This is a genomic window from Cohnella sp. 56 (genome assembly GCF_037963805.1).
Lineage (GTDB): Bacteria > Bacillota > Bacilli > Paenibacillales > Paenibacillaceae > Cohnella.
Genome location: NZ_JAZDQE010000018.1, coordinates 1 through 115,343 on the forward strand (window position 1 = coordinate 1; position 115,343 = coordinate 115,343).

General features: G+C 59.9%; 79 protein-coding genes and 1 pseudogene (1 of these 80 running past the window's edge). 61 read left to right on the plus strand and 19 right to left on the minus strand.

The features are described 5' to 3' along the window. The 6 genes from VQ071_RS24395 to VQ071_RS24420 form a co-directional block, all read left to right on the plus strand. Nucleotides 1–248 (plus strand): integrase core domain-containing protein (locus VQ071_RS24395; protein ID WP_340516863.1); only part of this gene is annotated, 248 nt, incomplete at its 5' end. A gap of 945 nt (nucleotides 249–1,193) precedes the next feature. Next, the gene (locus tag VQ071_RS24400; RefSeq protein WP_340516864.1) at nucleotides 1,194–1,796 is read left to right on the plus strand and encodes a cupin domain-containing protein; all 603 of its coding nucleotides are present in this window, start codon (nucleotides 1,194–1,196) and stop codon (nucleotides 1,794–1,796) included. Further along, nucleotides 1,777–11,361, plus strand: a complete 9,585-nt coding sequence (locus VQ071_RS24405) for a fibronectin type III domain-containing protein (protein ID WP_340516865.1) — start codon at nucleotides 1,777–1,779, stop codon at nucleotides 11,359–11,361. The genes VQ071_RS24400 and VQ071_RS24405 overlap by 20 nt, the downstream gene beginning before the upstream one ends. A 147-nt stretch (nucleotides 11,362–11,508) precedes the next feature. After that, nucleotides 11,509–12,084 carry a 5' nucleotidase, NT5C type gene (locus VQ071_RS24410; RefSeq protein ID WP_340516866.1) on the plus strand — a complete coding sequence of 192 codons (576 nt, stop codon included), beginning with the start codon at nucleotides 11,509–11,511 and terminating at the stop codon, nucleotides 12,082–12,084. Between the two features lie 30 nt (nucleotides 12,085–12,114). Next, nucleotides 12,115–12,627, plus strand: a complete 513-nt coding sequence (locus VQ071_RS24415) for a MepB family protein (protein WP_340516867.1) — start codon at nucleotides 12,115–12,117, stop codon at nucleotides 12,625–12,627. A 449-nt stretch (nucleotides 12,628–13,076) separates the two neighbouring features. Further along, nucleotides 13,077–17,933, plus strand: a complete 4,857-nt coding sequence (locus VQ071_RS24420; protein WP_340516868.1) for an S-layer homology domain-containing protein — start codon at nucleotides 13,077–13,079, stop codon at nucleotides 17,931–17,933. Nucleotides 17,934–18,011: 78 nt separating this feature from the next. Here the strand turns inward: VQ071_RS24420 and VQ071_RS24425 are convergent, their stop codons facing one another. Then, entirely contained in the window at nucleotides 18,012–19,538 is a 1,527-nt protein-coding gene (locus tag VQ071_RS24425) for an MDR family MFS transporter (protein ID WP_340516869.1), read from the minus strand. Between the two features lie 181 nt (nucleotides 19,539–19,719). Between VQ071_RS24425 and VQ071_RS24430 the strand changes: the two genes are divergently transcribed. Genes VQ071_RS24430 through VQ071_RS24445 form a run of 4 tightly spaced genes read left to right on the plus strand, consistent with a single transcriptional unit; the run spans nucleotide 19,720 to nucleotide 22,030 of the window. After that, nucleotides 19,720–20,643 (plus strand): Cof-type HAD-IIB family hydrolase, encoded by a 924-nt coding sequence (locus VQ071_RS24430; RefSeq protein ID WP_340516870.1) that lies wholly within the window; start codon nucleotides 19,720–19,722, stop codon nucleotides 20,641–20,643. Further along, a complete protein-coding gene (locus VQ071_RS24435; protein ID WP_340516871.1) occupies nucleotides 20,640–21,203 on the plus strand; it encodes an NUDIX hydrolase in 564 nt (187 codons plus the stop codon). Before VQ071_RS24430 ends, VQ071_RS24435 begins: the two co-directional genes overlap by 4 nt. 15 nt (nucleotides 21,204–21,218) lie before the next feature. After that, on the plus strand, nucleotides 21,219–21,704 hold the full coding sequence (locus tag VQ071_RS24440; protein WP_340516872.1) for a hypothetical protein: 486 nt from the start codon (nucleotides 21,219–21,221) through the stop codon (nucleotides 21,702–21,704). Beyond that, entirely contained in the window at nucleotides 21,701–22,030 is a 330-nt protein-coding gene (locus tag VQ071_RS24445) for a hypothetical protein (RefSeq protein ID WP_340516873.1), read from the plus strand. Before VQ071_RS24440 ends, VQ071_RS24445 begins: the two co-directional genes overlap by 4 nt. Here the strand turns inward: VQ071_RS24445 and VQ071_RS24450 are convergent. After that, nucleotides 21,987–23,012, minus strand: a complete 1,026-nt coding sequence (locus VQ071_RS24450) for a substrate-binding domain-containing protein (RefSeq protein WP_340516874.1) — start codon at nucleotides 23,010–23,012, stop codon at nucleotides 21,987–21,989. The two genes, VQ071_RS24445 and VQ071_RS24450, sit on opposite strands and share 44 nt — an antisense overlap. 146 nt (nucleotides 23,013–23,158) lie before the next feature. Between VQ071_RS24450 and VQ071_RS24455 the strand changes: the two genes are divergently transcribed. Together VQ071_RS24455 and VQ071_RS24460 are read left to right on the plus strand one after the other, a co-directional pair. Further along, nucleotides 23,159–25,912, plus strand: coding sequence for a glycoside hydrolase family 2 protein (locus tag VQ071_RS24455; protein ID WP_340516875.1), 2,754 nt, complete (start codon nucleotides 23,159–23,161; stop codon nucleotides 25,910–25,912). A gap of 165 nt (nucleotides 25,913–26,077) precedes the next feature. Further along, entirely contained in the window at nucleotides 26,078–26,497 is a 420-nt protein-coding gene (locus VQ071_RS24460; RefSeq protein ID WP_340516876.1) for a DUF1801 domain-containing protein, read from the plus strand. A gap of 32 nt (nucleotides 26,498–26,529) precedes the next feature. Here the strand turns inward: VQ071_RS24460 and VQ071_RS24465 are convergent, their stop codons facing one another. Beyond that, the gene (locus VQ071_RS24465) at nucleotides 26,530–27,408 is read right to left on the minus strand and encodes an AraC family transcriptional regulator (RefSeq protein WP_340516877.1); all 879 of its coding nucleotides are present in this window, start codon (nucleotides 27,406–27,408) and stop codon (nucleotides 26,530–26,532) included. 1,336 nt (nucleotides 27,409–28,744) lie between these two features. On the opposite strand from VQ071_RS24465, the gene VQ071_RS24470 reads away from it, so the two are divergent. From VQ071_RS24470 to VQ071_RS24540, 15 genes are all read left to right on the plus strand, one after another. Next, on the plus strand, nucleotides 28,745–31,615 hold the full coding sequence (locus VQ071_RS24470; protein ID WP_340516878.1) for a family 78 glycoside hydrolase catalytic domain: 2,871 nt from the start codon (nucleotides 28,745–28,747) through the stop codon (nucleotides 31,613–31,615). A gap of 235 nt (nucleotides 31,616–31,850) precedes the next feature. Beyond that, entirely contained in the window at nucleotides 31,851–33,470 is a 1,620-nt protein-coding gene (locus VQ071_RS24475) for a spore germination protein (protein ID WP_445293334.1), read from the plus strand. Between the two features lie 37 nt (nucleotides 33,471–33,507). Next, nucleotides 33,508–34,623, plus strand: a complete 1,116-nt coding sequence (locus tag VQ071_RS24480; RefSeq protein WP_340516879.1) for a GerAB/ArcD/ProY family transporter — start codon at nucleotides 33,508–33,510, stop codon at nucleotides 34,621–34,623. Next, nucleotides 34,601–35,839, plus strand: a complete 1,239-nt coding sequence (locus VQ071_RS24485) for a Ger(x)C family spore germination protein (RefSeq protein WP_340516880.1) — start codon at nucleotides 34,601–34,603, stop codon at nucleotides 35,837–35,839. Before VQ071_RS24480 ends, VQ071_RS24485 begins: the two co-directional genes overlap by 23 nt. A gap of 24 nt (nucleotides 35,840–35,863) precedes the next feature. After that, nucleotides 35,864–36,064, plus strand: a complete 201-nt coding sequence (locus VQ071_RS24490) for a CLC_0170 family protein (protein WP_340516881.1) — start codon at nucleotides 35,864–35,866, stop codon at nucleotides 36,062–36,064. Nucleotides 36,065–36,190: 126 nt separating this feature from the next. Next, nucleotides 36,191–36,655, plus strand: a complete 465-nt coding sequence (locus VQ071_RS24495; RefSeq protein ID WP_340516882.1) for a DinB family protein — start codon at nucleotides 36,191–36,193, stop codon at nucleotides 36,653–36,655. Between the two features lie 97 nt (nucleotides 36,656–36,752). Beyond that, a complete protein-coding gene (locus tag VQ071_RS24500; protein WP_340516883.1) occupies nucleotides 36,753–37,979 on the plus strand; it encodes an MDR family MFS transporter in 1,227 nt (408 codons plus the stop codon). Nucleotides 37,980–38,263: 284 nt separating this feature from the next. Next, on the plus strand, nucleotides 38,264–40,588 hold the full coding sequence (locus VQ071_RS24505) for an ATP-dependent helicase (protein WP_340516884.1): 2,325 nt from the start codon (nucleotides 38,264–38,266) through the stop codon (nucleotides 40,586–40,588). A 125-nt stretch (nucleotides 40,589–40,713) separates the two neighbouring features. Further along, nucleotides 40,714–41,337, plus strand: coding sequence for a transglutaminase-like domain-containing protein (locus tag VQ071_RS24510; protein WP_340516885.1), 624 nt, complete (start codon nucleotides 40,714–40,716; stop codon nucleotides 41,335–41,337). 14 nt (nucleotides 41,338–41,351) lie between these two features. Continuing rightward, the gene (locus tag VQ071_RS24515) at nucleotides 41,352–41,795 is read left to right on the plus strand and encodes a DUF3052 family protein (protein WP_340516886.1); all 444 of its coding nucleotides are present in this window, start codon (nucleotides 41,352–41,354) and stop codon (nucleotides 41,793–41,795) included. A gap of 162 nt (nucleotides 41,796–41,957) precedes the next feature. Then, nucleotides 41,958–42,833, plus strand: coding sequence for an ROK family protein (locus VQ071_RS24520; RefSeq protein ID WP_340516887.1), 876 nt, complete (start codon nucleotides 41,958–41,960; stop codon nucleotides 42,831–42,833). A 13-nt stretch (nucleotides 42,834–42,846) separates the two neighbouring features. Next, nucleotides 42,847–43,767, plus strand: coding sequence for a hypothetical protein (locus VQ071_RS24525; protein WP_340516888.1), 921 nt, complete (start codon nucleotides 42,847–42,849; stop codon nucleotides 43,765–43,767). Between the two features lie 119 nt (nucleotides 43,768–43,886). Further along, nucleotides 43,887–44,936, plus strand: coding sequence for a lactonase family protein (locus VQ071_RS24530; protein WP_340516889.1), 1,050 nt, complete (start codon nucleotides 43,887–43,889; stop codon nucleotides 44,934–44,936). Between the two features lie 353 nt (nucleotides 44,937–45,289). Continuing rightward, entirely contained in the window at nucleotides 45,290–45,952 is a 663-nt protein-coding gene (locus tag VQ071_RS24535) for a response regulator transcription factor (RefSeq protein WP_340516890.1), read from the plus strand. Between the two features lie 76 nt (nucleotides 45,953–46,028). Continuing rightward, nucleotides 46,029–49,301: an ATP-binding protein gene (locus VQ071_RS24540; RefSeq protein WP_340516891.1), complete on the plus strand. Its 3,273-nt coding sequence runs from the start codon at nucleotides 46,029–46,031 to the stop codon at nucleotides 49,299–49,301. A gap of 323 nt (nucleotides 49,302–49,624) precedes the next feature. Here VQ071_RS24540 and VQ071_RS24545 read toward each other — a convergent pair whose 3' ends face one another. Both VQ071_RS24545 and VQ071_RS24550 read right to left on the minus strand, forming a co-directional pair. After that, the gene (locus VQ071_RS24545) at nucleotides 49,625–50,308 is read right to left on the minus strand and encodes a hypothetical protein (RefSeq protein ID WP_340516892.1); all 684 of its coding nucleotides are present in this window, start codon (nucleotides 50,306–50,308) and stop codon (nucleotides 49,625–49,627) included. Nucleotides 50,309–50,801: 493 nt separating this feature from the next. Next, entirely contained in the window at nucleotides 50,802–51,137 is a 336-nt protein-coding gene (locus tag VQ071_RS24550) for a L,D-transpeptidase (RefSeq protein ID WP_340516893.1), read from the minus strand. Between the two features lie 130 nt (nucleotides 51,138–51,267). Between VQ071_RS24550 and VQ071_RS24555 the strand changes: the two genes are divergently transcribed. The 7 genes from VQ071_RS24555 to VQ071_RS24585 all read left to right on the plus strand — a co-directional run bounded on the left by VQ071_RS24555 (nucleotide 51,268) and on the right by VQ071_RS24585 (nucleotide 60,531). After that, nucleotides 51,268–53,097 carry a sensor histidine kinase gene (locus tag VQ071_RS24555; RefSeq protein ID WP_340516894.1) on the plus strand — a complete coding sequence of 610 codons (1,830 nt, stop codon included), beginning with the start codon at nucleotides 51,268–51,270 and terminating at the stop codon, nucleotides 53,095–53,097. After that, a complete protein-coding gene (locus VQ071_RS24560) occupies nucleotides 53,087–54,262 on the plus strand; it encodes a response regulator transcription factor (protein ID WP_340516895.1) in 1,176 nt (391 codons plus the stop codon). The genes VQ071_RS24555 and VQ071_RS24560 overlap by 11 nt, the downstream gene beginning before the upstream one ends. Nucleotides 54,263–54,394: 132 nt before the next feature. Then, nucleotides 54,395–55,738 (plus strand): ABC transporter substrate-binding protein, encoded by a 1,344-nt coding sequence (locus tag VQ071_RS24565; RefSeq protein ID WP_340516896.1) that lies wholly within the window; start codon nucleotides 54,395–54,397, stop codon nucleotides 55,736–55,738. Nucleotides 55,739–55,817: 79 nt separating this feature from the next. Continuing rightward, nucleotides 55,818–56,705, plus strand: a complete 888-nt coding sequence (locus VQ071_RS24570) for a carbohydrate ABC transporter permease (protein ID WP_340516897.1) — start codon at nucleotides 55,818–55,820, stop codon at nucleotides 56,703–56,705. Next, the gene (locus tag VQ071_RS24575) at nucleotides 56,702–57,616 is read left to right on the plus strand and encodes a carbohydrate ABC transporter permease (RefSeq protein WP_340516898.1); all 915 of its coding nucleotides are present in this window, start codon (nucleotides 56,702–56,704) and stop codon (nucleotides 57,614–57,616) included. Before VQ071_RS24570 ends, VQ071_RS24575 begins: the two co-directional genes overlap by 4 nt. Beyond that, nucleotides 57,613–59,322, plus strand: coding sequence for a glycoside hydrolase family 5 protein (locus VQ071_RS24580; RefSeq protein ID WP_340516899.1), 1,710 nt, complete (start codon nucleotides 57,613–57,615; stop codon nucleotides 59,320–59,322). Before VQ071_RS24575 ends, VQ071_RS24580 begins: the two co-directional genes overlap by 4 nt. A 180-nt stretch (nucleotides 59,323–59,502) precedes the next feature. Then, on the plus strand, nucleotides 59,503–60,531 hold the full coding sequence (locus VQ071_RS24585) for a DUF7309 domain-containing protein (protein ID WP_340516900.1): 1,029 nt from the start codon (nucleotides 59,503–59,505) through the stop codon (nucleotides 60,529–60,531). 56 nt (nucleotides 60,532–60,587) lie between these two features. On the opposite strand, the gene VQ071_RS24590 is transcribed toward VQ071_RS24585, so the two are convergent. From VQ071_RS24590 to VQ071_RS24600, 3 genes are all read right to left on the minus strand, one after another. Next, nucleotides 60,588–60,821: a hypothetical protein gene (locus VQ071_RS24590; RefSeq protein ID WP_340516901.1), complete on the minus strand. Its 234-nt coding sequence runs from the start codon at nucleotides 60,819–60,821 to the stop codon at nucleotides 60,588–60,590. Nucleotides 60,822–60,894: 73 nt separating this feature from the next. Continuing rightward, complete coding sequence (locus VQ071_RS24595; RefSeq protein ID WP_340516902.1) at nucleotides 60,895–62,406, minus strand: FAD-dependent oxidoreductase; 1,512 nt, start codon at nucleotides 62,404–62,406, stop codon at nucleotides 60,895–60,897. 205 nt (nucleotides 62,407–62,611) lie between these two features. Next, nucleotides 62,612–63,151, minus strand: a complete 540-nt coding sequence (locus VQ071_RS24600) for a hypothetical protein (protein ID WP_340516903.1) — start codon at nucleotides 63,149–63,151, stop codon at nucleotides 62,612–62,614. Between the two features lie 342 nt (nucleotides 63,152–63,493). Here VQ071_RS24600 and VQ071_RS24605 point away from each other — a divergent pair, with 342 nt between their 5' ends. From VQ071_RS24605 to VQ071_RS24620, 4 genes and pseudogenes are all read left to right on the plus strand, one after another. Continuing rightward, entirely contained in the window at nucleotides 63,494–65,422 is a 1,929-nt protein-coding gene (locus VQ071_RS24605) for a S8 family serine peptidase (RefSeq protein ID WP_340516904.1), read from the plus strand. Between the two features lie 273 nt (nucleotides 65,423–65,695). Then, nucleotides 65,696–66,556: pseudogene (locus VQ071_RS24610) on the plus strand (IS630 family transposase); the annotation flags it as partial. A gap of 304 nt (nucleotides 66,557–66,860) precedes the next feature. Further along, nucleotides 66,861–72,221 (plus strand): RHS repeat-associated core domain-containing protein, encoded by a 5,361-nt coding sequence (locus tag VQ071_RS24615; protein ID WP_340516905.1) that lies wholly within the window; start codon nucleotides 66,861–66,863, stop codon nucleotides 72,219–72,221. A 16-nt stretch (nucleotides 72,222–72,237) separates the two neighbouring features. Next, entirely contained in the window at nucleotides 72,238–72,888 is a 651-nt protein-coding gene (locus VQ071_RS24620; protein WP_340516906.1) for an rRNA methylase, read from the plus strand. A gap of 926 nt (nucleotides 72,889–73,814) precedes the next feature. Here the strand turns inward: VQ071_RS24620 and VQ071_RS24625 are convergent. Continuing rightward, nucleotides 73,815–74,093 (minus strand): helix-turn-helix domain-containing protein, encoded by a 279-nt coding sequence (locus VQ071_RS24625; protein WP_340516907.1) that lies wholly within the window; start codon nucleotides 74,091–74,093, stop codon nucleotides 73,815–73,817. Nucleotides 74,094–74,232: 139 nt separating this feature from the next. Here VQ071_RS24625 and VQ071_RS24630 point away from each other — a divergent pair, with 139 nt between their 5' ends. The 4 genes from VQ071_RS24630 to VQ071_RS24645 all read left to right on the plus strand — a co-directional run bounded on the left by VQ071_RS24630 (nucleotide 74,233) and on the right by VQ071_RS24645 (nucleotide 77,544). Then, nucleotides 74,233–74,499 carry a hypothetical protein gene (locus tag VQ071_RS24630; RefSeq protein WP_340516908.1) on the plus strand — a complete coding sequence of 89 codons (267 nt, stop codon included), beginning with the start codon at nucleotides 74,233–74,235 and terminating at the stop codon, nucleotides 74,497–74,499. Between the two features lie 180 nt (nucleotides 74,500–74,679). After that, nucleotides 74,680–75,732, plus strand: coding sequence for a fatty acid desaturase (locus tag VQ071_RS24635; protein ID WP_340516909.1), 1,053 nt, complete (start codon nucleotides 74,680–74,682; stop codon nucleotides 75,730–75,732). 73 nt (nucleotides 75,733–75,805) lie between these two features. Next, nucleotides 75,806–76,948, plus strand: coding sequence for a sensor histidine kinase (locus VQ071_RS24640; RefSeq protein ID WP_340516910.1), 1,143 nt, complete (start codon nucleotides 75,806–75,808; stop codon nucleotides 76,946–76,948). Beyond that, complete coding sequence (locus VQ071_RS24645) at nucleotides 76,945–77,544, plus strand: response regulator transcription factor (RefSeq protein ID WP_340516911.1); 600 nt, start codon at nucleotides 76,945–76,947, stop codon at nucleotides 77,542–77,544. The genes VQ071_RS24640 and VQ071_RS24645 overlap by 4 nt, the downstream gene beginning before the upstream one ends. Nucleotides 77,545–77,600: 56 nt before the next feature. On the opposite strand, the gene VQ071_RS24650 is transcribed toward VQ071_RS24645, so the two are convergent. The 3 genes from VQ071_RS24650 to VQ071_RS24660 all read right to left on the minus strand — a co-directional run bounded on the left by VQ071_RS24650 (nucleotide 77,601) and on the right by VQ071_RS24660 (nucleotide 79,984). Next, on the minus strand, nucleotides 77,601–78,113 hold the full coding sequence (locus VQ071_RS24650) for a phosphoesterase (protein ID WP_340516912.1): 513 nt from the start codon (nucleotides 78,111–78,113) through the stop codon (nucleotides 77,601–77,603). 14 nt (nucleotides 78,114–78,127) lie between these two features. Then, nucleotides 78,128–79,012, minus strand: coding sequence for an alpha/beta hydrolase (locus tag VQ071_RS24655; RefSeq protein WP_340516913.1), 885 nt, complete (start codon nucleotides 79,010–79,012; stop codon nucleotides 78,128–78,130). A gap of 93 nt (nucleotides 79,013–79,105) precedes the next feature. Continuing rightward, nucleotides 79,106–79,984, minus strand: coding sequence for an AraC family transcriptional regulator (locus VQ071_RS24660; protein ID WP_340516914.1), 879 nt, complete (start codon nucleotides 79,982–79,984; stop codon nucleotides 79,106–79,108). A 117-nt stretch (nucleotides 79,985–80,101) separates the two neighbouring features. Between VQ071_RS24660 and VQ071_RS24665 the strand changes: the two genes are divergently transcribed. From VQ071_RS24665 to VQ071_RS24675, 3 genes are read left to right on the plus strand one after another with little or no spacing between them, the layout of a single operon-like run. Further along, nucleotides 80,102–81,160, plus strand: a complete 1,059-nt coding sequence (locus VQ071_RS24665) for a Gfo/Idh/MocA family protein (protein ID WP_340516915.1) — start codon at nucleotides 80,102–80,104, stop codon at nucleotides 81,158–81,160. 48 nt (nucleotides 81,161–81,208) lie between these two features. Next, on the plus strand, nucleotides 81,209–82,063 hold the full coding sequence (locus VQ071_RS24670; protein ID WP_340516916.1) for a sugar phosphate isomerase/epimerase family protein: 855 nt from the start codon (nucleotides 81,209–81,211) through the stop codon (nucleotides 82,061–82,063). A 14-nt stretch (nucleotides 82,064–82,077) separates the two neighbouring features. Beyond that, a complete protein-coding gene (locus tag VQ071_RS24675; RefSeq protein WP_340516917.1) occupies nucleotides 82,078–82,965 on the plus strand; it encodes a sugar phosphate isomerase/epimerase family protein in 888 nt (295 codons plus the stop codon). Here VQ071_RS24675 and VQ071_RS24680 read toward each other — a convergent pair. From VQ071_RS24680 to VQ071_RS24690, 3 genes are all read right to left on the minus strand, one after another. After that, nucleotides 82,919–84,037 carry a GerAB/ArcD/ProY family transporter gene (locus VQ071_RS24680; protein WP_340516918.1) on the minus strand — a complete coding sequence of 373 codons (1,119 nt, stop codon included), beginning with the start codon at nucleotides 84,035–84,037 and terminating at the stop codon, nucleotides 82,919–82,921. The genes VQ071_RS24675 and VQ071_RS24680 overlap by 47 nt on opposite strands. Nucleotides 84,038–84,287: 250 nt before the next feature. Next, a complete protein-coding gene (locus VQ071_RS24685) occupies nucleotides 84,288–85,499 on the minus strand; it encodes a Ger(x)C family spore germination protein (protein ID WP_340516919.1) in 1,212 nt (403 codons plus the stop codon). A 43-nt stretch (nucleotides 85,500–85,542) separates the two neighbouring features. Next, a complete protein-coding gene (locus tag VQ071_RS24690; RefSeq protein WP_340516920.1) occupies nucleotides 85,543–87,129 on the minus strand; it encodes a spore germination protein in 1,587 nt (528 codons plus the stop codon). Between the two features lie 169 nt (nucleotides 87,130–87,298). On the opposite strand from VQ071_RS24690, the gene VQ071_RS24695 reads away from it, so the two are divergent. From VQ071_RS24695 to VQ071_RS24770, 16 genes are all read left to right on the plus strand, one after another. Next, a complete protein-coding gene (locus VQ071_RS24695; protein WP_340516921.1) occupies nucleotides 87,299–88,408 on the plus strand; it encodes an ABC transporter ATP-binding protein in 1,110 nt (369 codons plus the stop codon). Beyond that, on the plus strand, nucleotides 88,398–89,201 hold the full coding sequence (locus VQ071_RS24700; RefSeq protein WP_340516922.1) for an ABC transporter permease: 804 nt from the start codon (nucleotides 88,398–88,400) through the stop codon (nucleotides 89,199–89,201). The genes VQ071_RS24695 and VQ071_RS24700 overlap by 11 nt, the downstream gene beginning before the upstream one ends. Next, nucleotides 89,198–90,001 carry an ABC transporter permease gene (locus tag VQ071_RS24705; RefSeq protein ID WP_340516923.1) on the plus strand — a complete coding sequence of 268 codons (804 nt, stop codon included), beginning with the start codon at nucleotides 89,198–89,200 and terminating at the stop codon, nucleotides 89,999–90,001. The genes VQ071_RS24700 and VQ071_RS24705 overlap by 4 nt, the downstream gene beginning before the upstream one ends. After that, nucleotides 89,998–91,071 carry an ABC transporter substrate-binding protein gene (locus VQ071_RS24710; protein ID WP_340516924.1) on the plus strand — a complete coding sequence of 358 codons (1,074 nt, stop codon included), beginning with the start codon at nucleotides 89,998–90,000 and terminating at the stop codon, nucleotides 91,069–91,071. Before VQ071_RS24705 ends, VQ071_RS24710 begins: the two co-directional genes overlap by 4 nt. 52 nt (nucleotides 91,072–91,123) lie before the next feature. Beyond that, nucleotides 91,124–92,089, plus strand: a complete 966-nt coding sequence (gene msrB / locus VQ071_RS24715) for a peptide-methionine (R)-S-oxide reductase MsrB (protein ID WP_340516925.1) — start codon at nucleotides 91,124–91,126, stop codon at nucleotides 92,087–92,089. Between the two features lie 356 nt (nucleotides 92,090–92,445). Continuing rightward, nucleotides 92,446–93,525 carry a Gfo/Idh/MocA family oxidoreductase gene (locus tag VQ071_RS24720; protein ID WP_340516926.1) on the plus strand — a complete coding sequence of 360 codons (1,080 nt, stop codon included), beginning with the start codon at nucleotides 92,446–92,448 and terminating at the stop codon, nucleotides 93,523–93,525. A gap of 2 nt (nucleotides 93,526–93,527) precedes the next feature. Continuing rightward, a complete protein-coding gene (locus tag VQ071_RS24725) occupies nucleotides 93,528–94,640 on the plus strand; it encodes an SGNH/GDSL hydrolase family protein (protein WP_340516927.1) in 1,113 nt (370 codons plus the stop codon). Nucleotides 94,641–94,706: 66 nt separating this feature from the next. Continuing rightward, nucleotides 94,707–97,115 carry a hypothetical protein gene (locus VQ071_RS24730; protein ID WP_340516928.1) on the plus strand — a complete coding sequence of 803 codons (2,409 nt, stop codon included), beginning with the start codon at nucleotides 94,707–94,709 and terminating at the stop codon, nucleotides 97,113–97,115. A 32-nt stretch (nucleotides 97,116–97,147) separates the two neighbouring features. Further along, nucleotides 97,148–97,912: a sugar phosphate isomerase/epimerase family protein gene (locus tag VQ071_RS24735; RefSeq protein WP_340516929.1), complete on the plus strand. Its 765-nt coding sequence runs from the start codon at nucleotides 97,148–97,150 to the stop codon at nucleotides 97,910–97,912. A 116-nt stretch (nucleotides 97,913–98,028) separates the two neighbouring features. Next, nucleotides 98,029–100,365 carry an AraC family transcriptional regulator gene (locus tag VQ071_RS24740; protein WP_340516930.1) on the plus strand — a complete coding sequence of 779 codons (2,337 nt, stop codon included), beginning with the start codon at nucleotides 98,029–98,031 and terminating at the stop codon, nucleotides 100,363–100,365. A gap of 727 nt (nucleotides 100,366–101,092) precedes the next feature. Further along, on the plus strand, nucleotides 101,093–101,995 hold the full coding sequence (locus tag VQ071_RS24745; RefSeq protein ID WP_340516931.1) for an ABC transporter permease: 903 nt from the start codon (nucleotides 101,093–101,095) through the stop codon (nucleotides 101,993–101,995). 11 nt (nucleotides 101,996–102,006) lie between these two features. Next, nucleotides 102,007–102,915 (plus strand): carbohydrate ABC transporter permease, encoded by a 909-nt coding sequence (locus VQ071_RS24750; RefSeq protein ID WP_340516932.1) that lies wholly within the window; start codon nucleotides 102,007–102,009, stop codon nucleotides 102,913–102,915. Between the two features lie 76 nt (nucleotides 102,916–102,991). Then, complete coding sequence (locus tag VQ071_RS24755; RefSeq protein ID WP_340516933.1) at nucleotides 102,992–104,584, plus strand: ABC transporter substrate-binding protein; 1,593 nt, start codon at nucleotides 102,992–102,994, stop codon at nucleotides 104,582–104,584. Continuing rightward, entirely contained in the window at nucleotides 104,563–104,778 is a 216-nt protein-coding gene (locus VQ071_RS24760) for a hypothetical protein (protein ID WP_340516934.1), read from the plus strand. Before VQ071_RS24755 ends, VQ071_RS24760 begins: the two co-directional genes overlap by 22 nt. A gap of 25 nt (nucleotides 104,779–104,803) precedes the next feature. Continuing rightward, entirely contained in the window at nucleotides 104,804–110,458 is a 5,655-nt protein-coding gene (locus VQ071_RS24765) for a stalk domain-containing protein (RefSeq protein WP_340516944.1), read from the plus strand. Nucleotides 110,459–110,551: 93 nt separating this feature from the next. After that, nucleotides 110,552–113,179 carry a beta-mannosidase gene (locus VQ071_RS24770; protein WP_340516935.1) on the plus strand — a complete coding sequence of 876 codons (2,628 nt, stop codon included), beginning with the start codon at nucleotides 110,552–110,554 and terminating at the stop codon, nucleotides 113,177–113,179. Between the two features lie 208 nt (nucleotides 113,180–113,387). Here VQ071_RS24770 and VQ071_RS24775 read toward each other — a convergent pair whose 3' ends face one another. The 4 genes in view from VQ071_RS24775 to VQ071_RS24785 are tightly spaced (at most 41 nt apart) and all read right to left on the minus strand, a layout consistent with a single transcriptional unit that may run on beyond the window. Further along, nucleotides 113,388–113,567: a hypothetical protein gene (locus VQ071_RS24775; protein ID WP_340516936.1), complete on the minus strand. Its 180-nt coding sequence runs from the start codon at nucleotides 113,565–113,567 to the stop codon at nucleotides 113,388–113,390. Nucleotides 113,568–113,608: 41 nt separating this feature from the next. Continuing rightward, nucleotides 113,609–113,992, minus strand: a complete 384-nt coding sequence (locus VQ071_RS29355) for a D-alanyl-D-alanine carboxypeptidase family protein (RefSeq protein WP_445293335.1) — start codon at nucleotides 113,990–113,992, stop codon at nucleotides 113,609–113,611. Beyond that, nucleotides 113,946–115,130 carry an alanine racemase gene (gene alr / locus VQ071_RS24780; protein WP_340516937.1) on the minus strand — a complete coding sequence of 395 codons (1,185 nt, stop codon included), beginning with the start codon at nucleotides 115,128–115,130 and terminating at the stop codon, nucleotides 113,946–113,948. The genes VQ071_RS29355 and alr overlap by 47 nt, the downstream gene beginning before the upstream one ends. Further along, nucleotides 115,124–115,343, minus strand: partial view of a D-alanine--D-alanine ligase family protein gene (locus VQ071_RS24785; RefSeq protein WP_340516938.1) — the end only. 869 nt of this gene lie beyond the right edge of the window; only the last 220 of its 1,089 coding nucleotides appear in the window; the start codon falls outside the window, past its right edge; it ends in the stop codon at nucleotides 115,124–115,126. The genes alr and VQ071_RS24785 overlap by 7 nt, the downstream gene beginning before the upstream one ends.

A 115,343-nucleotide genomic window follows, 5' to 3' on the forward strand; every position in this document is an offset into this window, starting at 1 on the left:
AACGGATCCCGCCACGAACGCCGAATATGAATGCCTACATTGAATCGTTTCACAGCATACTTGAGCTGAAGCTGTTTCGCATTCACGAATTCACGACGCTCGAGGAAGCTTATGAAGCACTCGACCGGTTCATGGACTTTTACAACAACCGCAAGATGCACGGCAGCTTAAAGTACATGCCGCCAACAGCATTTTGGGCGTGGGTCAAGACGTTGGAAGATGCTTCGGCTTTCTACCGAACAGTGTAATCCCACGAAATAACGAGCTATGGTGCGAGATTGGTATCATTGTGGGGCATGACTCCAATTTTAGGGGGCCTAGCCGCTTTTGCGAGGTGACAGCCAGGATCCTTCCAAACGCGGCGCTACCATGCACTTTTGCAGGGTAACTTCATCGTTATCATGCTAAGCACCATCTCGTCGCAGCTTGCGCGATCTGACCTCACTACCTACAAGCGAGAAAACCACCGCTGCAGGAGCGATGAGGGAGCTGAAGTGTGCTGTAAGCGAGAAATGCGCGGCTACAGGAGGGATCGCCCGCTGTAAGCGAGAAAAACACCGTTACAGGAGCGATGAGGGAGCTGAAGTGTGCTGTAAGCGAGAAATGCGCGGCTACAGGAGGGATCGCCCGCTGTAAGCGAGAAAAACACCGTTACAGGAGCGATGAGGGAGCTGGAGTGTGCTGCAAGCGAGAAATGCGCGGCTACAGGAGGGATCGCCCGCTGTAAGCGAGAAAAACACCGCTGCAGGAGCGATGAGGGAGCTGAAGTGTGCTGTAAGCGAGAAATGCGCGGCTACAGGAGGGATCGCCCGCTGTAAGCGAGAAAAACACCGTTACAGGATCGATGAGGGAGCTGGAGTGTGCTGCAAGCGAGAAATGCGCGGCTACAGGAGGAGGATCGTGCTGTAAGCAAGAAAAGCAACGCTACAGGAGAGACGAGGGAGCTGGATTGTGCTGCAAGCGAAACGAAACAACCGTCAGGGGCGATTTCCTCCTGACGGTTTCTTTTTATCGCAGCTTTTCCGCATCGTTTCGACCGTCATCCGGACCGTCCGCTCTCCCGCCTATGACCGGGCACACAAGAAAGATATGACCTCGATGACAAAAGCGATGACGGCTGCTCACTATCGGCGGCCGCCGTCTCGGCTTACGCTAGATAGTATAAATGACGAGGAGAAGGAGTCTGATCAGACATGTCTGCAGCAGCTAACCGAACTATCAGCAATCCGCAAATCGGTGATACCGTAACTTTCCTGACGACGGCGCAGGAATCAGGAGGCGCCTACGAGTGGGTGGAGGTGCGGCTCAAGCCGGGCGGCGGCACGCCGTTGCACTATCATACGACGTTCGAGGAGGAGTTCGAGGCGGTGAGCGGTATGCTGTCGCTCGACTGCGACGACAAGACGATCCAGCTCGTGCCGGGGCAGAAGGCGGTAGCGCCGACCGGCTCGAAGCACCGGTTCTACAATGCAGGGAAGGCGGAGATCGTCTTCCGCGTGAAGATTGTGCCGGCACGCAGCTTCGAGAAGTTCCTGAGAATGCAGTACGGCCTGGCGCGCGACGGCAGGACCGGCGCGAACAGCATGCCGAAGAGTCCGCTTGAGCTGGCCGTCGTGATCGCGATGGGCGAGAGCCTGCTGATCGGCCCGCCGGTCTGGTTCCAGAAGGGGATGTTCGGCTTGCTGTACCGGATCGCCAAGTGGCGCGGCGTAGAGCGGCGTTTGATGAACCTGTATTGTCCGGAGACGGGAGACGGATGGAGCAAGGAGGAGCGTCGTGCGGGAATATCGTCGTAATCGGAGCAGCTTGAAGTCGGCCGCTGCCGGCCGCGGCAGGAAGCCGGGTCGCGGATTCAAGAAGGGTCTGATCGGGCTGCTGGCGGCGACGCTGCTGACAGGCGGATTGGGACAGGCCGTCGTGGCGGACAGCGCCCCGGCCGGCAGCGATGTCCGATCGCCGCTGGCCGCGCTGCTGGAGCAGCTTGTCGGAGAGGGACTCGGAGGCGACACAGAGTCGTCGGTGGCAGACGGCGTCTACGGTGAGGAGCAAGGGCTGCTCTCGATTGCCAATGCCGTTTACGGCCTGCCGGTCAAGATCAGCGCCGCGCCGGGAGGCGCAGCGGGCACGGGCGACAGCAAGTCGGCGTCCGTGAGCGGCGACGGCAGGTTCGTCGCATTCGCATCCGCATCGACGAACCTGATCGAAGGGGATACGAACGGCAAGCAGGATATTTTCCTGCGCGACAGGGTGGCCGGGACAACGAAGCGGATCAGTCTCGGTACGGGCGGCGCGCAGGCCGACGGCGACAGCTACGCGCCGTATGTCAGCTTCGACGGCAATTACGTGCTGTTCACCTCCAAGGCCAAAAACCTCATTGCAAACGATGCGAACGGGAATGAAGATCTGTTCCTCTACGATGCGATGAGCGGCACGGTCGAGCGGGCTGCCGAATTCGTTCCGGGCTCGGAGTTCGCGGGTACGGGCAGCTCCTACCAGATCAGTGCGGACGGCCGCTATGTCGCCTATGCGGGCAAGCCAAGCAGCTCGGGCAACTGCGATATCTGGCTGCTCGACCGCCGGACGAAAAAAACGACGCTGATCACGAGGCAGAGCTACATCTACGAGACGACACGATCGCGCCTGTCCATCAGCGCGGACGGCCGCTATGTCGCCTTTGATTCTTACTCCCGGGATATCGTGCCGGACGACACCGGCAGCGTGTTCAGTGGTACCAAGTACCGCGATGTGTACCTGTACGATACCGCGCTCGGCGAGATGAAAAAAATCAGCCGCGCGCCGGACGGGAAGACGGGCAACGCGAGCAGCCAATATCCGGTCGTCAGTGCGGACGGCCGTTATGTGGCTTATAAATCCGCGGCGAACAATATCGTACCGGGTGCCACGGGAGCGGCATGGAAAATTTATGTGTATGACCGGATTGCCGGCACGACCGAGCTGGCAAGCGTCGGCAGCGACGGCAAGCAGGGGACGGCAGACGCCGAAGAGACGTCGATCAGCGCGGACGGACGCTATGTGGCTTTCCAGACCGCTGATGCCTATGACCCTGCCGATACCGGACAAAAGGACATTTATGTACGCGATCGGCTCAAGGGCGAGACGCGCTGGGCGGCCCGTCCGGCCGGCGGCGGCAGCGCGGATGCGGCCGTCGTCAAGGCGACGATCAGTGCGGACGGCGGCACACTAGTCTTCGAGTCGGCTGCGAAAAATCTGGAGCAGGCTGTCGAAGCGGACACGGCAAGCGATGTGTATGCCGTCGCGCTGGACGCCGCTCCGACAACCGAGACGCCGGCATGGCCGGAAGGGGCGTCCGTGACGACGCAGCCCGGCGCGGCATATGTCGCGGTGAGCTGGCCGGCGGTGCCCGGCGCGTCCTACTACAAGGTGCTGCAGGACGATCGGCTGGCCGCGATCGTGACGGGCACCTCCTATGCGGCCGACGGCCTCGCGGCCGGCACGGCGCATCGGTACCGCGTGGCGGCGGGCAGCGCGGACTATCGCTGGTCGAGCTGGTCGGCGGAAGTCGCGGCTACGACGCTTGGCACACCCGAGACGACTCCGCCGCAGGCTGCGGCGATCGGCGTGACGCCATTGTCCGGCGGTGTCATGGTCTCATGGCCTTCGTCGGCAGATCCGGATGTCACAGGCACGAAGCTGCTATGGCGCAAGCTCGGCGGCAGCGTACATGAGTCGGCGCTCTATCCGGTGAGCGTAAACAGCGCGATCGTGCCGAATCTGGAGAACGGCCAATTCTACGAACTCGCCGCCGCCTTCATTGATGGGGACGGCAACCGCGCCTTGAGCGAATGGACTCGCGTCAAGCTGCCGGTCGGCTCTGCGCTGGTGCGGATGGATGTGCGCATGTCGGACGGCAAGCCATCTGGCAGCGACAATGCCGGCATCTCCGATATTAGCGGCGACGGCCGCTACACGCTGTTCCTCTCGGATGCAGCGGATCTGGTCGAGGGAGACAGCAACGGCAAAACGGATCTGTTCCTGTATGATGCCGAGCTTGGTTCGCTGCAGCTCGTCAGCCGCACGCCTTCGGGGCAGGCGGGCAACGGGGAGACGTTCGGAGGCAGCATGAGCGACGACGGCAGGTTGATCGTCTTCTACTCCTACGCTGCGAATCTGACCGGAGACGCGGATACGAACGGAGAGCGCGACGTCTTCCTGTACGACAGGGATACCGATCGCAACGGCGTGTTCGACGAGCCGGGTTCGACCTCCATGACGAGGATCAGCACGCCCTGGAACGGCGGCCAGTCGAATGACTTCAGCGGAGACCCGCATATAAGCGGCGACGGTCGGGTCGTATTCTTTATTACGTATGCAAAAAATATGGTGCAGCACCCGCCGGAGGGATACAGATATTATAGCGTCATGTACAATTCGGAAACGGGTGAACTGGCGCCTGTCCTGATGCCGGATGGAACTTATCTGGATGAGGGCATAGTGCTGAACCGGGACGGGAGCGTCCTCGCCTTCAGCACGACCAATTCGCATTCGGAAGACGATAGCGATAGCGCAAGCGATATTTACTTGTTCGACAGAGTTAACAGTCAACTCGTATGGGTGACGGCCGGCATCCAAAATAAATTTTCGCTCGGCTACGTCGACATCGACGGCGGCGGCCGATATGTCACATACAGCATGGCCAGGAGAAATGAAAGCTACTTCGCCTATGTCTACGATCGGGAGGCCCCGGCGGGAACCGAACCTGAACCTGTCGGCATTCCCGAAGGCGCAGGAGACAAGTCGCCGCGCGCCGCCACCGGGCATGCGATCAGCGCGGACGGCCGCTACGTACTGTTCTCGTCAGGCGAGAAGGGGCTTGTGCCCGGAGACAACGATACGATCACGAATCTCTTCGTGAGGGATCGCACGGCGCATACGACTTCGATGGTCAGCCTCCCTTATGACGCCTCGCTGCCGATCACGAGCACTTCATACTACGGCATGATCAGTGCGGACGGCTCCCGAATCGCCTATAGGTCGACCATGATGAATATGGTGCGCGGCAGTGAGCGCTCCAAGATGGGCGTATATTTGCAGAAGGTCGCACTGGCCGCGCCGGCGGCGACATGGCCTGCCGGCAGCACGCTGTCGGCCTCCGATGTCGGCAAGAACAGCGTGAAGCTGACGTGGACCGCCGCTGCGAATGCGACGGGAGGCTATCGCGTGGAGGGCGGCCCGGTCCCGATCGATGTGCCGGCCGGGACGCTTGAGACCGTCGTGACCGGACTTGCGCCGGATACGCGCTACACGTTCAGCGCGCAGGCGGCTTCGGGCAGCGGCCAGTGGACGACGAACGGCCCGACGACCGAGGTGCGCACGTCGGCCGGCCAGGGTCTGGCCGATCTGACGCTGACCTCGCAGGGTGCGAAGGTGAAGCTGACCTGGGGCGATCCTGCGCCGGGGACGGGGACGATCGCCGCCTTCCGCGTGCTGCGCAAGACGGGCACGGAAGACTGGACGCCGCTGACGACGATCGCCGATGCGGCCGCACGCAGCTATACGGACGAGACGGCTCTGGCCGGCAAGACCTACACCTATGTCGTCCGCAGCGTGGACGGCAGCCAGCAGGAGGCGGCATATTCCGTCGAGAAGAGCATCGTTGCGGGCAGCTTCGCGATCGCTTCCTTCTCCTATGGTCTCGCGCAATATTTGCGTCAGTATGCCGGACACGGCGATACGGCGCAGCTCACGCTGCGGGGACCGGCGGGCGCGTCGGCGCAGGCGGTGCTCGCCTACGAGGACGTCGACGGCGTATCCAGGACGGTGGAGACAGCGTTGACCGAGCGGGGTGAGGCGGGTCTCTACAAGGGAGAATTCGTCGTACCGGACGATGCCCGCCAACTGGTGTCGTTAAAAGGAACGGTGACGCGGGACGGCGATGCTGCCACAGCCGAAGCGCTGCGCGCGCCGGTCTTGGTCGGAGGCACGGTCAGCGTCACGTTGAGCGGCAAGGCTTCGATACCGGAGGACGCGGTGCTGAGCATTACCAGCCAGCAGGCGCGCGCGTATCAGTCCGTCATAGTGGGCTCGCGCAAGACGGTGGAGCTGAAGGGCTTGCCCGCGGCCGCCGACTACAAGCTGAGCCTGCTCGGAGCCGGCGGCCGCGACTTGCTCGAAGAGTCGCGATTGCCCGATGTCGATGTCGTCGCGGGAGGCAGACAGACGATCAGCGCCCAAGCGCTGCTGCCCGCTTCTCTGGCCATCAACATATTGAACCCGAACTGGAGAGGCAAGGGCAACAAGATCACGGTCACCGACGAAGCGGGCAATCTTCTGGGCGCGGGATATTCGGTGCCGAACGGCAGGTTCAATCTGCCCGCCTTCAAAAAGATGATCGGCCAGCGGATTCATATCCGGATCGAGCCCGAGGATGGCAGCTATGAGCCGATCGAGCAGACCGTGACGCTGGCCGGCGGGGCCAACACGGCGGAGATCACGCTGATCCGGCGGGCGGACGCGAAGCTTGAGGGCACGGTCACAGCCCCGCAAGGCCAGCCGGTCGCGGGCGCGACAGTGAAGGCGGTATTCGAGGGCCAGACGTACAAGGCTGTCACGGACAGCGAAGGCAAGTATACGCTGGGCGTACCGCCGGGGTACATGTACGTTCAGGCGTTTGCAGGAGGCTCCTTTGGCTCCGATGTGAAATACCTGACGACGGTTCAGGGAACACAGACGGTCGACATCGTTTACAGGCAACGCATCCCGGCCCAGATTAACATCAAGCTGTACACCAAATCTGGCGACGGCGAGTGGGTCGGTCCGTACGATCTCGACTGGCGCGAGATGACACACTACCATATCTACAGCTCTGCCCGCAGCTATGGCAGCGGCAATCCGCTCTCTGTGGAGGCGGAGGCCGGACAGACGGTGAAGATCTGCGCGGACGGCGCCGAAGCGGGCTACAAGTCGGTCTGCGGCACGACTGTCATCGGCGCCGACCGCAAAGGCGAAGTCGATCTGCGAATGATCGACAAGGGCACGCAGGCCGTCGGCAGTCTGGACGGCATTCAGGGCAACGCCGCGCTTTATGCGATTGAGAACGGCGGCGCGACCCGCAAGTATATCAGAAGCTTCTTTATGAGCAAGGGAGACTTCAAGATCAAAGTGCCCGACGCGGGCGTGTATGAGCTGGTGCTCACGAGCAACATCGACAAAAATGTCCTGATCCGGACGTTCCAGCTCGCGGAGGGCGAAGTTCTGAATCTGGGCAAGCTGGCATTCGGCGAGCAGGGAAGGTTCGCCGGACAATCGGGCAATGCGGTGCTGCTCGGCACGAATCGCCCGGCACCCGGCTCGGCTCTGCAAGTGCGCGTGCAGTATACGAATACGAGCCGCGACGCATTGACGGACGGCGCGATCGTACTGGATATTCCATCGGGCGCTGCGCTCGTACCCGGCAGCGTCGTGTGGAAGGGACAGACGGTGACGCCGGGGCAGAACAACGGGCGCTACGTCGTCACGGTCGGTGCGATCGGCGCGAATGTGTCCGGCACGCTGCAATATCAATTGCGCATGGCCGAGACGCCTGGCACAGATCGGCTGGCTATCGCTCCGCATATTGTTTATCAAGTGCAGGGGCAGTCGAAGGAAGAGGAGATCGGCGTCGCACTGGCCGATATCGCGGCAGTGACGATAATCGCGCCTGACCGGACGGGATACCGCAAATTCATGGTGACCGGTACGGCGCCGGCAGGCAGTGCGGTCAGCGTGTATGCGGGAGACCGTATCGTCGCGGCTGCGCAGGCTTCTCCTGCCGGGCGCTGGTCTGCGAACGTCGACATGGAGGGCGAAGGCAAGACGGCCGTCTGGCAGATGTACGCCTCGGCCCGGACGGACAGCGGCTCCTGGGACAGCGGACAGACGACCGTCCGCTACGATGTCAACGTCGCCGAGCCGATCGAATTCACGATGAGCCAGCCGGACGGCCGCACGATCACGATCGATCCCCGCGAGGGAGTAGCGAAGTTCCCTTACGTGCTCGCACCGGGATGGCCGTTCTATCTGACCGTGAAGTTCAATCATCCGGACCTGGTCAGCGGCGTTTCCTTTACAGTCGGAGGCACCCGCTTCCCGGCCAGTCTGAAGGACAGCGTCTATCAGGCGATTACCGACAGCCAGGCTGTCGGTTCGATCGGCATCGACTATACGCCGAAGGAGCCCGCGGACAGCCTGAAGGAAGCGCCGCCTTCGGTAGAAGAACTCAAGACGCAGATGCCGCCTGCCTTCCGGGATGCGGTGCAGGACAGTCTCTACGTATCGCCCCGCGAGGGAGGAGACCGCAAGCAGTCGATGACCTTCAAGGGCACGCTGCCTTCGGCCAAGGGCGATGCGAGCATGTCGCTGGACGCTTCGCTGGAGCGAACGACCTATACGCCGTCCAGCTCCGATCTGACACAGGTCGAGGAGACGGGCGTTCCGGTGTACGGCTTGCAGGTCGCAGAGTCGTTCGACAGAGGCCAGCTCAAGTATGAATTGAAAGGATACTTGCCCGCAGACGAGTTCGCCTCGGGGCTGGATATCGGCAAGGCGCTGGCTTATATGAGCGCTGGCGGAGATATCGACTTGTACAACGATATCGCATCGTCCGTCAAGACCAAGTCCGCACCGGTCAAGACGTTGAACGCCGCACTCGCCGCCGTGAAGGTGACTGTCAAGCTGGCGTTCGAATCCAAGGCCGGCGAGAACACGTGGAAGGCGATCGACTCCGCCTACACGCTGTATGATGGCCGGGGGACGGGAGACGCGTACGCCGATCTGGCGTACATCAGGGACAAAATCGAAAGGTACTGTCCGCCGAATCTCATCCCCGTCGAGATGGCGTACGTCGATGTGCTGAGCAAAAAGATTGTGCGCAACGAATTGATTAAATACGGTATCTCGCTTGCCGGATTTTTTGCAGGTCCGACGACGTTCGGTGTCGGCACGGTCGCGCTCTTCCTCGCCAGCAATGCGTTCGGCAAGCTGCTGGACGCCAGCCTTGCGGGTCAGATGAAGCGGTTCAGCGACGACATCGACGACATTTGCAACGTGCCGAAAAAGCCGCAGAAGCCGCTCGCCGATCCCGAGTGGATCTACGATCCGAGCGGTTATGTGTACGAGGTGACGGAGGACAACCGAATCGAAGGCGTCAAGGCGACGGCGATGCGCTGGAATGCAGAGACCAAGCGCTGGGACGTCTGGGATGCCGACTGGTACGGGCAGGAGAACCCGCTCTACACGGACGCCGACGGGCGCTACGCCTGGGATGTGCCGGAGGGCAAGTGGAAGGTTCTCTATGAAAAGGAGGGCTATCTGCCTGCCGAGAGCGAGGAGCTGACGGTACTGCCGCCGCACTTCGACGTTAACATTCCGATGATATCGACGCTGCCGGCGAAGCCGGTCCACGTCGAGGCCGCGCCCGGAGGGACGGCGGTCGACATCGTATTCGACCGTCATGTGAACGGCGACACCGTATCGGGCAGCCTGCTTGCCGTCATCGATCCGGCGACGCAGGAGGACATTGCCGGTACATGGGCGCCTGTCGAGCCGCTGGCCGACGGGAGCTCGAAGCGCATCCGCTTCACGCCGGCCGCTCCGCTCACGATCGGCGGCACGTACCTCGTCTATGTGGACGGCGCCGTGCAGAGCTATGCGGGCATCCCGCTGGGCGAACGCTATGAGACCGAAGTGCTCGTGACGGAGCATGATACGACGCCGCCGGCGGCCGTCACGGAGCTGAAGGCCGAAGCAGATCAAGATGAGGCGCTGGTCACCTGGAAGTCCGCGCGCGACTCGGACGCTATGCGATTCGAGGTCGTGTACAAAGCCCGCGGCGCTGCGGGAGACGGCACGTCGATCGAGGTGCCGGCAGATCGCAGGTTTGCGCTCATTCAGGGACTTGCCGCCAATGCGGCGTACGAGATTGAAGTCCGCGCCTACGATGCGGCGGGCAACTACAGCACAGCCAAGACGAGCACGGATACGGCGGGCATTCAGCCCGCGGCTGCGGACATCGCGCCGCCGGGGCCTGTCGTCGTCGGAGACATCGCGACGGGAGCTGCGCAGGCAACGATCGCCTGGACGGACCCGTCGGACGACGACCTGTTCGCCATCAAGCTGCAGTGGGCGAAGTCCGGCGACGAATTCGTCGCCGAGCCGGCAACCGTCCTCAAGGGCGTCGGCAAATATACGATTACGGGTCTGAAGCCGTCCACCGAATATGAGGTGCGGATCTGGACGGTCGATATCGCAGGCAATGCCTCCTCGCAGCCATCGCTGTTCGTCACGACGAAGGCGGCGGACGGCAATCCCGGCGGCAATCCGGGCAACCCCGGCAATAAGCCGGGCGGCAACGGAGGCCAGACCGATCCTGACAGCGAGAGCGGGGATATCGGCGCGGACGGCGGCGAGCTGTCGTTCTTCGGCGGCAAGCTGAAGCTGTGGCTGCCGGGCGCAGGCGGCGCTGCGGGTGCGGCCAAAAAGGCTACGGCGGCGAAGCTGACCGGTGTGTCCGCTCCGTCGGATGCGCATCTGAAGCTGGTGTCGGATACGTATGAGTGGAAGCTGGACGCGGGCGGCAAATTGACGAAGCCCGGCAAGCTCGCGATCGCGTACGACGCATCGAAGCTGGCCGGCGCGGATATCCGCAAGCTGGGACTGTACCGCCAGGATGCGTCCGACAAGACGAAGTGGACGTATGTCGGCGGCGTCGTGGATGCCAAGACCGGCGCGGTCACGGTCGAAGTGACGGAGCCTGGCGTGTATGCGGTGTTCATCGCCGAGTATACGTTCAGCGATCTGGCGAATCACTGGAGCCGCGCCGATGTGGAGGCGCTGGCTGCGCGGTATATTGTGACCGGCGATCCGACCGGTACGTTCCGTCCCAACGGCAGCGTGACGCGGGCCGAGTTCGTGAAGCTGCTGCTGCCGCTGCTCGCGGGCGGCGACGGTCCGGGAATGTCAGGATCGGCATTCTCCGATGTGGCCCCGGACGCCTGGTACGCCGAGGCCATCGGCATCGCGGCCGCGGCAGGCATCGTGCAGGGCGCGGGCGGCAGGTACAGGCCGGCCGACCCGATCACGCGCGAGGAGATGGCGGTCATGCTGTACCGGGCACAGGGAATCGTCAAGGACGATCTCGATCCAGGCAAGCTGCTCGGCGAGTTCCGCGACGGCACCGACGTATCGGGCTGGGCCCGCATGCAGGTCGCATACGCAATCAAGAGCGGCGTGCTCAAGGGTGCAGGCGGCAAGCTGAATCCCGGCGCCACCGCCACGCGCGCCGCAGCCGCGACCGTCGTGCTGCGCACGCTGGACGCGCTCGGCACAATTACGAAGAAGCCATAACGATCGGCACAGAGCCTCGGCTATCATCGGCCGGGGCTCTTGGCGCGCGCGGGCAGGCATGGGTGTTCGCGCAGCAGGGGCGTTAGGAGTACGGAGTCGGATTTGATAAAATAATCAAATAACGACGACCGCTGCAAGGAGACGAACATGAAGCTCGGATTCGACATTGACGACACGCTGATTCGCCTACGGGAACACGCTTTTCATTTATACAACAAGAAGTTGGACAGACGGATCGATATCGCGCGACTGCACGAGCTGGACTGCATCCCGATCCATGATGCCTTCGGCATGACGCTGGAGGAGGGGCGGCGGATGTGGAGCGAGCTTCGCGAGGAGATTTACTTCGGCGATTGTCCGCCGTACGAGGGCGCGGTCGTGGTGCTGCGGGAGCTGGACCGTCGGGGACACGAGATCTACTACATCACCGCCAGAGGGCAGGCTCATTGCGAGCGGACGCTGGCATGGCTGACGGCAGCCGGGTTCCCCGTCCGTCCGGGCAGATTCTACTGCGGCATGGGCGATGTGGACAAGATTCACGTGATCCGGGAGCTGGCGCTCGACTATTACTTCGACGACAAGCCTGCGGTGCTGCATACGCTGGCAGAGCTGGCGATGCAGGTATACGTGCGCGACCAGCCCTACAACCGGCATCTGGACATGCCCCGCATTCATTCATGGGACGAACTGCTCGCGCTGCTGAATATTGATGCGATTAATTAACATGAGCCGCACAGGACAAGGAGCCGGACGATGTCTCAATTTTATCGGGCGCTGGACGAATTGAACGCATTAATTTACGGGCCTAATCGTCTGACGCCAAGAGAGGTTCGCGAAGAGGTCCACAATTCTGCCTACGGCGCCGGCGTATTCCGGCTGAACGCAAGATCGGTCAGATTCCGAGTGGCCAAGATCACGCCGAACAAGCTCGGACAGTTTGCAGCCATTTGGGAGAAGGACGGGCACGGGAACAATGCTCCCTTCTCGCAAGACACCGCCGCCGACCTGCTGGTCATCCATACATATGATGACGAGCGGCATTATTGCGGGCAATTCGTCTTCCCGAAGGATGTGCTCGCGGCGCAAAATGTGATTAGAACAGTCGCTTCAGACGGGAAGATGGCGCTGCGAGTATATCCGGAATGGGATAAGCCGGTCAGCAAACAAGCCGTCTCGACGCAGCGGTGGCAGTTGCCTTACTTCGTGCGCCTGCATGACCGCGACGAGCGGCAAATGCAGCGGCTGCTGGAGCTGTACTCCGATTAGCCGGCGCGGGTCGGCAAGTGAATTTGCTGGCAAGTCGGCGGAGCATCGCCAATGATCGACGAGGGCCGCGCGCTGCAAGCGAGAAAAGCAACGTTACTGAAGTGATGACGGGATGGCGCCATGCTGTAAGCGAGAAACGCGCGGCTGCAGGAAGCAGCGCCCGCTGTAGGCGAGAAAATTAACGTTACTGAAGTGACGAAGGCGGCGAAGCGTGCTGCAAGCGAAATGAGACAACCGCCGGGGGATTTCCCTCGGCGGTTTTTGTTATGCAGATCGTGCCGGGTCGTGCACCGAGATATGACTCCGCTCGACATGTACAAAAAAATGTTAAGAGATTTTTCAGCTTAATCCGATAATATGTCTGATCATGTCGATATATTAAAGGGAAAAATAGGAAGGGGACGGACGAACAATTGTTTACATTGTCCAATTCTACTAGAGGTGCATTCATGCGGAAAAATCAATTGTATCGTCTGTTTATTCTTGTAATGGTGCTGACGCTGGGGTGGTCGCTTGCCAATCCCGGACCAGCGGCGCATGCTGGGGTTGCAAATTATGATTGGCAGAATGTGAGCGACCAATCGATGACCAGCGATCTGCGCGGGCTCGTGTATGCCGAAGACAAATCGCTGTTCGTAGCAGTCGGGGCTGAAGGCGCTATCTTGACTTCGTCCGACGGAATGAGCTGGGCGAAGCAAATCGTAGACACGCAGGAGCGGCTGAATGCGGTCGCTTACGGCGACGGCTACTTGATCGCTGTCGGCGAGAATGGCGTGGCCGCCTATTCGCAGGATGGTTCTAACTGGGCGGTGGGTACGATCGGTCCGGACGCGACGAACGATGATTCCTATTCGCTCAACGGGATCGCTTATGGCGACGGGCAGTTTGTCGTGGTTGGCGCTGCCAACAATGAGGAGGGCAATGGACTGATCTATAGTCTTGATGCTCAGGAATTGAAAGCGAAGCTGCCAGCCGATGATACGGCTTGGGCGGATTGTACGATGGATAATACTCTTCCAATTTATAATGTCAAATTCAATGAAGGTTACTTCCAAGCCGTAGGCATGATGACCAGTTTTTATTCACTGGATGGACTAAATTGGGACGTCGACTTCCTTGGCGTTGATAACTTTTATGATGCAATTCATTTATCCGATACGAATCAATCATTATATCTGTCGACAACATCCGACGATACAGAAGCAGATGAGACTGCACATGCTGTTCAACTGATCAGTCATGACACCTTCTCCGGAGATGTTCAAGCTGTGTCTACAGGCTTGTACAGTTTGGCATACGGCAATGGAACATACATCGCCGTGGGCGAAAACGGCAGATATTCGAGGTTCCATCTGGCCCAGGATGAGGATGGCCAATACGTATTCGTTGAGCCAGAAATGACCCAACGCAAGGAGCCTGGCGTCGATTCGACACTCCGCAGCGTCGTCTTCGGCGGGGGCCGATTCGTCGCCGTCGGAGACGGCGGCACGATTCTTGCTTACAAATCCGAGGAGCTGCGCGGCCTGTCGTTGACCGCAGGCGCGGCCGGGGGAACGACCAAGCTGGATTCGCTTCCCGAGGGCAGCTTCAAGTATGCGATTGGGGAAGCCGGCAGCAGAGTTCGGCCCACTTATGGCGATTCGTCGCAGGGCTATATGCCGTTGACTGCGGGTCTCGATCTGTCGGTCACGGCAGGGCAGCATTTGTACATCGTACAGGTCGACAAAAACGGGCTAGTTGTCGGCTGGGCCGATCTGACGATTCAGGAAGACGACATCCAGCCGGCGGGTACGGAACAGCCGGTGCCTGCAACCGGCCTGAACGTCACAGCGAGCGATCCGAGCGGTGCAGCGAACGACGGGAAGACGAAGTTGACGGTGAGCGAGCAAGTGTCGGAAGGGTACACGCTCGTCTATAAGAACTTCGGCAGCGGCGATGTGCAGGTGCCGAATGTGGGAGAGAAGCTGACCGGCTCCAGCGAGCTGCCGGAGAGCGGGCTCGTACCAGCCGCGAACGGCGACAAGATCGGCGTAGCCGAAGTGGATGCGGACGGCAATGCGAAGCGCTTCGGCCAGACGACCGCGGTCGTGGTGGCTGAACCGTCTGAGCCGGTCGGCATTTACAACCAGGACGGCATCGGGTACAGCGGCACAATCTCGCCGAACCCTATTGGGCCCGTAGTGTCTATGACGGGCTACAACAATTGGCCCAGCGATCTGAATCGGGGGAGCATTGCTTTTGCCGGCGGCGTATTCGACGGCCAGAGCATATGGATGATCCCTTATTCCGCCGACAGCGTCGTGAAGATCGACAAAGACAGCGGTGCGATGACCGGATACAAAAACTGGCCCGCCGGAATTACGAAAACCCAGGGCGTCGCGTTTTCGAGCGGCGTGTTCGACGGCCAATCCATCTGGATGATTCCCTACGCCGCGTCGAGTGTGGTGAAGATCGACAAGGATACGGGAGAGATGACGGGTTATAGCGGTTGGCCGGAGGGCGTCTCGACGGCAGGAACCGCCTTCGTAGGCGGCGTTTATGACGGACGTTATATTTGGATGATCCCGTATGCGGTTGACAGAGTCGTAAGGCTGGACACCCGGACGGGTACGATGACTGGCTATAGCAACTGGCCGCTGGATTTTAATAAAAGCGGCAGCACCTTCACAGGCGGCGTGTTCGATGGGCGCAATATCTGGATGATCCCATCAGGTGCCGATCGGGTGATCAAACTCGACACGGTAACGGGAGCGATGACGGGTTACAGCAACTGGCCTGACGGGTTTGCCAAAGAATCCCCTTTATTCGCAGGCGGCATTTTCGACGGTCTGAATCTCTGGATGATCCCGACCAATGCGGATCAGATCGTGAAGCTGAACACTGTTACGGGAGAGATGACGGGTTATTCCAACTGGCCGCAGGGATTCTCCAAGCATGGAAAGTATTTTTACGGAGGAGCCTTTGACGGAAGAAATATTTGGATGGTGCCTTTCAACCCGCCCTCCGACCGTGTGATCAGGTTCGATACCATTACGGGGGATATGACCGGCTATACGAACTTCCCGGACGGATTTTCGAAAGGATTAACTCCCTTTAGAGGCGGCGTGTTCGACGGCGAGAATGTGTGGATGATTCCTTATGCTGCGGATCGTGTCGTTAAATTAGGGAACCCGGTCTTTAAGCTGACCTACACAGCGGGCGCAAACGGCTCGATTGAAGGCAGCGCTGCGCAATCGGTCAAGATCGGACAATCCGGCACTGCCGTCACAGCGAAGGCGAACAGCGGCTATCACTTCGCCGGCTGGAGCGACGGAGGTACGGAGGCGACCCGTACAGATTCGAACATACTGGTGGATCTGAACGTGACGGCAACATTTGAAGCCGATGAGCCGCCGGCACCGGTGCCTGCCACCGGCCTGAACGTCACAGCGAGCGATCCGAGCGGCGCGGCGAACGACGGGAAGACGAAGCTGACGGTTAGCGAGAAGGTGTCGGAAGGGTACAAGCTCGTCTATAGGAACTTCGGCAGCGGCAACGTGGAGGTGCCGAATGTAGGCGAGAAGCTGACCGGCTACAGCGAGCTGCCGGAGAGCGGGCTCGTAGCGGCCGCGAACGGCGACAAGATCGCCGTCGCCGAAGTGGATGCGGACGGCAAGGCCCAGCGCTTCGGCCAGACGACGGCGGTTGTCGTGGCTGAACCGCCGGCGCCACCGGTGCCTGCAACCGGCCTGAACGTGACGGCGAGCGATCCGAGCGGCGCAACGAACGACGGGAAGACGAAGCTGACGGTTGCCGAGAAGGTGTCGGACGGGTACAAGCTGGTCTATAGGAACTTCGGCGGCGGCAACGTGGAGGTGCCGAATGTAGGCGAGAAGCTGACCGGCTACAGCGAGCTGCCGGAGAGCGGGCTCGTGACCGCTGCGAACGGCGACAAGATCGCCGTCGCCGAAGTGGATGCGGACGGCAAGGCCACGCGCTTCGGCCAGACGACGGCGGTGGTCGTGGCTGAGCCGCCGGCACCGGTGCCGGACTCGCCGGTGACTTCGACGCCATCTGGCGACGACGTAGAAGTACTCGTCAATGGCAAGGCCGAGAGCGCCGGCAGAGCGACGACTACGATGATCGGCGGCGTGAAGACGACGGTCGTCGCAGTGGATCCGGCCAAGCTTCTGGCGAAGCTGGAGGCTGCGGGCAATCATACGGTCGTGACGATCCCGGTCAAGTCGGATGCCAACGTCATCATCGGGGAGCTCGACGGCCGGATGGTCAAGAACATGGAAGACAAGGCCGCCGTCATCGAGATCAAGACGGACAACGCTACCTATACGCTGCCTGCCGGACAAATTAACATCGATGCGATATCGAGGCAATTGGGCGTTGCGGTCAAGCTGGAGGATATCAAAGTACGCATCACGATCGCCAAAGCTTCCGCCGCCGCGACGCAGTTGCTGGACAATGCGGCTGCCGCCGGCGGGTTCAAGATTGCTGTGCCGCCGCTCGACTTCACGGTGACGGGCGTCTATGGCGACAAGACGATCGACGTATCGAATTTCAACGCCTATGTCGAGCGCACGGTGGCGCTGCCCGACGGCATCGACCCGGGCAAGATCACGACCGGCATCGTCATCGATTCCGACGGCACTGTGCGCCATGTACCGACCAAGATCGTCGAGGAGAGCGGCAAGTATTACGCCAAGATCAACAGCCTGACGAACAGTACGTACGCAGTCGTCTGGCACCCGCTGATCTTCGCAGACATGAACACGCACTGGGCGAAGGACATCGTGAACGACATGGGCTCGCGCCTCATCGTTCAAGGGGTGAATGAGACGACGTTCAACCCGAACGCGGATATGACGCGCGCGGAATTCGCGGCGATCGTCGTACGCGGACTCGGTCTGAAGCCGGGCGAGGGGACGAGCTCTTACTCGGATGTCGCGCCGGATGCCTGGTATGCGAGCGCCGTCTCGACGGCGTCCGCCTACGGTCTCGTATCGGGCTTCGCGGACGGCACGTACCGCCCAAGCGACAAGATCACCCGCGAGCAGGCGATGACAATCGTCGCCAAGGCGATGAAGCTGACGGGACTCTCGGAAAAAACGGGAGCCGCGGACACGTCCTTGGTCTCGTCCTTCACGGATGGTGCAAGCGCAGGCGGATGGGCGAAGGACGCCATCGCCGCCGCGGTCAAGGCGGGTCTCGTGACCGGCCGCGAAGGCGGCAGGCTGCTGCCCAAAGCGAACGTATCGCGGGCCGAAGTGGCGGCATTGATCCAGCGTTTGCTGCAGAAGTCGGATCTGATCTGACCGATAGAAAAAGAAGCCGTTCCCGCGCAGTGCGGGGACGGCTTCTTCGAGCTGTTGACGTTGCTCCGACTTCGTTAATCAATGCTGGGCCGCGTACGCCTCCGACTCCAGCGCCGGATCGAAGCGCTCCTTGCTCATGAGCAGAACCGCTGCCAGCGCCAGCACGGCGGGGACGAGACTCCACATGAACGTCGCCGAGATCGAGGAGGATAGGCCCTCCGTCACCTTGGCGAGCAATTCGTGAGGAATTCGGGCGCGGGCCGCAGGCTCCATAAGCGCATGCGGGTCGCTTAGATCGAGAGCGCCTGCGCCGCCGCCGTCGGCCATGGCGTCCGCCAGCTTGCGCGTCATCGCGTGGCTCTGGACGATGCCGAACAGCGTGATGCCGAGCGTCATGCCGAGCGACCGCAGGAAGTTCAAGGTAGAGCTGGCGGAGCCGCGCTTGCTCGCCGGCAAGGCGTGAATGGCGGCATTGCCCAACACGGAGAAGGTGGCGCCGACGCCGAGGCCGACCAGCACCATATACACGGTGACGATCCACCGGGACGTGTCCGCAGTCAGCGTCGTCAGCAGCGCGATGCCCGCGACGAGAATGACGATGTTCGGGATCAGGATCGTGCGGTAAGACAGCTTGTTCAGCAGGCTGCCGCCGAGCGTAGCCGTCACGACCGTCCCGAGCATCATCGGCAGCAGGACCATCCCCGAGTTGGTGGCCGACCCGCCCAGCACGCCCTGCATGTAGATGGGGATATAGACCGAAGCGGTGATGAAGGCGGCACCGCTCAGCATCGCGAGCGCATTGCTCGTGGCGTACAGCTTGCTGCGGAACATCGCGAACGAGATGATCGGCTCCTGCGCACGGCGCTCGGCCCAGACGAACAGCAGCGCGAGCGCGGCCGCTCCGGCGAACAAGCCGACGATCTCCGCGGAGTCCCAAGCGAACGTCTTGCCGCCGCCGAGCTCCATCGCGAACACGAGACAGACGATCGTGCCGACGAGCGTGGCCGCGCCGAGCCAGTCGATGGTCTGGCGGGCATGCTGCGCCGATTCCTTGTAGAAAAAGGCGATCATGGCGAATGCGATCAGTCCGAGCGGCAGATTAATGTAGAACACCCATTGCCAGCTGATATGGTCGGTGATATACGCGCCGAGCAGCGGTCCGAATATGCTCGACAGGCCGAATACTGCGCCGAACAGGCCACCAAGTTTGCCCCTGCTCTCCGGAGGGACGGCGTCGAACATGATGGTGAAGGCGATCGGTACGAGCGCACCGGCTCCAATACCCTGAACGGCACGGTACAGACTGAGCTGCAGGATTGAATCCGCCGTGCCGCACAGTGCCGAGCCGAGCATGAAGCAGATGATGCCGAAGACAAAAAATCGCTTGCGCCCGTACATATCCGACAGCTTGCCGAAGATCGGCATGCCCGCCATTTCCGCGACCATGTAGGCCGACGTCACCCATACGAATTTGTCGAGACCGCCGAGCTCGCCGATGATGGAACCCATGGCCGTCGCGGTGATGGAGTTGTCCATCGAGGCCATCAGGATAGAGAGCAACAGCCCCGCGATTACGATCCCGATGTTTTGTGTTTTTTGCTGCACGTGAATCAGTCCTTTGCATCGAATTGTTTCTGCCGATCGTGCTGTCTGTATTCATCATATGGGATCGTCCTTGACAGCAGTCTGTCAGTATCTCAAGACAGCCGTTTACGCGGAGGACATTTTGTTAGATGATAGAGGGAATGGTTTTGGTTTGTATAAAAAGACAGGGTGGAGAGCGCGCATGAGCTATAAAATCGTATTTTTTGACATTGACGGTACGCTGCTGGATGAGGACAAGCGGGTGCCCGAAGATACGCGACAAGCGATCGCCGAGCTGAAGAAACGCGGGATCGAACCTGTCATCGCGACGGGACGCGCGCCTTATTTTTTCAAATGGCTGCTGGATGAACTCGGCATCGAGTCGTTTGTCAGCCTGAACGGCGGCTACGTCGTGTACAAAGGCAAGGAGCTGTACGACAGGAAAATCCCGATCGGCGACCTTGAAAAGCTCGTCGAGCTGTCCGGGCGTGCGGGTCATCCGCTCGTATTCCAGGGCAAGGCGGCCTACAATACCAACCACGAGAACCATGCCGGCGTCTGGACGGCCGTCGATACGCTCAAGGTCGAGCGTCCGGGCTTCAACGCGGATTACTGGCGGGAGGAAGGAATCTATCAGGTGTTCCTGCACTGTACGGACGGCGAGGAGTCGGCGTATATGCCCGAGCTGCCGGGCCTGCGGTTCATCCGCTGGCATCCGCACGCGCTGGACGTGCTGCCGCATACCGGCTCCAAGGCCGAGGGCATCCAGGCGATGCTGGACACGCTCGGCATCCCGCTCGAGGAAGCGGTCGCCTTCGGCGACGGCTTGAACGACAAGGAGATGCTCGAGGTCGTCGGTCTCGGCATCGCCATGGGCAACAGCTATCCGGAGCTGCTGCCGTATGCGGATTATGTCACCGCCCGCGCGGATGCCGGGGGTATTCGCCAAGGGCTGGTCTATGCAGGTTGTCTGCCGGGACAGCCGGAGGGCGGAGCAGAGGGAGCGCAGGGGCGTCGGGTTGCGGACGCAGACAACGGTATTGCCGCAGAGGCGGCCGAGGGCGAATCCGAAGGGACACCGGACCGGGCGGCACTTGTACCCGAGTCGGGGAGGGCGACCGTATGAGCGCGGACATCCGTTACTGCTCGTCATGCGGCGCCGCGATGGAGACGCGCGATGTCGACGGTACGCCCAGGCGTGCCTGCACCGCTTGCAGCTTCGTGCATTGGGGGAGCTACAGCATCGGCGTAGGCGCGCTGGTGCAGCGGGAGGGCAAGCTGCTGCTCGTGCGCAGGGCGCAGGAGCCCGGCAAGGGCTACTGGACGAACCCCGGCGGCTATGCGGAGCAGCTGGAGCAGATTCAGGAGACCGTGCGGCGCGAGGTGCTGGAGGAGACGGGCATCGATGCCGTCGTCACCGGCGTTGCCGCCCTGCGGGACCAGCCGCGGGCCGTGCACAATCTGTATGTGGCGTTCGCGATGACTTATGCGGGCGGGGAACCCGTACCGGACGGCGTGGAGGTGGACGCGGCAGGGTTTTATTCGCTGGAGGAGATGGCGTCGATGAATGTGGCGCCGTTCACGCGCTGGCTCGTCGACGTCGCGCTGAACGGTGTCTCCGCAGGGCTGTCGGTCGACGAGCATCCGATCGTGCCGCTCGACGGGTACGGCCTATTCAGGTGCTGACGCGCGGCGGGATAGGTGGAGGCGAGCGGCGCGAGTGATGCGATCGCCATCGCCTCTTGTAGTGAAGGCGATGGGCCGGACGCGGGTCGGGCGAGCACCATCGCCTCTTGTAGTGAAGGCGATGGGCCGGATGCGGGTCGCGCGATCGCCATCGCCTCTCGTAGTGGAGGCGATGGGCCGGACGCGGGCTGCGCGATCGCCATCGCCTCTCGTAGTGAAGGCGATGGGCCGGACGCGGGTCGCGCGAGCGCCATCGCCTCTCGTAGTGAAGGCGATGGGCCGGACGCGGGTCGGGCGATCGCCATCGCCTCTTGTAGTGAAGGCGATGGGCCGGATGCGGGCTGCGCGAGCACCATCGCCTCTCGTAGTGAAGGCGATGGGCCGGACGCGGGCTGCGCGATCGCCATCGCCTTTCGTAGTGGAGGCGATGGGCCGGATGCGGTCTGCGCGATCGCCATCGCCTCTCGTAGTGGAGGCGATGGGCCGACGCGGGTTGCGTGAGCGCCATCGCCTCTTGTAGTGAAGGCGATGGGCCGGATGCGGTCTGCGCGAGCGCCATCGCCTCTCGTAGTGGAGGCGATGGGCCGACGCGGCCTGCGCGAGCGCCATCGCCTCTCGTAGTGAAGGCGATGGGCCGGACGCGGGTCGGGCGATCGCCATCGCCTCTCGTAGTGAAGGCGATGGGCCGGACGCGGGTCGTGCGAGCGCCATCGCCTCTCGTAGTGGAGGCGATGGGCCCGAACCGGCCGCCCAGCCACGTCGATCGCCTCTCCACCCGCCCCTTCAGCCTCCGCCGAGCGGGGCGGCGCAGGAGGCGCGCTCGATGAAGGCGCCGTAGATGGACAGCTTGGTCGGATTGCCGCCGTAATCGATCTTGCGGATGAGGAAGTCCACCGCCTCGTAGCCCAGCTGCTCGCGCTGCACCTGCACGGTCGTCAGCGGCGGCTGCGCGGCCGCCGCCTCCTCGATATCGTCGAAGCCCGCTACCGATATGTCGGCAGGCACACGGACGCCCATGTCGGACAGCATGCGCAGCAGGTTGACGGCGATCATGTCGTTGGCGCAGAACCAGGCCGTCGGATACGCCGTCAGCCCGTCCAGCCAGGATCGCAGCTCGGCGGGCTGCGAGTGCAGCGTCGCGAGCGGCGCTTCGGCGGTCAGGCAGCAATCGTCCGGCACCGCCAGCCCCGCTTCGCTCATCGCCTGGCAGTAGCCGAGCCAGCGCTCCATGAAGCTGCGGGTCATGCCGATCGCGCCGATGAACCCGATCCGCCGGTGGCCGAGACCGACGAGATACGATACGATTCGGTACGCTTCCGTCGTATTGGCTGTCACGACGGCATCCAGTCTGAGCGTGTCGTAGTCGTGATCGACGATGACAAGCGGCATGCCCAGGTCCAGCAGATGCTGGACGTAGCTTTCGCGGAATACGCCGACGAGCAGCAGGCCCTCGTACACCGCCTGATGCCACTGCGCCGGCAGTTCCTTTTTCTCCTCCATCCCCTCGCCGACCTCGCAGATGACCGCGCGGCATCCGTTTTCCTTGGCCCGCCTGTCGATTGCCCAGCATATTTCCCGGTAGAAGCCCTGTTCGTATCGAATGTAAGTCGGGATCAGCACGAGCAGATTGCGTGTCCGCCGTCCCTCCGCGTCCGTCCGCGCCCGGTAACCGAGCTGGTTGGCCGTCCCGAATATGCGATCTCGCAGCGAGTCGCTCACGCCGGGCTTGCCGCTGAGGGCCAGGGATACGGCGTTTTTGGAGATGCCGAGCGCGTCGGCGATCTGCTGCATGGATACATGTTTGCCCATCGGATTACCCCGCCTCGCGGTTATAGGTTGCTTTGCTTTACACTGTGAAGTTTGTCAAGCCGTTTGTCAATTGATGCGCTGCGGGCAATGCTCTATGATGTGGGCATTGGCGAGGCATATCGATGGGAAACGGGGCGAATAGGACGATGAAGGAACGGTTGTTGAACGGCGAGCAGTGGTCGGTCAAAGGGTATTGGCCCTGGGTGCCGCTGAAGGTGAGCAGCATGGAGATCGGGCAGGAGCTGCTGGGCGTGACGGATTGGCTGCCGGCGACGGTGCCGGGGGGCGTACACGCGGACCTGCTGCGGGCGGGGCTGATCGAGGACCCGTGGTTCGGCCTGAACAGCTGGAAGTGCGAGTGGGTCGAGAACAGGTGGTGGGTGTACCGCGCCGCCTTCGCGAGTCCGCAGACGGGAAGCGGCCGCACGGAGCTGGTGTTCAAGGGGCTGGACTATGAGGCGCAGGTGTATGTGGACGGCAAGCTGCTCGGAGAGCATGTGGGCATGTACCACGAGGCCGTCTTCGACATTACCGAGGCGGTCCGGACGCAGGAGCGGGTGGAAGTGACCGTCATGTTCAAGCATGCGCCGGACGAGATGGCGCAGATCGGACGCACCTCTCAGACGTATACGCAAAAAAGCAGGTTCAACTATAAATGGGACTTTTCCACGCGGCTCGTCAATATCGGCATCTGGGACGATGTGCTGCTGCGCATGCATGAGGCCTGGTCGCTGGAGGACGTGTCCGTGACGACGGACGCCGATGCGGAGGCCGGCACAGGCGTGATTGCCGTCTCGGCGTCGGCCCTCGCGGCAGGGGTGGCGACGGGGGGAGCGTCAGGCAATGCGGGCGGCGGGTCCGAAGGAGAGCGAGTACCGGGAAGAGAAAGGAACGCGGGAGACGAGCGGATGCCGTCGGCCGGTTCGCGAGCGCTCGTGCTGCGCGTCGATGTGACCGACCCGTCGGGGAATGCCGTCGCGATGGCCGAGACGCCGCTCGGGGCGGACGGCGGGGGTGGCGGGGGCCGCGGCTCGCTGCGCATCCCCATCGAGCAGGCGAAGCTGTGGCAGCCCAACGGCTACGGTGCGCAGCCGCTCTATACGGTGCGGCTGACGCTGCTGGCGGGCGGCGCCGTTATGGATGAGCGCGTCGTACGGACGGGCGTACGGTCTCTATCGTATGCGCTGAACGAAGACAGTCCGGCGGAGGCGCTGCCTTATACGTTTGTCGTGAACGGCAAGCGCATCTACATCCGGGGCGTCAACATGACGCCGCTCGATCATCTGTACGGCAATGTGACGCCGGAGCAGTACGAGTACTATGTGCTGATGATGAAGCGTGCGGGCGTGAACATGGTGCGCATATGGGGCGGCGGCATCATCGAAAAGGAACGGTTCTACGACCTGTGCGACCGGCACGGAATACTCGTGTGGCAGGAGTTCATTCAGTCGAGCTCGGGCATCGACAACGAGCCGTCGAAGCGGCCGGAGTTCCTGGAGCTGATCGCGCAGACTGCCGTCAGCGCCCTCAAGGCCAAGCGCAATCATGTGTCGCTGACCGTCTGGAGCGGCGGCAACGAGCTGATGAGCGAGCCGAACGTCCCGTCGACGTACGCGGACGAGAATCTGGCCATGCTGCAGGCGCTCGTGGCGGCGCACGATCCGCAGCGGCTGTTCCTGCCGACGTCGGCGTCGGGGCCGGTGCAGTACATTACGCCCGAGCAGGGCGTCAGCCATGATGTGCACGGGCATTGGAAGTATCAGGGCAATCCGGGGCATTATGAGCTGTATTCGGATGTGGACAATCTGTTCCACAGCGAATTCGGCGTAGACGGAGTGAGTGCCGTCAAAAGTCTGCGCAAGTTTCTGCCCGCGGCGGAGCTTCGTCCCGTCTCGATGGCGGACAGCCTCGTCTGGCGGCATCACGGCGAGTGGTGGGATACGTACGATCGGGACCTCGAACTGTTCGGCGAGGGCGGCCTGGACGATATCGGGACGTTCAGCCGCGCCAGCCAGTGGATTCAGGCGGAGGGGCTGCGCTATGTGCTGGAGGCGAACCGGCGCCGGGCGTTCAGGAACAGCGGCAGCATCATCTGGCAGCTCAACGAGCCGTACCCCAACGCGTCGAGCACGAGCCTCGTCGATTATTACGGCGAGAGCAAGATGGCGTACTATTGGACACGCCGGGCGTTCAGCCCCGCGTTCGCGTCGGCCGAGTACAGGCGGCTGAACTTCCGGACGGGGGAGTCGTTCGAGGCCAGACTGTTCGCGGGCGCGCACGAAGCCGCGGAGGGATTGACGCTGCGCAGCCGGCTGTTCGCGGCGGACGGCAGCCTGCTGCACGAGCAGTCGGACGCCGTGAGCGTGGACGGCGACCATGCGGCGCATGCGGGAGACGTTAGCGTGCTCGTGACGGAGGCGTTCGGGGAGCTGTTCCTGCTGCGCCTCGAGCTGTGCGGGGCGGACGGCGCGGTGCTGCATGCGAACGATTACTTCTTCTCGACGCGGGAGCGGGATATATACGCGCCGGCACTGGCGATGGGCGCCGGAGTAGGCTTGACCATGGCGGCGCTCGGCGATTGGAAGCCGGCGGACATGGGGACGGAGACGGACGTGAGGGATCGGAAGCCGACGGACATGGACGCGGGGGAGCGGTGGCTGGAGGCGGTGACTCGCAGCTACAGGCTGGCGAACGAGAGCGGGGAGATCGCCATGCACGTGCACGCCGAGGAGACGACGAACGGCTGGTGGCTGGAAGCGGACGATCTGTACTTCACGCTGCTCCCGGGCGAGAGCCGGGAGGTTGCGGTCACCTGCTGGCGCAAGAGGGCGGGCGGCTTTCTGGCGGAGGATCGGGCGGCCGGGGAGATGCTGCCGGAGCTGGCGTTCCGCGGGTTTTGAGGCGGGGCGGCGGCGGGCCGCCATGTGGGGAAGCTAGAGCCGCCGATCGAATGGTTAAAATATCTATGAGAATATCAAAAAAGACAAACCAACCTGACAGATAGTTGTCAGGTTGGTGGTTTTATACTTAACCTCGTATTGAATCATAATCTAAGGGTGATTCGTGTGGGTGTAATTGAAAATTCGAAGGTAGCCGCTGTAATTGCACAGTATCCGGCAAACATCCAGAAGAAGATTTTTATACTGCGTCAGCTTATTTTGGATACTGCATCAGAGACAGACGGGGTTGATGAGGTAGAAGAGACGTTAAAATGGGGGGAAGCCAGCTACGTCACAAAAACGGGCAGCACCATCAGATTAGGGTGGAAAAAGTCGAGCCCAGGTCAGTATGCCCTGTACTTCAACTGCAAAACAAAGCTCGTGGAGACCTTCAGGGAGATTTATCGGGATAAATTCATATTTGAGGGAAATCGGGCTATTGTGTTCAACGAGCAGGACGTCCTGCTGGTGAACGAATTAAAGCAATGCATTGCTCTATCTCTCACTTACCATGCCCGGAAGCATTACCCCTCGTTAGGTTTATAGTTCGGTACACCATAAAGTAACGCACGAGCGGCTCACTCGCGTACTGACCGATATGCGCGGGGCGATAAACCCGTTATTTTTTTGAACACATCCAGAAAATAGCCGCGGTCCTGATAGCCGACCGTCTCTGCGATCTCCTGCACGGTCAGTCGCGTCCGGCGGAGCAGCTCGCAGCTGCGCTGGATGCGCAGCCGTTGCACGTAGCGGTTGAACGTCAGGCCGGTCGTCTGCGCGAACAACCGGTGAAAGTGGCGCTCGCTGAGCCCCGCTGCCTGCGCTGCCTGCGCCGCCGTGATCGGCGATGCGAGGGAGTCGCGGAGCCGCGCCAGCGTCTCCGCCAGGCCGCCCTCCTGCGCCGGGCGCGGGTCGTCTGCGTCGTCGGCCAGCCTGCGCTCCAGCTCTGTGAGCAGCACGATGAACAGCGCGTAGATGCGAGTGTCGAAGCCCGCCTGCCGGCGCACGAACTCCGGATAGGCGGCCGCAAAGAAGGCTTCGAAGGCGCCCGTCCGATCCTGCATTTTCCGCCAGCCTTCGGCGCCCGGAGCCAGGTTGACGCTCGGAAGCGTGCGCTCCAGCAGCGCCAATCCGGGGAAGCCGCCCAGCGCCTGCGACATACGGTCGGCGTCGAATATGAAGTTGTAGACGACCAGCGGCCTGCCCCCATCAGCCGATCTTGGTCGGAACACATGAGAGGTGCCCAGGGGCAGGGTGAACAGATCCCCTCTGCGAACCTGCAGCCGCTCGTCTCCGATGAACTGGTAGCCTTCCCCCTCGCCGACGTAGCAGATCTCCGTGAACTCGTGGGCATGATAGCCCACCGCGTACGATTCGGCTACGCGATTGATGAAGAACGGCAGCTCTTCGTCGAAAAAGAGATGCGACGGCGTAACCTCGACTCTTTGCTTAATCATCTACGTGCGGCCTCCCATTCGTGTGCTGATCGCCATCGGCCGCTCCACGAGGGCTCCCGTGCATCACGTGATGCACGGGAGCCCTTGCGGTACCGCCGCACAACGCGGGCCGACCAGCCGCGCTGACAGCGAGTTATGCGGTGCTGTCGCACAACGCTGGCCGAATCGCCGCGCCGACAGCGCGTTGTGCGGTGCTGTCGCACAACGCGGGCTAATTCGCCGTGCCGACAGCGCGTTGTGCGGTACTGTCGCACAACGCGTGCCGATTCGCTGCGCCGATAGCGCGTTGTGCGGTACCGCCGCACAACGCGGGCTGATTCGCTGCGACGATAGCGAGTTATGCGGTACCGCCGCACAACGCGGGCCGAATCGCCGCGCCGACAGCGCGTTGTGCGGTGCTGTCGCACAACGCGGGCTAATTCGCCGCGCCGACAGCGCGTTATGCGGTACTGTCGCATAACTTCCGCGAGTCCGATCGCCTCTCGTCGAGCAGGCGATGGCGCCCCGGCGCCGCCGCGAATCCGATCGCCTCTCGTCGAGCAGGCGATGGCGCCCCGGCGCCGGCGCGAGTCCGATCGCCTCTCGTCGAGCAGGCGATGGCGCCCCCGTCCCTGCCGCGAGTCCGATCGCCTCTCGTCGTGCAGGCGATGACGCCCCCAGCGCCGGCGCGAGTCCGATCGCCTCTCGTCGTGCAGGCGATGGCACCCCCGGCGCCGGCGCGAGTCCGATCGCCTCTCGTCGTGCAGGCGATGGCACCTCCGTCCCCGGCGCGAGTCCGATCGCCTCTCGTCGTGCAGGCGATGGCGCCCCCGTCCCCGCCGCGAGTCCGATCGCCTCTCGTCGAGCAGGCGATGGCGCCCCGGCGCCGCCGCGAGTCCGATCGCCTCTCGTCGTGCAGGCGATGGCACCCCCGTCCCCGCCGCGAGTTCGATCGCCTCTCGTCGTGCAGGCGATGGCGCCCCCGGCGCCGGCGCGAGTCCGATCGCCTCTCGTCGTGCAGGCGATGGCGCCCCCGGCGCCGCCGCGAGTCCGATCGCCTCTCGTCGTGCAGGCGATGGCGCCCCCGGCGCCGGCGCGAGTCCGATCGCCTCTCGTCGAGCAGGCGATGGCGCCCCGGCGCCGGCGCGAGTCCGATCGCCTCTCGCCATGCAGGCGACACCGCCGCAAACGCCCGGCACTCCCCCGCCCACCAGCGCCCGCCCCCTCGCCCTTGCATCTCCTCTTGGCAGAATACACCCTCTTGTTGGCAGTATCAACCCTTTTCTTGACGCGTACCTTCGCTACAATGGGAGGTATGGACACATTTGGCCGAAGGCCGGAGGATGGGGGCAGTGCAATGGCAGGCAGGAACTGGAGCGCTTCATGGATCTGGGGAGGAGAGGAGGAGAGTCCGCGCAACGAGTGGCGGTGCTTTCGCGGGAGCTTCGATGCTCCGGCGGCAGTCGGGGAGCCAGTCATGCTGCATATTACGGCGGACTCGCGATACGTGCTGTTTGTGAACGGCCGGCAGGTTGGGCGGGGACCGGTGCGCTCCTGGCCGAAGGAGCAGTTTTACGATTCGTACGATATCGGCCACCTGCTGCGACCGGGCGCTCGTAATACGATCGCGGCGCTGGTGCTGCACTTCGGCGTATCGAACTTTTATTACTTGCGCGGCCGCGGGGGATTGATCGCGGAAATCGAAGCCGGGGACCGCATACTGGCCGCGACGAACGGCGATTGGCGGACGGAGCGGTTGGGCGGGCATCGCCGCAACTCCCCGCGGATGGCCTGCCAGCAGGCGTTCGCGGAGGTCATTGACGCGAGAGAGCTGGCGGAGGACTGGGCCGAGGAGACGTTCGACGACGGCGCGTGGGACCGAGCTGCGGCGCTCGGTCCCGCCGGCATGGCGCCCTGGACGTCGCTCGTGCCGCGGGATATCCCTTTTCTGACGGAGGAAAAGCTGTATCCCGCCTCGATTCTGTCGCTCAGCCGGGTGAAGGCGCCGGTCTATGCGGCCGCGTTGGACCTGCGGAACCAGATGGTGCCGGACAGCGCGAATCACGCCAATCCGATCGGCTACTGCGGTTATCTGGCGACGATCGTCTCGGCCGAACGGAGCGGGGCTGTCAGCCTGGGCTTCCCCGTAGGCATCCGCGGGAAGGGCGTATGGGTGAACGGCGTCCTGCAGAACGAATGGACCGGCGTCCAGCCGGAACGCTACTATCGGCTGCATCTGGAGGCGGGGGAGCATCTGGTGCTCGTCGACATCACCGGCTCCGACCATGGAGGAAGCTATCATGTGGCCGTGGATGGGGACATGCCGTTCGCGCTGCGCTCCCCGGCGGGCGGCGAGGACGTGCCGTTCGCGACGATCGGTCCGTTCGACGATGTGCAGTATATCGATCATCGGCCCGGCCGAAGCTTGGCTGCCGACCATCCCGACTACATCGCGCTGCCCGCGGCGGCTTCGACGCCCGCCGCGCTCGAAGCGTACGGCGCCTGGATCAGGCCGTTCGATGCAGCGCTGTGCAGTGACCAGGATGTGTTCGGCGCGCATGTCTGGCGGACGATGGCCGAGCGCAGGGCGGTGCCGGCCCAGTTGCAGAACGCGATCCTGCCTGTGCCCGAGCCGGGCGTGCTGCCCGTATTCGCGGACGGCGACTGCGAGCTGGTCATCGACCTGGGCAGGGAGCGCTCGGGATATATCGGCTTCGAGCTGGAGGCGCCGGCGGGCACGATCGTCGATGCCTACGGCGTGGAGTACATGCGGGAAGGCTACACGCAGCACACCTACGGACTGGACAATACGTTCCGCTACATCTGCAGGGACGGCCGGCAATCGTACCTGTCGCCTGTCCGGCGCGGTTTCCGCTACCTGTATCTGACCGTGCGGGGCAACCGCGAGGCGGTCAAGCTGCATGAGATATTCATGCATCAGAGCACCTATCCGGTGACGGAGATCGGGAGGTTCCGCTGCTCGGACGCGCTGCTGAACGAGGCCTGGGAGATCAGCCGCCATACGACCCGGCTGTGCATGGAAGATACGTTCGTCGATTGTCCGTCCTACGAGCAAGTATTCTGGGTAGGCGACAGCCGCAACGAAGCGCTGGTGAACTACTATGTGTTCGGCGCGACCGACATCGTGGAGCGCTGTCTGAACCTGGTGCCGGGGTCGGCTGACGAGACGCCGCTCTACCTCGATCAAGTGCCGAGCGCCTGGAGCAGCGTCATCCCGAACTGGACCTTCTTTTGGATCATCGCCTGCCGGGAGTATGCCGCCCATACGGGAGACGCCGCCTTCGCGGCCCGCATCTGGCCAGCGGTCAAGCATACGCTGACGCATTATGTCCAGCATATCGACCGCGACGGCCTGCTGAACATCGCGGGCTGGAACCTGCTCGACTGGGCGCCGATCGATCAGCCGAACGCCGGTATCGTCACGCATCAGAATCTGTTCCTCGTCAAGGCCCTGCGGGAATCGCGTGCGCTGGCGCGTGCGGCGGGAGCGGAGACAGAGGCCGATGCGTTCGCACAGAGCGCGGATCTTCTCGCGGACGCCATCAATGCGCAGCTATGGGACGAGGAGCGGCGGGCATACGTCGACTGCATCCATGCGGACGGGCGCCGCTCCGACATTTACAGCATGCAGACGCAGGTCGTCGCTTATCTGTGCGATGTCGCGCGGGGAGATCGGCTGACCGCGATCGAGGCGTACCTGAGCGCTCCGCCGCCCGTATTCGTGCAGATTGGCAGCCCATTCATGTCGTTCTTCTATTACGAGGCGCTCGAACGGGCGGGCCGGCAAGGACAGCTGTTGGACGATATCCGGCACAATTACGGTCAAATGCTGAGATACGGCGCGACGACCTGCTGGGAGATGTATCCGAACTTCAAGGAGAATCGCAGCAACCCCGACATGCTCACCCGCAGCCACTGCCATGCCTGGTCGGCTGCGCCGGGCTACTTCCTGGGCGCGAGCATCCTAGGCGTGAAGCGCGGCGCCGACGGCTGGCGGACGGTCGAGGTGGCGCCGCAGCCGTGCGATCTGACCTGGGCGGAGGGCGTCGTGCCGCTGCCGCAGGGCGGGCACATCGCGGTGAGCTGGGAAGTCGAGGCCGATCGCAAGCTGAAGCTGCGGATCGAATCGCCGGAGGACGTGCAGGTGAGCGTGACGCTGCCGGAGGGGATGACGGGCGAGGTCATCCGAGTCGCCTATTCGTCCTGACGTTGTCGGCAATCTTCTGTAGTACCCGCATTACGAAACGTTCTCGAAGACGGCGGCTTCAGCCCTTGCGGCGGTGAAGCCGCCGTCTTGCGTTTATCGGGAAGTGCGGATGCGCAGCGTTTTCTCGGAATATGCGACGCTTCTTTGGACGAACTGGTTTAAACGCCTCCCGCTTGGCCGACACTGCTTAACACTCTGCACGAAGTCATCATCCGGGGAGAGACCCGCATTGCCATTGTTCGGAAGAAGAAATACGCATCGCCATTCCAAAAACCGTCCACCGTCCGCTTCATCTCAGCCGTCGGGAGCGGGAGATCACGCTCAGCCGCTGAGCGGCAGGCTGGACGAGCTGATTGCTGGCGTGGAGCGGACGCTAGGTATCGATACGACGCTGATGATCCGCCGTTTCCGCATATTCGGCGTTTTTCCGGCCGCCATGTTTTATTTTCCCAACATGCTGGATCAGACGGCGCTGAACGAGACGATCCTGAAGCCCGCCATGAGCGCGCCGCCCGGTGCGGATACCGCCGAGTGGAGTCCGCGGCTGCTGCTGGACAGGCTCGCCGCCGAAGCGCTGTGGCATAGCGAATGCGCGGAAGCGGCCGACTTCAAAGTGCTGATCGATGCGATGCTGCGCGGAGATACGGTCCTCGCCGCCGACGGATCGAAGACGGCGCTCGTCATCGGCACACGCCAGATCGACAAGCGTGGCATCGACCAGCCCGGCACGGAGCAGGTCATTCGCGGTCCGCGGGAGGGCTTCGTCGAGCCGCTCGGCCCGAACCTCGCACTGATCCGCTACCGCCTGCAGGCACCTGAGCTGCGCATGCGGGAGATGACGATCGGGCGGAGAACCCGGTCCAAGGTCGTCATCTGCTACATGGAAGACCTGACCAACCCGGACCTGCTGGCCGAGGTGGACAGGCGCCTCGGCGCGATCGACATCGATGCCGTCCTGGATTCAGGCTACCTGGAGCAGTTCATCGAGGACAACCAGTGGTCGCCCTTCCCGCAGGTCCAGTATACGGAGCGGCCCGACAAGGTGGTAGCCAACCTGCTCGAGGGCAGAATCGCGATTCTCGTCGACGGCTCTCCGATGGCGCTGATCGTACCGACCGTGTTCAATCAGTTCTATCAAGCGGTCGAGGACTACACCGAGCGATTCCTGCAGATGAGCGCGATCCGCATGGCACGGCTGGTCGCACTCGTCTTTTCGCTCGTCTTTCCGTCCATCTATGTGTCGATCATCTCGTTTAATCCGGAGCTGATCCCGACCGAGTTCGCGGTGGCGGTCGCAGGGGGGAGGGCCGGCGTGCCGTGGCCGGCCGTCATCGAGGTGCTGATCATCGAGATCTCCATGGAAGTGCTGCGGGAGGCCACCATCCGGCTGCCGCAGCAGGTCGGCGGCGCCCTGTCGATCGTCGGCGTGCTCGTTATCGGACAGGCCGCTGTCGCCGCAGGCTTCGCAAGCCCCATATCCGTCGTCATCATCGCGCTGACGACGATCGGCTCGTTCGCGACGCCTGCCTACAACGCCGCGCTGGCGCTCCGGCTGCTGCGGTTCCCCCTGATCATCCTGGCCGGCATCTTCGGGCTGTACGGCGTGATGATCGGGCTGATCCTCATCGCGAACCACCTGCTCTCGCTGAAGTCGTTCGGCGTGCCGTACCTGAGCCCGCTCGTGCCCGTTAATGCGGAAGGCATGAAGGATCTGCTCATCCGCGGCCCGCTCTGGTGGATGAAGCGCAGGCCCAGCTTCCTTCGGCCTCAGGAGGACACGCGTATCAGTCCGGAGATGAAGGAGCCGCCGGAGGACAAGAACAGTCTGGGGCAGCCGCGGGGCGGCGGCAGCTAGCGGGAAGCGGTCATCTGATGCGAGAGGTAGGTTGTATATGAGCAAGCAAAGACCGGTCACCGTCCTGCAGGCGACGGCGGTGCTCGTCAGTACCATTATCGGCGTCGGCGTGCTGCCGCTGCCGCTCTTCGCGGTTCAGGCGGCGAACGCCGGGGGGCCGCTCGTCACGCTGCTGGCCGTCCTCTTTGCCTGCGTCGGCGTGCTTCTGATCGCCCTGCTCGGCATGCGCTTCCCGAAGCAGTCGATCGTGCAGTACGGGGAATCGTTGATCGGCGCATGGCCGGCGCGCGTCGGGAGCTTGCTGGTGATTGCCTTCTTTGCTCTGCTGACCTCGCTGACCGCCCGCGAGTTCGGAGAGGTCGTCGTCACGTCCGTCCTCAAGAACACGCCGGTCGAGGTGACGGTGATCGTGATGCTGCTGCTGTCCGCGCTGTCGACGCGCAACAGCGTCACGACTTTCGTTTATATCCACTTCTTTTATTCCCCGCTGCTCATCGTGCCGGTGCTCATCATCATCGCCCTGTCGCTCAAAAACGCGGATATGTTGAACCTGGAGCCGATCTGGGGCAATGAGCCGCCCAGAATGCTGAACGGGATCGTCACGATTGCGGCGCTGCTTCAGGGCTCGTTCGTGCTGACGCTCGTCATCCCGGCGATGAAGCGGCCGGCCAAGGCCTGGATCGCCGGCATCTGGGGAATTATGATCGCGGGCGGTCTCTACGTGATCATCGTGATCGCCGTCGTCGGCGTGTTCGGCGCGCAGGAGACGAAGCTGCTGCTGTGGCCCACACTGGAGCTGGCCAAGGCGACCTCGCTGCCGGCCAATGTGCTGGAGCGTCTGGACGCCGCTTTTCTCGCCGTCTGGGTGACGGCGGTGTTCACGACGCTGTTCTCCAGCTATTACTTGACGACCCAGGCGATGACGCAGATACTGCGGCTGCGCGACGAGCGAATATTCAGCTTTTTTCTGCTTCCCATCATTTATGTGATGGCGATGATCCCCGAGAATATCGTCAAGATGTACGAAGCCGTCGTGAAGATGGGCAGCGTCGGCCTGTTCGTCACCATGGGCTATCCGGGCTTGCTGCTGTTGATATCCTTGATTCGCCGGAAGAAAGGAGAGCCCGCCGATGCTGGGGATGTTCGGTCGTAGCATGCGGCGTGCCGCATTGATTGCGGCCTCCGCGTTGTGCATGCCGTTAATGACAGGCTGCTGGGATCGCGTCGAGATCGAGGACCGCGCGATCGTACTGGGCGTCTCGATCGACAAAGCGCCGGCGCAGACCGCCTCCCAGGAAGACGATGTCAGCCACAAGTCGGACAGCAAGATGCCGCCGAATACGGACATGATCCGGATGGCCGCGCAGATCGCGCTTCCCGGACGGATCCCGCTTGGTCCTGGTGAGAGCGGCGGATCGGGCTCCGGCGATCCGCAGCAGACGGTATGGGTGATCGACGTCGTCGGCCACTCGGTCGAGGACGCCTTTACGAATATGCAGCAGCAGCTGTCGAGCAGGATATTTCTGGGCCATCTGCGCGTGATCGTGGTCTCGGAGGAGATGGCGAGGCTCGGCCTCGAGAACGTGAACGATTATTTCCACCGGGATTCGGAAGTGCGCCGGATGGCATGGTTGATGGTGTCCAAGGGGCCGGCCATCGAGCTGTTGAAGGCGGGCCCCAAGCTGGAGCGCATCCCTGCGCTGTATCTGATGACGACGCTGGACGAGAGCATCCGCACGGGCAAGTTTCCCCAGGATTATATCGGGATCTATTGGGCCCGCAAGGCCAAGCTGGGACAAGAGGGCTTCCTGCCCTATGTGGAGATGAAGAAGGAGCAGAACATCGAGATCAAGGGACTGGCGCTGTTCCGCAACGCGCAGATGGTGGGAGAGACGGATCCGCTCGATATCGGCTCGTTTATGGCGCTCAGAGGCGTCAACCCCGGGGGATATACGACATACGTCCAGGCTGCGGGCAACTTCTTCATGGTCAACGTCACGCACAGGGAGTCGAAGGTCAAGGTGTCGATTCGCGATGGCCGGCCGTACTTTTCCTTCGATCTCGGCCTGGAATTCAATCTGAGGGAAAAGCTGAACGACAGCGCAAGCCTCGAGAATATGAATGTCATCAAGGAGATCGAAGCGACGCTGAAAAAAAATGCGGAGCAACTGACACTGGAGATGCTGAAAAAAACGCAAGCGCTCGGATCCGACATACTCGGACTTGGGGAGTACGTGCGAGCTCGCGAGCCGCGCTACTGGAATACGCACGTGAAGACGAAGGATCGCTGGCAGCTGGCGTACAAAGATATCGGATACGAGATTCATATCGACACCCGCATTCGCAGGATCGGCATGAAAGCCAAATAGCGGGCCCCGGAGGTGGATACAGAAATGCCGAATTACGGCAATGCGATTAATTACTTCGCCTTCTCGATACCGGTCTGGCTGATCGCGGGCACCTTGGTGCTGCTGGTCGATGCCCGCCGCTGCCGGAAGGCGGGCTATCGCAAGGAACGGTTCATCGCCATGCTGATCGGGTGGCTGGACATCGCGCTCGGCATCGGCTTTCTGGTCCGCGAATGGCTGCTCTGACGCCGGGCCGGGCTTCGCGCTGCGAATCGGCGGCGTCGATGACCGTCATCGGTTTTTTTCATCACGAAGGGATGCCCGGTTCGCTACAATCAAGATTATATTCTTGATGGCAAAGGAGCGAATCAAATGGCGAAGCAGATAACGGTGCGCGATGCGGAAATGCGGTTGCGCGGATGGATCCGGGAGCTGCCGCCGCTGCTGGCGGACAGGTCCGAGGAAGAGCTGAGGGCGCGACAGGGGCCGGGCAAGTGGTCGCAGCTCGAGATTGCGGGTCATCTGTGCGATTCGGCGCTGCACAATCTGATGCGGTTCGTGCGTATCCAGTTCGAGCCGAGGCCGACGGCATTAATGCCGTATGCGCAGGACGATTGGGTGAGAGGGCAGAATTACCAGGCGGCCTCCTACGATCATGTGTTGACGCTCTGGCTGTCGCTCAATACGCGGATCGCCGACATATGGGCGGGACTCCCGGAGGGCGCCGGGGAATGGCTGTTTGTGCGACCGGACGGCGGTACGGTGACGCTCGATCTATGGACAGAGGATTATGTAAGTCATTTGGAGCACCATCTTCGGGCACTCGACATCGCTTAACCAAATGTTTAAATTGGAGCGTTTTTACTATCCACATTTATGCAGCTATCCGTTATGATAGTAGCCTAGTCTATTGCAGAATTGTGGTGCAGCTTGCTTGAACAGACTTCGCGGATTTTTGACCTCCTATCATCCTATCGTTTTCTCATTGCTGTTCGGCCATATGATCGCCCGCATCGCGACCTCCATGAGCATGCCGTTCCTGGCGCTGTACCTTGCCGCGCATACCGATATGGGTCCGGGCGGGATCGGCTTCATCGTAGGCGCGGGCGCGCTGGCTGCGACCTTCGGCGGTTTCCTGGGCGGGGCGCTGTCCGACAAGTACAGCAGACGTCTGGTCATGTTCACCTCGTTGTTCGCCTGGTGCGGCGTATTCATAGGCTTCGCGTTGACCGACAATCCGCTAGTCCTGCTGCTGCTCAGCCTGATGAACGGTCTGTGCCGCTCGTGGTTCGAGCCTGTGTCCCAGGTGCTGATGGCCGATCTTACGGAGCCGGAGCGCCGGATGAAGGTGTTCTCCATGCGCTATCTGATGGCCAACGTCGGCGTGGCGATCGGGCCCGTACTCGGTGTCTGGCTGGGGCTCGGCAACGGAGGGCTCGCCTTCATCATTACGGGTTCGATCTATTTTGTCTATGCGGTTACCCTCTATGCGATGATGATCGGCTTCGGGATCAAGGATATCGAGGGCGGCAAGCAAGCGAGAAAGGCGACGATCGCGGATGCGGGCCGGGTCGTCCTGGGGGATCGCGCGCTCCAGATGTTCCTGCTCGGGGGCATCGTCGTCGGCATCGGCTACAGCCAGCTGTTCGGCAACATGGCTCCCCATCTGGACCGGGTGTTCGGACACGGGGACCGGATGTTCGGCTATCTGCTCACGATTAATGCGATCACGGTCATCGCGCTGCAGCTCCCGCTCGGCTGGCTGGCGAACAAGCGGCCGCCGCTGCTGGCGATCCATATCGGCAATCTGTTCTTCGCGCTGGGGCTCGCGGGCATCGGCTATGCGGATACGTTCGCGCTGCAGATCGTCGCCATGATCCTGTTCACCGTAGGGGAGATTCTGAACTACCCGGCCGCCACGATGCTGCTGGACAAGCTCGCGCCCGAGCAGCTGAGAGGCGCCTACTATGGCGCGCAGACGTTCACCAATCTGGGCCAGTTCATCGGCCCCTGGGCCGGTGGATGGCTGCTCGGCCAGTACGGCGGAGAGACGATGTTCGCGGTCATGGCGGTGATCGTCCTGTCGGCCTCGTTCATCTATTGGGCAGGGAGCAAGGGCAGGCAGCCCATGTCCACAGCGGACAAGGGCAGGGCGATGTAGTTCGGAAAAGGCCAAGGCCGCGCCGCCGCCGCAGCTCCGCTCCAGACGCAAATTTTGCGCCTGCACACCCGCGCCGCCGCCGCAGCTCCGCTCCAGACGCAACGCTTGCTCTCCGGATCATCCTCCCATCCTTGAGGTCCGCCAGAGCGAAGCTGCTGGCCGTTGTTCCTGCGCCGCAGGCAGGCTGGAGACGCGGTCGCCGATACGGCGCGCAGCCCGGCAATATTCTCCTTTTTTGCGATCGGATGTTCTGGTTGTCCGCACACCGTGGTATAATCGGTGTTATGAATAAGCACAAGAGCGACGAACGATTTTTCGAACGCAAGCGCCGGGAAGCCGGCGTTCAACTGAATGAAGTGCAGCAGCAGGCGGTCCTTCATACCGAGGGGCCGCTTCTTCTGCTGGCGTCGCCCGGATCGGGCAAGACGACGACGCTGATGATGCGGACAGGGTACCTGATCGCGGAGAAGGGTGTGAATCCGGCGCGCATCAAGGCCGTCACCTTCAGCCGGGCATCGGCGCGGGATATGTCGGAGCGGTTCGCGGCCCTGTTCCCGGAGCTGTCCGACACGCGCGTCGGCTTTTCCACCATCCACAGCTTCGCCTTCGAGGTCGTGCGCGCCTACTACCGGGCCCGCGGCGAGACCTATCAGCTGATCGAGGGCGAGATCGAGCAGGAGGCCGAGGACGAGCTGCGGGAAGCGGACCTGCCGATCCTGCACAAGAAGCCGATCCTCCGGCAGCTCTACCGGACGATGACGGGCGGCGGCAGCTTAACCGAGGATCAGATGGACGATCTGACGACATATATTAGCTACGTTAAAAATAAAATGCTGCCCGAGGACCGCTGGAACGAGGCCAAGTGCGAGCTGAAGGATGCCGACAAGCTGCTGCGTGCCTACGAGCAGTACAAGCTGCGGGGGACGGACCGGCTGCTGCTGGACTTCGACGATATGCTGACGGTATGCCATCGCGCGCTGACGGAGGACCCGCGGCTGCTGCGGCGGTATCAGCACAGATACGACTACCTCATGACGGACGAGAGCCAGGACACCTCGCTCGTCCAGTTCGGCATCGTCGGCCTGCTGGCCGCCTCGCACGGCAACCTGTGCGTCGTCGCGGACGACGACCAGAGCATCTACGGCTGGCGCGGCGCCGAGCCGCAGTACCTGCTGGACTTCAAGCGCCACTATCCGTCAGCCCGGCTGCTGAAGATGGAGCGCAACTACCGCTCGGCGCCCGAGATCGTGGACGCGGCGGCCCGCTTCATCCGGCGCAACAAAAATCGTTACGACAAAGCCATGTTTACGAAAAATCCGACCGGGGGACGGATCGCCCTGCGTATGCTGGCTGATTACAAGGCGCAGGCGAAGTATGTGACGACGGCGCTTGAAGGCACCCCGCCGGACGTGACGTCCGCCGTGCTGTACCGCAACCATACGTCCGCGCTCGTCCTCGTCAACGCGCTCGATCGCGCAGGCATCCCGTTCAACCTGAAGGACGGGGACAAGCGCTTCTTTTCCCACTGGGTCACCCAGGACGTGCTGAACTTCATGCGGATGGCCTTCACGGACCGGCGGCCCGAGCTGCTCGAGCGGATCTATCCGAAGCTAGCCGGATACATCACGCGGGAGCAGATGAACGCGCTGCTGCGCATCGGAGGGGGACAGGTGTCCGTATTCGATACGCTGATCGAGCAGGTGCCGCTCAAGGAGTATCAGGTCAAGCAGCTGCGCGAGAACAAGGATACGTTCGGCCGGATGCAGGCGATGAACGCGCGGCAGGCGATCCGCACGATCCGCTATAATCTCGGATACGAGCGGGCGATCGAGCGGCTGTGCGAGCGGTTCGGCTTCCGGCAGGAGATGCTGCTCGGCGTGCTGAACACGCTCGAGGACATCGCCGACGGACTGGAGACGATGACCGACTTCGCAGAGCGGCTGAAGTATCTGGAGACGCTGCTTCGCAGCGCGCGGTCACGCAGCCGGGAGCCGGGGGCCGTCACGCTGTCGACTTTTCACAGCGCCAAGGGGCTCGAGTTCGACCGCGTCTACATGATCGATCTCGCGGACGGCGTCATCCCGTCGAACGACGACATCCGCAAGTACGACAAGGGCGATGCCGCAGACATGGAGGAGGCCGTGCGTCTGTTCTATGTGGGCATGACGCGGGCGAGGCGCCATCTGGAGCTGATCTGCTATCAAAAGAAGGACGGCGCGGCGGTGAAGGAGTCGCGGTTCATGACGGCGGTCCGCAGCTTCGGCGGCGCGGGCGAGCATGGGGGCGCGGGTGCCGCCGCTGTCACTGCGGACAGGGTGCCGCGCACTGCCGGAGCGGGAGCTGCGGGGCAGCCCCGCGCGGCAGCTATGGCGAGGTCGGGCGGTTCGGCGATAGGAGCGCCGGCGATCCCGGACGCCTGGCAGGGCGAGCTCCCCGCCTACTTGAAGGCGGGTGCGCGGGTGTCGCACCGGACGTTCGGACCGGGCGTCGTGCTGTCGGCGGACATGGAGGCGATCCGCGTGTCGTTCGCCGAGGGGGACAAGAAGCTGCTCACGCAGGTGTGCCTGGAGATGGGGCTGCTCAAGCCGGTCAAAAAGCGGACGACATGACGGCGGGGATGACCTGCTGTCACAAAAGTCACGGGGAATATGTGACATCCGCGGCGAGAAGCGTGACTGAAACGACCCGGACCGTTCGGATATGATGGGAGGAGAGGAAGAGGAGGAAAATTGTTATGCCCTATCTGTCTGTCTCGCCCATCATCGATTACGATCACGAAGCGATAGGAGAACTATGCCTCGGCCTGGTCCGGGGCGGCACCGAAAAGGAATTTTTAAGCGCGGCGTTTCATTATGCCCGGGACGGCATCCGCTTCGAATTCAGGAGCTTCGGCCAGACGGTCAGCGAGACGCTGAAGGCCGGGGCCGGCCACTGCTATCACAAATCCAACCTGTTCGTAGCGCTGTGCAGGCGCAAAGGCATTCAAGCGGGACTGCGCTACTGCGAGCTGAAGGCGGAGGCGCTGGCGCCTTATTGGTCCGAGGAGGCGCGCCGGCTGTTCGGGCAGGGCCCGATCGGCCATTTTTACGCCGCGGCTTATATTGAAGGCCAATGGAGATCGTTCGATCCGATCTTCGATATGGAATTGCTGCGCTATGCGGACCGTCTGGATTGGAAGGTGGCGGACAGGTGGGACGGCTCGTCAGAGATGACGCTGCCGCAGGACCTGATCGTCTCCGGGAGAGACGGGGTGCTGGCGTCGGCATTTCCCGAAGACGGTATCCCGCCGTCCGATGCGGGCATGCTGGACATGATGAACGAACGGCTGCGCGCCATCCGTCTTGGGCTCGCCGAGTAGAGGGGGGAGCAACATTGTCCCGCTATTCGACCAAGATGCTCTCCGAACGGCTGGGCCTGAAGGCCGGTCAGCGCCTGTACTTTGAAGGCGCGCCGCTCGTCTATCTCGATGCGCTCGGCACTTCCCCCGCGGGCGTCCGCTTCCTGGAGTATCCCGTGGGCCCGATCGACTTCATTCATTTATTCGCCAGAGAGCCGCATACGATCGCAGATCGCATGCCGCGGCTGGCGGAGCAGCTGGCGCCGAGAGGCATGCTCTGGATCGCCTGGCCGAAGCGTGCCGTCCTGCGTCGGGCCGCCATGGACGAGGAAGCCTTGCGGACAATCGCGGCAGCCTGCGGCCTGACCTGTGCCAAGACATGCGAGCTGACCGACGAGTGGGTCGGGTGCAAGCTCGTGCGCCGGAAAAAAGGGCGGGTCCGTCCCGCGGGAGCCTCGGTGCTCGCCGGGAATCCGTAATACGCCATTTACGCTGGGGAGCCTGTTTACGACAGGCTCTTTTTTTTGCGATTGCGGCCGGACTCGCGGCGGCATGCGATCGTCTTGCGCCATTCATTGTGCTGACACTTCGGTTCGCGGTAAAATGGTAGTACTTGCGGATACATAGGAGGCACTTCATTTATGCGTATTGGAGCAATCGAAGCGGGCGGCACGAAGTTCGTCTGCGGCATCGGCAATGAACACGGCACGATCGAGGACCGGACGAGCTTTCCGACGGAGCAGCCGGAGAAGACGCTCGCGCAGGTTTTCGAATACTTCAAAGACAAAGGCGTCGATGCGATCGGCATCGGCTCCTTCGGACCGATCAATATCGACGTCGCGAGCCCGATGTACGGCTATGTGACGACGACACCCAAGCCCGGCTGGACGGGATATCCGTTCCTGCCGGCTCTGAAGCGGGAGTTCGACGTGCCGATGGGCTGGGATACGGACGTCAACGCAGCCGCGCTCGGCGAGGCGACATGGGGTGCGGCAGCAGGACTGGACAGCTGCGTGTACTATACGATCGGCACGGGCGTCGGCGTCGGCGTCTATGCCGAGGGCAAGCTGGTGCACGGACTTGTGCATCCGGAGGGCGGCCACGTCTTGCTGCGGCGGCATCCCGCTGACGAGTACGAAGGCTTCTGCCCGTATCACGGAGACTGCCTGGAGGGTCTGGCGGCCGGTCCCGCCCTGCAGGGGCGCTGGAAGATCAAGGGGAGCGATATCCCGCAGGATCATCCGGCCTGGCAGATGGAGGCGTATTATATCGGACAAGCCGTGGCGAACACGGTGCTCATGCTCTCGCCCAAGCGCATTATATTGGGCGGCGGCGTCATGCATCAGCCGCAGCTGTTCCCGATGGTTCGCGCGGAGGTGCTCAAGGCGCTCAACGGCTATGTGAGCTCCGATGCGCTGGCAGCCGGCATCGATACGTACATCGTGCCGCCAGGACTCGGGGACAATGCCGGATTGTCCGGCGCGCTGGCGCTCGGGCTGCGGGCGCTCGGTCAATGAGGCGGCAACCGGCGTGAACACGACACCGGACCAACGGAGCGGGCCAGCGGGCCCGGCCGCTGCTGACCGGGGGAAGGCCGTGTCGTCGCCCGGCCATGACACGGAGCGGCCGGACCAGGCGCGCGGCAGGCGGATCGTGCGGATCGGCGCGGTACTGCTGGCGTTCGCTGCGGCGCTCTCGCTCCTGGCCTTCCTCATGCTGCGCACGGACGGCAGTGTGCCCGATGCGAAGCCGGTTCCGGGGCCGCCTGTGCAGTATGAATACGGCATGACCCAGGGTTCCGGCGGCATGGTGCTGCATTATTTGCGGACGGACCCGTCGAACATAACGCTCACCGCCATCCGGGACAACGTCGCGCTAGCCCCTCATTATGGCATCAACGGCGGCTTTTTCTACGACAGCGCGCTGCTGAGCATGGCGATCGTCGACGGAGTTCCCGCCGCGGGCGACGGCGGCGCCAATGGCGGATACGGCTTCGGGGCCGAGAATGTGAAGTATGCGCGCGGCACGCTCGTATGGGACCGGCGGACCGAGCGTCTCAGCGTCCAGGTCGCGAGCAAGGCGGAGGGGCTGGACGTGACCGACCGGAGCGCCTATTGGGCGCAGGGCGGCATCTCGATGAGCCTGGGGCGCGACGAGGCCTGGTATGAGCAGGCGGTACTGGAGCACGCGCCGTTCATGGACGAGCGGCGGCTCAGGTCGGGCGCCGTCTTCGACGAGGACGGACAACTGTATCTCGTCGTGAGCGAGAGCCGGGGCACGCTGGCGGAGTTCCGCACGGCGATCCTCGAGCGTCTCGGCGGCGCCGGCCGGCCGCGCCTCGTCGACGGCATCTTTCTCGACGGGGACGGGTCGTCGCAGCTCCGCAGCCGGCAAGCTTCCCTGACGGGGGACAACAGGCCTGTCGTGCAGATGATCTCGCTGCTGCGGTGACGTGAGCCTGCCGCAAGGATGGACATCGCAAGATCGTTCGTTGCATAATCGTCGCAGACCGTCTCAAGATCGGCAAGCGGCAATCGGATCGCAATTCGTACTTTTCTGAGGAGGCTATTATGGCGGATTCATACGTTCCCTTGTTCGTCGGTTCCTATCAATCGGCGGATGCAGAAGGCATTCATATCCTGCAGTTCGACCCGGAATCCGGCTCGCTGACGAAGATCGGCGGCGTCTCGGGCATCGATAGTCCCTCGTTCCTCGCCTACCATGCGGCGGCAGGCGTACTGTACGCGGTGAGCGAGGACGTGGAGGACGGCGCCGTCGTCGCCCTCGCATACGATGCGGCCGCGCGGACGTTGACGGAGATCAACCGCCAGCCTTCGCAGGGCGGCGCGCCCTGCCATCTGTCGGTCGATCCCTCGGGACAGTGGCTCCTGCTCGTCAACTATCTCGGCGGCAACATCAGCCTGTATCCGCTCGGGGCGCGCGGCGAGATCGGGGAGCCGGTCCAGTCGATCGCCCACGCCGGCGGCAGCGTCAATGCCGAGCGCCAGGAAGGCCCCCATCCGCACTCCATCTACGCGGTACCGGGAACCTCCTACTACTTGTCCTGCGATCTGGGCACGGACAAGATCTACACGTACCGGCTGAACGCCGAAGCCGGCAGGCTCGAGAGCGTCTGCGAGACGGCCGTGACGCCAGGCGCGGGCCCGCGCCATCTGGCCTTGCATCCGACGCTCCCGTCCGTCTATCTCATCGACGAGCTGATGAGCCGGGTTACCGCGTATCGGCTGGACGCGACCGCCGGTACGCTCGAGGCGCAGCAGACGGTCTCCGCGCTGCCTGCGGGCTATACCGGCGAGAGCTATTGCGCCGAGGTGGCGGTATCGGCGGACGGCCGGTTCGTGTACGGCTCCAATCGCGGCCACGACAGCATCGTATCCTTCGGCGTCGGTGCGGACGGCGGTCTGTCGCTGATCGGCCATACGCCGAGCGGCGGGCATTTCCCGCGCCACTTCCTCGTCCTGCCGGACGGCAAGTGGCTGCTCGCCGCCAACCAGAACTCGGACAGCATCGTCGTCATGCGCATCGACGAGGACGGCTTCCCGCAGCACGCGGGCAGCGAGTACAAGATGCCGAAGCCGGTATGCGTGCGGCTGGCCTGACGCAATACCTCGGCTATCGACATATCAAGGACGATCCCAAGGCTCTATCGCCTTCGGGATCGTCCTTTTTTTAACAGGATGAAGCATCTGCTCTCGTACCGCCGCAAAGTATGGCCGCAGCTGCATCGTTGGCCGCCTCATCCGCCTCGCTGCGTAATATCGCCAGTGACAGACTGTCATCGTTATCCGTCACGGTAGTCACCCCATATGGTCCGGCAGGCCTATGACCATCATCGCTGCGGTCATGCATCGGTCATTGCTTTGCCTGCGCCCCTATCCGGCCGGGTGAGGTGTCTGATAGAATCTGAATAATATCTGTGCGTAACTGAGAGAGAGAGCGGGGGGCGTATACCATGGTACGAATCGTCATTGCGGACGATCAGCGGCTGATGCGCGAAGGTCTTCAGACGATCCTGCAGCTGGAAGACGATATGGAGATCGTCGGCACGGCGGAGAACGGCAAGGAAGCGTACGAGGCCGTAGGCGTCCATCGGCCGCATATCGTGCTGATGGATATCAAGATGCCCCTCATGGACGGCATTGAGTCGATGAAGCTGATCAAGCGGGACTACCCCAAGACGATCGTGCTGATCCTGACCACGTTCGCCGAGGATAAATATATCGTGAATGCGATGGCCGGCGGCGCGAACGGCTTCCTGCTCAAGGATATCGCCGCGGAGCGTGTCGTGCAGACGGTGCGCGAGGCGATGGAGGGCGAGCTGCTGCTGCCTCCGGCGGTCGCGGCCAAGCTGGCTTCGCGGATCAATGCCAGCGATTCCTACGACTTCGACGAGGCGAAGCTGCGGCGGATGGGGCTGTTCTTCACGGACCGGGAGCGCAAGATCATCCTGCTGCTGATCGAAGGCTATTCGAACAAGCAGATCGCCGTCACGCTGTTCATGAGCGAAGGAACGGTGCGGAATTACGTCAGCGTCATTTACAGCAAGATCGGTACCAACGACCGGCGTGCGGCAGTCGGCATCATGAAGGAGCTGCTGCAAAGTGATTGCCGCTAAAGCGCCTCGGCCTTTCCCTTTCCTATGGAAAGGAGCCGTCCTGATTTTCGTTTGTTTGATGACGGTGCTGCTGCCGATGAGTCTCAAAGGTCCGCACGGCGAGGCGGAGGGCGAATTTCTTTTTGCGTACAACGGCTCGTGGAACATCCTGTGGGGAGAACGCAAGGGAGATCCTTCCGACCGCTGGATGCCGTTGGACGGCGAGGCGAGAGACCGGCTCAAGTCCTACAAGGGCGCAGTCTGGCTGGAGAGGAATCTGCCGCAGCTTGATACTGCCGATCCCAACCTGCTGATGCTTTATGCCAAATCCTTTGAGGTGTACGAGAACGACAGACTCCTTCACCGCTTCAATATGGACAAGCCGGACCCGTATCTGAACCCGTACCTGACCTACCAGGTCATCAAGCTGACGCCCGGCAACGAGCCGCGCAAACTGACCTTTCAGATACTATGGGATCGCCATCCGCTGCCGCAAAATTGGTACGTCATCGGCAATCGATATTTGATCGACCGGCTCACGGTGCAGAACGACTGGGTGCCGGCCGTTTTCTCCATCGTGTTTTCCAGCGCCTCCGTCGCAGCCTTGCTCGTATATGCGAGAAGAAGGCTCGAGCGCCTCTATCTGTGGTTTGCGCTGATTACGGGGTGCGCCGGCATCGGATTTTTATCCATGGTCGTGTCGCTGCGCGTGTTTTTGGATTTGCCCGTAGTCCACTTTCAATACTTCAGGGATCTTCTTTTCCCGCTCGCGGTGTACGGACTGATCGGATTCATCGGCAATGTGCTTCACGGCGCATATCGGCCGGTATACCGGGCGATGAAGCAGCTTGTGCTCGGCTACACGCTGGTCGCTGCCGCGGCTTCGCTGCTGTCTCCATTTTTGTATAACAAGCTGATTCTGGAATGGGCCGTCGTCCCGCTCGCGATCGTGTTCATTCTGATCAGCGGCACGGTGCTTCGGAGCCGGGCCGCATATCATTTGCGCAGCAGAGAGGAGTACAGATGGCTGCTGCTCGGCTACGGCGTCCTATTGCTCGGTATTTTTGCGCATCTGATCAATGTGGCTGCCGACCCCGTATTTGGAATCGACCTTGAACGCAAACTTCCGATCTTGCTGTTTTTTCTTTTTCTTTACGGGCTTCATCTGAGTCTGCTTATCTTCCTCGGGTGCCTCGGCATGATTGTGCTGGGCCGCTTCTCCGAGGTGTACCGCACCTTGCAGCGCAACGCGGAGGAGCTCAAGGCCGTCAACCGGGAGCTGGGGATGCTGTCGAGACTGAAGGACGACTTCCTGAGCCATACCTCGCACGAGCTGCGCACGCCTCTGCACGGCATCGCCGGGCTCGCGGAGGCGCTGCTCGATGGCGCGGCGGGTCCCGTATCCGGCGAGATGGAGCGCAATCTGGCGCTCGTGCGCGGCAGCGCGGACCGGTTGCTCAACCTGGTCAACGACATCCTCGATCTGGACAGGCTTCGCCATGAGGATATTAAGCTGAAGCTGACCGACGTCGACACGATGAGAGCGTGCGAGACCGTAGCGGCAGCGCTGTCGCCGCTGGCGGCGCGCAAGGGGCTGCGGCTCACCGTGGAGCGGGAGCCGGGGAGCGCATCGGCTTCGCTCGCCGCGATCGCGGATTCGGAGCGGCTGGAGCAGATTCTGTACAATCTGATCGGCAATGCCATCCGGTATACGGCGTCGGGCTATATTCGTGTAACGATGGGGCTCGAGGCGGAGGGTGTGCGCATCGCGGTGGCCGACAGCGGACCGGGCATCCCTGCGGAGCGGCTCGGTACGCTGTTCGAGCCGTTCTCGGCGCCGGCTTCGGATTATGGCGGCGGCATGGGGCTCGGCCTGCCGATCACGAACCGGCTCATCCGTCTGCACGGCGGCGGGTTGAGCGTCGACTCCCGTCCGGGCGTCGGCACGGTCATGTCGTTCGTACTGCCGATCGCTGCCGCGGCAAGCGCCGGGCCGGAGCCGAGTGCAGGGCGGGAGATCGGCGGCGGGCGAGAGGCAGGCGCGTTGCCGCAGGCTGGTGAAGCGGCGCAGGCGCACAACCGGCCAGCGTCTTCCGACGGCCCTGCATTCGCCTCGTCGGAGGATGCGGAGACTGGCGGCGACGCTGCCGTGCTGCCTGTGCTCCCCGCCAACTTGCGGGAGGACAGAGCCCGCTGGAGGGCGTCGGAGAACGGGATGGAAGGAGCGGCGGCTCAGCGGTCGGAGGAGGAAGGACGGCGGCCGTTGATTCTGATCGCGGACGACGAGCCGGTGAATCTCGAGGTGCTGCGCCATTACCTGCGCAAAAGCGGTTATCGGCTGCTCGAGGCAGGCAGCGGCACGGAGGCGTTCGCGATGCTGCAGCAAGGGGAGAAGCCCGACCTCCTGCTGCTCGACGTGATGATGCCGGGCATGACGGGGTATGAGGTGTGCAGGCGCGTCCGCGGGCAATGGTCGGCGAGCGATCTGCCGATCATCCTGCTGTCGGCGCAGAACCGGCTCGATCGTCTGACGCTCGGATTCGATTCGGGCGCCAACGACTACCTGACGAAGCCGTTCAGCCAAGGCGAGCTGCTGGCGCGAGTCGAGATTCAGCTCAAGCTCGCGCAATTCCACCACTCGCTGGAGGAGCTGGTACACAGGAGGACCGAGGAGCTGGAGGCGGTCAACCGGCATCTGGCGGGATCGGTCAGAGAGACGGCCGAGGCGCTGGCCGAGGTGTCGGTGCTGGAGGAGCGCAATCGGATCGCGCACGATATGCACGATCTCGTCGGGCATTCGCTCACGGCCGCCATCGTACAGATCGAGGCGGCGAAGAAGCTGTCGAGCCGGGATCTGCCGAGATCGGTAGAGCGGATGACCGCTGCCGGAGACATGATCCGCAAAGGGCTGAACGACGTCCGCCGTACGGTGCGGATGCTCAAGGACGACGAAGCGGGCTTCGATCTGCCCACCGCGCTGCAGGAGCTGATCCGGGAGAGCGCGGGGCAGGCGGACGTGTCCTTCGATTATCGGCCGCAGCCGATCCCGGCGATCGGCGCGCTGGCGCAGAAGGTCGTCTACCATGCGCTGATGGAGGGCATCACCAACGGCCTCAGGCACGGGCGCTGCAGCGGGTTCAAGTTCGAGCTCACGGCGGCGGACGGCTGGCTCCGATTCGAGCTGAGGAGCGACGGCGCGCCCTATGGCAGCGCGAAGCCGGGCTTCGGGCTCAGCGCGATGATGGAGCGCGTCCATCTGCTCGGCGGCACGGTCACGGTCGGAGAGGCCGATCCCGGTGTCGGCTGCAGGCTGCTCATCCTGCTGCCCCTGGACAGACCGGAGGCGCACAGACCGGAGCTGCCGGCTTGAGGCAGCGGCCTGTCCGGCGCCGGCAATGCCCGGCAGCGTCTAACTGCAAGGCGGAGTCTGCGCATGCGACCATGCATGCGGGCTCCGCTTTTTTTGCGCCGCATGTGTGGACGTAGGTTGCCAGTTGGCGGTCAGGGCGGCGGCAGGGGGCGAAGTGTGGACGTAGGTTGCCAGTTGTTCTTTTCGCAGATAGCCGATACATCGCAGGACATGGCAAGCGGCCGCTGACGCGCCTGCCCTGGGTTTATCAAGGAGGCGTTAGCGGCCGCTTGGCTGACGGCTGGAAGCATCTGAATCGGTTGCTTGGTTGAAGGGTGGCTTAGTCAATACGTGCCAGCCTCTGATTCTTGGACGCCGGCTTGCCTCTGTGTTCCAATCTCCGTCCGCGTTGCCGTGCCGCTGCCGCTATCCGGTCCCGGCGCGGGAGGGGCATCAGCATGGTTTAACCCCATGCTGCCAGCCTCCCGGCCGTCGGACTCGCTGCCTTCGTTCACACTGCCACCTGTCGCGGGACGTCCAACCTCCGGACCCGCTCCAGCGAGCGCGCCCTTCAGGATCACCGGCCGGCTGCGCTCGGCCAGCAGCGCTTCCAGCTGTACCAGCTCGCGGCGCAGCCTGCCAAGCTCGGCCTCGCGCTGCCCGATCTGCTGCGCAATGGCTTCGATCCGCGCTTCGAGTTCGCGGACATCCTCGGACTCGGCGATCGCGGCCTCAAGGTCGCAGCCGAACTGGTCCGCCGCCCATAGATCCGCAGCGATGCGCCCCTCGGTCAGATAACGCTCCTTGTATTGCTCGAATATTGCATTAATCGCCCGCCGGCTGTCCCAGCCGAGGATGCGGACGCTGCTCTTGGCATGCTCGGCCGCCATCGCCAGATGGAATTCCTTGAGCGGCCCCCGCGCGGCCTCTGCCTTGTCGAGGAGCGCAGCAAAAGCGGGATAGATCAACCTGAACAATTCGGCAGCTTCCTGAAGATTCAGTTCCGCGGTGTCGGCCGCTTCCGTCATGTCATCCCAACCTTTTATACTCGAATTCTTAATATCCTACCAAAGAATGAGCGCGGTTACGAGTTTCTCAGGAAATGTTAATCTGTGCAGGACAGATTGCCCGGAAATGTATGACCGAGCTGGCCGCTGGGCGGTGCCGGATGGCGTATTTGAATGGTATCCCCTTGGGACAGGAAGCAGGTGCGCGGGAGGGAGATCCGGCGAAGCAGGAGCGCTCCGGGGCAGACGGCGCACAGGAGCCGGAGCACTGCGAGTGCACGGGACACATACCTGACTGAAGGGGATATCGTTCAAACGGATGCGGCAGGTATGCGACCCGGCAGGCGATTAACGAGGCCAGGCGGGCATATGGCACTGCGTCTTGTCCTTGGCGGCGCGGTGTGGAGGTCCGGAGTTGGAGCTCCGGCGTGAGAGGTCCGGCCTCGGCGGGCCTCCTCCGGTGCGGCGAAGCTCTTGCGGCTGGCGACGATGGCGCGCTATCGCTGTCCGCCTCTTAAGGCCGGATCGTCACCCTTGTGCCGATCGGCACGATGCGCGACAGGGCGACGACATCTTCGTTGTACATCCGGATGCAGCCGTGCGACACCACATGCCCGATCGAGGCCGGATCGTTCGTGCCGTGAATGCCGTAGTGCGGCTTGGACAGTCCCATCCAGAACGCGCCGAACGGACCTCCGGGATGCGCCTGCTTGTTGATAATGCGGTACTCGCCCGTCGGCGTCTGCGTCACCATCCGGCCGATGCCGACCGGATAGCCGTTCACAACCGTATCGTCCTGCAGCAAATACAGCATGCGGTCCGACAGGTCGACGATGATCCGATATGCCATGGCACGATCCCTCCTTCCGTTTTATACGCCAGCTTATGCGAAAAAAAGGTGCCATGTTCGCGTCTTGCGCGTCGGGCATGCTTCCGATAAGCTTGGCATCAAGGAAGGACGACGGGAGGGAGAAGCGGCCATGCTGAAACGAACGAGCCTGCGCATGCGGCTGACCGTACTGATGATCTGTTTGACGGCGTTGCCCGTCGTCACAGTCACTTGGCTGGCTGCGAACAATACGCGGAGCTCGGTCGAAAAAGAGATCGTCGGCGCCGACACTTCCCGCATGCTGTGGGCGGATCAGTACATGAACGAACTGATCGAGCAAATCGATATCCTTTTCTACACACTGCAGATCGACCAGGAGTTGATGCGGGGACTCGGCGACATCGACAACCCCGACCCTGTCGTCCAGTTTAAGACACAAGAGCTGCTGCGGGAAAAGCTGACCTCGGCGTTTCATGCCAATTCGCGCAAGGTCGACGATTTGACGCTGTATATGGAGGCTTACCGAAAAGCGTTTACGGTCAACTATACGACCAGCGGGCTGATCCGGACATTCGATATTACCGCCAATGCGCCTTGGGCGCGAATCTCGCAGGGGCCGGTCAATATGTACTTCAAGCAGACGCCGGACGGTACATACGCGTATCACGGCATCAACCGGTTCGAGGACCGTGCCCTCATCGGCGGCATATCCGTGCGCATCGACAGGGAGGTGTGGCAGGAGGTCGGCCGGATTCTGCGTTCGGAGCCGGACAGCCTGGTGTACGTGCTGAACGACGAGGGCGAGCTGCTGTCGGGCTCCTCCGAGCCGCCCGACGACGCCCGTCTGGCTGCGCTGCTCCACGGGCCGGCGCCTGCGTTCGCCGCCATGGAGTTCCAGCGGACCGACCGCTATTTCGTCTTTGAGAAAAGGATCGGGGACGGGCAGCTCGCGGTGATCAAGGCGGTCCCGATCTCGTCGGTCAGCCGCAGCGCGCGGCCGACGATCGAAGCGGGCATCTGGACCGGCGCGCTGTTCGCCGCCGCGTCCGTGCTGCTGTCGGTCCTCGTCTCGCTCGGCATCAGCCGCCCGATCGTCAGGCTCGCCCGCATGATGCGGACGACGCCGGTTCAAGACTTCGCGTCGATGTCCGTGCGCAGCCGCGACGAGATCGGCCTGCTCGAACGCGGCTACAACTCCATGATGGGACGGATCAGGCAGCTGATCGAGGACGAGTACGAGCGGGAGATCGAGGTGAAAAACGCGCAGCTGCTGGCATTGCAGGCGCAGATCAACCCGCATTTTCTGAACAATACGCTCCATATGATCGGCGGCATGGCGCTCAAGAAGAAGGCGCCCGAAATCTACGAAGTTACGCGGGTCATCGGGGATCTGCTGCGCTACGCGATCGGTTCCGAGGATCGGACTGTGCCGCTCGCGGACGAGCTGACTCATACCCGCAACTACCTGTTCATTCAGGAGCGGCGGTTCGCGGGCCGCTGCACGATCTCGCTGCAGACGGACCCGGAGGCGCTCGAAGGCCGGCTGCCGAAGTTCACGCTGCAGCCGATCGTCGAGAATGCCTTCGAGCACGGGCTTCAGCGCAAGCCCGGCAGCTGGCGCCTTGCGATCCGGATCCGGCGCATCGGCGGACGGATCGTCATGCTCGTGCTGGACGAGGGCGCAGGGATGCAGGCGGACGAGCTGCGCCGCATCAGGGCGGAGCTGCGCTCCGGCGGCACGAGGCGCCTGGGCGCAGGCGCCGGCGGAGGCGCCGAAGGAGGAAGCGCGGCGCCGGACGCCGGGTCGGCGGCCGAGCCGAGGCGTGGCCGCGGCATCGGGCTGCGCAATGTCGACGCCAGGCTCAAGCTGCAGTTCGGCGCGCGCTACGGGCTGCGCGTCTGGAGCGAGGCCGGAACGGGCACGCTGGTAGCGATCGTCGCGCCGGCGGCCGGCGAAGGAGGGGACGAAAATGACGTATAGCGTGCTGATCGTCGACGATGAGCCGTGGTCCCGCGAGATCGTGAAGGATCTCGCGGATTGGGAAGGACTAGGACTGGCGGTCGCTGGCGAAGCCGAGGACGGGGAGGAAGGGCTGCGCCGCATGAGGGAGCTCGCGCCGGATATCGTCGTAACCGACATGCGGATGCCGGGACTGTCCGGGACGGAGCTGCTGAACAAGCTTGGATCTCATTTTCCGGCGGCCAAGATCGTCGTCATGAGCGGCTACGACGACTTTGCGTACTTGAAGCAGGCGATCCGTTCCAAGGCGGTCGATTACTTGCTGAAGCCGCTCGACCCGGCCGAATTGAACGCCGCGCTGGCTTCCTGCGTGCGGGAGCTGGAGGCGGAGGCCGTGCCCAGCACGGGCATCGCCGCCGCATCGGATGCCGCATCGGATGCCGCATCGGACGCCGCGCCGGACGAGCGTGCGCGGGGGAGCGGCATACCGGCGGGCGAGTGGCGGCTGCCGACCGCGTTCGCCGATTCGGCCGTGCTGGAGCGCTACGCCCTGGAGAAGCGCCGTATCTATGCCGGCCTGCAGGAGCTGGACCGGGCAGCCATCGCGGAGGCTTATGCCGCGCTCGGCAGATACTTGACGCGCGCGTTGTCTCCGGAGGAGCTGCAAGGGCTTCCGGCCCGGCTGGCGCAGGACGCGCTGGCGATGCTGGAGACGTTCGCGTCCGAGCAAGGAATCGACATCGTCCCGATCTGGAGCGGGATCGAGGGACGGCTCGGCCCGGGCTCCTCGCCCGGGGAGGCGGCGTCGGCGCTGGCGGAGCGGCTCGGAGAAGCCGCCGATGCGGCGGCGAAGGCGATCCGCGGCCGGACCCGGCTCGACCTGGATGAGATCCGCGCCCATATCGACGCGCATTTTGCCGAGGAGCTGACGCTGGAGTCGCTGTCGCACCGCTTTTTCGTCAGCAAGGAGCATCTCAGCCGCGCCTTCAAGGCGCATGTCGGCACAGGCGTCACCGATTATGTCACCATGCGGCGGATGGTCTACGCGGAGGCGCTGCTGCGCGAAGGCAAGGTCTCGATCAAGCAGGCGGCCAAGCTCGCGGGCTACGAGGACCTGGCTTATTTCTACAGAGTGTTCAAGAGACGCTTCGGCGTCTCCCCCGGCGAGCTGAGGGGCGGAGAATAGCGGCAAATGCGCCGGCGAGCAGATCCTTATATCAATATCGTCCAAAACACTACGCTAATTTTCTCGAATGTTTCCGCTTTCACTTCTCTCTATACTGAGCTTGCAGTCATTTGATAGAGGGGGTACCACCAGATGAAAAAAGCGCTCTATGCCGCGTCCTCGATGACGCTGGCGGCTGCCGTGCTGGCCGGCTGCGGCGGCAACGGCAACGGCAACGACAATGCTTCTCCGTCCGCCGCGCCTTCAGGCTCGGCATCCGCATCGCAAGCCCAGGCTTCGCCGTCCGCGTCCGCGCAGGAACCGGCCCGCAAGGTCGAGCTCAAGGTGTTCATGAGCCTGCCGCGCTTCAAGGACCAATTCGACAAGTACTTCGAGCAATTCAAAGCCAAGGAGCTTGCGGACAAAAACGTCGACGTCACGATCAAACTGGAGATGCCGAACTCCGACCAGGCCGGTCAGATTCTCAAAACCCGGCTTTCCTCCAACGACGCGCCCGACCTGTTCACGCTGCATGCGATTGCAGATATCCCTACCTTTTACAAAGCCGGTTACTTGAGCGATCTATCCGACCAGCCGTACGTGCCGAAGGTGTACGAGAGCGTGCGCAAGACGGTGACGTACGACGGCAAGGTGGTCGCGCTGCCGCTCGAAAGCCTGTCGTGGGGCTATCTGTACAACAAGAAGATGTTCGCCGATCTCGGCATCACGCCGCCGCAAACGCTCGATGAGATGAAAGCCGCCGTGGAGAAAATCAAGACGACGGACGCGGCGCCGTTCGAGCTGAGCTTCCAGGAGTCGTGGATTCCGCAGCTCATGATGGCCCTGTCGCTTGGCGGCGTCGTGACATCGGAGCATCCGGACTGGATCGAGAAGATGAACAAGGGCGAGGCGTCCTATGCGGACGTGCAGGACGTGTTCAACGTCATCGACCTGATCATGGCGAACGGTACGGCCAAGCCGTTCGAGGTCGGCAGCGCAGCCGGCTCGACGGACTTCGCGAACGGCAAAGCCGCGATGTGGGTCATGGGACCTTGGCAGGCCGAGACGATTCTGAAGGCGAATCCCGATATGGAATTCGGCGTCGCGCCGCTGCCCGTGAGCAACGATCCGGCCGGCACGATGATCAACCTCGCCACCTCCACTTCGCTCGCCGTGTCGCCGACGAGCAAGAACAAGGACGTCGCGCTCGATCTGCTGAACTATATGCTCGACGACAACGATTCCTCCGCCCTGTTCGAGGAGCTGAAGTTCAACCCCGTCGCGGAGATGCACAAGTACGATACGTTCCCTTGGATCACCGAGGCGAGCTCGTACGTTGCCCAGGGCAAAGCTTACCTCGATCTGTCGCTGCCGAACGGCGTGACCGACGAGACGGCGAAGCTGCTGCAGAGCTACTACGCCAAGAGCGCGACCAAGGAGCAGATCATCAAGACGCTGGACCGCACATGGGCGAACGCCGTCAAGAACAGCAAGTGATCCCTTCCGGCTCCGTCCCGCGGCCTCGTCCGCGGCGCGGGGCAGGATCGGCTTCGCAGGCGAAGGAGGGATCTACGACATGATCGACAGGCTCAGACTCAGACGGCACGGCATCTTGCTCGCGTTCGTGCTCCCGGCGCTGCTGTTCTATGCGACGTTTCTGCTTGCGCCGGCGTTCGGCGGCATCTGGTACAGCCTGACCGACTGGAACGGCCTGAACCCGCACTATGCATTCGTCGGGCTGGACAATTACGCCGAGGCGCTGACGGAGGATCCGTCGTTCGGCCATGCCGTGTTTTTTACGCTCAAATATGTGCTGTTTATGGTCGTGCTGCAAAACGCGCTGGCCATTCTGGTCGCCGTGCTGATCGAATCGCGCGCCAAGACCAAAGCCTTTTTCCGCACGATCTTCTTCATGCCCAACATGCTCAGCATGATCATCGGCGGCTTTATGTGGATGTTCGTCTTCACGCGCGTGCTCCCCGATCTGGCGATGCGGACCGGCCTCGGCTTCCTCGACCGCTCCTGGATCGGCGATCCGTCCTTTTCCTTTTACGCGATTCTGATCGTCTCGCTCTGGGGCGGCGTCGGCTATCTGATGGTCATCTACATCGCCGCGCTTCAGGGCGTGCCGTCTTCGCTCAAGGAGGCGGCGGCCATCGACGGCGCCGGCGTCTGGCAGACGTTCCGGTACATCACGCTGCCGATGATCTATCCGGCGCTCACGATCGGCATCTTCCTCACGCTGAATTCGTCGTTCAAAGTATTCGATGCGGTCTTCGCGCTGACGGGCGGCGGCCCGGGACGTGAGACGCAGGTCATCGCGCTCAATATCTTCGAGGAGGCGTTCGGCTTCAGCAACCGGTACGGCTACGCGAGCGCGAAGGCGATGATCCTGTTCCTCATCGTACTCGTCATCACGGTCGTCCAGCTGCGGCTGATGAAGCGGCGGGAGGTGGAGGCATGAGCGCGTCCCGCTATGCAAAAAGGGCAGGCAGCCGGGGGGCGGCCGGCAGTATCGATGCGGCGTGGGCAGGCGGTCGCGGCCGAAGCCGAAGCGCGCTCCCCGGGCTGCTCGCGCTGCTGACGCTAGTCGTCGGCGCGGCGTTCACGCTGCTGCCCGTCTACATGGGCGTGCTGAATTCGGTGAAGACGGAGGGCGAGATGCTGAACGGCATCCTCTCCTGGCCGCGGCATTGGGTATGGAGCAACTATGCGGACGCTTACCGGAAAATCGACTTCTTGCAAAGCCTCGGCAATACGGCGGCCGTAACCGCGGTCGGGCTCGCAGGCATCGTGCTGTTCGCTGCGATGGCAGGCTACAAGCTGTCGCGAACGCCGGGCAAGCTGAGCGGCTTTTTGTTCAGCCTGTTCGTACTGTCGATGCTGATCCCGTTCCATTCCATCATGATCACGCTTGTGCGCATCGCCAAAAATCTGGCGGTCCAAGGCTCGACCGTCGGCCTGGGACTCATCTATATCGGCCTCGGGGTATCGATGGCAATCTTTCTTTACCACGGCTTCGTCAAGTCGATTCCGCGCGATCTCGACGAGGCGGCGGTCATCGACGGCTGCGGCGAATTCCGGTTGTTTTTCTCCGTCATTCTGCCGCTGCTGCTGCCCGTCACCGCGACTGTCGCGATTCTGAACGCGCTGTGGATGTGGAACGACTTCCTGCTGCCGCTGCTCATGCTGACCGACTCTTCGAGCTACACGCTGCTGCTGTCGACGAACATGCTGTTCGGCCAGTACGGCAACAACGACTGGTCGGCGATTCTCGCTTCGCTCGTGCTGGCGCTGCTGCCGGTTGTCGTGCTGTACCTGCTGCTTCAAAAATACATTCTGAACGGAATTGCGGACGGAGCGATCAAAGGATGAGCGAAAACCAAACGGAAAACGTCTGGCGCGGCGGTAAAGGCGATGTGTCCGGCTATGTGCGCGCGGACGGCAAGGTGCTGCGCAACGGGCGGGGCGAGGAGATCCTCCTGCGCGGCGTCGGGTTCGGCAGCTGGCTGCTGCCGGAGGGCTATATGTGGCGCTTCCCGGAGGGGGGCGACCGTCCGCGCCGGATCGAGCGGATGATCCGCGAGCTGGTCGGCAAGGAACAGGCGGCGCGCTTCTGGGCGCAGTACTATGACCGCTATATCGCCGAGGCCGATATCGCGCGGATCGCGGCGGAGGGCTTCAACTCCGTGCGGGTGCCGATGCTGGCGCGTACGCTGCTGGAGGAAGGCGGGCCGGTCCGATTTAACCCCGCCATGATCGCGCGCATCGACCGGGTCGTCCGCTGGTGCGAGCAGTACGGCCTGTACGTCATCCTGGACCTGCACGGCGCGCCGGGCGGACAGACGGGCACGAACATCGACGACTCGGAGCGCGATCTGCCGGAGCTGTTCCTGGACGCGGCGAACCGCATACGCACGGTGGAGCTGTGGCGCTTGCTGGCGGCCCGGTACCGCGACGAATGGATCGTTGCGGGCTACGATCTGCTGAACGAGCCGCTGCCGGAATGGTTTGCGGCGCACAACGGCAGCGTGATGCCGTTCTACGAAGAAGTTATTGCCGCCATCCGCGAGGTGGACGACCGGCATATGATTATTCTCGAGGGCGTCCACTGGGCGACCGACTGGTCGATTTTCGATGCGCTGCCGGACGACAACGTGCTGCTGCAGTTCCACAAGTACTGGAATGCGCCGGACACGGCCAGCATCCAGGTCTATCTCGACCATCGCGAACGGCTGAACGCCCCGCTGTTCATGGGCGAGGGCGGCGAGAACAACAAGGACTGGTATGCGGGAGCTTTCCGTCTTTTCGAGGATCACGATATCTCCTGGAACTTCTGGACGTGGAAAAAGATGGACACCGACAACTCGCCCTGCTCGATTCGCCGCCCCGAGGGCTGGGAGCTGCTCGTACGCTATCTGGAGGGCGGGGATAAGCCGGCGCCGGCAGAAGCGGAGCGCATCCTGCGGGCGTATCTCGACAATCTGCCGCTTGAGCGCTGCGATTACGAGCCCGCCGTCGTGCGTTCGCTGTTCGTGCGCGCGCCGGTGCGCATACCCGCTGTTTTCTACGGGTATGAGGGGGAGGGCAACAGCTTCGGCTTCGGCTCGGCGCGCAGCTTGGCGGCAGGGGATCAGGCCGAGGCGGTCGAGGGCTTCCGCACGGACGACGGAACGGATATCCGCTTCGTCGAGCCCGGGCGGACGACGCCGAACTTCCAGCATGGCGGCGGAGAGGAATGGCGAGCGGACGAATGGATGTATGCGAGGCTGATGCCGGGCGATTGGCTGGCTTATGGGTGCGAGGCTGTGCCGGCGAGAGCACCGGCGTACGGCAGCGGCAGCCCGGCAGGAGGCGGCGCGATCCGTCTGCGTGTGCAGAGCGAAGGCGGAGGCGGAGGCCGGCTGTACGTCTCCGAAGGACGGGACGGGCCGCCGACGGCGGTCGAGTGGACCGATGGCGGCTGGCAGACGGTCACGGGGGAGCTTGAACGCGCAGGACTGCCTGGAGCCGCCGGACATATCGTTATCAGGGCGGACGATCGTCCGGTCGGCATCGCATGGCTTGAATTGTTGGTTTAATACGCAGGTCGCCGTTTCTCATCGGAGAGACGGCGGCTTTTTTTGATGAAGACGTACATTGGCTGCCCAAGCAGCCGGCTTCCGGCTCGGCGAATTGAGAGATGGTCGGGAATTCATTACAATAGAAGCAGAATAGACGCTAGCTTATCGAAAAGCGACATGAGGCTGGGAGGCATATGAATGAGCGCAGCTCCGACGACGCGACAATGGAAGGAACTGTACGAAGCCGCGGACCAGTACCGGCAGGCCGCCATCTGGAGATGGATGTCCAACGGCCACCTGTTCGGCGTCCGGGACCCGGCGTCGGAAGAAATCGGTTATTGCTCCGTTTTCGGCAACGGCGGCGAGATGTTCGGCCTTGCGGTGTACATGGGAACGGAAGGGCTGCGGACGATCGCGGACATGCTCGCGGGCAAGCTTGACGAGGACCCGATGTTCAGTCAGCACTGTCTCTTGTTGTCGCTGGACGACAGGGAGGAGCTCGATCCTTCGGAATATAAGCGCATCAAGCAGCTGGGACTCGGCTATCGCGGCAAAAAAAGCTGGCCGACGTTCCGTCTGCATGAGCCGGGTATGATGCCGTGGCCGGAGCTGACGGCGGAGCAGGTCGTATATATGACGCAGGCGCTCGATCAGGCGCGTATCGTCGGAGAAGCGTACCGCGATCGTCCCGACGCGCTGCTGGATGGGGAAGGGGAGCGGCTGCTCGTGAGAGAGGCGTCGCCTGCCGGCGGCGGCGCGTATGAATGGCGCAGCGAATGGCTGGAGCCGGCACCGCTTGAGGAGACGGAGGCGCAGGCCGCATCATCGGCGCCGCCGCTGGACGAGCTGCGCATCATCAAGGCGCTGAAGGGCGCCAAGGGCATATCCGGCGTTTGGGAGACCGACAGCTTCTATGTGCCAATGCCCATCCAGGAGGGCAGCCGTCCGTTTTTCCCGAAGATGGCCTTGATCGTCGACCAGTCCTCCGGCCAGATTCTGAAGTTCGGACTGAGCAAGGGCGACGAGGCGGCAGCGGCGATGAACGAGCACTTGCTGACGCTGATCGAGGAGCTGAAGACCGTTCCCCGGGAGCTGTGGGTCGGCAGCGAATCGGCCGGAGCTGCGCTGCTCCCGCTCGCCGAGGCGCTGAAGCTCGAGCTGATGTTCTCGCCCGAGCTGCCCGCGCTCTCGGAAGCGCGCGAGGCGATGGAGCGGCGATTCAGCTAGTCCGATACGAGAACAATGCCGCCCTCCGAAGTTGGGGGCGGCATTGCGTATGTCGTTTATCTGTTATATTTGCGTTCGCTCGAGGAGTCGTCCTTGCTGTCGGACTTGTCCGCTTCGTCCCGATTCTGGATGCTCAGGTCCTCCACCGGAATCGGATCGACATGGCGCTCGCTCAGGAAGCTGTCGAACAAGCTCTGCTCGTCGGTCGGATATTGCTCGGGATGATCGCGCCTGCTCTGCGGTCCGGCGCCCGGCTTGTCCATATCCGGCGGACGTTCGAATTCGTTCATGCGAATCCCCTCCTATGCTTGTATGCCGACTCTTTCCCCTTCTCCGGTCCGATTGAAACAATTCAGCGCCTCGTTACAGCCGCTTCAGCGGCTCCTTGGCCGGCCCGTTTATCACCTCGCCGTCGTACTTGAAGCGGGAGCCGTGGCACGGGCAGTCCCAGGTGCGGTCGCCGGCATTCCACTCAGTCTCGCAGCCCATATGCGTGCAGGTCGTATCGACCGTATGCAGCTTGCCCTCATGGTCGCGGTACGCGCCGCAGCGGCGGCCGTGAATGCGCACGGCCGCGCCTTCGTCGAGCCCCAGCTCCTCCGGATCCTTTTTCAGCCACTCCAGCTTGCCTTTGACGAAGTGATAGGCAGTGCTGGCCGTTTCCTTCGCCAGCGTTGCTACATCGGGATTCGCATGGAACCGCGACGGGCCGAACAGCTCCGCGTACGGGTTGTCGCGCTCTAGCAGCAGGTCGGCGAGCAGACGGCCCGCGACCGCGCTCGATGTCATGCCCCATTTGCGATAGCCGGTCGCGACGAGCAGGTTGGGCGTACCCTTGCGGGCGTGTCCGATATACGGCAGCTTGTCGAGCGTCACGAGATCGTGCGTCGACCAGCGGTAGCGGATCTCGTCCACGCCGAACGTTTCCGATGCAAAGCGCTTCAGCGCTTCATAATGCTCGATCGTGCATTCGCCCTGACCGGTCTTGTGCGATTCGCCGCCGATCAGGAGCAGCTGCTCACCGTTGTACGTCACGGTGCGTACCGAGCGCTTCGGTTCGTCGGCGCTGATGTACATGCCGCCCGGGTAGTCGTAAGGCGACTTGACCGCGATGACGTAGGAAGTCTCGGCATGCAGACGGGCGAAGTACAGGCCATTGTCGAAGAAAGGGAAATGCGAGCAGGAGGCGACTGCATCGCAGGTCACGGTATAGCCGTCCTTCGTCGTGACGGTGGCCGGTTCGCCTTCGTGGAACTTGTCTACCGTCGTCTCCTCGAAGATCTCGCCGCCCAGCCGCACAATCTCGCTCGCCAGAAAAGCGGCGTACGGTCCCGGATGGAACCGCGCCTGCCGTTTCATCGAGAGCGCGGCGGTCGCCCCGAACGGCAGCGACAGACTGGCGTAGCGTTCGACCTCAATGCCGAGCTTCTGGTACGCGGCGTATTCCTTCTCGATCTTGTGCAGCCCTTCCTCGCGCGTCGCATAGACGACCGCATCCTCGTCGACGAAGTCGCATGCGATGCCCTGTCCCGCCACCAGAATGCGCATGAACGAGAGCGCGCCGGCATTGGCCTGATAGTACAGCTGAGCGTTATCCTCGCCAAAATGAGAGATAAGCTCGTCATAGATCAGATCATGCTGCGCCGTAATCTTGGCCGTCGTATAACCAGTCGTGCCGCTGAGCAGCCGGTCCGCCGTCAGCAGCGCGACGCGGCGGCCTTCCTTGGCCAGCAGATAAGCGGTCGTGAGACCGGTGATGCCGCCCCCGACGACGGCAAATTCGGTTTTCAGATCCTGCGTCAGTCTGGGGAAGACGGGCAGCTCCGCCGTACGGCGCCAATAGGATTCGGGATATTCGGGCAACTGTATGGCCATGTACCGGTACCTCCTCGGAAAAGCGCATTTTTATCCTCATCATTTCTAATTAACCGAAAAATGATACGATGCCCCAAAGCTTGTGAATGGCGCAAGGTGGGGAGCGGGCGCTATACACGATCATGCGATCGGGCCTCCAAGCTGCAAACATGCAAAAAACCGGCGCCCGAATGGGCACCGGCTCTCGGCGCTGCGATTGCGCAGTTTAAGGAATGAATTGCTGTACGATGCGCACGATCTTGCCGTCCGCAACCGTGATGTAATAAGGGAAGTTCGCCATCATCTCCTGATTGTCCCCGCTGAACAGCGAGCGAAGCTTGGCGATGCTGATCGGCTCGTTCTCCACAATATCCGCATCGTCCCAGCTGCCCGAACGATTGTAAATCTGCATCAGCACCTGCGCATCCGCCGCGACAGGCAGTGTGTACGTTTTCTTTTCCTCATTGAGGATGTAGTAGCCGTCCGGCGCCTCGTCCATGCCCGCATCGGGTTCCTGCTGACGGAACACACGGTCCGCCTCTTCGCCCTGCAGGAACTGAATATAGTCGACGGTCACGTACGTGACGCCGTCCATCGAAGTGATCTTGTCAATATAAGCGGGAGACGAGGGGAGTGACGCATAGTCGGCGGCGCCAGTGCCAGTCGTCTCGGCCACGGCCGTCTCCTGCTTGTCGCTCACGCCCGACACACTGAGCGGTATCAGACAAATTCCCAATAATACGACACACAACAGCAGTTTGCGCATCGGTACAGCCCCTCTCTCCGGTTAAACACAAGTGATATGTATCATTATTATTTAGACAATTAGAAGACGTTTAAAACAGGCTGTTTGTTGCCGGGAAAAGGGGGAGGAAAGGATTAATTTTTAAATCGACAAAAATCGATTTTTTTCATCAAAATGTCTAATCGATATGTATGAATTCAGAAATTATAATAGTAGACGTTGTGATTTTTTGGAGTGACATGAGATGTTCTGAAGGAAAAGGTGGTGATATTAATAATCACAAACAGGATTCGTGTAGATTAAGCGCTATTTTTGAAGTTTTTTGAAATTTAATATTTCCTACAAATATTAGGAGGTTCCAGTATGATGAGTAATAAGTTTAAAGCACCTATACTTTTCTTAATCTTCAGTCTTTTATATCTGGTTTTAGCACCGTATGATCAACTTGAAGCAAAAACAAACTCAAACAAAACAGAATATTTGGTAGGGTTTAAGAAAGGGTTGGAACCGCAATCTTACTTAAATGCAAAAAAAATAAAACATTCGATAAAAAAGAAAATGAGAAAACAGACTACAGTAATGATGGAATTGGATGACTTAGAAATTAAACAATTAAGAGGCGATCCTAATATCGCTTTCATCGAGAAAAACGATTCGGTTACCGTACAGGGGATTACTGTAAGTGACACCCAGGGGGAAAATGCTTCTACCAATCTTAGTTCCGAAGTAATACCTTGGGGAAATGTAGCAATAGGTGCGAATTTAGTACAGGAAAGCGAACTTAAAGGTAACGGTATTAAAGTCGCGGTATTGGATACGGGGATATTCGCACATCCCGATCTAAAGGTTATCGGTGGTGTTAATTTCGTACCGACATCGACGAGTTATTCGGATGATAACGGGCATGGTACTCATGTAGCTGGTATTTTGGCTGCTCAGCATAATGACCTGGGGATCAAAGGCGTTGCTCCAAACGTGGATCTATACGCAGTCAAAGTACTAGATGAATCGGGTAACGGCACATATTCCCAAGTGATTCAAGGAATCGAATGGGCAATTGATAATCACATTAATATAATTTCTATGAGTTTTACTGGAAATTCGGACAGTCAGGCTTTGCATGAAGCAATTATTAAAGCTAACTCATCAGGAATCCTATTGGTTGGATCAGCTGGGAATTTCGGTAAGGGTTTTGAGACAGAGAAGTACCCTGCGTTGTATCCCGAAGTTATCTCCGTCGGTGCAACTACCCAAGCTAACTTGAGAGCCAATCTTTCTAGCACAGGCTCCCAACTAGATATAATGGCCCCTGGCGTAGATATACTCAGTACATATAATGACGGAGGCTATACTCAGTTATCCGGAACTTCCATGGCTGTCCCCTACATATCAGCTGCTGCTGCAGTACTTTGGTCCCATTATCCAAGTGAAGACGCTGATTCTATTATGAATCGGATTTTCGATAATGCGACGACGCTTGGTTCTTCTCATGAATACGGGAACGGTCTTATTAATCTCGCCAAGTCGTTGAATTTAATAAATTCGGAAATTCCAGCATATCAAATGGACGCTAACGATGGCTCGATACCAGAAACTCCGGGGGACAGTGAAGTTAGTATCAGCGCCATTACACGCGGACAAACCTTTTCAATTTCCACCACAGCTCCCGGTACGAGACCATCATACACGAAAGTTGATATCGGAATAGATAGTCCAACGTCAGTACGTGTATGCTTCAGGACCTATGTTGCAACGATACCTGCAGGATCAACCGTTCCAATACCGCCATTATCGTGTACTTCTAGCGCTTCTTGGCCGTTAGGTTCGTATATTGTAAAATATACATTTTATTACTCCGGAGGCTTAGTTCAGAGCTCAAGTACATTTACAGTATTGCCGGAGGCACCGATACTGCAGTTTATTTCAGCAACTCCTTATTCTATTAAAATGTCATGGAACGCGATAAACGGAGTGGGCAACTATAAACTAATTGTTAATGGAAGTACGATATTGTCTTTAGGAAACGTGACAAACTATCAATATACAGGGTTAACCCCTGGAACAACATACCTATTACAAATTAAAGCAGAGGACCCCACGAACCCAAATTCTGTAGCCACTTCCTCTGCTGTTCCCATGAGAACCTTGGACCCGGGGACGGTGTTAATCGAATATCATTATTCTCCGGTTGGAAGATTGGAATATATCTTATATCCTAACGGGAAAAAGCTTGTTTTTAACTATGATAAAAATGGGAATGTGATATCCAAGAATTGGACTTTGGTGCCTTGAAACAGGATCTGAATATGATTTTAATCTTTATTCAACGCAATCTACAGTCGTTAACGCTAGTGCCCATCTGAGATCGATGTTGTGAAAAAATGTAAAAAGTCTAATGATGACTACTAAGCAGGGTGAGTGTCATTCGACTGTTGAACGAGATTTAAGCAACGGAGAAGAGAATCGCTTGCTGCGAATCGCAAGGAAAGGTACTGATCCGGTCGAAGTACGGCGAGTCCTTCTGATTTTAGCTTCGGCTCGAAGGATGCAGGTGCCAAAGTCAGCCGCCTTTATCACATTTCCGGCGAACATATTCGCAAAACCATCCATCGCTTCAATACGGAAGGGATGGCCTCGCTGAAACCGAATTACGGCGGCGGATGGCCCCGATCTTTACCGAAGAGCAGCGGGCTGACTTCATTGAGCTTACTCAATTCCTCCCAAGGTGTTGGGCGACCCTTTTACGCATTGGTCACTGGCCAAGCTGAAAGAAGCGGAGGTGCAGAAAAAAACGTGCCTTCAATTTCCATTGTGACGGTACGCATCATTCTGGACGAAGCCCATATCACGTACCAGAACCCCAAGACGTGGAACGAACCGTCCAATCCGGAATTTAAAAGTAAAAAAACGAATCGAAGCCCTATACGAGTGCCTCCGGAAGACGGGCGGGTAAAATGTGTTGACGAATTTGGACCATTATCGTTGCAGCCTTACCGCGGCAAAAGCTGGTTTCAAGAGCGCCAACCCAAGCGCTTGCGCGCGACTTATACACGGCCTCATGGCGTTAAGCACTTGCTCGCTGCGCAGGATATAAAGACGAACCAGTTGTATGGCCACTCATCCCCGAGCCAGAAGCATGCAAACATCTTGCGCTTCTTCAAAGTGCTGCGTCGGTGGTTTCATCTTTCTAAGCGTCTGTACCTCATCTTGAACAACTTCTTTCCTCACCACCACGGCAAGGTGAAGGTTTGGGCGCAAGACAACAATGTGGAACTGGTCTGCACTCTGACTTATGCTTCCTGGCTGAACCGCATTGAGTACACATCGGACCGCTTCGTAAATTCGTTCTCGAAGGCAGTGATTTTCGGAGCATGGAGACCTCGCCTCCGCGATCCAAGCCTATCTTCGCTGGCGAAACAAGCATAAGCGTTATGCCGCTATACTACGTGAACAAAACAAGATCATGATTGTCTGATGGGACACTAGAACGGCCTTTTAATTTACGTTTCTCGCATTATCTTGCTTGCTCTTCAATTTCGGCTTGTTATTTCAAAGTTTATTTAATCTATTGGCGCCGTTTTTATCAATTAATTAATCGGTCGTATGCTAAACAAGCTACCGGGTAAGTTAAGAAGGGGGAATTTTTGTTTTGAAGAACATTAAACCTATTTTGATTGTCTTATTAAGCATAAGCCTAATAATTGGAAGTATAAGCGGGAGAGGAAGTGTCTTGGCTGAATCCATCTCCTCAGACAATGAATTAGCTTCATCAGGGGATTTGTTGTCAAGTTCTACACTACTTAATCAAGAAATTGATTGGATTGACCAAGAACTAAGCAATCGTGCAGCTGCTGAACAGCTGCGAAATACGAGTAATTTACAAGTGAAGCAGGGACTGTCTCAAGTACAAGTGTCCCTGCAGGAATCAGAACGAGACCTTACTGAGCGGATTACCCGCATTAAGATGATGGAACTAGAGCGGGCTCTAGCTAAACAAAACGAAGAAAGTGCAGGACGCAGTATTGAAACATTGGCAGATGAACTGCATCTTGAACCAAGCTATATTCAAGAATTGCTAGATAGCGGAAAAACGTTAGAAGAGATTGAACGAGAACGGCGTAAGCCAAAGGATAGTTCATTGGAAGACACGCTCCCTCTTTTCAGTAATCGAGGATTGTCTGTCCTAGATTCAGTGTACAACGATATATCTGTCAGCAATTCTGTATACGAAGTCCTGAATGAGGCTGCCGAGCAAATGATATCCGATGCACCGGATGTCGATTTGAAAGTGCTTAATACGTTCCGCGCACGTGAATTGCCTCCGCAACCGGAAGAACCCAAGCTGGATATGCTTAAAATCAAGCTGGATGAAGCGCCTTATCGGGTCGAAGTGGATGAGGAAAGTGTGTCTACCGTTAGTGGATCATTGTCTTTGACAGAAGATGACCTGACCTTGCCGGGGCGGGGGGGACAGGGGTTCACGCTCACAAGATCTTATGACTCTGGTTCTTCTCAGCTGTATGACACGGATGTCAGTGCGAACAGCGTTGACTATTACGATTATTATGCAGTTATTAATTATAATGCTCCTGTATATGAGACCAGATATACAATAACGTACAACACTCATGTTCTAAAAAATAAGTATAAATGCAGCACAGGCGGATTTGTGACTACGGAAGAGGATTTCTATGCACCAGATAAGCCAATAACCGAGATGTATAGCACAAGCGCGGTGAGAGATTATTATTTTAATATGATTTCTGTTGATACCCAATCAGAGCCTACTAGTTGCTCACAGGGACAGGCGTTTTATTACATATATAAATACTTCTTTAGCGGTACTACAGGTACCGCAACTGTGCAAGTAAGCACTGAATCATATAGCGATTATATGGGCCCTTATTCGAGCATGTCCCAGGCGCAGAGCGTTGCCGCGGGGTACAGTGCTGGACAGTCTTACAGCGGTGGAGTCATCACGAGCGCCGGAACTGAGAATGAGTATGTGGGTACATCAACTTGGTATTTAAATGCTCTAAAAGATGCGGACACAGACAAACGCTTCCCTATTGGCAAGGGGTGGACATGGGATATTCCCTATTTGACCTTTGATGGCGGCACTTATCTCCATATGACGGGAGGAGGTACCTACAAGGTAGAAAACGGGCTCCTAAAAGGATATCCGTGGAAGGATTTAACCTTGGCTGCAAATACCAGCGTTACCGTAAACGGTGTGGCCTCCGCTCAAGTGCTTAGCTCAATTAAAGGCGACAAAACCTACTTCAGTGCTGAAGGTCAGGTTATCCAAATCAGCGATGCCTACGGCAATAAAACTCAGTTCATGTATACAAACGTCAGTCCGTATGGAAAGGTACTCACCAAAATTTCAGATGCAATCGGTAACAGTATTAACATTGCCTATACCACTTCCCAAGTGACCTTAACGATGGGAAATCGGGTAGTCATATATAAAAAAACAGTGGAAAATGGCAAAGAACTACTAAGTCAGGTCGTTGATCAGATGAATCGTACGACTACTTATGGGTACGCCATCAAATCTGCCTATTTTAGTCTGATTGATACCAACCCTGTAACCAACAATCCTTACGCGTTATTGACGAAGGTGACACACCCGACGGGTGCTCAAACAGAGTATATATACGAAACGACACCGGTTACCCGATACAGTGGTTCCAATTCGGTAAACCAAGTTTTCCGCGTAACAGAACGCAAAGATATTGTCGACAGTTCTGCGGGAATGAGCGGCGAAGCCAACCGAGCTGTATTTATTTATCCTGTCGATATGGGAAGCTCCTTCAATCAGGATATGAACTTTACCACCAAGATTATACGAGGCTCGCTCGAGTCCGTTTATACGTATAGAAAGGACTTTATCGACGATCAGACTTCTCCAATGATTTACAACGTAAATTTACAGGAATCTGATTTAGTTACTAAACGAATTACGGACAGCATTTATGACGAAGTCCGCAGAATACCAAATCCAATTAGTGTAACGACCTATTTTACCAATGGCGCTAGCGAATCAGCGCGTATTACGAATTCAACTACGTATGACGATTACGGAAATGTTACATCTTCGACGGATGCTATGGGCCAAGTAACCACTTATAATTATGATCTGACGACCCATCTGCGGACTTCGGAGAAATGGCCTGTTAAAGGATCATCATTCTTGTATGTGTCGCTGGCGCGGAACTCGCAAGGAGATGTTACCGATTATCAGCTGAAAAGCAGCGAATCGGCATCTGATTATCTGAGCCGAACCACCTATACGTATGATGTCTACGGAAATGTCACATCGACGACTGATTATGACACAGCGAGGCAGGCGTTAACTACCTACGAGTACGACGATGGGCTGGGTTCAGCGTTTCTAACCAAGCAGACGTTATACTATATTGATGGCAGTAATATAGCTAAGACGTCCAATTCAACGGCAACCTATAACAAACTAACTGGTAATATGACGTCCTTCACCGATGCCAACAGTGCTACTACAACTTATGAGCATGACGAGTTGGATCGAATAACACGGATTATTAATCCAGACAGCACAGAGTTTAGGGTTACGTATAATGACGCGCTCAATCAGGTGACCACTACTAACGAGACCGGCTTGCAAACCCGTACAACCTGGGATAAGATCGGACGTGTCACAGAACTAGCTGTCAATGAAGCCGGTGTCTTCAAAGCCAAGACTCGGACCGGCTATGATGCAATTAGCCGTATCGCTTGGGAGGACGACCCTTCTGGTAATAAAGTAGCATATGCTTATGACGGCTTTGATCGGAAGACGAAAACAACCAACCCTGACGATAGCTTCAGCGCCATCGTATACAATGATCTGCTTAACACCGTAACCGACATCGATGAAGAGAATAACAAGGTCGAGCGGACTTATGACAAACTGGGACGAGTAACAATCGAAAAAGAAAGCCAAAATGGCGTACTGACGCTCAAACAGGAGAGCGAGTACGACTATGCCGGAAATATCGTCAGTACTAAAGATGCCTTGGGTAACATCACGCGGTTTCAATATGATTTACTCGGACTGTTAACGGCTGTAACGACACCTAAATCAGAAGTGTTCACCTATGGTTACGATAAACTGAGAAATCTCACTTCTGTACAGTATCCGGGTAACCAAAAAATTCAGAAGTTCTACGATGAAACCGGAAAATTACTGAAGGAAATTGATGAGAGTGGCTCAGCAAAAACCATGGTCTATGATCTGGTTGGCAATCTTACCGAACTGACAGACCGCATGGGCCAGAAGTTCAAAAATTCCTATGATAATCGGAACCGGCTTGTTAAACGTGCGGGACCGACTTCTCAGGTAACTTATACGTATGAAGCGGATGGTAAACGCAAGTCCATGACGGATGCCACCGGAACTACAGCTTATGTGTATGATCCGAATTCTGGGCTACTCACTCAGAAGACCTATCCGGATGGCAAAACACTGACATCTAAATACGATTTAAAAGGCAATCGTACTAAGATCACGGATCCTTTTAATAGAGCGACGGTCTACGTCTACGACAAAGTCAATCGGTTAGAGAGTGTGACGACCGGCAACAGTTTGGTGGCATCTTATACTTACTTGAAGAATGACCGAATTCATTCTGTCATGCAGGGTAATGGCATATTTACGAATTACGGCTACAGCGGCTTCGACATGACGAGCTTAAAGCATACTCAAGCAAACGGTACTGAAATTAATAGTTACTCGTACGGCTTTGACAATGCTGGCAATCTTAAGATCCGTACCGAAAACAATGTTACCAATTCGTATACCTATGACAAGCTCGGCCGTGTGTTAACAAACAGCGAGTTTCAGGAAACCTATAGCTATGATCCTCGCGGCAATCGAAGCAGTTTAGCAACTTCGACACAAACTGATTTTTCGGATGCGACTTATGAATATGATGAATGGAATCATCTCAAGAACGCTACCGTAGCTGGTACAAGCGCTGTAACCTACAAGTATAATGGAGATGACCAACTTTACGAGCGAACCGAGAACGGTGTGACGACGCGTTACTATTGGGATGAAGATCAAATAGTTGCTGAGGGGACCGTAAGTGGAACAACAGTCACGCCTAAGGCTTCGTATATATACGGCAATAGTCTCCTTGCTCGAATCGATGGAGGAGCGACCGCCTCACGCTCATTTTACTTGCTTAACGGGCATCAAGATGTCGTGGAACTGCGGGATGCGGCGGGGGAAGTACAGAACAAATATACCTATGACATCTGGGGTCGCCCGTTGTCCGTAGAAAAAGAGGAGATCAGCAACCCATTCCGATATTCATCGGAATATTATGACAGCACCACAGACTTGTATATTATGGGAAAGCGGTGGTATGACCCGGGGACAGGACGCTTTCTTCAGGAAGATACCTTTGAAGGAGAACTGAAGAATCCACTGAGCTTAAACTTGTATACTTATGCTCATAATGATCCAAATAGTTTTAGTGATCCGAGCGGCAATTTTGCCTTCCTGATTCCAATTGCAATGTATGTGGCCAAGGTTGCTATTAAGACAGCGGTAGATACCGCGGTAGATTATGCAACTGCGAAGGCGAACGGTGAGAAGTTTAATGTGGGCAAGTCGATTGGGACGAATTTGCTCAGCAACGCGGTCCCTGGTCTAGGGGAAGCGAAAACAGTAAGTAAGACGTTGAAGCTGGCCAAAGCTGTAAATACCGTCAAAAAAGCAGCTAAGGGGACGGGCAAAGTTACTGGCGGGAGCTTTAAAGCAGTTGATGCTACTAAAGGTTCAGATGAGGTTGGACACCATATCGCTCAAAATGCTTATAATAAAACTCAAGGTATAAGTCGAAATGATGGACCTGCTGTCTTAATGAAGAAAGATGATCATGCGAAGACTAGAACCTTTGCAGGAAAAGGTAAAGCAGCAATGAGAGAGGATACTGAGTTAGGCCTAAATGGGCGGGAACGTATGGCTAAAGATGTTTGGGATGTAAAGAGTAAGTTTGGGAGAAAATACAATGATAATCTGAAAAAAGCAGTTCGTTATGGTCAGAAAGTTTATAAAAAGTAAGTAAGGGGCGATCTACTTGAGGGCAGATGGTTTTAGAGTAATTTTGGGTAATGATAAGTATCAGCATTCCTTTGGTGGAGACAAGTGGAGGACTCCAATTTGCCCAAACTGTGGTACTAACCTACACTTAATCTTTGATTTTGATCTAAATGATATTAGATTAGATAAATTATCAAACAAAAGTTTAGGTTCTATACCACTAGTTTCTTGTTTGAATTGTTCCTCTTATTGGTCCATTCAGGTGTTTAAAGTTGAGCCTCAAACAAGAACTATTACAATCTTGCAGCAAACTGATGAGGAGAGTTGGATTGCCGAAGATGAAGATCGACTCCCTTATCCATTGCCATTCTCTAACATGAGATTAGAAGAGCTACATGAGTCAGATATCCCATCAAAAGGAGATGATACTGACACAGCATTTGAAGACTTTGGGTCAGAATATGTTTGCAGAATTTTAGGTGAGCCACTTTTTGCGACAGAATCTATTCAAAATAAGTGTTACTTGTGTAATGAAGATACGGAGTATATTGCAACAATTTGCAGTGAGGATTATAATTCGGAGGGCTTGGTTCACGAAGGTTTTACTTTCAATTTTGGCGAGTCATTTCTATATTTTTATTTTTGTAAATCTTGTAATATTTTGCAGACGGAAATGCAGAGTACCTAATAAACTCTACAACCTTGATTGGCTTCGTGCCTTTCAAGGTTTTTTCTTTGGTGAGTCAACCAGTGCTAATCCGTCAAACTATCACTGATAGCTAAATTGCTGGGATCTGAAATATAATAATTGTAAAAACTAGATAATTTGATATTTATTTACATAAAAAGTTGGCTAAAATTGGCGGAGGGGCAGTGTGAGATTGCCGACAAGCATAGGGGGGTATGGCAGGGCAGATATAACAAAACAGAGAGACGTCAAGGTTTGCGGCCTCGTATTCCTGTTTTCCATCCGGCTTTCGCAACTTTTATCGTAGTGAACAGACAGACAGACGTAAAGGATTATTTGAAGCGTTGTGGGAACGGTCTGCCGGAGGCGGACCGTCCGCGCCGGTGCGAGCATTGATCGTCGGAACGTCTACCCCACCGGCATGGGACATTCCTCCGCTGGGGTTACGGTGGGGGAGTCGCTGCGGCTGCGAGTTCACTGTTTTCTGTGTCCGGATTGCCACAAAACCATGAGTCTGCTGCCGACCTTCGTGGAACCTCACCACCAGAGCGTGGTGGACGTAAAGGAAGCGGTTGGTGGCATACCTTCTTTTGAGGACAAAATCGTGCGATTGGAACTGAATAAGATTTTACAGGCCATCTACGAACAGGATTTTCTAAACCCTATCTTACGGTTCCCGACCGGGAAGATGCTGTCATGACGCCCTGAAAGCATTGAATCGCGTCCTCCAGTATGGAAACACCAGCTATATCGTGGATGCTGGCATCCAACATCTTACCGGCTAGAGGGGAACACTATAATGTGAACTTATGGTTATTTGCTTGGGAAAGAAGATGGAGAATTACAAGGATATCTGCCCTTAACCTTGGATGTAACGTCTATGCGTAACATCGTCGCAATCGGATGAAGCATTCTGAGAAATCCCCTCAAAAATCGTCTTCATGCTGGACGGTTTTTCCAGCTTTTTCGTTTCCAATATTCTTCTCCAATTCAATCTCGTACAGTCGAACCAGATCTGAAGCTTTCATGTTCGTCGCTTTTGCTATCGCCACCAAGGAGTTAAGGCTGGGCTGGTGAATGCCTCGTTCAAGCATAGAAATATAAGTCCGATCCAAATTGCTGCGGAAAGCCAGTTCTTCCTGACTAAAATCCATTTTAATTCGGATGGCTTTGAGAACTTTGCCGAATAGGGTATCTACACTCAAGGGAGTTACCTCTTTTTGACACCATTATTAGGCTCATTTGAGCACTCTGAACACGTAGTTTACTCTACAAAATGGTTTTTATTTATATTTTTATATGCTATGATCTAAGCAACTAACTTGAAGTCAGGAGGAGCGAAGGATGAGCGAATTAACCGCTCGTTATGAGCATCTGACCCGAAAAGCAGACCAACTGTCCGCCGAGATCGCCGCTTGCGAAGCCTATCTGGAGGCGATGCTGGATTTTACATATGCGCATGGAGCCAAATACCCGATGGTCACCGTCGAGGAGATCGTGCATGCCGTGCATGCGGTGGAGTGCGATCGGCGTCAGCATTTGCTCAATGTCCGTTTTGAAAAGTCGCTGCTCTCCTCCTGCCTGATGGGCAGGAAGCCGCAATCCCGCTAATGCCTCGCAAATCACACCGTAACGACGCAAACGCACCCTGACACCGCACCGTCCCCATGACATTTGTCATATCCCGTCATGACGCTTGTGACTTATAGCCCCCCGCCTCCGGCATTTACAATGGAGATAACGTCGCGGCCATCATGACCGTCAGACGCCCACCCGAGGGGGATTGCGCATATGAAACACAAGAATGAAATTGCCGAACTTAAAAAAGCTATGCTTCCTTATGAAAAAACGGACGCGAAGTCCAGCATCCGGCAGCTACTCAACACGTTGGGGCCGCTGTTCGTGCTATGGTACGCCGGCTATGCCAGCCTCGCCGTCTCCTACTGGCTCGCACTCCCGATCCTGATCGTCGCGTCGGGATTCGTCATACGCACGTTTATTTTGTTCCACGATTGCTGCCACGGCTCGTTCTTCAAGAGCAAGCGGGCCAACGATATCTTGGGGACGCTGCTGGGCGTGCTGACCCTGGTGCCGTACAGACAGTGGAAAAACAGTCATGCCAAGCATCATGCCACGAGCGGCAACCTCGACAAACGCGGGGACGGAGACATCTGGATTCTGACGGTGGAGGAGTATGCTGCCGCTCCCTTGTGGAAGCGTCTGGCCTACCGCTTTTACCGCAATCCGCTCGTCATGTTCGGGCTCGGTCCGATCTTCGTCTTCCTGCTCCAATACCGCTTCAATGCGAAGGGCGCCAAGCGCAAAGAGCGTCTCAACACCTACCTGACCAACGCGCTCATCGTCCTGCTCTACGCGGGCATGATCTGGGCGATCGGCTGGCAGGCATTCGTCCTCGTGCAGGGCCCGATCTTTTTCGTCTCGGGATTGCTCGGCATCTGGCTGTTCTACGTGCAGCATCAGTTCGAGGATTCCTACTTTGAAAATGAACCGGAGTGGAGCTACGTGCAGGCGGCTGTCGAAGGCAGTTCGTACTACAAGCTCCCCCGCGTCCTGCAATGGATCACCGGCAGCATCGGGTTCCACCACGTCCATCACCTGAATCCGAAGGTGCCCAACTACAATCTCGAGAAGGCGCATCTGGCGACGCCGCCGCTCCAACGCGCGGCCACGCTCACGCTTGCGACCAGCCTCGAATCGCTGCGATTCCGCCTGTGGGACGAGACGAACAAAACGTTCGTCGGCTACCGCAAGGTCAAGCGCACGGCCGCGGGCACGCAGGCTGCCGGCGCCGTACTGAAAAAAGTCGGTCAAAGCGGCGGATAAAGAGGCTTTATGCAGCCGCCCGGATTAGGCTACAATGAAGGGGAGACGAGCGTAAAAGGAGGCGGGAGGAACCGTGCAAAAGTGGTATCACATTTTCCAGCGCAGCACGGGGCTTAGCCCGTATATATGGGTCGTCTTTTACATCCTCCCTTTTTATTTCGTCTTCCGTTCCTCGACGATGTATCACGCGCTGATCGGCATTTTTATGATCGTCGCGTTTTTTGTTTGCTACCTGCTGTCGTTTAAAACGAAGGGCTGGCTCATGTACTTCTGGACCTCCGTCCAGATTGTATTTTCGATCGCGATGACGCTGATGTTCGGCTACGTTTATTTTTCGATTTTTTCGGCTTTTTTTATCGGCAATATACAGCGCAAGGCCGGCTTCATCACGCTGTATACGATCCATCTGGCGCTGACGCTGCTGTCGGTGTACGTCGGCTACATGCACGCCAGCTCGGTCCTGATCGAGCAGGCGCCGTTCGTGTTCGTCTGTCTGATCGCGGTGACATTGCTGCCGGTCACGACCTACAACCGCAACAAGAGCGAGCTGCTGCAGGGCGAGCTGGACGACGCGAACAAGCGGATCTCGGAGCTCGTGAAGCTGGAGGAACGGCAGCGCATCGCCCGGGACCTGCACGATACGCTCGGGCAGAAGCTCGCTCTGATCGGTCTCAAGAGCGATCTCGTCGCCAAGCTGATCCGCAAAAATCCGGGGCGGGCGGAGGCCGAGATCAACGATGTCCAGCAGACGGCCCGCAATGTGCTCAAGGAGCTGCGCGAGCTGGTCACCCAGATGAGAGGTACGCATGTGGAGGACGAGATCTACCGGCTGCGGCAAATTCTGATGGCGGCGGACATCGAATTCACGCTGGAGGGCGATCCGAAGCTGGCGAACACCTCCCTGCTCAACGAGAACGTGGCGAGCATGTGCCTCAAGGAAGCGGTGACGAACGTCGTCAAGCACAGCGGGGCGACCGTCTGCGCCATCCGGATCGAACAGACGCCGGCCGAGCTGCGGATTCGCGTGCGGGACAACGGGAGCGGACTCGGCGGCCACACGTCTTTTTACAGAGGGAACGGACTGCGGGGGATGAAGGAACGGCTCGAATTCGTCAACGGATCGCTTGAGATCGTCTCGCGGGCGGGCACGGAGATCGTCATCAAGGTGCCTAACATCTTGATTCAGTCGCAGGAGGAGGGGGGAGCGCAGACATGATTCGTATCGTCATCGCCGAAGATCAGCGGCTGCTGCTCGGCGCGCTCGCGTCCGTGCTCGATCTTGAGGACGACATGGAGGTCGTCGGCAAGGCGGAGAACGGCGAGGAGGCGCTGAGACTGGTCAAGCTGCATCAGCCGGACTTGTGCGTGATGGACATCGAGATGCCGCTCAAGAGCGGACTGGACGCGGCCGAGGCGCTGAAGGGTTCGGGCTGCAAGATCGTCATTCTGACGACATTCGCGCGGGCCGGATACTTCGAGCGGGCGGTGAAGGCGGGTGTGCACGGCTACCTGCTCAAGGACAGCCCGAGCGAGGAGCTGGCCCATTCGCTGCGCAGCATCATGTCGGGCCGCCGCATCTATGCGGCCGAGCTGGTGGACGAGGCATACAAAGAAGAAAACCCGCTCACCGAGCGGGAGAAAGAAGTCATCGGCCTGATGGCCGACGGCAAAAACACGAAGGAAATCGCCAGCGAGCTGTTCCTGTCCAACGGCACCGTCCGCAACTACATCTCGGTCATTCTGGACAAGCTCGACGTCAGCAACAGGATCGAGGCGATCAAGCGGTTCAGTGAAAAGGGCTGGTTCAAGTAGAGCGGGCGCATGCGGCCGGCTCAGCCCTCAGCCCTTACACTTCAGCCCGGCCTCCCTCAGTCCCGCTCCTCGCTCGCAACGACCGCGTCCCGGATTTGCTCGAACGTCAGCGGCGTATAGTCCCAGTGCTCCACGCAGACGTTGAAGTGATTTTTCCCCTCGTACTTCTGGCCGTGAATATGACCGTGCACGTTGACGTACGGCATATGCTTGTTCATGTACATCGGCTCGTGCGAGAGGAAGAAGAAGTCCTTGTAAATGATCGGATAGGCGCTCACTTCCTCGAAGCCGGCGTCCAGCCACCAGCTCCGCGACCGGCCGCGGTCGTGATTGCCCAGAATGAGCGTCTTGCGGCCGTTCAGACGGCTCACGATCCCCCGCGTCCGCTCCATGTTCAAGAACGAGAAATCCCCCAAATGGAATACCGCATCATCCCGGCCCACGACGGCGTTCCACCGCTCGATCATCGTCTCGTCCATCTCCTCCGCGCTCGCGAACGGGCGGGACTCGAAGTCGATGATGTTGCGGTGGCCGAAGTGATGGTCGGAAATGAAAAACGTCTTCGACATCTCGAACTCCCCCCTCAGTTGGTCGGACTGCTGTCTCCCTTGCCGCTCCCGATACGCTCGAGCCGCTCCGCGATCCAATCCCGCACGACCGTCAGCACTTCCGCGCGCTCCAGCTCGTTGTGCAGCTCATGCTTGTAGCCGTGCCACTCCCGGTACACGCATAGCGACCCCGCCCGCTCCGCGAACTGCCTGCTGGCCGCGATCGAGGTGACCCGGTCGTCGTCGCCGTGCATGAGCAGCGTCGGTACGCTCAGCTCGCCGGCATGCTGGATCGCCCATAGTCCCGCCCGCTGCACGCCGAAGAAGAAGCGAGCCGTAATATTGCCGTGCCCGAGCGGGTCCGTGCGGTACCGCTCCACCATCTGCGGATCGCTCGTCAGATGGTCGGCATTCATCGGCCGCTTGTTCGTGAAGCCCGGATAGAGCCGCTCGACGAGCCGTCCGAGCACGACCTGCGCCTGCGGCGGCGCGAATGCGAGCCGCAGCCAAGGGCTGCCGATGACCGCGCAGGCGACATCCGGCTTGCGCCGCAGCAGATAGTTCAGCGCCACATTGCCGCCCATGCTGTGTCCGTACAGGACGACCGGTACGCCGGGATATCGGCTCGCGGCCTCCGCGAACAGCCGGTCCACGCCTTCCAGCAGCGCCTCGTAGCTCGGCGTATGTCCGCGCTTGCCGGCTGTCCGGCCGTGTCCGCGCTGATCGAAGCCGAGCGCGGCGTATCCCGCTTCGTTCAGCATCGCCGCGACATGGTCGTACCGCCCCATATGCTCGCCCATCCCGTGCACGAGCAGCACGACGGCCGCGGGCGCCACCGCGCGGGCATCCGCAGCCTTCCATTCGCCGGCCGCCATGAGGGTGCCGTCAGACAACTTCCAGGAGATCGGTTGATAGGTCATGGACAGACTCCTTCGCTTGGCATGCAGCCGATCGATTTCTTCTATTATATGCCTATGCGGGCCGGAGAAGCTATCCGACGCGCTGGAGCCGGTTCATCCGTGCGAATGCTTGCCGCGCAGCGCCGACGGCGAGACGCCGCGGTAGCTCTTGAACAGGCGGCTGAAGTAATAAATGTCGCTGAACCCGTTCTCGATCGCGATCTCCGAGATCGTCTTGTTCGTATATCTCAGGTCTTGCTCGCAGCGCCCGATCCGCACGAAGTTGATATAGTCGGTGACCGAGCGGCTGGTGAGCTCCTTGAATACGCGGCTGAAATGGTAGCGGCTCATGCCCGCGATCCCGGCCAGAGTCTCGACGTCAAGGCGCTCGGCATAATGCGTCTCGATATGCTGCAGGACGGGCTCGATCTGCTTCAGCCGTCTGATGCGCGAAGCCAGCTCGCCCTCGGGCATGCGCTCCGTCACATGTCCGCGCAGCATGGCTGCGAGCAGGCGGTACAGGCAGGACTTGATCGATAGCTCGTAGGCGAACTCCTTGCTCTCGAACTCCCGGATCAGCTCGTCGAGGCTGTCCCTGATCGCAGCGTCGCCGGTGACCCGGTTCGCGAAGCGGATGCGAGAGCGGACGATCGGCGTGATGAACTTGGCTTCGGCCGAGTCGATCCGATTGCTATGCAGCAGGTCGGGGTCGAATATGACCGCATAATAAAACAAACGATCCGACAGGCAGACGCCGTGATGCAAATCGGCGCAGTTCACGACGATCATCTCTCCCGGACCGACGTCGTAGCTGTCGGCGTTGCACGAGATACGCGCCTGGCCTTCGATTATATACAGGATTTCCATATGCTCGTGCCAATGCGGATAAAAAGCGGTCGTACCGACGCGCTCGAATCGGCAGTGATTGAGCTTGAGCGGGAACTGCGGATCGGGCATATCCATCGGTTCCAGCAGAGCCGGATTGCGATCCACGTGGCAGCGCCTCCAATTCGCACAATATTACAAATCTCCAGCATGGCTCTTCATGGCGAGCCACTTTCATTCATTTTATAGTACAGGTAGTTAAATGAGTAGAGGGAGGCAATTGGTATGAAGAAGCTCAACATCGGCGTCATCGGTACCGGCTCGATCTCGCAATCGCATCTGAACGCATACGCGAACAACCCGCAAGCGACGCTCGTCGCGGTATGCGACCTGAACGAGGAGCGGGCGCAAAAGGCGGCCGAAGCGTACGGCGCATCCCGCGTATATACGGATTATCACGAGCTGCTGGCGGATGAAGCGGTTGAAGCGGTCAGCATCTGCACATGGAACCATACGCATGCGGAGATCGCGATCGCTGCGGTCAAGGCGGGCAAGCATGTGCTCGTCGAGAAGCCGCTCAGCATGAGCGTAGCGGAAGCCGAGGCGGTGCGGGACGCGGTGCGTGCGAGCGACCGGATTCTGCAGGTCGGCTTCGTCCGCCGCTATGACGCATGCGCCCAGCTCGCGAAGCGCTTCGCCGATCAAGACGAATTCGGCGAGCTGTACTATGCGAAGGCTTCGCTCATCCGCCGCCTCGGCAACCCGGGCGGCTGGTTCGCGGACAAGGACCGCTCCGGCGGCGGCCCGCTGATCGACATCGGCGTGCACGTGATCGACCTCTCCTGGTACCTGATGGGCCGTCCGAAGGTGAAGTCCGTCAGCGGCAACGTCTACTCGAAGCTCGGCAACCGCTCCAACATCAAGGGTCTGTCCTTCTACCAGGCGGCGGACTACGACGCTTCGCGCAATACGGTCGAGGATATGGCGAACGCGCTCATCCGCTTCGAGAACGGCGCCTCCATCCTCGTCGAGGTGAGCTACGCGCTGCATGCCAAGAGCGACGAGTCCGCGGTGAGACTGTACGGCACGAAGGGCGGCTTCGAGATCGACCCCGAGCTGACGATCGTCTCGGAGCGGCATGATACGATTCTGAACGTGACGCCGCAGGTCGACAGCCTGAAGTTCGACTTCGCGAAGGCGTTCCAGTCGGAGATCGACAGCTTCGTCAACTCGGCGCTCACCGGCACAGAGCCGCTGAGTCCTGTCGAGGACGGGCTGACGATGATGCGGATCTTGCGGGCGATCTACGAGTCGGCGGAGCAGGGCAAGGAGATCGAGCTGTAAAAAAGCCGGGCGAGACGGCGGAGACAGCGATAAAGGAGCGAACGAACGATGAAGCTGGGACTGAGCACATATAGTTTGTACCGCGCGATCGAATCCGGCGAGCTGACGGTAGCCGGCGCGATCGACTGGATGGCCGGGCAGGGCTGCGAGCATGTCGAGATCGTGCCGATCGGCTTCGATATCCGGACGCCCGGCATGATAGATGAGATCGTGAGCCGTGCGGCAGCCGCCGGCCTTGAGATCTCGAACTATGCGGTAGGCGCGAACTTCGCGGTCGACGACGACGAGGCGTACGAAGCGGAGATCGCGCGCGTCATGAGCGAAGTCGATATCGCGCGCGCGCTCGGCGTGAAGAAGATGCGGCATGACGTCGCGTCCCGCCAAGGCGCATCGGTCGGACAGTTCTGGCGCGAGCTGCCGCGGCTTGCCGATGCTTGCCGCCGCATTGCGGAATATGCGGCGTCAGTCGGCGTCGTGACCAGCGTGGAGAATCACGGCTACTACATGCAGTCCAGCGAGCGGGTGCTCGGTCTGTTGGCGGAGACGAATCATCCGAACTTCCGCCTCACGCTCGACATCGGCAATTACATGTGCCTGGACGAGGACCCGGCGGCGGCTGTCAAGCGGTCGATCGACGAGGCGTCCATCGTGCACTTGAAAGATTTCTACCTGCGGCGCGGCGACCAGAATCCGGGCGAAGGCTGGTTCAAGACGGCGTCCGGCAACTACCTGCGCGGCGCGATCTTCGGCCAGGGCGACATCGATGTGCGCGAGGTGCTGCGCGCCGTGAAGGCGTCCGGCTACGACGGCTATCTGTCGCTGGAGTTCGAGGGGCTCGAGGAATGCAAGCAGGGCTCGCGCATCGGACTCGCCAATGCGCGGCGCATCTGGGACGAAGTCTGAGAGGGGGACGCGACATGACCACAATTACGAATCCGATCGGCGTTATCGTCGACAGCTTCCGGGTCGGCGTGCGCGCCGGGCTGCTGAAGGCCAAGGAAGTCGGCGCCGAAGGCGTGCAAATCTACGCGGTAGAAGGCGAGATGGACCCGGATCGCCTGGATGCGGCCGCGAGAGCGGAGCTGCGCGAGTATGTCGGCTCGCTGGGGCTGCGCATCTCGGCGCTGGTGGGCGATCTGGCGGGACACGGCTTCCAGGATCGCCGCGAGAACGGCTGGAAGGTCGAGAAGTCGAAGCGGATTCTGGACCTCGCCGTCGATCTCGGCACGAATGTGGTGACGACGCATATCGGCATCGTGCCGGAGGATGAGACGAGCGACGTGTACGCCGCGATGAGCGAGGCGGTCGAGGAGCTGGGGCGCTACGCCACCGAGCGCGGCGCGTACTTCGCGATCGAGACGGGGCCCGAGCCGTCTGCGCGCCTCAAGCGCTTCCTCGACCGGATGAGCACGAAGGGCGTATCGGTCAACTTCGATCCGGCGAACATGGTGATGGTGACGGGCGACGATCCGGTGCAGGGCGTCTACAATCTGCGCGAATACATCGTGCATACGCATGCCAAGGACGGCATCCGGCTGCAGGAGACCGATCCGCGCAACATTTACGGCGCGCTCGGCTACGAGCCGATGTCGCACGAGAAGCTGGCGGAGATGGGCGAGTCGGGCGAGTATTTCCGCGAGCTGCCGCTCGGCGAAGGCGGCGTGGACTGGCCGGCCTACCTGCAGGCGCTGCAGGACATCGGCTACGACGGCTTCCTGACGATCGAGCGGGAGGTCGGCGCGAAGCCGGAGGACGACATCAGACTGGCGGTCGATTTTCTGAAGCGGTACCGGCAGGCGACCTGAACAAGGAGACGCTCCATATCAGCAGCGGCAGGACAAAGCCCATCGTGAGCGCGTACAAGGGCCATGTCTGCGAGGCAAAATGCCGGAAGTACACGATGTTTGGATACACGATGACCGACATCATGAGCAGGACCATGCCGCAGGGGACGATCAACGGCCGGTACGTGGAGAGCCCAAGCAGCTGCGCCAGACCCAGAAGTGCAGCGTAAAAGGTCAAGCCGAGCTTGAAAAAAATCGTCACAAACCAAATGATCGCAACCAATACTTCGATCCGCTGCAAAAATTCGCCGATTTGAATTTTTTTGGCGAGCGTGTAGCTCGGGAACGTATGCCTGGCCGTGAAGTCCCAGCCGAGGACGAAGATGCACAGCAGCGTGATCACAATAATGACAAAGCCGCCCAGCAAGCCGCCCTTTATAAAGGCGGAGGCGGCTCTTTGCTGTTTGCTGGCGTAAGGAAAAACCATTAAAAATACGACCATCTCCAAGTAAGGGATGCTTAGCACCGAGAGGCTGCCGTGTATGACGGCCTTCGTCCCCGATTCGAAGACCGGCTGGATGCGGCTCGTCTCGATCTGCGGCAGCAGAAAGACGACCAGGACGACGAGGAGGGCGCACACCCAGGGCAAAAAGATCTCCGCGGCCCGTGCGATTACCTCCAGACCCAAGGCGACGCCGATCAGGATCGCGCCCAGCATGACGCAATGCACGACCTGAATCGGAGTCTCAGGCATGACGATTGTCGTCAGGAAATCCCCGACATTGCGCAGCACGAGTGCCGACAGGATGAAGAAGTACAAGAAAAACAAGAAACCGGCGAGCTTGCCCAACCAGGTGCCGAGCAAGGCCTGGGTGTACTCGACCAGCGACTGGTCGGGATGCCGGGCCGCCAGCGCCCGATAGAATGCCAACAGCAGCGTGCCGACGGCGACCCCGAGGACGGCCGACAGCCAGCCGTCCTGTCTGGCGAAGGAGGCCAGCGCCGAAGGTACGATCAGAATCGAGCTTCCCAGACTGAAGAGCAAAGTCAGGATAGAAAACTGCCGCGGATTGATTTTGCCTTTTTCAATCATCTTCGCATTCCTCCCGGCATCCTAATCGAGCGCTTGCGACACGAGCTTGCTCAAAGGCCCATAAATGGCCGAGATCCATTCCAGCGGGTCCGGAAGCGGGATTTGCAGGCTCCGAACGATAAATAAAGCAAGGGCAAAGCAGAGGATGGCGGCGGATGCCGCCAGCTCCCTCCGCTTTTTTTGGCGGTAGAGTCCGACATACTGGAAGCGAACGACGCATCCGGCCGCAAACAATGCGAACCACACCACTTCAGGAATCCCCCATTCGTTCCAAAAACGATTCGACTACGGAGCCTGTACGCCTGATCTTGGCACGAACGGCAATGTGGACGGGAAGCTCCGCGAACGCTTCCTCCCAATGGTCTTCAAGCCGCCGCCAGGCTCTGAAGTCGGCGCGGTGGATGGCCGATCCGAAGCCGAAGATGTCCGCCCTGTAGGCTTTCGCTTGCGCGATGACCGATTTCATGCTGTTTTCCAATTGCTCGTCCAATTTGGATTCAAGCCAGCGAATCGATTGGGGCGTTTGCAGGTTCATCGCGCATTCCATTTCTCCGATATTGCCCTCCGCGTCCAGACGTACGTCGATTCGGGGACGGCCGTCTTCGACTTTCCCTTTGATCCGATGGTGCGTGTTAATGATCTCGATGGCCAGCTGTCCGCCCTCGGGACAAGGGAGCCGCACGATCGTGCTCTGCAGCTCCCCGCTGACGTAGTTGTAGCCTTTGCTCTGTTCTTCGTTGAGCCAGCCTACCAGCTTGTCTTTGCGGAAGACGGCCAGACTCTGATACCTCAGCTTGGCGGGAGGGCTGGCCGATTGGAAGTTCATCTCCGTCTGTCCGAGCTCCGGATTGCCCAGTACGCGCAGGCCGGCCAGGACGGGATCTTTGCCTTTGTCGACCAGGTCGTAGATCAGCTGATGCAGATCGACCGTCGCAGTTACTCCCCAGTTGCGCTGGGATGAGACGAGCGAGGAATACAGCTTGTCCGAAGGGATTTTCTCGAGCGGGGTCAAGATCTGGAGCACGTCCTTCGCCGAGATGCCCTTGGCGATGACGATATAAAAATCTGTTCTTAATTCGTGATCTCTCGACAGCAGGTCCAGCAGCCTCGCAATGCCTTCCCGGGCCAGATCTTCTCCGATCACCAGAAGCCGAAGATGCGATCCGTATATTTTCCGGGGCGTCGTCTCCGTCATCGCGCGAATCGATTCGAAAAGCGTATGGCCGGAGGACTCTTGAACCGTGACGACGGGCACCCGCCCGCTGCTGCTGCCCTTGCCCGCCGCGATCTCGCTGGCGTTGATCAATTGAACGGATACTTTGAAGTTCCCTCCGTCTTTGTCGAAGCCGAAGGCCGAGGCGATCGATATCTCGTTGAGCTCTTTGCGGTTCCAGCACCCGGACAACGCCGCCGCGGCCGAAGCGATCAGGATGAGCGCGAGCCCCTTCCTCAGCCAGTTCATGTCCTCGATCCCCCTCCGCTCGGATTGCTTGATGCGATATTAATTACGGCCCCGGCTTCTGCCGGGGACGCTCGGGCTGCCGGTGCCGGTTGGAGGCGCTAAAATAACGCGGGCGGGTCGACAACGCCCATCGCGGCAGGCGGAAAATGTTGTCCTTCTGATCCTCGGCGATAAAGGGGGCGAACGGCGCCATGTAGGGAATGCCGAAAGAACGCAGGCTGCATAGATGCAAAACCATGACGATCGTGCCGATGAGAATGCCGTACAGACCGAACGAAGCTGCGAGCATCATGTACAAAAAACGGATCATGCGGACGGAGATGCCCATCTCGTAGGACGGGATGACAAAGTTGGCTATCGCCGTGATTGAGACGACGATGACCATGGCGGGCCCGATCAGGCCGGCTTCCACGGCCGATTGTCCGATGACGAGCGCGCCTACGATGGATACGGCCTGGCCGACCGTTTTGGGCAGCCGGATGCCGGCTTCCCGCAAGATCTCGAATGTGATCTCCATGAGGACCGCCTCCACGAATGCCGGGAAAGGAATGCCTTCTCTCGCGGCCGCGACGCTGATCAGCAGCGGTGTGGGGATCATCTCCTGGTGAAACGTCGTTACCGCGATATAAGCGGACGGTCCGAACAAGGCGATAAAAAAGCAAATATAGCGCAGCAGGCGAATCAGCGTGCTGATATCGGCGCGGTGATAATAGTCCTCCGGCGTCTGGAAAAAATGAGTGAACAGCGCCGGGACGACAAGCGCGAACGGCGTACCGTCCACCAGTATGGCGATCCGTCCCTCCAGCAGACCGCCGGCCACGGCGTCCGGCCGCTCCGTGTTGTACACCGTAGGGAAGGGCGTGTATGTCTCGTCCTCGATCATCTCCTCGATATAGGCGCTCTCGAGAATCGAGTCGATGCGGATCCGATCCAGCCGCGACATGACTTCCTTTACGGTTTTCTCGTCGACGATGCCCTTCACGTACATGATCGCGACGTCGGTCTTGGTGACTTCGCCGATCTGTCTCGTCTCCATCCACAGGCTGGTGTCCTTGATCTTCCGCCGGACGAGAGCCGTGTTCGTGCGCAGCGTCTCGGAGAAGCCTTCGCGCGGTCCTCTCAGTACAGCCTGCGTCGAGGGCTCCGTGACCCCGCGGTCCCGAATATTGCCCGTGCCCGCTGCGATCGCCTCTGTCTCGCCCTCCAGCAGGATGACGGCATCGCCCGACAGGATCGAGTGATACAGCGTCTCATAGTCGGACACGCCGTTGATATTGCCTATCTTCAATATATGCTCGCGAATCAGCTGCAGGGGAGAGACCCCCGGCGCGGGCGCCAGCACGGCCTGCAGCTCGCCGCTGTCTATGAGCAGAGACTCCATCAGGTTGGTCGGGTCGGCGAGCCCTTCTATGTAGACTACAGCGGCTTGGCACGGCTGCCGATTCAGCATGATCGCAAATTTTCTCAGTACGAGATCGTTGCTCCCGCCGAGCGCCTCGCTGACGGTCCGCAGGGACCGCTCCAGACTGCCCGCGATCGGAACGGGCCCGCCGCCGCCGTCTTCCCGGAGCGCAAGCGCGACCCGCGTCTTTTTGCGAAGCTTCTTGAACGGGTATAAGAAAGAGACCATGCGCACCACCTGCAGGTTGTTTTTACTAATATCTCCACAATCTTATTTTTAAACCGCGCATGCCCGATGCCAGTCGCACACTTGCGGACTGCGACGTCGGGACTTGCGATTGCGGGTGAAAAGGAGATAATAAAAGAATCGAAGGGTTCGCAAAGATAGGAGAGACGGGATGAGCGCAGAACAGCCGATCATCCGCTTTGAGCGGGTAACCAAACGGTACGAGGATGGAGAGACCGTGCTGAAGGAAGTGAGCTTCGAGATCAGGCGCGGGCAGTTCTATACGCTGCTCGGTCCGTCGGGCTGCGGCAAGACGACGATCCTGCGCCTGATCGCGGGCTTTCAGGAGCCGTCCGCGGGCGAGATTTATTTTGACGGCCAAGTGATCAACCGCGTGCCGGCCAACGAGCGTCAGGTGAACACGGTGTTCCAGGACTATGCGCTGTTCCCGCATCTGAACGTGTTCGAGAACGTCGCGTTCGGCCTGCGCATCAAGCGTTTGAAGCAGGCGGACGTCGAGGCCAAGGTGCTCGAGGCGCTGCGCTTCGTCAACCTGAAGGGTTACGAGAAGCGGCAGATCACCGAGCTGTCGGGCGGCCAGCGGCAGCGGGTGGCGATCGCGCGGGCGATCGTCAACGAGCCGCAGGTGCTGCTGCTCGACGAGCCGCTGTCCGCGCTCGATCTGAAGCTGCGCACGGAGATGCAGTACGAGCTGCGCGAGCTGCAGCGGCGGCTGGGCATCACGTTCATATTCGTCACGCACGACCAGGAGGAAGCGCTGGCGATGTCGGACGAGATCTTCGTCATGAAGGAAGGGACGATCCAGCAGAGCGGCACGCCGACGGACATCTACGACGAGCCGATCAACCGCTTCGTGGCGGACTTCATCGGAGAGTCGAATATCGTGGCCGGACAGATGGTGCGCGACTACGAGGTGCGCTTCGCGGACCGCACGTTCGAATGCGTGGACGGCGGCTTCCGGCCGGACGAGCCGGTCGAGATCGTCATCCGGCCGGAGGATCTCGAGATCACGCCGCCCGAAGCTGGCAAGCTGGTCGTGAGGGTCGACTCGCAGCTGTTCCGCGGGGTCCACTACGAGATCATCGGCTACGACGACGCGGGCAACGAGTGGATGGTGCATTCGACGAAGCGCGCCACGGTCGGCGAGCGCATCGGCCTCGGCTTCGATCCGGAGGCGATCCATGTCATGCGCTTCGGCGAGACCGAGGAAGAGTTCGACCGCCGGCTGCTCGCGTACGAGGAGACCGCCAATGAACGCTAAGCGCAATGTGTATCTGGCGCCGTATCTGGCCTGGATGGCGCTGTTCATCGTCATTCCGATCGCTCTCATCGTATACGATTCGTTTTTCGACCTCGACGGCGGCTTCACCTTCGGCAACTACGAGAAGTTCCTGACGCCGATCTATTTGAAGATGACGGTCAGCTCGATCTGGTACGCCTTTCTGATCACGCTGTTCTCGCTGCTGGTCGCCTATCCGGCTGCCTATGCGCTGACGCGGATGAAGCACAAGCAGCTGTGGCTGCTGCTGCTCATCCTGCCGAGCTGGGTCAACCTGCTGCTCAAGGTGTACGCCTTCCTCGGCATCTTCGGCACATACGGCTTCGTCAACGGCGCGCTCGAGGCGCTCGGAATCGGCCGCCAACAGATATTGTTCACCGACTTCAGCTTCGTGTTCGTATCGGTCTATATCTTTATTCCGTTCATGATCCTGCCGGTCTACAATGCGCTTGAGGACCTGAACCCGTCGCTCGTGTTCGCGGCGCGCGATCTCGGGGCGTCCGGCTGGACGACGTTCCGCAAGGTCGTCTTCCCGCTCACGCTGGACGGCGTGAAGGCGGGCTGCCAGGCGGTATTCATCCCCGCGCTGTCGCTGTTCATGATCACGCGGCTCGTCGCGGGCAACCGGGTCATCACGCTCGGCACCGCGATCGAGCAGCACTTCCTCGTCACGCAGGATTGGGGAATGGGGGCGGCGATCGCGGTATTCCTCATCATCGCCATGGTCGTCATCATGCTGCTGACGGGATCGGGTCAAGCTAGGAGGGTCAGATGAGCGCATCTAGAAGATTGCAGTCGGCATATCTGATCGTCGTGTTCGCGGTTCTGTATGCGCCGATCGCCTATATGGTATTCTATTCGTTCAACAGCGGCGGCACGATGCACGGGTTCGAGGGCTTCACGCTCGAATATTACGGCGAGGTGTTCCAGGACGCGCGCCTGCTCATCATCGTGCTGAATACGGTCGTCGTCGCGCTGCTGTCGTCGACGATCTCGACGATTCTCGGCGTCGTCGGCGCGCTCGCCATCATGCGCGCGCGGACCAGGCGCTCGCGCAATGCGCTGCTGTCGATGAACAACGTGCTCATCGTCAGCCCGGACGTCATCATCGGCGCCTCGCTGCTCGTCATGTTCACGATGGCCGGCATCCGGCTCGGCTTCACGTCCGTGCTGCTGTCCCATATCGCCTTCAGCGTGCCGATCGTCGTGCTCATGGTGCTGCCCAAGCTGCAGGAGATGAGTCCGACGCTCATCGACGCGGCGCGCGATCTGGGCGCGACCGGCTGGCAGGTGCTGTCGCGGGTCGTCGTGCCGTTCATCAAGCCGGGCATTTTCGCCGGATTTTTCATGGCGCTCACGTATTCGCTCGACGACTTTGCCGTCACCTTTTTCGTCACCGGCAACGGTTTCTCGACGCTGTCCGTCGAGATCTACTCGCGCGCGCGGCAGGGCGTGTCCCTGTCGATCAACGCGCTGTCGGCGCTCATCTTCCTGTTCACGCTGCTGATCGTGCTCGGCTATTACGTGCTGAACCGGCGCAGCGCGAAGCGCCTCGGGACGGGGGTGCCCAGATGAACAGCCTGATCCGGACGTTCGTCGCCGTCCTCGTCATTGCGGGCGGCCTGCTATTCGCTATCAACAGGCTCAACTCCTCGCAGGGCTACTCGGGTGCGGATACGCTCACCGTGTATAACTGGGGAGACTATATCGATCCCGACCTGCTGGACAAGTTCAAGGCGGAGACGGGCATCAAGGTCATCTATCAGACGTTCGATTCGAACGAGGCGATGATGACCAAGATCGAGCAGGGCGGCACAACCTTCGACATCGCGGTGCCGTCCGACTACGCCATCGGCAAGATGCGCCAGGAGAACCTGCTGCTGCCGATCGATCACGCCAAGCTGCCGAACCTCGCCAACGTCGATCCCCGTTTTCTCGATCAGTCGTTCGATCCGGGCAATGTCTACTCGATCCCTTACTTCTGGGGTACGGTAGGCATCGTGTACAACCCGGCGCTGGTCGGCGATCTGAAGTTCGACAGCTGGGACGATCTGTGGGACCCGTCGCTCAAGAACAACATCCTGCTCGTCGACAGCGCGCGCGAGGTGATCGGGATGGGGCTCAACAGTCTCGGCTACTCGCTCAACGATACCGACGAGACGCATCTGCAGGAGGCGCTCGCCAAGCTCAAGAAGCTGACGCCCAACGTCAAGGCGCTCGTCGGCGACGAGATCAAGATGCTGCTCGCGGGCGAAGAGGCGGCCGTCGGCCTCGTATGGTCCGGGGACGCTTCGGAGATCATGGACGAGAACGACCAGCTCGACTACGTCATCCCCAAGGACGGCTCGAACCTGTGGTTCGACAACATGGTCATCCCCAAGACGGCCCGCAATCTGGACGGCGCGCTCAAGTTCATGAACTTCATGCTCGATCCGGAAAATGCGGCGCAAAACGCCGAGTACGTCGGGTATGCGACGCCGAATGCGAAGGCGCTGCCGCTGCTGCCGGCCGAGATCGCGGACGACAAGCGCTTCTACCCCGAGCCCGCGCTCACGGACAAGCTCGAGGTGTACGACAACCTGGGCAAAAAAATGCTGGCGCACTACAATGAGCTGTTCCTGGAATTCAAGATGCACAAAAAGTAAAAAGATGGGTAAAAATCATTTGGAAACGCAAGCGGAAGGAGAGAGCGCATCAATGAGTCAAAACTTGGAGAAAGCGACGTTCGCGGGGGGCTGCTTCTGGTGTATGGTCACGCCGTTCGACGAGCTGCCCGGCATTCACGGCATTGTATCCGGCTATACGGGCGGCCATGTGCCGAATCCGACCTACGAGCAAGTGTGCTCGGAGACGACGGGCCATCAGGAAGCCGTGCAGATCACGTTCGACCCGGACGTCTTCCCGTACCGCAAGCTGCTCGGCATCTACTGGCAGTCGGTCGATCCGACGGACGGCGGCGGCCAGTTTTTCGACCGGGGGGAATCTTACCGGCCGGTGATCTTCTATCACAACGAGGCGCAGCGGCAGGCGGCGGAGGAGACGAAGGCCGAGCTGGATGCCAGCGGGCGCTTCGATGGGCCGATCGCGGTGACAATCGAGCCGGCCTCAGAGTTCTATCCGGCCGAGGAATACCATCAGGACTATCACAAGAAAAATCCGCTGCGCTACAAGATGTACCGCAAGGGCTCCGGCCGCGACGCCTACATCAAGCAGCACTGGAACACCGACAAGGACAAGGAGGCGCTGCGAGCGCGTCTCACCCCGCTGCAGTTTGAGGTGACGCAGAACAATGCGACCGAGCATCCGTTCCGCAATGAATTCTGGGACAATCATAGCGAAGGGCTGTACGTCGATATCGTATCCGGCGCGCCGCTGTTCAGCTCCAAGGACAAGTTCGATTCGGGCTGCGGCTGGCCGAGCTTCGCGAAGCCGCTGGAGCCGGGCGGCGTCCGCGAGGAAGAGGACCGCTCGCACGGCATGTTCCGCACCGAGGTGCGCAGCCGCGAGGCCGACGCTCATCTGGGGCATGTATTCAACGACGGACCGCGCGAGCTCGGAGGTCTGCGTTACTGCATCAACTCCGCTTCGCTTCGCTTCATCCCCGTCGAGGACCTGGAGCGCGAGGGCTACGGGCGGTACAGGAGCTTGTTCGAGCAGACGTGAACCGCCGTCTAACTATCATCGGGACCGTTAGCAGCTATGCGCTGCCTGACGGTTCTTTTGTTTGGAATCATGTCGACGAGAAAGATTTATGCTTGAAGCGCCGGGTCGATGCCGACTCCGGCGCTTTTTTCGTTCGCATCCACCCTATGGCCGCTTCGCACCGGTTTGTTTTAAGTTCATTTCTTCTATTTCTTCCCGCCATGCGTCGAATCGCATGAATCGACGCAAATTGAAGTATACAAAGTCCGCGGCAGGACGCTAGATTTAGGCTGCGGCAGTATTGTGGGCTGCATCGCGCCGACCGCTTTCGGGACCGGAGCGCTGGACGCGCAGCATTCGTTAAAGGAGATCGAAGGATGAAGAAACTGAAAGTCGGACTGATCGGCTTGGGAGAGATCGCCCAAATGATTCATTTACCGATCATGCAATCGCTGCCCGAGCTATACGAGATCGTCGCATTGTGCGATATCTCTCAGCGGCTGTTAGACGTAATAGGGGAGAAGCACCGCGTAAAAAACTTGTACACAAACGCTTCGGATATGCTCGACCAAACCGGGTTGGATGCCGTATTCGTGCTGAATAACATGGAGTATCATACGGAATGCACTGTCGCGGCGCTCCAAAGAAATCTTCATGTATTCGTGGAAAAACCCATGTGCGTAACCGAAGCGGAAGCCTGTGACATCATCAAGGCGCGGAATGCATCGAATGCACAGGTGATGGTCGGGTATATGCGAAGGTTCGCGCCGGCTTACCTGCGCGCGCTGGAGGAGGTACGGGCACTGGGTCAGATCAATTATGCGCGCGTGCGCGACATGATCGGGCCGAACGCGTACTTCACCGGTCAATCGGGCATTCATGTATACCGGTTCGGCGATATTCCCGCCGAAGCCGGCCGGGATCGCAAGGAGAGAAATACAAGGCTGATGCAGGAAGCTGTCGGCGAAGCCTCTGACGAAGACTATGCCGCGTACGGTCTGCTGCTGGGCTTGAACAGCCACGATATATCCGCCATGCGCGAGATGCTCGGCATGCCGATACGCGTAAAGGCGGCCTCTTCCCGGCAAGGCGGCAGATTCAAGAATGCCATCCTGGAATACGACGGTTACGATGTCATGTTCGAGACCGGCGTCGACCAGCAAGGGCGGTTTGACGCCCATATCGAAGTTTACGGCGAGCGCAGATCGGTACGGGTACAGTACGATACGCCGTATTTGCGGCAGTTGCCGACGACGCTGCAGATTCGGGATACGACCGGAGATGCGCTGGAGGAGACGGTTATCCGTCCGACTTACAAGGACGCGTATACGTGCGAGCTGGAATATTTCTATGAGGTAGCCGCGAACGGCTTGTCTCCCAAGACGACGCCGGAGGACTACCTGCAGGATCTGACGATTATCAAAATGATCATGGACGCGGTCAGACGGGGGGCATAGAGATGGGCGAGAGGGGGACGCGCGACGCCAGGCAGGCGGACGCGAATATGAGGGTCGGCGGGGACGCCGCACCGGACCTGAGATGGCTGCCCGTGCCCGGCGAGCCGGTCCGCGTGACCGGCTTGCCGTGGCTGGAGCAGGACGGCGTCTTCCGAAGGCTCCCGGTCCGGCCGAGCCACCCGATCCGTCCGGAGGTGGACAGGCTGGCGAATTATACGACTGGCGTGCAGGTTCGATTCCGGACGGATTCTCCGAAGCTATACGTGCGGGTGGAGTTGGCGGACAAGTACAGCATGTACCAGTTGGCGGCTACGGGCCAATGCGGAGTAGATTGTTATATCGGCGGGCTTGGCGATCAAAAGTACATCAACACGACGCGATTCGACTTCACCCAAACCGAGTATGTCTCCGTCCTGTTCGACGCTCTCCCGAGCGGGCTGCGGGATATTACGCTTAATCTTCCTTTGTATCAAGGCGTGGAGGCGTTATGGATCGGGGTCGAGCCTGCTTCGGAGATGGCCGAGTTTCCGGGCTTCCCCACGGACAAGAAGGTGCTGCTCTATGGCACCTCGATTACCCACGGCGCCTGCGCGACCCGTCCCGGCATGGCTTACCCTAATATTTTAAGCCGGATGTTCCCAATTGAATTCGTGAATCTCGGTTTTTCCGGCAATGCGCAGGGAGAGCCCGAGCTCGCCCATCTCATCAGTCAGATCGCTTCTCCGGCCATGCTCGTTCTGGACTATGAGGCGAACACGCCGAGTACGGAGCGGCTAAAGGAATCGCTGCCTGAATTCATCCGGATATACCGCAGCCGCCACCCCGAAGTGCCGATTCTTGTACTGTCGCAGATTCGCTTGGCTAGGGAGTCATTCGACGTCGCCGTGGCTTCCCGCCGCGACGAGCGCAGACGGATTCAGCGAGAAGAGGTCGAGCGGCGCCGGCTGGCGGGAGACGGTCACATTCATTTTGTCGACGGCACGGATCTGCTCGGGGAGGCGGATCAGGACTGTACGACGGACGGCATCCACCCTTCGGATCTGGGTTATGACCGCATCGCAAGCAGACTTCGGCCCGTACTGGCCGAGCTGCTCCGTCCAATCGTTGAAGTATAAAAGGAAGGGGCTGCCGATATGAGAAGGTCCGAGACCAACAATAGACTCCGCCGGGTTACGCTAGAGATGAGTCTAAAGCCTTTTACAAGCATGGCCCTGCCTGCGATCGAAGCGGTATGCGAAGAAGCGATCCGGCAATGGCTGCCGTTGATCGACATGGCGGAAGGCTGCTCGATGCTGCTGTGGGTGGCGGACGGCAGCGAGATTCTCGAGTGGGACGGGAACGAGGGGCGCGAGATCGAGTGGGGGCGGTACATCGGCTTTGCGAACGAGGAACGGTTCGGGCATATCCAGCCGAACGACCCGCGGATCGCCAAGCTTTACCGTCCCGATGCCTGCGCGATTACATACAGAGACTTGCGGACGATCGTGGCGGCGTTCAAGCGGATCGCCCGCGACCGGTTCGGCGTCTCGATGGAAGTGGGCGCCACCTTCGACGCCGGGCCCGAGTTCGCCTACTCCGACTTCAAGTACACGCGGCATCCGGAGATCAACCGGGCGAAGCTGGGAGGCAAGGAGGTCGCGCTGAAGGCCGACTATACGGTCGTCTGCACGTGGTCGGAGCTCCGCGAGGACAAGGTCGCGTATGCGGCCTACCCGGACGGCATTCCCGAGGGCACTCCGTTCGGCGAATTTCTCGGCTGTCAGTGCGCCAGCTTCCTCCCGGCGCTCGGCTTCGATTATATTTGGTTCTCGAACGGCTTCGGCTTCTCCTATTTTCCGTGGACGTATCTGGGAGCGAACTATGACGGAACGTCGATGCCGACGGCGGACTACCGGGAGCTCGCGGACCGAACGCTGTCTTTCTGGGAGCACTTCAAACGGGAATGTCCCGGCTACCGCACGGAGGTGCGCGGGACGAACTTCGGGACGGGGATGGATCTGGCCAAGGACTTCATTCCGCTGCAGGAAATGTACCGCAGAAACTATATCGAGCTGCCGCCTCCGAATTCGCCGTGGGGTGCGCTGAACTTCGATTTCGGCCTGGAGATCGCGTCCTATATGTCCCGCATCGCGGTATTGCCGGGCGAGACCTACCCCTATCGCTTCTATCCGAACGATCCCTGGTTCTGGCAAAATCCGTGGTGGGATCTGTACGACCGGGAGCCGCACGATATTTATTGCCCGCTGTCGGTCGCCCGGATGAATGGCGAAGGTGAGCTTGAGAATCCGGGCATCGTCGAGCTGCTGACGATCGACACGGAAAAAGGCGAATTGAACGCGGATTGTCCTGCGGAGGTGATCCCCCACCTGCGCCGGGCGATCCTGGACTTTCCCGACCAAGCGGGCGTTCTTACCTGGCTGTATCCGTTCAGCGAGTACCATGCCGCCGTCGAACGATCGGCGGAAGCCGCCAAGGCGATCTTCTTCGAGGAATGGTTCGTGCGCAACGCGGTGAACGAGGGGCTGCCGCTCAATACGGTGCTCAGCACGGACGACTTCGCGGCGATGAGCGGCGAGACGCGCGAACGATTGCGGGAGACGATCCTCTTCACGCCGGCCTCCTGGCTGACGGGCGCCAATGCCGGACGGCTGGCCGCCTTCGTCCGGGAGGGCGGCAGAGCGATCGTTTACGGCAGCGTGGAGGATCGGGAGCTGCAGCAACTGCTGAATCTCCGGCAGGATGAGGGACTCCAGGGCGAGATCGCGCTCTCCTGCACGCTGCCGCAGGACCGATTGTCCGAGGCGTCCGACGCCTCCTCCGTCTTCCTGCACGATCCGCTGCTCGGCGGAGGCGCGCTTGACGAGGTGCTGGAGGACGCGGACGATGCGGCGACGAAGATATGCGCGACGGGCAGTCAAGAGGGGAAGGTTCGCATCTTGGCGCTGACGCGGGAACTGCCGGGGTGGAACGGCGGCAAGATTGGCTGGGTGCGCGGCTCCTTGCCCTTCGAATCCGGCGGCGTGTCCCATCTGCCGAACCGGCAGCCCGAGCGGTTCACGGACCTCTCGGTGCTGGCCAGACAGCTGCTCGCCGAGTTCGGGTACGAGCTGCAGCAGGCCAAGCAAGCGCAAGCGGATAAGCCGGCGCTCCTGTTCGTAGCGCGCCGCGACAACGGCTTTTTCTTCACGGGCTGCCGCCAGGACACGTCCGTAACCCTTCGCCTGCGATTTCCCGAAGGGGTTCCCGCGATCGTGGGCCAGACGACGATCGCGGGCGAAGGAGCCGCGCCGTATGCGCCGGACCGCACCTTCCACGACGAATGCCGCGTCTTCGTCAAGCAGCGCGAGACGACATCCGTCTCCTGCCGGGAGCTCTCGCCCGTTCCGACGCCAAAGAAGAATACAGAACGAATGCTCTTCGTCGCCGGTCTGCGGGAAGCGGATCTGACGATCTACCCGCCGCTGGCAAGCCTGCATGCGGGTCGCGTAGAAGTGCGGGGAGAGACTGCGTATCTGGATCTTGCGGACTGCATCCGGGGCGATCGGCTCGTACTGACGAATATCAGCGGCGCGATCGAGATCACATGGTAGAGCCGGTAGAGAAGCAGACAGGGGGAGTTAAGGTGAAGCACAAGTTTGCCGTGCAGCTGTACACGCTGCGCAAGGAATGCGAGCGGGATTTTCCCGCTACGCTCCGAACGCTCGGCCGGATGGGCTGGGCCGGCGTCGAGACGGCCGGCCTGCACGGCCATGCGGCCGAGGAGATCGCGGAGATACTTCGCGAGGCGGGGCTGAAGACGGCGGGCATGCACATATCCGTCGAGCGTCTGCGCGCCGAGACGGAGAGCGTCAAGGCGGAGGCGAGACTGCTCGGTACCCGCCGGTTGATCTGTCCGTCCGTGCCGCATGAATGGCGCAACGAGCAGGGCTACGTCCGGCTGCGCGAGGAATTGAACACGGCTGCGGGCGAGCTGCGGGACGAGGGGTTCACGGTTTCTTTCCACAACCATGCTTTCGAGTTCGAGACGCGCGTCGGCGCGACGGACGCCCTGACGTATCTGCTCGATCCCGCGCCGGACAATGCTATATTAGCGGAGATTGATGTATACTGGGTGAGCAAAGCCGGAAAAGACCCGGCGGCGTTCGTGACGCCGTATTGCGGCCGCATGCCGACGATGCACCTGAAGGACATGACCCGCGACGAACGCAGAACGTATGCCGAGATCGGAACGGGCCTCATCGACTTCGAGCCTTTGCTCCTATGGGGAGAGCGCAGCGGCGTGGAATGGTATGTCGTGGAGCAGGACATCTGCGAAGGCGACGCGCTGGATAGCGTGCGGATCAGCCTGGACAACCTGCATGCGCTGGCGGACAGGCTTGGCGTCTAGCCTGCAATAGCGGCTACAAAGCAAGGGGCTGGCGGATGCCGGTCCTCTTCGGCATTTTGCACGCAAGGCAGCGAAGACTGTCTCTTCCGCCTCGGAGAATGAGAGGAGATTCCCGCATGAAGCGATTCGGGGCCAAGGCTTATTATATTAAAATGCTTCTATGGATCAGCGTCGCGATCTTGCTCATCGTCGTCGTGCTGTCCGCCGTCGTCTACATCAATGCCCAGAAGCTGCTCGTCAAAAACGAATACGCTTCCAACCAGAAAATACTTTATCAAGTCAAATACAACATGGAATTCATGGACCAGACGATTTCCAGCCTATGCCAATCGCTCTATCTGAACAGCGACGTGGCCGCCGTGATGTACGCCAGACAGGAGAATATGGTCGAGGTGGCCAACCGGCTGAATAAAGTGACCAGTTCCGTCACCTCGGCCAATCCGTATATTCATTCGCTTACGATCTATAACCGGAACTTGGATCAGGCGTACAATGCGGGCAGGCCATTGTTTTTCGAAGACAAGCTGCTGAGCGCGCTGTACGATTCGGACCGGCTGCTGCCCAAGATGAAGCCGATCTTCCGGAACATTCAGAAGCTGGTGAACGGGAAGACCGAGCCCGAGTACGTGTTCTCGTACATGATGTACGAGACCTCGGCGGACGATCTGAAGCCCGACGGCGTCATCGTGGTCAATGTCCGGTCCGAGTGGCTGCTGGACAACATCGGTCAGATCAATATGATCGACAAGCGCAAGGGTGACAATATTTTCATTGTGGACCAGGCCGGCGAATACCTGGACGACGGTACGGGCGACCGGGAGATCATGACGTGGCTGAAAAACGACTTTTCGGCCTATCGGGCCGATCATCCCGAAGCCGATACGGAAGGTTTTTTTCAGCGCAAGCACGGGGGTAAGCCGTATTTGATCACGTATTCGAACGTCGACAGCGCCGGCATGACGCTGCTCAAAACGCAGCCGGTCCTGGAAATGTATCAATCGATCGACAGACTCCGTACGAGCATTCTGCTCATTACGCTGATCGCTTTGCTGCTGGCGTTCGCCGTTTCGATTCTGATCTCCCGGACCATCTATCGGCCGATCGGCAATCTGGTGAACGCGGTGAGGCAAAACAGGCCGACCAGATCGGTCGAGGTCGATGTCGTCGACGAGATCTCTTATTTAAATACCGTGTATCGGCAATCGATGGAAGAGCTGAATCTCTTTTATAAGGAGAAAGATCAGTATAAAGACGTCATGAAGCATTATTGGCTCAGCCGGCTGCTTGCGGAGCGCTTTTCGATCCCGGGTCCCGAGTTGGCTTCGTTGTTCAAGGAGATGAGAATCGCCCTGCCGCTGGCGGGTGCGTATGCGGTCTGCTTGCTGAAAATCGATAACTATAAAGAATTCCAGCAGCGCTTCTCCGCGCAGGATAAGGACACGATCCGGTTCGCCCTGATCAATATCGCCTCCGAGATCGTGGCGGGCAAGTATCCAAACGAAGGCATCGACATGAAAGAAGATCAGGTGCTGCTGATCGTAAGCGTACCCGAGACGGGGGCGGCCTGGCACGACGGACTTGCGGCGCTGCTGGCCGAGGCACAGGACAATTTCTCCCGTTTTTTCAAGGTGACCTTCACCGCTTCGATCAGCGGCAAGGCCGAGGCGTTCGGCGGTTTGCATGCGCTGTATACGCAAGCGATGGACCAGGCGATGTACCGTCTGCAGCTGGGTCACGGCTCCGTAATCACGCCGGAGCGACTGCAGGGGTGCGCCGACAACAAAAAAACGGGATACTCCAAGGAATTGGAGGCGTGGCTCATGGAGACGATCAAATCGGGCAATGTCGCCGCGATGAGGGATGTGCTGGCAAGCCTGTTCGAGGAGATGGCGTCGCTAAACTATCACAACGCGCTCATCTCGATTCTCCGTCTGGCGGACGCCGTAATCGAAGGGCTGGACAAGGCGAAGGTAACGGCGGCTTCCTCCCTGCAGAAGGCTTCGATCGGCAGGCTCATCCTGGAGAAGGAGACGATGGCCGAGATCGAGCGCATCGTCTGGAGCGGGTTGCAGGACTCGTTCAACAAGGAGACGGCCGAGGAGACCGAAGCGCTCAACTCCTTTGTCGTGGACGCGGTGACGGAATACGTCCATCGCAATTACCAGGATTCTTCCTTAAGCCTGTCCTCGATCGCTTCCATGATGAAAATCTCTTCGCGAAGCTTGAGCAAGATCTACAAGGAAGCGACACAGCTGTCGATCGCGGATCTGATCAACGGGGTGCGCCTGACCAAAGCGGCGGAGCTGCTGATCCAGGAAGATTTGAGCGTTTACGAGATCGTCCAGAAGGTCGGCATTACGAACGAGACGTATTTTTTCAGCCTGTTCAAGAAGAAATACAAAATGACGCCCAAGGAATACGCGCTGCAGCGCAATGCGAACCAGATCAACTGAGCTTCATTCGGAGTTCTATTGAAACAGTCCGCTTGAAAATCAAGGTACAGTCCCATGGAAAGCTCAGGGACCGTACCTTTTTTGCATGGCATTAGAAGTTTGGGAGACCGGTTGAAGTCATTTCCTCTTTGGGCGGCAAGCCGCGGTAAAGGAAGCGCGCTTTCGGCGTGACGGAGCTTTATGGATGTTTGGCGGGCAAAAAAACTGCATTCGTACATGTATTTTCTAACGGCTCGCGCTACTTGATGAAATGCCTGCAAATGTGCAGGTATATTCAAAGAATAAGCCAAAAATCCGGTTGGCGGAAAGAAATAACTGCGTTTTAGCATCTATCCGATGCAAAAGGATCGAAATTGAAGAAAAAAGATGTATATTTGCAGGCATTGCGGCGAAAGAGCGGCGCCGGCAGCGAACGCTGGCCCGTGGGAACGGCAGTCGTAGGAGCCATCGAATAGGCGTTCCCCGCGCGGTTCTAGCGCCCGTTGCACCTCTGCGCCCGCCGCACTTCCGCGTCTGCCGACCTCTGCGCCCGTCGCACCTCGGGGCGCCCCCTCTCGCACCGACCTCCTTTTTCTTTGCGGCTTCGGAAATGCGCAAATTGCTCCGATCGCACGCGCCGACACCGTTTTTTAAAGGAAAATACCGTTTTTAAAATATACATTCCCGCCATTCGCACCTTAAAGTGGGCTTATCACGACAAGCAATGCGAAAAGGAAGTGCGGGACACATGATCAGGGCGATCAAAAAGAACTTCGGATTATCGATGTTGGCGCTGCCGGGATTTTTGCTCATTATTCTTTTTAACTACGTGCCGCTGTACGGCATGCTGCTCCCTTTCAAGAGCTATCGTTACAACCTGGGCATCTGGAACAGCCCGTGGGTCGGCTTCGACAACTTCGGCTTCCTGTTCAACGGGGATGTGCTCTACCGGGTGCTGCGGAATACGCTCCTCTACAATATGACCTTTATCGTGCTGGGCACCGCACTCTCGGTGACGATCGCGCTGCTGCTGTACGAACTCAGCCGCCGATTCGTCAAAGCCTATCAGACAATTTTATTCATCCCCTACTTTATCTCCTGGGTCGTGGCGGGCTTCGCCTTCCGCTCGCTCTTCGACATGGATTACGGCGTAATCAACCGGCTGCTGGTCTCGTTGGGCGAAGAGCCGATCCTGTGGTACAGCGATCCGAAATACTGGCCCTATATTCTGGTGGCGGCGGCCGTATGGAAGGGGCTCGGCTACGGCTCGGTCATCTACTACGCCGCGCTGATGGGCATCGATTCGGAGTATTACGACGCGGCCAAGATCGACGGGGCGAGCAAGTTCCGGCAGGCGATCTCCATCTCGGTGCCGATGATCAAGCCGATCGTCATCATGATGGTCATCCTGCAGATCGGCAGCATCTGCTACAGCGACTTCGGGCTGTTCTACAACGTGACGCTTAACTCGTCTCTGCTCTACAAAACGACGGATGTCATCGATACGTTCGTCTACCGGTCGCTCATCGACATGGGCGATATCGGGATGGCGTCGGCCGCAGGGTTTTTCCAATCGATCGTCGGCTTCTGCCTGGTGCTCGCGACGAACTTCATCGTCAAAAAAATCAATCCGGAAAATTCTCTTTTTTAAGGAGTGCAGCCATGAACGGTTCCGTCACGACCCTCAAGCGGAGTCAGCCGTCCACAGGGAAAATTTTTATTCACGTCGTCTTTATCGCTTTGTGCGTCGCCAGCTTGTTTCCGTTTCTCGTCATCATCGGCACGTCGTTTCAGAGCGAGAACGACATCGTCAAATTCGGGTATTCCGTCATTCCGAAAAACTTTACCTTCGACGCCTACCGCGTCATCCTGCACGAGCCCAAGGTGCTGTTCCAGTCTTATTTCGTCACGATCGCGACGACCGTCATCGGTTCGATCGTCGGGATGTGGGTCACGACGACGTACGCTTACGCCATCTCGCGCAAGGATTACCGCTTCCGTTCGTTCCTCGCCTTCTTCATCTTTTTTACGATGCTGTTCCACGGGGGGATGGTTCCCTCTTACATTCTGATGGTCAAGTGGCTGGGATTAAAAAACAACATCCTCGCGCTCATCTTGCCCTATCTGATCAGCGGCTGGTTCGTGCTGCTGATGAAGGGATTCCTCCAGACGATCCCGGAGGCGGTCATCGAGTCGGCCAAAATCGACGGCGCCGGCGAGCTGCGCATTTTCGCGCAGATTGTAATCCCCATCTCTAAGCCGGCATTGGCGACCCTGGGCTTGTTTTTCGCCCTCCAATATTGGAACGACTGGTGGCTGACCTTGCTCTACGTCGAGCATGACAACCTGATGAAGCTGCAATATTTGCTCATCCGCGTTCTGAAAAATATGGAATATTTGAACTCGGCGGAAGCCATCCAATACGGGTTGGTCAAACCGGGCATGCTCGTGCCCTCCTTAAGCGCCAGAATGGCCATGTGCATTTTGGCGGCCGGTCCGATGCTGCTCGTATTTCCGCTCTTTCAAAAATATTTCGTGCAGGGCTTGACGGTAGGCTCGGTTAAAGGGTGATAATTACAGCCGTAGAAGATTGGTTTTTACGGCTGCTGATTATAAATGAAAGGCATATACAAGGGAGGCAATCCGAGTGAGTCCGACAAACCTGAAGAAAGCAAAATGGCTTGGAACCAGTACATCCGCCATGCTGGCGGCGGCATTAATCGTAAGCGGTTGCAGTTCGAATAACGAGGCATCCCCCAGCCCGTCCGCAAGCACGGACGCCAGTCCGAGCGCCAGCCCGAGCGGCAGCGCGCCTGCTTCGCTGCCCGCGGATACCGGGGGCGATACCAAGGAATTCGTCAAGCTCAGCTGGTATATGCCCAAGCCGATCGACAACATGAAGGACCAGGCCGCCGTCGAGGCGGAAGCGAACAAGGTCATCAAGGAGAAGCTGAACGCCGAGCTTCATCTCAATCTGATCGACAATGCCGGTTGGGAAGACAAGATGAAGCTGATCTCCGCGGCCGGCGAGCCGTACGACATCGTCTTTTCCACATTTTCCTCCAACCGGATCAGCGACAACGTTCAAAAAGGCGCCTTCCAGCCGCTTGACGAGCTGCTGCAAAAGTACGGCCAAAACATCCTGGCGAAGGTCGACCCCCGCGCCTGGAAAGCGGTCACCTACAAAGGAAAGATCATGGCGATCCCTGCGCAGACGCCGTACTCGCCTGCCGGCGCGCACGTATTTAAAAAGGACATGGTGGAGAAGTACGGTTTCGATTACAAGAGCGTCAAGAGCATCAAGGATCTGGAGCCGTTCCTGGCCGAGATCAAGAAAAACGAGCCGAACATGATCCCGCTCCTGGCTACGGCCAACGGTACCGCGGCCGGCGTATCCTTGTACGATTATACGACGATCACGCCAGGCATCTCCTACAGCGAGAAAGACGGGAAGATCGTCAAGATTCTGGACGTGCCGGAGAACAAGGAAAACTATCGGACGATTAACGATTTCTACAAGAAAGGTTATATCGCCAAGGACGCCGCCATCAAGACGGACTATCTCGCCGAGGCCAAGTCGGGCAAGTACGCGGTCATGCGCGATTCGGGCGGCTATACGGAAGACGGCTCCAAGTCGACGGCGACGTATGGATTCCCGACGGTAGAGACGCTGGCCGGCTACCCGACCATCTCGACCAACTCGATGACTTCCGCCGCGACGGCGATCAGCGCCACCTCCAAAAATCCGGAGCGGGCGATGATGCTGCTCAACGAAATCTGGGGCGACAAGTACCTGCTGAACACCCTGGCTTACGGGGTCGAGGGCAAAAACTATACGGTCAAGTCCGGCACCGTGAAGGACGATAACCCGACGATCGAAGCGACGAGCGGCGCGGATCAGACATGGGCGATCTGGCACAACTGGCTCGGGCCGCTGTGGGACCAGTGGGATTCGAACTGGAACTCCACCGCCGCGCTCCAAGAGATGAAGAAAAACAACGACAACGGCAAGGCGTCGGGCATTCTCGGCTTTATCTTCAACTCGGAGCCCGTCAAAACGGAAATCGCCCAGGTGAGCGCCATCCAGAAGGAATCGAATCCGATTCTGACGACCGGCTCGATGCCCGACTTCGAGAAGTACTACACCGATCTGCAGCAGCGTCTGAACGAGGCGGGCATGGACAAGATCATGGCCGAAGCGCAGAAGCAATTCGATGCATGGAAGGCGGAAAACAGTTAAACCGAAAGTTCGGCAAGGCGGCCCTGCTTCGAGACAGGCGGGCCGCCTTTTTATCAGCGCCAGCCTCTACTAAAACGCAAAGGGGAATCAGTGTTTATGAACCCATTGAGAAACGGATGGACGGCTTTCTGTGCGGCACTGCTTGTATGCGTTTTCTTTTTGGCGGCGGCGCCGCGTTCCGCATCGGCCGATAGCGCGCCGGCGGGGGCCGCTTATTTGGTGGACGAAGATTTTTCGTTTCTCTCCAACCTGGTTCCCGGCGAGAGCCAGCCGTCCGGCTGGGACGTTCGCGCCGCGGGCGGCGCGCTGACGAGCATCTATAACAACACGTTAAAAATCAGCGATGCCAGTACGAAGCTTCCCGTATCGATGAGCCGCAAGTTCGTCGCCCAGAGCGAAGGAACGCTGACGATGGAGTTTCGCTTCAAGCCCTTCAGCGTCATGGGCGGCGTGCATTGGCAACTGCTCGGCGACAATACGCCCGGCGTCAGCATCGCGACCAGCGCCACCGGGAGCAATCTCGTGCTGGAGACGTCTGGCGGCGGTACGGTGACCTTGCAGGCGTATTCGGCCAATGTCGAATATGGCGTCAAGGTGATTGCGAATCTGTCCACGCAAAAGTCGGATGTCTACGTCAACGGTATCCTGCGGGCGAGCGCCCAAAATTTCGTGAGCGCGGTGACTGCGCTGAATCGCTTCCAGCTGACGACGGGCGTGGCTTCTACGGGCGACTTCTACTTTACGCCGCTTCATATCTATAAAGGCTATGCGGTCAACGAAAGGCTGCTGTCAGTCATGCCGGCTTCGGGCAATTTGCCCCAGGATTGGACGGCTGTCCTTAACGGAGGCTCGATCCAGGTCGCCGAGATGCTCAGCGCCCCGAAGCCGGACGTCAACAGCCTGAAGATCGACGCGTCCGCCTCGACCGGCAGCATGTCGCTGGCGAGGAGCTTCGCAGCCATCTCGGGCGATCTGACCGCGGAATACAAAATTTTCATCCCGGTGAAGACCGACGGCCTCGCAGCCGAATTGAGAAGCGGCAGTACGACGGCGCTCAAGCTGTTCACCGCAAGCGGGAACCTGGTTTACGAGGACACGACCGGACAGCCTGTGACGATTTACGAAAATTACAAGGCGAACTTGTGGTACCGCCTTAAAGTGGTCCTGAAGCCGGGCGCGCACAAGGCCGACCTCTACGTCAACGGCAAGCTGCAGAAAGCGGACGTCGATATCGCTTCCGGCATCGCTTCCGTCGACGGCATCCGGTTCTCGACCTCCGCCGCGAACAAGGGCCTGATGTGGCTCGACGATATCCTTGTGTATGCAAATACGACGGAGCCGACGGACTATGTGCCCGCGCCTGCCGCCGTCAGTACCGGCGATCAGCTCGTCGGCGTACAGAGCTGCCCGATGTGGCGGGAGGGGCATCATCTGGGCTGGGACGTGATCAATCCGTTCCCGGACCGGACGCCTTACCTGGGCTTCTACGACGAAGGCAATCCGGAGACGGCGGACTGGGAGATCAAGTGGATGCTCGAGCACGGCATCGACTTCCAGATGTCCTGCTGGTTCAGGCCGATCGGGGGAGAAGGCGCGCCGATCAAGGATTCCTACCTGTCCGATGCGCTCGACGACGGCTACTTTAATGCCAAGTACAGCAATCTGGCCCATTTTGCCATCATGTGGGAGAACCTGAACTCGGCGGCGAAGGACATCGCCGATTTCCGCGACAATCTGGTCCCCTACTGGATTGAATATTATTTCAAGGACCCCCGGTACCTTAAGGTTGACGGCAAGCCGGTGTTCACCATCTACAACTACGATCAATTCATCAAGCTGGCAGGCGGCACCAAAGAGCTAGCAAAGGAATTGATGGACGATCTGCGAGACGCGGCGCGCGATGCCGGCGTCGGCGAGCTAACCATTCTGAACGTGTATAACGGCACGAGCGCCCAGGATCTGCAGAACCGCAAGGCCGCGGGCTTCGACGGCGTCTACGCCTATTCGTGGGGCTCCTTCGGCGGGCATCCCGAATTTCAGAAGCTTAAGCTGACGCTGGAAAACAACGCCGACGTGATGGACGTCATTCCGGGCCTCAGCATGGGCAGGGACGACACCGCCTGGGGGCTGAGCGCGGGCTATTATGCGACCCCGGCCGAATTCAAGTCGCTGGCGCAGTGGACGAAGGACACCTATATTCCGTCGCTGTCGGCAGGCAATCTGGGCAAGAAGCTCGTCATGCTGGACAACTGGAACGAATACGGGGAAGGCCATTTCATCATGCCGGCAGGGCTCGCGGGCTTCGGCTACGTGGATGCGATCCGCGATGTGTTCTCGGGCGTCAGTAGCCATACGGATGCCGTGCCGACCGCAACGCAGAAAGCGCGGATCAACGTGCTGTATCCGGAAGGGCGCGTCGTGCAGAACCGCACCTTGACGCCTCCGGCGATATCGAGCAATTCGGTCGCTTCGTGGGAGTTCAATACGCCCGGCGACAGCGAGGGCTGGAGCGTGCTGAAGCAGATCGACGCGGTGAGCGTAGCGGGAGGCACCTTCACCGGCACCACCAACAACACCGACCCGGGCATTATCTCGGCGGACCATCTGGGGATTAAGGCGGAGGACGCGCCTTATCTCAAGATCCGGATGAAAAACAGCGCGTACGATATCGACGGCAGAGTGTTTTTCACGACGGAGCTGGACGGCGACTGGAACGAGACGAAGGCGATGGGCTTCTACGTAATCCCGCAAGACGACGGGTACACGGATTATTACGTGGAGATGTGGCGGAACAAGAGCTGGACCGGCAATATCCGGCAGATCCGGATCGATCCGATCTCGGCGATCGGCACGATCAGCATCGATTACATCCGTGCGGTCGCCGACGACTCGACGGCCATCAAGCTGTACATCGACGGCAAGCGGAAAAACTTCAGCCAGCCGGCGCTCGTGCAGGACGGCGTCGTCATGGTGCCGATCAAGGACATCTGGCTGCAGCTCGGCGTCAGATCCGAGTGGGACGCGGCCAATCAGAAGTTCATCGCCGTCAAGGGCGGCAGCGTCTACGAATTAACGGTCGGCAGTACGACGGCGCTCAAGGACAATCAGTCCATCACGCTCGAACATGCGCCGGTAAAGCTGGCCAACGGAACGGTGCTCGCGCCGCTCTCTTACCTCAAGCAAGCCTTCGGGGCGACCTTGAAGTGGGATGCGGCCGCGCAGAAAATCCAGATCTATCCGTCGGGCGTCGTCTGGGACTTTGAATTCGGCGACGGCTGGACGGCGAACGGACGCATCGCCGGCGGGCAAGCGCAGGACGGCCGATTCGGCGGCACCTCCCTGGGCGTATCCGGCGGTGTAGAACCATCGGTCGAATCGCCGGATCAGTTGGGGCTGGACGCATCCACGATCAAGCGGGTTCGCGTGCAGCTCGGCAACCAGACGACCGGTTCGCAAGCCAAGCTCTATTATACGACGGATGCTGATCCCGTATGGAATGCGGCCAAGTCGTTCTCGACCTATATCATGCCTGGCGATTCGACCATTCGCGAGTACGTGTTCGATACGACGACGGCAACCGCCTGGACGGGAACGATCAAGCAGATTCGGGTCGTGCCTACGCTGGCGTCCGGCAGCTTCAGCATCGATTCCGTGCAGCTGGATACGGCAACCTCGGTGCCGGTGCTGGGCGCCAACCTTGTCGCGGATCCCGGCATGGAAGGAAGTGCGATTCAGGCGCGCGTGCAGAACGGCGCGCTGGGACTGGACGTCACGCAATCCCACAGCGGCCATCAGTCGCTCAAGGTCGTCAAGGACGGCCGTTACGGCAGCGCGTCCTTCCCGATCACGGTCACGCAAGGCCAGGAATACCATTATTCGGTCTGGGCGAAGCTCGCGAAGGCGCCGACGCTCACCGAACCGCTGCGGCTTTGTTTGCAGTATACGGTTGACGGCAATATCAAGCAGATGATTATTTACACCAGCGCCGGACTCTCCGCCGATCAATGGACGCAGCTGCAGGGCAACTACACGATCGCGGAGACCAGTCCCATTTCCAATGTGCTGCTTTACTTTTATACGGAGATCGACGGCACCAACCACGACTACTATCTCGACGATGTCGAAGCGAGGCTCGTGACCTACTCTTCCAGTCCGGCATGGACCTATGCGACGGGACTGAGCATCAGTCCGACGACGACGATGAACATGGGCGAGACGAAGACGCTCGTCCCGACGTTCCAGCCCTCGAGCAGCGTCAATAACCAAGCGCTGATCTGGAACTCCGACAATCCGGACGTGGCCGTCGTGGACATCAGCGGCACGGTGTTCGCGAAGAAGACGGGAATCGCGAATATTACGGCCAAGGCCATCGACGGCGGATTCACGGCGACGACGGCGGTGACGGTGGCGCTCGGTTCCGGGCAGCCCGCCGGCGCGGTGCTGGGAAGCAATCTCATTCTCAACCCCGACATGGAGGGAGCCGCGATTCCTTCGGGTTATTACGGCTCCAGCGCCAGCGTGGCCTTGACGACATCGGAGCATCGCCTGGGGACGCAGTCTTTGCAGGTGACGAAGCTGAACGACAACAAATATGCGTCGTTCTTCATGCCAACATCGATTGAGCAGGGGAAGACGTATTATTATTCGGCCTGGGCCAAACTGGATGCAGCATCCATGCAGCCTGCACTGTTCCGGATCTGCCTGCAGTACAAGGTGGACGGCGTCGGGAAGCAGATTTATATATTCACCAGCGCGCCGCTGCTCAGGGGGGGCTGGACGCAGGCATCGGGCTTTTGGAAAATTGATGAGCCGGGGACGGTCACCGATGTCCGGGTGTACCTGTATACGGAACAAAGCGGTCCGGTGCAAACCTTCTACGTCGACGATATCGAGGTTCGTCCGGTCATAGCAGACAGTACCCCGCCGGTCACGACGGCAGCGCTGAATCCATCGGCGCCGGACGGTCCCGGCGGCGCATATAACGGCCCGGTTACGCTGACATTGACGGCGACGGACAGCGTATCCAGCGTCGCGCAGACCGTGTACAGCGTCGATAACGGGACGACCTGGACCCCGTACACGGCGCCGCTGGCGTTCGGCAAACAGGGCTCGTATACGATTCTTTACAAGTCGACCGACCTGGCAGGCAATGCCGAGACGCAGCAGAGCGTCAGCTTCAGCCTGGCCGCCACGGTGACCACGGTCTCCCTGAAGGACAGCACGGGTCAGCCGCTCGTCGGCGGCATCGTCAAATATTACGACGGCAGCTGGAAGGACTTGGGGACGACGGACGCCTCGGGGCAGGCGACGAAGGCGCTGCCGGAGCGGAGCTATATTTTCTCCGTGACCTATCTAGGCACGACCAAGCAGTTAACGCAAAATACGGCGACAGGTCCCGCGTCCGTCGTCTTCCAAACGGTAAAGGCGAAGGTGCAACTGAAAGACAGCCAGGACAATCCGCTGAACGGCGCCGTCGCGAAGGTCTATGCCGGAGGCAGCTGGCAGACGATCGGCACGACTGCAGGCGGCGAAGCGACGAAGGAGCTGCTGCCGGGCACGTATACGTTCGGCATTACCTATGACGGCGTGTACAAGGAAAAGAGCCAGAACGTCGGCGACGATCCGGCCGTGGTATTCCAGACGGCGAGCGTCCTCATCCAACTGAAGGATGCCGGCGGCAACCCGGTGAACGGTGGCACGGCCAAGGTGTATGCGGGCGGCAGCTGGCGGACGATCGGCAGCACGGCGGGCGGCGAGATCCGCGTGGAGCTGCTGCCTGGCTCGTATACGTTCGGCATGACGTACGGGACGGCGCTCGCGAACATCGAGAAGGACATCGGGACGGATCCGACCGTCGTGTTCCAGTTGCCTTGATCGCGTGAGGGCGGAGGGTGCTCCCGTCGGACCCTGGCCATGCGCGTCGATCCGCATCGGAGAGCATCCTCTCTTTAGGGAGGAAGATTGCGAATGAGAAGATCGATCATGCTGACAGGAGCTTGGCAATTGGAAGGCGAGGGCATAGACGCGTCGGGAAAGGAAGCAAAAATCGCCATCGGCGCGCAGGTTCCCGGACATGTGCACCAGGATCTGCTCGGGGCGGGTCTGATCGCAGATCCGGGCTATCGCAAGCAGGCGGACGATTGCCAGTGGGTGGAGCATTGGCGGTGGACGTACCGCCGGACGTTCGAGCTCGAGCGATTGGAGCCGGGGCGGCCGCTGCTGGAATTCGAAGGGCTGGATACGTACGCGGAAATCGAGGTGAACGGCGTCCGGGTCGCCCGGACCGACAATATGTTCGTTCGCTATCGCTTCGACGTATCGGGGCTGCTCCGTGCGGGAACGAACGAGCTGGTCGTCCGGTTCCGCACGGTCGCGGAGGGGCTGGCAGGCAAATCGTACGCCGGCCTCGGCGCAGCCTTCACGAGCGAGCGCCTGTTCGTGCGGCGCATGCAGTGCACGTTCGGCTGGGACTGGGTGGGCCGTCTCGTCAGCTATGGCATATGGCGGCCGGTCCGGCTCGTATTCGAGGAGGCCGCGGCGATCGACGACCTCTTTGTTTACACGAAAGCTTTGGACGCGCGAGGCGCGTCCCTTGCCGTCGCGGTCGAGACGACCAGCCGTACGGTAGAGCCGCTGAGGCTGTCGCTTGCGATCGCGGATCCGGCCGGCCGGGTCGTCTGGCAGGCCGAGCGGCGGCTGAACGGCGGCAAGCTGGAGCTGACGGCGGACCTGGCGGAGCCGGAGCTATGGTGGCCCGCAGGTTACGGCGGTCAGCCGCTGTACACGTTCGTCGCGAAGTTGTACGACAAGTCGGGGCTGCTCGACGAGCGCTCGCGCACGTTCGGGATTCGCACGGTGCGCATCGAGCAGCTCGCGGACCGGGAGGGAAGCGCGGAAGAACGGATAACCGCGAAGATTCGCGCGCAAGGAACGACGGGGAAGGAAGCGGGCGACAATCCGGACGACACGGTTTGGGAGGCGAACGGCCAGCGGCCGGGCAGCGGCTTCCGGCTGCTGGTCAACGGCGTTCCCGTTTTTTGCAAGGGGGCCAACTGGGTGCCCTGCGATCCCTTCCCGTCGAGCGTTCCGGACTCGCACTACGCGCATCTGCTCCGGCTCGCCCGCGATGCCGGCATGACGATGCTTCGCTGTTGGGGCGGCGGCATCTACGAGCCCGAGCCGTTCTGGGACGGGTGCGACCGGCTCGGGATCGTCGTCTTTCAGGACTTTATGATGGCATGCGGAACTTATCCCGAGTCGGATCGGGATTGGACGGCATCGCTGACCGCCGAGATCGAAGGCGCGATCCGGGCGCTGCGGAACCACCCGAGTCTCGTCTGGTGGAACGGAGACAACGAGAACGGCATGTTCGCCGGCGAGGAGGATCCGGATTACCCGGGACGGGCCATCGCCGAACGAATCACGGGCCGGCTGTGCGCGGCGCTGGATCCGTCCCGGCCTTTTCAGCCCACGAGTCCTTACGGCGGCAGCACCAACAATTCGTTTACGATCGGCACCGCGCACTATACGGCGGCGTTGTTCGAGATGTTCGACGTTTTCCGCAACACGGATTTACGCGATTACCGGTCCTACTTTGCAGGCTTGCTGAGTCGGTTCTGTCCGGAATTTCCGCTGTTCGGCACGCCGGAGATACATACGCTGCGGCGGATGATGAACGACGAGGATCTGGCCGATCCGACTTATGACATGATCGAATACCACACGAAGAACCACCCGGGCTTGAAAGACTTCTCGCTCTTCCGGGCGCTTCGGACGCTGGCCGACAAGCTTGCCCCGCCCGTCTCGTCGACAGTCGAGCATATCCGGCACATGTCGTTCGTCCAGCGCGAGCTTACCCGTTTGACCGTGGAGGCGTACAGGCGCAACCGGCATTATACGGGCGGTCTCCTGTTCTGGATGTTTAACGATTGTTGGCCGGCGAGCGGCTGGAGTCTGGTCGATTACTACGGTTACCCGAAGGGCGGGTATTACGGATTCCAGAAGGCGGCGCGGCCGGTGATCGCATCGATTGAAAAAAACGCGGAGGCCGGTACGTACGATTGCTGGGTTTGCAGCGACAAGCCCGAGCAGATCCGGGGAACGGGGAGGGTGCGCGTGTTAAACCTTGCCGGCTCGGCCGAAGACGCAGAGGTCTGGTCCAAGGCGTTCGACTTCGCGGTCGGAGCCGAGGCTTCGACCGTCGCGGAGGCGATTCCGGCAGCGGAGCTGGACGCGTTGCTCGACCATGGCCGCGTGCTGGTCATGGAGGTGGCCGGCGGATTCGGCGAGGATCGCTGCGACTACTTCGCCGGACTGCCGGCGGAGATGAAGCTCGCGCCTTCCGGCCTGCGAATCGCTTCCCGGTCAGGCGGGCCGAAGGCCGGCAGCGTGACTGTCACGTCGGACCGGTACGCCAAAGCCGTTCTGCTGCATGGCGCGTTCGTGTTTGCGGACAACTACTTCGATCTGCTGCCGGGGGAGCGCAGAACGATCGAATACCGCAGCCTGGAGGCGGCGCAGGGGACCGAAGCCGGGGACGGGCCGGAGATCGAGCCGGGGAACGAGCGAGGAATCGAGCTGAGCGGCTGGAATTGATCCGGCGCCGGCCCTCGTCCACAGTGCCGATATAGAAGGGGAATCGCGATTGCCAAGCTGGCGCCGGGGCGATGCCGACCCGGCGCTTTTGGCGTTCGGCCGGACGATGGCCAATGCCTCATGACATAGGCGAGCGCCCTCGTATAGTAGGCGACGACGAGAACGGCGGCGACGAACTTCAGCCAGGACAGGCTGCGGCAATCCCGTTTTAGCCGATATAGCCGACACCGGAGCGCTGTTTTTTACCGCTGATAGCCGTTACGATCAAGCCGCCCGCATTGTCACCGGACAAGCGGTAATCATCGCAATCCGGAATCGGAATTTCCGTAAGGTTGCGGTTGTCGCAGTGGACGTAACAGATTTCGAAACGTCGGTGTTGGTCTTCCATGATAAGTCGTTCTCCGCCGAACGAGCAGCGGCGCAGCCGTTCTATGTATTGCTCGAGGCACAGATCCTCCCGCTCCATGAGCTTGGCGTGCGGATCCCCGACGTAGCGGAATGCCACGGCTCGCAAGCGATACCCGTGATGTCTTCCATGCCCGCGCGGTACCGCTGGACAAAGCCGTACCTGGAGGCGAGCCGCTTGAAGGCCAGACAGACGCCGCCGTCCGGAAAATCCGGCGCGATGAAGTCCGGCTTGTCGCCGCTCCACCGGCTCAGACCGACGTCCACGGCGAGTCCGGTCTGATGCTCGCTGCAGCCGGGCCAGGCGACGTAGGCGGCGGTATATTGCGGACTGTTGTCTCTGAGAGACGATTCGTAAATCTCAGTCTGCTCGGCTGCCGTCCGATACCCGCCGCAGTTGCTGAAAATAAGCGTTGTTCCATGGACAACGAACCTCCTTCGCGTTTGCGTACATTTTGGCGACGCGCTCGGTCAGCGCTGTCGTGATCGCTTGTGCCGGGCCGTCGATATGGGCGGCCAGCTCGGCGAAGGAGATGCGCTCGCCGCCCTGGCGACCGATCAGCGTCACCCGGTCTCCAGGCGTGAACGGTCCCGGCAGCCGGAGCATCAGTTGATCCATGGAGATCTTGCCGACGACCTGCGCCCGCTGTCCGCGTACCAATGCGGCGGCGCCCTGCATCCGCTGCGACCAACCGTCCGCGTAGCCGAGCGGGACCGTGCCGATCCATTCGTCCGCGTCGGGCCGATAGGCGTTGTCATAGCCGATATATTCGCCCCGGCGCACGCGCTTGACCTGCATAAGCGTGCTGTGCAGGCTGAGCGCAGGCTTGAGCTCGACGGGCGGCGCCGGACGCGCCGGGTGGAAGCCGTACATCGCGGCGCCGATTCGCACCATGTCGAGCGCCAGGCCGGGAAACCGCAGGGCGGCGGCGCTGCCCGCGCAGTGATAGTGCCTGATGGCGATGCCGCTCGCTTTGCTTCGCTCCATCAGCTTCGCAAACCGGCGGGCTTGCCGCTCCAGGTAAGCCGTATCCACCTGTCCCGCCGTCGCAAAATGTGTATAAAAGCCGTCGACGTCAATATCCGGCGACGCGAGCCAAGGGACGAGCGCGTCCCATTCCGCCATCGTCCGGAAGCCGATCCGACCGAGCCCGGTATCCGCCTTGACGTGAACGCGGAGCTTGCGGCCGGCAAACGAAGCATGCCTCTTTCGCAGCTCCCGGAACCAGTCGGCGCCGGTGACCGTCAATGTCAGATCCCGCGCCAGCGCCAGTTCAACCTGGTCCGGCCGGATCGGCGTCAGGATCAGAATCGGGAGCTCTACGCCACCCGCCCGCAGACGCAGCGCCTCCTCGAGAAATGCCACCCCTAAATAATCAGCTCCCGCTTGCCGCGCCGCTTCGGCAGCTTCGAGATCGCCGTGGCCGTAGCCGTTCGCCTTGACGACGGCCATCAGCTTGACCCCTGCGGGCAGCATGCCGCGGATCGCGCGCAGATTGTCAGCGATGCAGCCGGGATCGATCTCTGCCCACGTTTCCCTCAGCATGTGGCATCCCTCTCATAGCGAATCGACTGTTTGGCCGCGTGCCGGGCGAAGGCGTAATCGATCAGCTTTTCGATCAACTCCGCGTAAGTCGTTCCGTCCGTCCGTTCCCACATGACCGGATACATGCTGGCGGACGTGAAGCCGGGCAGCGCGTTGATCTCGTTCAGATACAGCAGTCCGTCCCGGTCGAGAAAAAAGTCCACGCGGGCGAGT

What these genes read in the sequence shown, in the direction of transcription:
- VQ071_RS24730 (WP_340516928.1), top strand. Translation starts at nt 94,707, where the DNA reads ATGAGTCTAAAGCCTTTTACAAGCATGGCCCTGCCTGCGATCGAAGCG.
- VQ071_RS24720 (WP_340516926.1), top strand. Translation starts at nt 92,446, where the DNA reads ATGAAGAAACTGAAAGTCGGACTGATCGGCTTGGGAGAGATCGCCCAA.
- VQ071_RS24490 (WP_340516881.1), top strand. Translation starts at nt 35,864, where the DNA reads ATGCCGAATTACGGCAATGCGATTAATTACTTCGCCTTCTCGATACCG.
- VQ071_RS24760 (WP_340516934.1), top strand. Translation starts at nt 104,563, where the DNA reads ATGGAAGGCGGAAAACAGTTAAACCGAAAGTTCGGCAAGGCGGCCCTG.
- VQ071_RS24655 (WP_340516913.1), bottom strand. Translation starts at nt 79,012, where the DNA reads ATGACCTATCAACCGATCTCCTGGAAGTTGTCTGACGGCACCCTCATG.
- VQ071_RS24770 (WP_340516935.1), top strand. Translation starts at nt 110,552, where the DNA reads ATGAGAAGATCGATCATGCTGACAGGAGCTTGGCAATTGGAAGGCGAG.
- VQ071_RS24465 (WP_340516877.1), bottom strand. Translation starts at nt 27,408, where the DNA reads ATGATTAAGCAAAGAGTCGAGGTTACGCCGTCGCATCTCTTTTTCGAC.
- VQ071_RS24675 (WP_340516917.1), top strand. Translation starts at nt 82,078, where the DNA reads ATGACCACAATTACGAATCCGATCGGCGTTATCGTCGACAGCTTCCGG.
- VQ071_RS24550 (WP_340516893.1), bottom strand. Translation starts at nt 51,137, where the DNA reads ATGGCATATCGGATCATCGTCGACCTGTCGGACCGCATGCTGTATTTG.
- VQ071_RS24665 (WP_340516915.1), top strand. Translation starts at nt 80,102, where the DNA reads ATGAAGAAGCTCAACATCGGCGTCATCGGTACCGGCTCGATCTCGCAA.
- VQ071_RS24710 (WP_340516924.1), top strand. Translation starts at nt 89,998, where the DNA reads ATGAACAGCCTGATCCGGACGTTCGTCGCCGTCCTCGTCATTGCGGGC.
- VQ071_RS24750 (WP_340516932.1), top strand. Translation starts at nt 102,007, where the DNA reads ATGAACGGTTCCGTCACGACCCTCAAGCGGAGTCAGCCGTCCACAGGG.
- VQ071_RS24650 (WP_340516912.1), bottom strand. Translation starts at nt 78,113, where the DNA reads ATGTCGAAGACGTTTTTCATTTCCGACCATCACTTCGGCCACCGCAAC.
- VQ071_RS24590 (WP_340516901.1), bottom strand. Translation starts at nt 60,821, where the DNA reads ATGAACGAATTCGAACGTCCGCCGGATATGGACAAGCCGGGCGCCGGA.
- VQ071_RS24415 (WP_340516867.1), top strand. Translation starts at nt 12,115, where the DNA reads ATGTCTCAATTTTATCGGGCGCTGGACGAATTGAACGCATTAATTTAC.
- VQ071_RS24595 (WP_340516902.1), bottom strand. Translation starts at nt 62,406, where the DNA reads ATGGCCATACAGTTGCCCGAATATCCCGAATCCTATTGGCGCCGTACG.
- VQ071_RS24705 (WP_340516923.1), top strand. Translation starts at nt 89,198, where the DNA reads ATGAGCGCATCTAGAAGATTGCAGTCGGCATATCTGATCGTCGTGTTC.
- VQ071_RS24745 (WP_340516931.1), top strand. Translation starts at nt 101,093, where the DNA reads ATGATCAGGGCGATCAAAAAGAACTTCGGATTATCGATGTTGGCGCTG.
- VQ071_RS24565 (WP_340516896.1), top strand. Translation starts at nt 54,395, where the DNA reads ATGAAAAAAGCGCTCTATGCCGCGTCCTCGATGACGCTGGCGGCTGCC.
- VQ071_RS24695 (WP_340516921.1), top strand. Translation starts at nt 87,299, where the DNA reads ATGAGCGCAGAACAGCCGATCATCCGCTTTGAGCGGGTAACCAAACGG.
- VQ071_RS24700 (WP_340516922.1), top strand. Translation starts at nt 88,398, where the DNA reads ATGAACGCTAAGCGCAATGTGTATCTGGCGCCGTATCTGGCCTGGATG.
- VQ071_RS24775 (WP_340516936.1), bottom strand. Translation starts at nt 113,567, where the DNA reads ATGGAAGACCAACACCGACGTTTCGAAATCTGTTACGTCCACTGCGAC.
- VQ071_RS24400 (WP_340516864.1), top strand. Translation starts at nt 1,194, where the DNA reads ATGTCTGCAGCAGCTAACCGAACTATCAGCAATCCGCAAATCGGTGAT.
- VQ071_RS24575 (WP_340516898.1), top strand. Translation starts at nt 56,702, where the DNA reads ATGAGCGCGTCCCGCTATGCAAAAAGGGCAGGCAGCCGGGGGGCGGCC.
- VQ071_RS24560 (WP_340516895.1), top strand. Translation starts at nt 53,087, where the DNA reads ATGACGTATAGCGTGCTGATCGTCGACGATGAGCCGTGGTCCCGCGAG.
- VQ071_RS24605 (WP_340516904.1), top strand. Translation starts at nt 63,494, where the DNA reads ATGATGAGTAATAAGTTTAAAGCACCTATACTTTTCTTAATCTTCAGT.
- VQ071_RS24470 (WP_340516878.1), top strand. Translation starts at nt 28,745, where the DNA reads ATGGCAGGCAGGAACTGGAGCGCTTCATGGATCTGGGGAGGAGAGGAG.
- VQ071_RS24495 (WP_340516882.1), top strand. Translation starts at nt 36,191, where the DNA reads ATGGCGAAGCAGATAACGGTGCGCGATGCGGAAATGCGGTTGCGCGGA.
- VQ071_RS24455 (WP_340516875.1), top strand. Translation starts at nt 23,159, where the DNA reads ATGAAGGAACGGTTGTTGAACGGCGAGCAGTGGTCGGTCAAAGGGTAT.
- VQ071_RS24680 (WP_340516918.1), bottom strand. Translation starts at nt 84,037, where the DNA reads ATGATTGAAAAAGGCAAAATCAATCCGCGGCAGTTTTCTATCCTGACT.
- VQ071_RS24725 (WP_340516927.1), top strand. Translation starts at nt 93,528, where the DNA reads ATGGGCGAGAGGGGGACGCGCGACGCCAGGCAGGCGGACGCGAATATG.
- VQ071_RS24685 (WP_340516919.1), bottom strand. Translation starts at nt 85,499, where the DNA reads ATGAACTGGCTGAGGAAGGGGCTCGCGCTCATCCTGATCGCTTCGGCC.
- VQ071_RS24670 (WP_340516916.1), top strand. Translation starts at nt 81,209, where the DNA reads ATGAAGCTGGGACTGAGCACATATAGTTTGTACCGCGCGATCGAATCC.
- VQ071_RS24630 (WP_340516908.1), top strand. Translation starts at nt 74,233, where the DNA reads ATGAGCGAATTAACCGCTCGTTATGAGCATCTGACCCGAAAAGCAGAC.
- VQ071_RS24635 (WP_340516909.1), top strand. Translation starts at nt 74,680, where the DNA reads ATGAAACACAAGAATGAAATTGCCGAACTTAAAAAAGCTATGCTTCCT.
- VQ071_RS24430 (WP_340516870.1), top strand. Translation starts at nt 19,720, where the DNA reads ATGAGCTATAAAATCGTATTTTTTGACATTGACGGTACGCTGCTGGAT.
- VQ071_RS24535 (WP_340516890.1), top strand. Translation starts at nt 45,290, where the DNA reads ATGGTACGAATCGTCATTGCGGACGATCAGCGGCTGATGCGCGAAGGT.
- VQ071_RS24600 (WP_340516903.1), bottom strand. Translation starts at nt 63,151, where the DNA reads ATGCGCAAACTGCTGTTGTGTGTCGTATTATTGGGAATTTGTCTGATA.
- VQ071_RS24530 (WP_340516889.1), top strand. Translation starts at nt 43,887, where the DNA reads ATGGCGGATTCATACGTTCCCTTGTTCGTCGGTTCCTATCAATCGGCG.
- VQ071_RS24585 (WP_340516900.1), top strand. Translation starts at nt 59,503, where the DNA reads ATGAGCGCAGCTCCGACGACGCGACAATGGAAGGAACTGTACGAAGCC.
- VQ071_RS24485 (WP_340516880.1), top strand. Translation starts at nt 34,601, where the DNA reads ATGCTGGGGATGTTCGGTCGTAGCATGCGGCGTGCCGCATTGATTGCG.
- VQ071_RS24645 (WP_340516911.1), top strand. Translation starts at nt 76,945, where the DNA reads ATGATTCGTATCGTCATCGCCGAAGATCAGCGGCTGCTGCTCGGCGCG.
- msrB (WP_340516925.1), top strand. Translation starts at nt 91,124, where the DNA reads ATGAGTCAAAACTTGGAGAAAGCGACGTTCGCGGGGGGCTGCTTCTGG.
- VQ071_RS24540 (WP_340516891.1), top strand. Translation starts at nt 46,029, where the DNA reads ATGAGTCTCAAAGGTCCGCACGGCGAGGCGGAGGGCGAATTTCTTTTT.
- VQ071_RS24740 (WP_340516930.1), top strand. Translation starts at nt 98,029, where the DNA reads ATGAAGCGATTCGGGGCCAAGGCTTATTATATTAAAATGCTTCTATGG.
- VQ071_RS24690 (WP_340516920.1), bottom strand. Translation starts at nt 87,129, where the DNA reads ATGGTCTCTTTCTTATACCCGTTCAAGAAGCTTCGCAAAAAGACGCGG.
- VQ071_RS24510 (WP_340516885.1), top strand. Translation starts at nt 40,714, where the DNA reads ATGCCCTATCTGTCTGTCTCGCCCATCATCGATTACGATCACGAAGCG.
- VQ071_RS24545 (WP_340516892.1), bottom strand. Translation starts at nt 50,308, where the DNA reads ATGACGGAAGCGGCCGACACCGCGGAACTGAATCTTCAGGAAGCTGCC.
- VQ071_RS24505 (WP_340516884.1), top strand. Translation starts at nt 38,264, where the DNA reads ATGAATAAGCACAAGAGCGACGAACGATTTTTCGAACGCAAGCGCCGG.
- VQ071_RS24555 (WP_340516894.1), top strand. Translation starts at nt 51,268, where the DNA reads ATGCTGAAACGAACGAGCCTGCGCATGCGGCTGACCGTACTGATGATC.
- alr (WP_340516937.1), bottom strand. Translation starts at nt 115,130, where the DNA reads ATGCTGAGGGAAACGTGGGCAGAGATCGATCCCGGCTGCATCGCTGAC.
- VQ071_RS24570 (WP_340516897.1), top strand. Translation starts at nt 55,818, where the DNA reads ATGATCGACAGGCTCAGACTCAGACGGCACGGCATCTTGCTCGCGTTC.
- VQ071_RS24520 (WP_340516887.1), top strand. Translation starts at nt 41,958, where the DNA reads ATGCGTATTGGAGCAATCGAAGCGGGCGGCACGAAGTTCGTCTGCGGC.
- VQ071_RS24580 (WP_340516899.1), top strand. Translation starts at nt 57,613, where the DNA reads ATGAGCGAAAACCAAACGGAAAACGTCTGGCGCGGCGGTAAAGGCGAT.
- VQ071_RS24480 (WP_340516879.1), top strand. Translation starts at nt 33,508, where the DNA reads ATGAGCAAGCAAAGACCGGTCACCGTCCTGCAGGCGACGGCGGTGCTC.
- VQ071_RS24435 (WP_340516871.1), top strand. Translation starts at nt 20,640, where the DNA reads ATGAGCGCGGACATCCGTTACTGCTCGTCATGCGGCGCCGCGATGGAG.
- VQ071_RS24410 (WP_340516866.1), top strand. Translation starts at nt 11,509, where the DNA reads ATGAAGCTCGGATTCGACATTGACGACACGCTGATTCGCCTACGGGAA.
- VQ071_RS24420 (WP_340516868.1), top strand. Translation starts at nt 13,077, where the DNA reads ATGCGGAAAAATCAATTGTATCGTCTGTTTATTCTTGTAATGGTGCTG.
- VQ071_RS24450 (WP_340516874.1), bottom strand. Translation starts at nt 23,012, where the DNA reads ATGGGCAAACATGTATCCATGCAGCAGATCGCCGACGCGCTCGGCATC.